Consider the following 115,343-nt stretch of genomic DNA (forward strand, 5'->3'; position numbering starts at 1 on the left):
ACCAACTAGCTAATGCGCCGCGGGCCCATCTGTAAGTGACAGCTTACGCCGCCTTTTAAACTTCTTATTATGCAATAAAAAGTATTATCCGGTATTAGCTCACGTTTCCGCGAGTTATCCCAGTCTTACAGGTAGGTTGCCCACGTGTTACTCACCCGTCCGCCGCTCTTTCCACTACTTTCATCCCCAAAGGGATGGAAGTAGCTTCCAGCGCTCGACTTGCATGTATTAGGCACGCCGCCAGCGTTCGTCCTGAGCCAAGATCAAACTCTCCAAAAAAGTTTGTCAGAATGAACATCAATTCATTCTAATGTCTTAGCTTTTAGAAGTATTACCTTCTACTAATAATGAAAGAAAAACGAGTTTCTTTCTTGACATACTGGTTGTTTTGTTCAGTTTTCAAACAGCAAATTTTTATTACTTCCAAAGAAGCAACTTTTATACTTTAGCATAATTAAAAATAAATGTCAACAACATTATTTACTCTGTGGGTTAATTTAAGTTAATTATGCCAGGAAATTAATACTATCACTTTGTCGAATAAAAGTCAATAGAGTAAAACTTTTATATATTAACTCTTTTTATGAAGCAATTAATCGCTTAAAGTGACCGTGAAAATATAATACTATTTCCCATAAATAAAGTCAATAAAATTTATTATGGAAAAAACTTGCAATTAAAATTATATAAACGAACAAGTGTATATGAATGTATATCAAAGCACAATCTAAATAGTAGGAGAATAAATAGTAGGAGAATAAAAATGACATTCTTAAAGTTAATATTAATTACTTTGTTAACAATCCAACCAACCTTAACTGCTAATGGCTTAGCAAAAGAAAAAGATGCCGTAATTATAAACACCTATCAAGCGGATGTTACTGGTGATGGTTTATTAGAAGATATCGATTTAATGGGAGTTCCTTTCTCTAATAGTGGCGACTATTATCATAACGTATGGGCTGAGGTAAAAAGTAAAAACCGAGATAACGAAAGATGGCAAATTAATTATGGTGATGGTTACGAACCGCAAATTCAGTTTATTGATGCAAACCATGATAATGTGCAAGATATTTTATACCAGAGTTCTTCTGACAAAAAACATATGAGCAAACAAAAATTGCATACCTTTGCTTCCAATAAATTATTTGAAATTTCTCTTCCTAAACTTGATTATGTTTCCGGTAAATTTGCAGATGATTACAGAGCAGACCTTAAAATAACGCCTAATGCAAAGCCCATACAAATAAATCTACAAAACCATTCCGATACTTACATCCAATCTGGTGTATACAGTATAGACGGTAAATTAAAAAAATCTAAATCTTTATTATTAAATGCTCCACACTACTATGAGGTTGTAAAATTAACTGATGATAAAGGCTATGGTTTACGGAGTTATAAACGGGTAAGTGGTATTTCAAATGAAGACCATTTAGGCACGATAGAATCCTTATGGTATTACACCGATGGAAAATGGATTGTGCTGCAATCTGAATGGAAAGATTCAAATCGTTTAGATTGAATGAGAAAAAGGATTTCTTCCCAATTTGGAAGAAATCCTTTTTCTTATATTAGTTAGCCACAATGTTGACTAACTTTCCAGGAACCACGATTACTTTTCGAATCGTTTTTCCTTCTAACCATTTTTGGATTATTTCATCCTCAAGTGCTAATTTTTCAAGTTCATCTTTAGAAATATCTTTAGATACACTGATCTTAGAACGAACTTTCCCCAATACCTGAATAGCTACCTCGACCTCTTCTTCAATCATTTTTGACTCGTCATAAGTAGGCCATGCTACATAAGCAATTGTGTTATTATTACCTAATTTTTCCCACAGTTCCTCAGATATATGCGGTGCAATTGGGGAAAGAAGCTTAATAAAACCTTCTACATATTCTTTTGGTAGCTTATCTGCTTTATAACCTTCGTTAACGAAAACCATCATTTGGGAAATGGCGGTATTAAAATGTAGATTTTCAAAGTCCACAGTTACCTTTTTAACAGTTTCATTATAGACTTTATCTAGGTTAGGATTATTTTCATCAACAATTTTCTCTGACAATGTGCCATTATCATCATTTACAAATAAGCGCCATACACGATCCAAGAAACGTCTTGCTCCATCTAAACCATTTGTAGACCATGCTACAGATGCATCTAACGGACCCATAAACATTTCATATAATCTTAATGTGTCTGCCCCATGAGAGCTTACAATATCATCAGGGTTAACTACATTCCCTTTTGATTTACTCATTTTTTCGTTTCCTTCACCAAGAATCATTCCTTGGTTAAATAACTTCTGAAATGGTTCCTTAGTAGGGACTACACCAATGTCGTAAAGGAATTTATGCCAGAACCGAGCGTACAGTAAATGGAGTACAGCATGCTCTGCCCCACCTATATAAATATCCACTGGCATCCATTCTTTTAAAGCCTCATAGTCGGCTAATTTTTCTGAGTTGTTAGGGTCAACATAACGTAAGAAATACCACGAACTTCCTGCCCACTGCGGCATTGTATTCGTTTCACGGCGCCCTTTCTTACCTGTTTCTGGATCTACCACATTAACCCAGTCTTCATTATTAGCAAGTGGAGACTCACCAGTTCCTGACGGTTTAATTTCAGACATTTTCGGTAATTCCAGTGGTAATTCCTCTTCCGGAACAGCTGACATTGTCCCATCTTCCCAATGAATGATAGGAATTGGTTCACCCCAGTAACGTTGTCTAGCAAACAACCAGTCACGGAGACGGTACGTTATTTTCTTTTCACCTTTTCCATTTTCCTCTAGCCATTCAATTGCTTTTGTAATAGCTTCTTCTTTACTCAATCCATTTAAGAAATCAGAGTTCACATGTTCACCGTCACCAGTATATGCTTCTTTCGTGACGTCGCCTCCTGCAACAACCTCTAGTATTGGCAGGTCAAATTTTTTGGCAAATTCATAGTCTCGTTCATCATGGGCTGGAACCGCCATAATCGCACCTGTTCCATAAGACATTAAAACATAATCCGCTACCCATATTGGGACTTTCTTATTATTTACTGGATTAATCGCATATGCACCTGTGAAAACACCAGTTTTGTCTTTAGCTAAATCGGTACGTTCTAAATCTGATTTTTTTTGAACTTCGTCTAAATACGCTTCAACCTGCCCTTTTTGATCAACGGTAGCAATTTCCTTAACATATGGATGCTCTGGTGCTAGTACTGCATATGTTGCTCCAAACAGAGTATCCGGTCGAGTCGTAAAGACAACAAAATCTTTTTCAGCATGACCATCAATCTTAAATGTTACTTCAGCACCTTCTGACTTCCCGATCCAGTTACGTTGCATTTCTTTTAGACTTTCCGGCCAATCTAGGTCATCTAAGTCTTCCAATAAACGGTCAGCATAAGCAGTAATTCGAAGCATCCACTGCTTCATCGGCTTACGAATTACTGGGTGGCCTCCTCGTTCACTCTTACCATCGATTACTTCCTCATTTGCAAGTACTGTTCCTAGGGCTGGACACCAGTTTACTGGTACTTCATCTATATAAGCAAGCCCTTTTTCATATAATTTAAGGAAAATCCATTGCGTCCATTTATAATAGTTAGGATCAGTCGTATTGATTTCACGATCCCAATCATAAGAGAAGCCAAGTTCTTGGATTTGTCGTTTAAACGTTTGAATGTTCTTTTCTGTGAATTCTGCTGGACTATTTCCTGTATCAATCGCATATTGCTCAGCCGGCAGCCCAAAAGCATCCCACCCCATCGGATGAAGCACTTCATACCCTTGCATACGCTTCATACGTGATAATATATCTGTTGCTGTATACCCTTCAGGGTGTCCTACGTGAAGCCCTGCTCCCGATGGATATGGAAACATATCTAATGCGTAAAATTTCTCTTTTTTAGAATATGTATCTGTTTTAAATGTTTTATTTTCTTCCCAATAGGTTTGCCATTTCTTCTCAATACTCCGATGATCAAAACTCAAAATAATTTCCTCCTTATTTATGCAATAAAAAAAGCCACTCATCCCTTAAATCAGGGACGAGAAGCTTGGCTTTTCCCGCGGTACCACCCAAATTAACGTACAAATGGTTTAACGTTCACTTTAGTCTTTAACGCAGAGTTACGGCAGGGACTACTAATAAATTCGCACCCGCAACAAAGAAGGTGAGTTCATAAAGTTTTAAGCGATAGTTTCCACCAACCACTACCTCTCTATGCCTTAAAAACAGTTACTACTAATCCCTCTTTTAGTTATTGTCATATTATATCGAAATTATAAAGAATAGTACCATCTTTGTCAATACATTCAAAATATATACTTATATGCTAAAATATATGGTGGAGCGAGTAATTGGAGCCCAGGAATAGAATATTTATACTTTCTATTCTGCCAGGTAATGGTACGAAATTAATGAGTTACAGTGAGGCGATAATATGTTAGAAGGAATTCTTAAGTTTTCTCATCATTTATTAGAATCATCCGTTTGTGAAGGCGAACTAGTGATTGACGCAACATGCGGAAATGGAAATGATACGCTTTTTTTGAGTAAATTAGTTGGAAAAAATGGCCATGTCCTAGCTTTTGATATTCAAGAAAAGGCTATTGTAAATACAAGAGAAACATTAATAAATAATGGAATTTCTAATGTTTCTCTTATTCATGACAGTCATGCCAATCTCAAGGATTATTTGTTGAAAGAGGAAAATCAAACAATAGGTGGTGCTATTTTCAACCTTGGCTATTTACCTAGAAGTGACAAAAAAGTTATAACAAAGCCTGAATCAACAATTACTGCCATCGATACTATGATTAATTCCTTAAAACAAAATGGGTTAATTGTTTTAGTCGTTTACCATGGACATGAAGGTGGTAAAGAGGAAAAAGAAGCAATATTGAAACATGCAATTAAGTTAGATCAAAAAGAATATAATGTTTTACAATATGGGTTTATTAATCAAAAAAATAATCCACCATTTATTATCGCAATACAAAAAAAGTGAGATGTAACTTTATTTTTCATCTCACTTTTTTTAAAACTTTATCCCACTCGATGACTTTTATTAAATTTATAGTACATTTTTGTATTCCAGTGAAAGAACCTTGCTGTCATTCCACTATATTCTAATAATGCCTTTTTAATTTTTTCTCCACTATGCAACGTCTTTACTTTTTCGTCTCCTAAATAGAGCCCAACTAATCCACGGTATACCATTCTATGGAATGATAAATGAGGTAAGGTTTGAATTCTTTCTTCCGTTTGTTTTATAAAATAAACAAAACGCTCTTTCATCTCTTCATCATCTTTATAGAAACTACAAAAGTTTAAGTCCCCCTCCACTAAATCCTCCTTTTGATCGATGAAATAATCTAATAAGATATGTAAACCTTGCATATACGGAAAGTAACTTTGAAATATTTTGTTAGCAAGTTCCTTACTCATCCCCCCTGCCATTGCATAAGAAACGATACAAAACAATCCCAACGTAGAGCCTGTAGCGGCTGCAAATTCATACCAATTCAATGTTGGTGTTTTGTTCTTATTAGTATTAAACCATTTTGTTAGCCTTGGCACACGTTCATTCAATTGCACATGTTTATGAATTTGTAGTGATGCATACATGGATTCGAGTCTATTTAATTGTTCGTGAATGATTTCCATATTATCTATAGAGAGAAGTGCTTGTTGACATGTTTGAACTAGCTCATTTAAATAATCCCCATCGTTTTGGTCTTCTCGCAATTTGTAATAATTTTTACCTTTATTTCCTGGGGTTATAGCATCTTCCATAGATAAATGTAAAAGTTCAAAATCATTTGGATCAAGCGATGTACTTCGATCACATAAATTATCCAAATAATCACTTATCGTTTGATAGGCTACGATAAATCGTAATGCTACCTTCCATTTATCTCCAGCAAGAAGAGAGAACACTGCTCCCCCTAAACAATGAAACCTTTTCGAATGAATACTATTTAATGCTTGTGTTCTCAACTCTTTATTCGGTATTTGTTTAGCCAATGTTTCCCATTTGAATAGCTCTGCATTTACAGCAGGAAATATTTTCAGGTAGACGATTGTCATTAAGCTTAAAGAACTAGTTGGTATATAAGACAATCCTTTTCCTCCGTTCTTTTTTCCAGAGAAAAAAGTGTAAACTTCCTTCTCCTACATAAGTTCAATCGAAGCATTCGCTCAACCTAATGGCGAACATCACGATTTTTAACCACACTTATTTTGTTATTTGCTATACTCATTATATCAACATTGACGAACAGATTAAAATTTATAACATATTAGGGGGAGCATAGGATGATAGGAGAATACATGGGAAATAAACCGAAAATTCATGATTCCGCATTTATCGCAAAAAATGCGGTCATCATTGGTGATGTTACAATTGAGGAAGAAACTAGTATATGGTTCCATACCGTTATCCGCGGGGATGTTGCACCAACGTATATTGGTAAACGTGTAAGTATTCAAGATCTATCTATGTTACATCAAAGTCCGAACATGCCATTAATAGTAGAGAATGATGTTACAGTTGGACATCAAGTTACACTACATTCTGCAATTATTAGAAAAAATGCTTTAATTGGAATGGGATCTATTATTTTGGATGGAGCAGAAATTGGAGAAAATGCTTTTGTAGGTGCTGGTAGTCTAGTTCCTCCAGGAAAGAAAATACCGCCGAATACACTCGTAATGGGGCGCCCAGCAAAAATCGTCCGCGAACTAACAGAAGAAGATTACCAAGAAATGGAACGTGTTAGAAAGTCTTATGTTGAAAAAGGGAAATATTATAAGGAAAATACCGACTTAGGATAACAAAACAAAAAAGTCACCTAGTTGAAATGCACCTAACTTATTGGTCATCTCTTCTACGTGACTTTTACTCTATTTTATGATAGCTATTAATTCTTCTACTTTATCTGTTCTTTCCCACGGAAATTGAATATCTGTTCTACCAAAATGTCCATATGCTGCTGTATTTTTGAAAATTGGTTTTCTCAAATCAAGCATATTAATAATACCCGCTGGACGTAAATCAAAGATTTGTCGAACAGCGTTTACTAAATCCATTTCCGAAACTTTCCCTGTATCAAACGTATCAATGGAAATAGAGACAGGTTCCGCAACACCGATAGCATAAGCTAATTGAACTTCACAAGATTTCGCAAGTCCCGCTGCCACGATATTTTTCGCTACATAACGAGCAGCATATGCAGCCGAACGGTCCACTTTTGTCGAATCTTTTCCACTAAATGCTCCCCCACCATGTCTTGCATATCCACCATACGTATCGACTATAATTTTTCTACCAGTTAAACCAACGTCGCCCTGTGGTCCCCCAACAACGAATCTACCGGTTGGATTAATAAAGTATTTAGTGTGATCATCTAGTAATTCTTCAGGCACTATAGGGAGTATTACTTGTTCTTTCAAGTCTTTTTCAATTTGTACTTGAGTTACTTCAGGATGATGCTGTGTAGAAATAACAATCGTGTCAATGCGGACCGGATTATTGTTTTCATCGTATTCAATGGTAACTTGTGTCTTACCGTCCGGACGCAAATAATCTACTATATTATCTTTACGAACATCCGCTAAACGTTTGGATAATTTATGTGCTAAGGAGATTGGTAAAGGCATAAGTTCCTCTGTCTCATCACAAGCAAAACCAAACATTAATCCTTGATCTCCCGCTCCAATTGCAGAAATTTCCTCATCGCTCATTGTACCTTCACGGGCTTCTAACGCTTTGTCTACTCCCATTGCAATATCAGGAGATTGTTCATCTATCGCTGTTAAAACAGCACAAGTATCTGCATCAAATCCATATTTAGCTCTTGTGTATCCAATCTCTTTTACTGTTTTTCTTACAATTGCTGGGATGTCTACATAGGTACTAGTAGTAATTTCACCGGCCACTAATACGAGACCGGTAGTTACAGTAGTCTCACAAGCAACTCTTGCATTGGGATCATTTTTAATAATTTCATCTAATATAGCATCTGAAATTTGATCTGACATTTTATCTGGATGCCCTTCTGTTACAGATTCAGATGTAAATAAACGATTTTCGGCCATTAGGCTCATTCTCTCCTTTAAATATGTTACGGAACTCTTTTCATTCTAATAGATTAAAGAACTTCTTTAAAATTAATTTTATATTCTATTTAGAAGCATTGGAGAAGCCATTACTATTTATACAATAAAAGGAACTATTTCTTCTTTAAAAGCAAAAAATCCCTAACCTACATTGAGGAAAGGGTGCGGTCCTTTCACTCTTATTGTTCAAGGAATGATCCTTGCTTCAGGTGAGCACCTTTTCACAAGCGTGTGAGGTTGCTGGGCTTCATAGGGTCTGTCCCTCCACCAACTCGAAATAAGAGAGTTTCCGTTCAGTGTTTATGGTAACGAAATGTGTGATTAATGTCAATAACTTTTATCACACATACGATGAAAGAAATAAAATTTTCTAAACAAAAATTAATTATTTTTTTTATCCTAACCTTTAGCAAATTCAACTAAAATTAACTTCAAATAGTATGGACTATTTTTATATATGTGTTATACTAATAATCGAATTAAACGAAAAATATGATTTTTTATTATTTTCATTAGGATGTAATTAATTATAAAGCGGGGGAATTTTTTATGAAAATGGCGGAAAGAACATTATGGAAAGATTTACTTCATCAACACGAAAACATCAAAGAGAATTTATCTGAACCACAATTAGTGGAGCGTATTTTAGGTAGGGGCGAGGCAGTTTTAAGTGAAACAGGGGCAGTTCGCGCAACAACTGGAAAATATACCGGTAGATCCCCTGGTGATAAATTTATTGTTCGTGATGGAGTATGTGAAGCTACTATTAATTGGGGGGCAGTTAATCAACCTATTGAAGAAAAATATTTTGATACTTTATATGAGAAAGTGATTGATTATTTAAAAGGAAAAGATGAAATATATTCTTTCAAAGGATTTGCTGGAGCGGATAAAAAATATCGCTTACCAATTCAAGTAATTAATGAGTTTGCTTGGCACAACCTATTTTCCCGTCAGTTATTTATAAAACCACAACAAGATGAATTAGATAAGCATCAAAGTGAATTTACCGTTATTTCGGCACCAAATTTTAAAGCAGATCCAAGTGTAGATGGAACAAATTCTGAAACTTTTATTATTATTTCATTTAAGAAGAGAATTGTTCTTATTGGCGGAACGGAGTATGCTGGAGAAATTAAGAAATCTATTTTCTCGGTTATGAACTATCTACTTCCAAAACAAGACGTATTATCTATGCATTGCTCCGCAAACGTAGGTAAAGAAGGAGACGTCGCTCTATTCTTTGGACTTTCTGGCACAGGAAAAACAACACTATCTGCAGATCCATACCGTCGATTAATCGGGGATGATGAACATGGTTGGAGTCCTAATGGAGTATTTAATATCGAAGGTGGTTGCTACGCAAAATGTATTAACCTTTCAGAAGAAAAAGAACCACAAATATACAATGCGATTCGCTTTGGTTCCGTACTTGAAAATGTAATATTAGATGAAAACACAAGAATGCCAAACTATGACGATACCTCTCTTACAGAGAATACTAGGGCAGCGTATTCCTTAGAGAATATCGATAATATTATCTCACCAAGTGTTGCGGGCCATCCAAATACGATTATATTTTTAACGGCTGACGCATCTGGTACGTTGCCACCTATTAGTAAACTAACAAAAGAGCAGGCTATGTATCATTTCTTAAGCGGATATACTAGCAAACTTGCTGGAACAGAACGAGGTGTAACAGAGCCGCAAGCAACTTTCTCTACGTGCTTTGGTTCCCCTTTCTTACCATTAGCTCCTTCTAAATATGCTGAAATGCTAGGAGATAAAATTGATCAATTCAATGCAAAAGTGTTTTTAGTTAATACCGGCTGGACAGGTGGGTCATATGGAATAGGAAACCGCATGAAGCTTTCTTACACACGTGCGATGATTCATTCCGCTTTAGAAGGTGAACTTAATAATGTAGAAACGATTCAAGATGAAGTATTTGGCTTAAATATCCCACTTCATATTCCTGGGGTTCCTGATGAAGTGTTGGTACCAAAACAAACTTGGGAAGATAAAGCGGCATATGACAGAGCGGCAAAAGAATTAGCTTTAAAATTCCACGAAAACTTCAAGCAATTCACTCATGCATCTGATGATATTAAGGATGCGGGGCCACTATTTAAATAATATATTTACTAATAAATCGATCTCTATTTTGGGATCGATTTTTTTGCCGTTAGGAAAGAAAAACTTTAGTTTAAATAGGCAATCACACAATTTTCCCCTAGGCATAAACTATGGAAGAAAGATAATTTCAAATGAAAGGGTCGAGTAATATGAGAAAGATTAAAGGCTTTGCTTTGTTGTCCATCGGTTTACTTATCTTTCTTTCGGCTTGTAGTACAGGTGGAACATCCAAAATCAGTATCGGAGAAGTAACAAGATCTGTTTTCTATACACCAATGTACGTAGCGCTGGAAGAAGGTTTTTTTGAAGAAGAAGGCCTAGAAGTTGACCTGCAAACAACATGGGGCGGAGACACTACCATGACTACGTTATTATCTGATGGAATTGATATAGCACTAGTAGGGGCAGAAACTTCCATTTATGTCTATGCACAAGATTCAAAGGACTATGCGATTAACTTTGCTCAACTCACACAAACAGACGGTACATTCTTAGTTGCAAAAGAAGAAAAACCTGATTTTACTTGGGAAGATTTAAGAGGAGAAAACTTTCTCGGACAACGAGTTGGCGGAATGCCTCAGATGGTTGGAGAATACGTACTGAAAAAACATGGCGTGGACCCTCATGCAGACGTTAATTTAGACCAAAGTGTTGATTTTGCAAACATACCAAGTGCATTTGCTTCAGGTGATTATGAATATGTACAGTTATTCGAACCAACAGCAAGTGTTTTTGAACGTGAAGGGACTGGACATATAGTAGCTTCCTTTGGTGAAGAATCCGGCACCGTTCCTTATACAGGATTTATGGCTAAGCAGAGTTATATGGATGAGAATGAAGAAACCGTACTGAAATTTACCAAAGCATTATACAAAGCTCAACAATGGGTTGAAGAAACAGATGCAATGACCCTCGCTGAAATAGTTTCTCCATACTTTGAAGATACCGATATCGAATTATTAGCTTCTTCCATTGAGCGCTATAAAGACCAAGACTCTTTTGCAACGGATCCCATTTTAGATAAAGAAGAATGGGAACAACTGAAAACCATCATGAATGAAGCTGGTGAGCTTCCTGAGGATGTCCCTTATGAAGAGTTAGTGAATACGGAATTTGCTGAAAAAGTAATGAACGATTAAGGAGGAAATCGCGTGTCATTTCTAACATTGGATCATGTATCACACCACTACTTTTCTAAAGACGGCTATACTAAAGCACTTCATGACATATCATTTTCCTTAAAAGAAGGTGAGTTTGTTTCATTACTTGGACCAAGTGGTTGCGGGAAGTCAACCATACTATCTATTATAGCTGGTATTATGAAACAAACAGAAGGTAAAGTGTTGCTTGAAAATAAAGAAGTTCAAGAATCAGAACTTGCTATCGGATATATGTTACAACAAGATTATCTCTTTCCATGGAAAAAAATTATTGATAACGTGTTACTTGGGCCTAAAATCCATAAAAAAACAACAGTTGAATTAAAGGAAACTGCTATTGAACTTTTACAAGAAGTTGGCTTAAAAGGGGTTCAAGATCAATATCCAACTTCATTGTCAGGTGGTATGAGACAACGTGTAGCACTAGTTAGAACTCTTATCTATGACCCTAAAATTCTTCTTCTAGATGAACCATTTTCAGCATTAGATTATCAAACAAAACTTAAATTAGAAGATTTAGTTGGTAAACTATTAAAAAGTTATCATAAAACAGCTATTCTCGTTACTCATGATATCGGTGAAGCAATAGCGATGAGTGACCGAATTCTAGTAATGAATGCGAATCCAGGAAGTATTGCTAAAGTATTTGAAGTCCCAATTGAAATTCGCCAAACTACCCCACTTGATGCAAGAAAACATCCAAAATTCCAACCACTATTTGATAAAATATGGGATGAACTTGACAGTAGAGAAGGTGAAAAGAAATGAAAAATGATCAGCAATTATTCGAAAGCTTTCTAAAGGAAAGACAAAAAGAAAGGAAAATTGTTTTTATATGGCAAGTTTTCATTCTTATCGCCTTCTTTGCATTATGGGAAATAGCGAGTCGTTTGTATTGGATTGATCCGTTACTATTTAGCTCGCCAAGCCGGATTTTCTCCTCTTTAATAAGTAGAATTGCGAATGGATCGATGTTTACCCATTTATCTGTAACGTTATTTGAAACAATCTTAGGTTTCATCATAGGTACCCTTGGCGGAATTTTACTGGCAACATTACTCTGGTCCTTTACACGCTTTTCTAAAATTATGGATCCTTATATAGTCGTCTTAAACGCAATGCCTAAAGTGGCGTTGGGGCCAATCATTATCGTTGCTCTCGGACCAGGGTATTTATCTATTATAGCAATGGGATTCCTTGTATCCGTAATTATTACCACACTAAATATTTTCTCGGCGTATAATGAGGTAGACCCTAATTATTCCAAAGTTTTGCAAAGCTTTGGAGCAACGAGATGGCAATGTTTTAAAGAGGCTGTATTTCCAGCCACTATGCCAACTATGATCTCAACATTAAAAGTAAATGTCGGATTGTCATGGGTTGGAGTAATTGTTGGGGAATATTTAGTTTCGAAACAAGGTCTCGGTTATTTAATTATTTACGGATTCCAAGTATTTGACTTTACTCTTGTTATGTCCAGCCTCGTACTTATCGCTATACTTGCAGCAATCATGTACAAAGTAGTGGAAAGAATCGAACGATGGTTAATCAAACATTCCCATTAATTTATAAATAGAAGCTCGGATTACTCCAAGCTTCTATTTGTCATAACATGATTCTGAATCCATTCTAAGCTAGAATCTAATACGGAATCCTTCATGATAAAACTATACTTTTCATTTATCCTGACATTTGAAGGAATTTCGTTTAAAAGTACTGGACCTTCTGTCTCAAAATAATGATCTTGTTCAACAAGCTTTTCAACAGTAGCAAAATACACATTCTTTATCACGTAATCACTTTTACCATCCACATAATATTGCCCGACATAAGATATATCTTTCACAATTCCGCCAGTTTCTTCCTTAATTTCGCGGATTGCGGCTTCTTCTGCATTTTCTCCTTTTTCAACCTTGCCACCCGGGAACTCCAGCCCTCTTTCTTTATGCCTCGTTAAAAGCCATTGGTTATTATAACGACATATAATCCAAACGTGCTTAGGATTTTTAGAAAATGGATGGTCTTCATAGGAAAAGGTAACCTCGTTATTATAAAAATCTCTAAATGTTTTCAAAAATTTCAACTGCCTTTTTTCATAACCTACTAACAATGTGTAATACTACTAATTTTCCAATCGCCATCATAAGTTAATTCTATTTCAATCATGTAATCCCCATACAAATCTACCTGGTTTTTCTGAGTTAGAATTACTTTCTTCTCATTTAATTGCTCCATTCTATATTCATTTTCAGCAATAAACCAAGGCGGAGTCTCCGTAGGCACAATATAAAGCCCATCATCTTCTTCCTCGTAGTAAAAATCAACATACGGCATTGCAACTTCTCTCGTAGTTATTCTTTCAAATTCTTTTAACAATTCCTCTTTAGTATTAACACCGATTACTTTTTCCTTTACATTAGTTGGCTGCACTAATATATTCATAAACTCATTCGTTATAAAAACTATATCCTCATGCGTTAACTGTTTATTCACTCTTTCGTCTTCTATTTCAGTAGATAAAGTTGCAAGTTGCTGCTCTTTAGCCGCTACAGGTAAAATACTTTCATTTGTAATACTCAGGAGAAGTATAATTATTCCTGCGATTAAAACGCCTAGAAATATAGTTATTTTCTTCATGTTGTATCCCCCTTAGCATTATTATTTAAACTATTCCTTTTTATCTAGGGGGTTAAACATCATGAAGATGAAGGAATTGCAATTGACAGATAAGTCTGTTTTCTACAGGATAACATATTTTCCCTATTTTTTACATATTATTTTCATTTAAAATTCCCATACTTTCAATATGTTCACGTGTTTTTTTATTTCCTAGTTCATGAAGCATTTGAAATACCTCTAACATATTATTGTCATATCTGTCGTTTGAATCATCATGATGATATTCTAAAAACGGAACATGTGCACGAAAAAACGTACCTACCCCTGCATCATGCATATTATCAAATTTTCTACGTAGATTACTTATCTCCATTTCTGTAGCACTTATCTCAAAATAGCCACTTCGATCATGTGGGCGATGTGAGATTTCACCCTCCCCCACACTTACATAATATTTGTTTTTTTCCATCCGGAACACCTCCTAATACTAATTTGGCTTCCTATTAGGAAAGTATTCTAAATGATAAGCTTTTTTATTAGTATAAAGTATCAATTATTGTACTATCTTCTCCATTCAAGTAGCTTACTTCTTACTAGTTTATTGGAAGCATTCCTAGGTAATTCCTCTACAAAGTGAATTTCTTTTGGAATTTTATATTTTGCTAATCTTTGACGCAAAAATGAAAAAATCTCTGAAGCCGTTACATCTTGCTTCTGCTTTACAATAAAAGCGATTGGAACTTGACCCCATATTTCGTCTGCTAATCCGGTAACTCCAACTTCCTTAATTTGTTCCATTCCGGACAATACACTTTCAATCTCAGAAGGATAGATATTCTCTCCGCCAGAAATGATAAGATCCTTCCTACGATCTACTACATATAAAAATCCGTCATTATCTAAATATCCCAAATCACCAGTTCTGAGCCAACCGTTATAAAGAGATTTTTTATTTGCCTCTTCATTTTTATAATAACCTTTCGTTACCATCGGACCTTTGACGATAATCTCCCCAATAGAATCTTCATTTCCTCCATCAATCTGAAGTTGTGCTGGAAAAAGGGCCTTTCCTGCCGATCCTATTTTTTCTAAAGCATCTTGTGGACTTAACGTAACGATTTGTGATGATGTTTCCGTCATTCCATACGATTGAAAAACCGGAATCCCTTTTTCTTTCGCCTTTTCCAATAATGGTTTTGGTGCCGGACCACCACCAAGTAACATACACCGTAATGTACTAGGATAATAATCCTCCCCTAATTTGTTTAATAACTTTTGAACCATCATCGTAACGACAGAAACAATTGTAACACCCTTAGACAGGATAGCATCATGAACCTTTTCCACTTCAAATTTCTCTAACACATAAATTGGCATGCCATAAATTAAACTTTTTATAGAGGTAGATAGACCACTCACGTGAAAAATTGGTAAAGGAATAAGCCATTTATCCTCGTTATTCAAACCTAAATTAAGAGCAGATCCAATTGCACTCCACCAATGATTTCCATATGTATGGAGTACTCCCTTAGGAAAACCTGTCGTACCCGATGTATAAATAATGGTAAAAACTTCTTCCAAATCGAGTTCCGTTTTTAAAGGTATTTTTTCTTCATGTAATACATTTATTTCGGTAAAACTTTTCACCATCGAAACTTCAATTTGGCTCGCACTCATTTTGTACTCATCCGAAGTTAACAAGATAGAAACATTTGCATCTTTTAATTGAAATTCTAATTCCGGTCGTGTAAGCCTCACATTTAACAGAACACCAATCGCCCCTAAATAACTTAAAGCATGAATAGCAACAATCATTTCTATGCTATTGCCAGATAAAATTCCGACGTGCGTCCCTTCCCCTACATTTAATTTAGTCAGTTTTCTAGCAAAACGCTGACTTGCTTCTTTCAATTGTTTAAACGTATAAGTCTCGCCGTACTCCATTTCAATTGCGATTTGATTTGGAGCAAGATCAGCCTGTTTTGTCAACCAATGTGGAATTATTTCCGACATATTCATGTTCCTTTCTATTTAAATTAAATATATTAGAAAACTTGGCATTCGCCGTTAGTCTAGTGAATGCCTTAGTTGCACTTTTGCAAGGACTTTCCCGCCAAAGGAAAAACCCTCGCTATGAAAAAGCAAAGGGTTCTCCAGAGTATCATTTTCAATTAAACAATCAAGGAAAACGTGGGAACTTTTTGAAGTCCGGTTTTCTCTTTTCTTTGAAGGCATCTCTACCTTCTTTAGCCTCATCTGTTGTGTAATAAAGCAATGTTGCATCTCCACCAAGCTGTTGTAAACCAGCTAGTCCATCTGTATCTGCATTGAATGATGCTTTTAGGAAACGGATTGCAGTAGGTGATTTTTCAAGAATTTCTTCACACCATTGTAGTGTTTCTTCCTCCAATTGATCTAGAGGTACTACTTTGTTTACCATACCCATCTCGTATGCTTCATCCGCATTATATTGACGACATAAGTACCAAATCTCTCTTGCACGTTTATGACCGATATGACGAGCTAAATATCCTGCACCATAACCAGCGTCAAAGCTACCTACTTTTGGTCCTGTTTGGCCAAATATCGCGTTATCTGCTGCAATTGTTAAATCGCAAACAACATGAAGAACATGTCCACCACCAACAGCATAACCAGATACCATGGCAATAACCGGTTTAGGAATTGTACGAATCAGTCTTTGTAAATCAAGCACGTTTAATCGTGGAACTTGGTCGCTTCCAACATATCCACCATGTCCGCGTACAGACTGATCTCCGCCAGAACAAAATGCTTTATCTCCTTCACCAGCTAGAATAATTACACCAATTTCGGAATCATCTCTAGCATCCGTAAACGCATCAATCATTTCATTTACTGTAAGAGGTGTGAACGCGTTACGCTTTTCAGGGCGGTTAATCGTAACTTTTGCAACTCCATTATATTTTTCATAAATGATTTCTGAATACTCTTTTGACTTCTTCCATTCAGCAGCCATTTTGACTCCTCCTTTAACAACGGTTATGTACTTCTTTCACAAACTCCGTTACTAGTTTACCAAAAATTTCAGGATTTTCCACGTGAATTGCATGTCCTACATTTTCACATACTTTAAGCTTACATGAAAAAAATAATTTTTGCATCTTTTTATTAATACGAACAAATTTCTCATCTTTTTCACCAGTTAATAAGAAAACTGGTATTGGAATAGTAGATAGATCTTTCCACCATGATGGTTGTTTTCCAGTACCCATGTATCGAAGTGAGGTTGCTAAACCAACTGCATCCTGATTGAGACGTTCTTTCCGTATGGCCTCCTTAACCGATGCGGGAAGATTTTTTTGGGTAGAAAAAAGAGGGATATTCTCCCAAAAGTCAATAAAAGACTGAATCCCCTCTTTTTCTAACTTTTCAGCTAACCTTTCATCATTTTCTATTCGATTCGTTCGTTCCACGTTACTTAATAAACCCGGAGACGCGCTTTCTAATATTAATGATTGTAACCGCTCGGGATATAGGCATGCATAAGATAATGCAGTTCTACCACCCATGGAATAACCCAAAAGATGAAAAGAATCTAGTCCTATTGTTTCAAATATCATATCTAAATCTTTACAGCAATCTTCCATAAATCGTGGGTTTTCAAGTTCCGTTTTTCCATGACCTGGTAGGTCTATTGTAATTACTTTTATACCCTCCACAGAGCGAAGAAAATCATTCCATGTTTCTGTACTTCCAGTAAAACCATGTAGCAGCACGACAGGGATTCCTTCACCATAGGTCTCATACCAATATTGACCATCTTCTAATGAAATGTACACCTCATCATCCCCAACGTTCTAAAATATCTTTCTCAATATCTGTCCAAATCCGACGATGCCATGCAGCATTTTCTGCTCGATCCGTCTTGATTTCTATAACATGTAAACCTTTTTGGTTGTAGCTCGTTTGCAATAGTTCTTTTAATTCATCGTTTGTATTTGCTAATGCATATTTGCCACCATACATAAAAGCAGCGTACCTGAAATCAATATCGAGCGGAGTGCCGAATACAGCTTCAAAATGTTTATTATTATTGGACTGTGGCAAAAACGAAAAAATTCCCCCACCGTTATTATTTATTAAAAGAATCGTAACATTTAATTGAAAGAACTTAGCGGCTAAAAGACCGTTCATATCATGGTAAAAAGATAGGTCACCTGAAATTATAGTAACGGGCTTATTCGAAGTTGCTGCTCCCATTCCACTTGAAATAAGGCCATCGATACCATTAGCTCCCCTGTTTGCCAAGACAGTTACTTTTTTTTCTGTATTTAACATAAAACTGTCGACATCACGGATAGGCATACTATTCGCAACATAAACGTAACTATCATTTGGAGTTACTTCAAATAAACTACGTACTGCCTCTCCCTCTGTCATTTTTTCTTCATGACTAGAAAGTATATATTTTTTAGCAATATGGTTCATATTTTTCCATTTTTTTAGCCAGGAAGGCTCCATTTTAAAATCACTTACTTGAAATAATTCCTCACATAGTTGAGTAGAATCAGCAAAAATAAATTTCGTTCTATTTCCAGTATATTCTCTATAACCAGCATGATTTTCAACGACAAACTGTAGAACATCTTTATTTTCCTTCATAAAAAACATAAAGGGTTTTGATACAGGCATAGCACCAAAACGAATAATAAAGTCTGGTTTTAACAATTCACGGATATTTTTATTTTTTAAGATGGCATCGTATCCTTCAATAATATTATCTAGTGGATGATGACCTGAACGTACTTGTGATAACGGATCTGCTAAAACCGGTACTCCCCACTTCAGAGCCAAATCAGCTGCGGATTCAGCTAAATACGGTTCCATTTGTGGACCACATACAATTAATCCTCGTTTTAAGCCCTTTAACTGGGTTACAAGCGATTTTAAGTCATCAAGGCTAAGTTGTTTCGATCCATCATAAACTAATCGGTCGATATGTTCCCAATGTGGTAATCCTATAGGCTCCCAAAGTTTATCAATCGAAAAATCCGGTGTTAATGGTTCGCGAAATGGAAAATTCAAATGAATAACACCGGGATTCCCTTCATTCGCCATATAAACAGCACGACTTGCTTTATTACGAACGTATTCTAACATTTCTGGTGTTGCCTCGGGTAGCGCCATTTCATGGAACCATTTCACGTAATCACCGTACATTTTAATTTGCTCAATTGCTTGTGGTGCTCCCGTATCACGAAGCTCATGCGGGCGATCAGCTGTTAATACAATTAGTGGCACCCTACTGTAATGCGCTTCTATAATTGCAGGATAATAATTTGCTGTGGCTGTTCCAGATGTGCAAACTAGTACAACAGGATTGCCTTGTTCCTTCGCCATTCCCAATGCAAAAAATGCTGCGGAACGTTCATCAACCAAAACCCATTCTTTAATGTCTGGATGTTCTGTAAATGTTAATGCTAAAGGCGTTGACCTTGACCCAGGTGAAATAACTACATCTGTCACTCCACTTTGTATGATTTCATCTACAAAATTCGCAGTATATCTCGTTAGAATTTCTATATGCTCCATTATTTCCTTATCCCCCTAAAACAGATAACATCGGCAAAAATTTGATGTTGGTTTCTTCATATTCTTCATCAGGATTGGAGTCTTTTACAACACCACATCCTGCAAATAATGAAGCTTCTGTACCTTTAATTAAAGCTGAACGAATAGCAACTGCGAATTCTCCATTCTGATTGCTATCTATCCAACCAATTGGCGCTCCATACCATCCACGATCCAATCGTTCATGATTTCTAATAAACCGAAGTGACGACTCCTTTGGTGTACCACCTAGAGCAGGTGTCGGATGAAGTTTCTCCATAATATCGAATATACTATACCCTTTTTTCAGCGTTGCTGTTACAGGAGTATATAAATGTTGTAAATTCGTTAGAGGATAAACGATAGGTTCATTAGGAACATCAAGATGCGTACAATAATCTTCCATTGCATTTTTTATCATTTTCACAACAAAATCATGTTCTTCGCGATTTTTCTGATCATGTAATAAACCCTCACTGATTGCCTGATCTTCTTCTTTTGTTTTCCCTCTTGGCGCAGTCCCTGCCAAACACGTAGAAAGTAAATGATCTTTCTCTATTTTAACGAGTCTTTCTGGAGTAGCACCGAGAAAACAATGATTATCTTTCTCAATAGCAAAAACATAACTATTTGGATGAGCATCTAATAATTTTTGTAAGATAGATCCGATATTTGCATTCTCATTAAAACGCAAAAACATTTCACGGGCTAAAACAATTTTTTCTATATCTGAATCGTTAATTTCTTCTGTGGCTTTTCGAACGGTATCTTTCCATTCCGTTGGTTCTATTTCTATTTTTTCTTTAATCGTTAACGTTTGCTTTTCTATTGTTGTCTTCTCGAAAAGTCTCTCTTCCAAATCCTTCCATTCATTAGCCAATTGATGTGGATGATCATTTTTCCTTACTAAAACATTCATCGTAACATAGCATTGTTTATTTTGTTTTGTTATTAAAAACTCAGGGATCGTAAAATGACTAGGTTTAAATTTTTCCCATAAAGGTGTAGTTGGTTTTTGGGGATCAAAAGACAGCCCGCCTAATGCAACAATTCCTGTACCCGGTTGTTCATAAGGATTATGGATTGTAGCTTTCTCCAACAACCGATACCATCTTTCTTTTGTTTCTTTAAAGCGGGATTCTTCTGCCATAATCTCATACGCCTGGCCAATCCCGACTAAGTAAAAATCTTCTTCCGAGCTCATCCAAAACATACGGTTCTTCCCTATATATTTCGCCGCTTCAAAAAATGAAAGAGCATCATAATTTTTGATTTTTTTTGTAATACTAACAAGTTGAAAATCATCATCATCTTTTAGACTTTCAATCGTTTTTTCTAGCAAAGCTTCAACTTGTTCTTCTTTTAATTCAATCATTATATGTAAACCTCCGATAGATACCTAAAAACATCCATATATATTTTATGCTCTTTTGCTATCTTTCTCAAGAAAAGGCCTTTTCTTGAGAAATAATTTTTAAGAACGTTCCTTCTAGTCTTCCATAAGTAAGAGAAAACATTGACACCCCATACGGATTCACCTAAAATTAGAATGATGTTCTCTAATAAGTTATCATAATGATTGGTGTCAGGAGGAAGACTTGAATGCAGTCTACTAATAATAATATAAAGCATGCCTTAAATGAAAAAGATGGCTTCCATGTATGGTGGCGAATGACTCGTCCGCATACATTAACTGCCTCTTTTGTTCCTGTATTTATTGGAACCATGCTTGCTTACATTGACGGTACGATAGACTGGCTATTATTTTTTGCCATGCTCGTCGCTTCCATACTAATTCAAACAGCTACAAATCTTTTTAATGAGTACTACGACTTTAAAAGAGGCTTAGATACAGAAGAATCTGTAGGAATTAGTGGTTCTATTGTACGTGATGGAATTAAACCAAAAACGATTAAAAATCTTGCCATTATCCTTTATATTTTAGCCATGTTTATTGGGGCTTATATTTGTTACGTATCTAGTTGGTGGATCATGGTAATCGGGCTTGCTTGTATGGCTATTGGATATTTATATACTGGTGGTCCTCTACCAATTTCGTCCACACCTTTTGGGGAGCTTGCATCCGGACTAATGATGGGATCCGTTATTATCGGTATAAGCTATTTTATCCAAACGGATGTATTAACCGGACAAGTCGTATTCATATCACTTCCTGTTATGATTCTTATCGGAAGTATCAATATGGCAAATAATATTCGCGACAGAGATGGAGATAAAAAAGGCGGTAGAAAAACAATACCGGTTCTTTTAGGTAGAGAAAAATCCATAACTGTTATGGCATTTTTATTTTTTATTGTCTACCTTCTAACTGCGTCTTATATTATTTTTAATCTATTACCAATATGGTCTGTCATAACATTCGCAAGTATCCCAATAGCGGTTAAAGTGATTAAAAATTTTCGTGGCAAAACAGAACCTCTTGAAATGATGCCAGCAATGAAGGAAACCGGAAAAAACAATACCATATACGGGTTACTTTTAGGTATATCGTTGTTAATAAGTCATTTTATTTAGGGGGATATAAATGAAAGATTTATTTAATCATACATTAATGGAAAACTTAGGGATAGAAGTCGTTTCCTGTGATAAAAAGGAAACGATTATGACTATGCCGGTAGACGAAAGAACTCGCCAACCATATGGCTTTTTACACGGTGGGGCATCCGTTGCTCTCGCCGAAACTGTCGCAAGCATGGGAGCAGCAATGAATGTCGACCTTAATGAATTCAATGTCTTCGGTATTGAAATTAATGCCAACCACATTAAAAGTAAAAGAGATGGAATAGTTACGGCAAAAGGAAGACCTATCCACAACGGCAAGACAACCGCTGTATGGGAAGTACTCATAACCGACGAGGAAGATGCTTTAATATGCGTTTCAAGATGTACGATAGGTATCGTTCCTAAGAAAAAATAATAGACGATTGAAAGATGGAGAAGCAGTGAATGAAACTGCTTCTTTTTTCACAAAAGAAAAAGCTAATCCCACGGGACTAGCTTTGAATATTGTTTATACAAATTTAGCTTGTTGTTGTTCTACCCAGTTCTTCATCTTGATGAATAGTGGAACAAATAATAATCCTACTATGATTCCTTTAATCGCATTAAAAGGAAGAACCCCTACTAAAACAGAAGACCAAATAACTTGCGGGGTCATTTCCCAACCCATAAACCAGCCATAAGCCGGTAAGATAATAAAGTAGTTTAAAACACTCATTCCAATCGTCATAATGATCGTTCCAGTTACTAGACCTGAAACAACACTTTTTACACCTTTTTTAAATCTATGATAAAAAATAGATACCGGCATAACAAACATAAGACCTGCTATAAAGTTTGCCACAACTCCAATTGGATCACCAGCACCCGAAACCGCAAGATATAATAAGTTTTTCACTGTTACTACAATAACACCCGCGATTGGAGAAAAAATAAGGCCTGCCATTAAAGCTGGAACTTCGCTAAAATCTATTTTCAAATAAGGTGGTAGAAATGGCAGTGGAAAGTTTAAGAAAAATAATACTAATGAAATAGTCCCTAATAATGCCAAAATAATTAATTTAACTAAGCTTATTGTTTGCTTCGTTGATTTTTCCATTGAATATCCTCCTTCAATTTTATCACGTCTTAACCGGCTGGCCGACTAATAACGCAATGTCCTATTGCAATGTCGGCACTCGCACGTCCTATGCTTCGTAAGACCCCCTCTTTCCAATTAGGGGACAACAGCCAGTAGCGCTCTGATAAGTTCAACTAACATTCAGTCGGGGGTGAAAAAACGTCCCCCCAACTGAATGAGTTTCACTTTATCGATTTCTATCTTGTCGCGAAGGAGAAGCCTAGATCTGAAAAATATGCTACAAAAGCACAAAAACCCTAAAGGCCTAATGGGGCTTTAGGGTTTAATATACATGAGTATAGCAAATTAATGGTACAAAAAAGTACCAAAATCAGGCTCGACATCTTCTCTCATCCAGACTTTAACTGTCGGTCCTGGATTTCCACCAGGTCAACCACAATCTAAATAAATTGTGGGTCGCGGACTTGTAGCAAATAGCTATTTACCGCCGGTCGGGAATTACACCCTGCCCCGAAGATTGAAATCGATTATGAAATTATTACTTATACTATACATCATATTTTTCAATTTGAAAAGACTTATTTACTTTTCTTTATTTTACATTTATTTTCGCTAATCAATCTTCCAATGGATTAAGGCTTTCTTTTCCTGTCATGTCAGCAATCATCGTTACTAGTAACTCTATTTCTTGTTCTATGTCGATAAAACTAGCTGTTTCAACAGGCGAATGCATATAACGTAATGGTAGTGATACTAATGCAATCGGAACTCCCTTACCAGTCAATCTCATTTTATCAGCATCCGTTCCTGTCAATCTTGGGGTTAATTCATATTGAACATTCATATCCAATTTCTTAGCAGCGTTTTCCAATAATTTGTTCATTTTAATGTTAATCGGGGCACCTTTAGCTAAAACAGGACCGTTCTCCAATCTTACATCCCCATATTTGTTTTTATTTACTCCCGGATAATCTGTTGCGAATGTTACATCGCACGCAATAGCCATCGTAGGTTTAATTCCTGATGCAGCAAAATAAGCTCCCCCCATATTCGTTTCCTCATTTACCGTACTTGCTGCATAAACACCTACATTTATATCCTTGTTTGATAATCGTTTTAATACTTCTGCAACAATGAATGACCCAGTCCGATTATCTAATCCCCTACCTGAAACATAACGTTCCTTTAATATTTCAGGTTCCGTTTTATATACACATAAATCACCAATTTGAACTTCTTTTTCAGCTTCCTCTTTGGATTGATATCCACAATCTATAAATAAATCACTTAAATCAAAATCATTCTTCAAACCACCATGGTGTTGGGCGTTAACACCTATTACTCCAGTAGTTGTTTTTCCATAGCCTAAAACCGTTACTTTCATGCCTACCGCAGCTTTCGGATTAATCCCACCCATTTTATCAAAGTGTAAAAATCCATTTTCATCAATTCGATTAATAACAAGTGCTATTTCATCACAATGGCCTGCTAGCAAAATTTTAAATTCAGCATTTGGGTTTAACGCGCCAATTGCATTACCCGCATTATCTGTTATAACTTCATCCGCAAATTCTTTCACATAGTTAATCCATTTCTTTTGAATTACCATCTCCATACTGGAAGGGGATGGTGTTTTTAATAGTTCTAATAGAAATTCTTTGTTAAATTTCATCAAGACTTTCCTCCTTTTGGCAACAATTAATTAGATTAATAATAGCAAAAATAACAGCGTAGAGCACTTAAGTTTATCCAAACTAATTTAATTGGTAATATAGAGAAAAGATAAAAATGGAGGGTATGACATGGAATTAAATCAATGGTTTGAAAAAGCGATGTCACCAGACGAATATATACAAAATATGGAAAAAAATAAAGAAGGTCTTCTTCATATTTATGAAAACTTTCAAACACCTGAGGATACAGATTTCTTCAAAAAGATAAAAGAAAAAAATCTTCGTGCCATCGTTCTTACGGAGGATTGGTGTGGCGATGCGATGCTTAATGTCCCAATACTACTAAGATTATCTGAAAAAGCTGGAATTGATGTTCGTATGCTTCTTCGCGACTCCAATTTAGAGTTAATGGATCAATATTTAACAAATGGTAAAGCCAGATCGATTCCTATTTTTATTTTTATTGATAAAGAGGGAAATGAATTCACTAAATGGGGACCTCGTGCGGATGTAGTTCAACAGTTTGTAGATGAAAAGAGAAGGATTTTACCACCAAAGGATGCAGAAGACTTTGATGAAAAATCAAAAGAATTATATAAGTCCATGTATCAAGCATTCCAAGAAAATACAGAATTCCGCCCAGAAGTTTACCAAAGCATCAAAAATGCATTAAATAAATAACGAAAAAAATGGTATCGAACATTCGGTACCATTTTTTCTTTTATTTTACATGTATTACAATTATGAATTTCCGTCCATACTATTAAGAAAAACCTTAATAGGTGAATCGTATGACTATCAAGTTTATTAAATATCTTTATTTACGCCTTCCCATACTTATTAAATTACTTCTACTTGTTATCATCGTTATGGTATTTTATGGTATCCTTATTCATTTTATTGAACCAAAACAGTTCCCTACTATTTTTGATGGGATCTGGTGGGCGTTTGTTACAGCGGCAACAGTTGGATACGGAGATTATACACCGTTAACTACGGAAGGTAGAATTATAGGTATATTTTTAATGTTGACTGGTGGAAGTTTTATCGCTCTTTATGTTTCAACCGTATCTTCACGTGCGGTAAGAAGAGAACAAGACCTTATAAGCGGGAAAATTAAATTCAAAGGACAAAATCATCTCATTTTTATCGGCTGGAATGAGAGAACAAGACAACTTATTGAAATCGTTACAAATATTTTTCCTGATATTGAAATTGTTCTAATCGATCATTCGGAGAAAAGGATTTCCTATCAAAATTATCCCATTCATTTTATTAAAGGTGATGCAACAGAAGATTATGTGTTACACATGGCTAATATCGAGCGCGCTTCGAGGGTATTAATCTCGGCAAATGATTTAAAGAGCGAGAGACATTCGGATAACTGGACCATCCTAGCAACACTCGCTATTAGAGGTAATAACAAAGATGTCCCTATTGTCGCGGAAATTTTATCAAAAGTTCAAATTGAGAATGCATTAAGAGCTGGAGCCACAACCATTATACGTTCAAATGACTTTATGAGTGTTCTGTTTTTCCATGAATTATCACATGTGAAAACAGCTACTCCCTTTGAGGACATAACTAACCTCTTAAAACAAAAACAATTTTCCCATTCCAAATGTCCAGAGGAGTTAGTGGAACTATCTTTCTTAGACGCATCTCAAAAATTATTAAAAAGAGGTCATTTACTTCTTGGAATCATACGAAACAAACAATATCAAATTCATCCCTCTCCTGATTTTAAAATAAAAAAAGAGGATATTTTATTATCTATAATAGATTGGTGAACTTCTTTTGCTTGATATACTAATGTATGATAAAATTATTTATTGTCTAATAGAGGATATTCAAATAAGAATCGAAAAAATAGGAGATGTTCGGCATGACAAATAAATTTGAGGCTGGTCAAGTATTAGAAGGTAAGGTAACAGGAATCCAACCATATGGTGCATTTGTTGCTTTAGATGATGAAACTCAAGGTTTGGTTCATATTTCTGAAATCACTCACGGTTTTGTTAAAGATATTAATGACCATTTATCAGTTGGCGATGAAGTAAAAGTTAAAGTATTGAACGTGAATGAAGAAAATAACAAAGTATCACTTTCCATTAGAGCAACTGAGGAAGCACCAAAAAGAGAAGCTACTAAGACTCAAAAAGTTCAAAAACCAAAACAGCAAGAAGAAGCAACATCAGGTTTTAATACTCTTAAAGATAAACTACAAGAGTGGATTGAACAATCAGAGGAACGTGAAGGTACATTTAAAAACTAAGAAACACTATGTAGGGCATGAACAGTCAAACTGGACATGTCCTTTATTTTGTTGTATATAACCTCGACCATCTATGCAACTAAAGTATTCATAAACCCATAGCAATACTTTTTTTCTAAACGATTTTTATTTAAATTGTTTATTATTTTTAAAATTTCTTTCTTGATTTAAAATATCTAATTAGTTAAAGTATAAAGTGAAACTCATTCATTGGGGGGCCTTCACCCCACACTGAATGTTAGTTGAACTTATCAGGGCGCTACCGGCTGTTGTCCCCCACTTAGATCTCTTGGTTTAACTCGACTTTTGAAGCGGGGGGCTTACGAAGCACAGGACGTGCAAGTGCCGACATTGCAATAGGACATAGAACATTGCGTTTTTAGTCGGCCAGCCAGTTAAGACGTGATAAACATATATCTTTTAATATTAGGAGGATTTTAAAAGCATGACACATATATCTTTTAATTATGATAAAGCTTTGTCATTTTTTAATCAAAGCGAAGTGGACAACCTTAGCGACTTTGTCAAAGCCGCTCATAACATGTTACATAATAAAACTGGAGCTGGAAGTGACTTTTTAGGGTGGGTTGACCTTCCAGAAAATTACGATAAAGATGAATATGCGCGTATTCAACAAGCTGCAGATAAAATCAGAAATAATTCCGACGTTCTATTAGTTATTGGGATAGGTGGTTCTTATCTAGGTGCTCGTGCAGCTCTAGAAATGTTAAACCACTCGTTCCAAAACATTCTTTCCAAAGAAGAAAGAAAAGTACCACAAATTATTTTTGTTGGTCATCATTTAAGCTCTACTTATATGAGTGAATTATTTGATGTATTAAAAGATAAAGATTTCTCTATAAACGTTATTTCAAAATCAGGTACAACAACTGAACCTGCTGTTGCTTTCCGTATCTTCAAAAAATATTTAGAAGAAAAATATGGTGTAGAAGAAGCAAAAAGTCGTATTTTTGCAACAACTGACAAGGCAAGAGGCGCATTAAAGACTTCAGCTGATGAAGCTGGGTATGAAACTTTTGTGATTCCTGATGATGTTGGCGGTCGTTTTTCTGTATTAACTGCAGTAGGACTTCTACCAATCGCTGTAAGTGGTATTAATACAGATGAAATGATGCAAGGCGCTAGAGACGCAATGAATGATTATTCTGATCCTTCATTAGAAAACAATGCCGCATATCAATATGCTGCTGTCCGTAACATCCTTTACAGTAAAGGGAAAGTAACAGAATTACTTATTAACTATGAACCAAGCTTACAATACTTCTCAGAATGGTGGAAACAACTATTCGGAGAAAGTGAAGGAAAAGACCAAAAAGGAATTTATCCTTCTTCAGCGAACTTTACTACAGACTTACATTCCTTAGGTCAATATATTCAAGAAGGTCGTCGCAACATTTTCGAAACAGTTCTACATGTTAATAAATCAAAAATCGATTTAACTTTAGAGGCAGAAGAAAATGATTTAGACGGATTAAATTACCTAGCCGGTAAAACTATTCAAGAAATCAATGACAAAGCATTCCAAGGTACCATGCTTGCACATACAGATGGAGGAGTACCTAATTTAATTTTAGAAATTCCTGAGATTAACGCTTATACTTTCGGTTATCTTGTGTACTTCTTTGAAAAAGCTTGTGGTATGAGTGGATATCTATTAGGTGTTAACCCATTTGATCAGCCAGGTGTAGAAGCTTATAAGAAAAATATGTTTGCTCTTTTAGGTAAACCTGGGTATGAAAGTCAAAAAGAAGAATTAGAAAAACGCTTATAAGTTTAAAGCACCTCAAATACGAGGTGCTTTTTTATATTTTGTCATTATATAATAATCCATCATCAGTATTTGTTTCTATTACTTTTAACCGGTCTTTCTTTTTTATGTAAATACTTTTATAAGAAACTTGCCCATTTTCATCTTCAAAAAGTATAATACGTTTTTGATTATTATCTTCAACTACCCTTGGTGAATAATCGTTAACAGGTATTAATGTTTCCCAAATTACCATTTCTTCATAATTCACTTCATCATTTCCCATTCCAGTTTCACGTTTTCCTTTGTTCGCTTCCGTATTTTTCTGAGTGGTAGTAGTTTCTTGTTGTACATCTTTATTCGGCTGTTCTAGATTTTGAGAACTCGTACTACCACAAGCACTCAAAAATACCGAAATCATTAGAAATACTATTATTTTTTTCATACATTTTATTCTCCTTTATTTTTATTTTCATTTTTTATTATAAATGTCTAAATGAAAATTGTTCTAAGAAAATGATTAGAATTCAATGAGAAAAAAATCTTTTTATTTTTTTTCAAAAAAAGGTTTATATTTCCTATACCGGGGTAAACTTATACCGTAAGACTTTCTCGTATTCCCCCTGTATGCAAGGCGTTAAAACGCTTTGCTTTTTTTTTGCCATTTTTTCCTTTTATTACTGCTGATTTGTTATAATAACCATAATGAACAATAGGAGGTTTAATGTAGTGAGTATTTTTGATGAAGTACATAATCGCTTAAACACACGTTCTATCAAATGGGATCTTAGAAAATTTATCTTTCAAAATGAAGATGTTTTGCCTATGTGGGTGGCAGATATGGATTTCCAAGCCCCACGTGAAGTAAACGAAGCACTTATTAAACGTGCCGAACACGGTATCTATGGATATACAATTGTAGATAATGATGTGAAAGATTCTATCGTAAATTGGGTGAAAACTCGACATAATTGGGAGATTAATCGGGATTGGCTTTCTTTCAGTAAAGGCGTTGTTACAAGTTTACATATGGCAATTAGGGCATTTACTGAGCCTAAAGACAAGATTTTAATACAAACACCAGTTTATACTCCGTTCTACAATGTTATTCAAGCCCATAATCGGAAAATTGTTAAAAGCCCATTAGTTAAAGAAAATAACTACTATACGATTGATTTTGATGACTTTGAAGAAAAATTAAAAACAGGGGTAAAAGCTTTTATACTTTGTTCCCCTCATAACCCGGTAGGAAGAGTTTGGAAAAAGGCTGAACTAGAAGAAATGGCTAGACTATGTTTGAAACATAATGTACTTATTATTTCTGATGAAATTCATGCTGATCTTGTATTTTCTGGAAAGAAACATATTCCAATTGCTTCTCTATCTGAAGAGATTGCAAATCATACTATAACTTGTATGGCTCCTTCTAAAACATTTAACTTAGCAGGATTAGAGGCATCTTATGTTATTACTACAAATAAAGATAAACAGGAAAAACTAATTGAAGAATTCCAAAATCAAGGACATGGTAACGGATTAAATACGATGGCAAATACTGCTTTAGAAGCAGCATATAATCATGGTTCTCCTTGGCTTAACGAACTTCTCACTGTCTTAGAAAGCCATAAAGACTATGTTACAAGAGAGCTTGAAAGTAACACAGATTTACGCGTTACACCTTCTGAAGGGACTTACCTACTTTGGATTGATTGTAGTTCACTAGGCCTCGATGCGAATGAATTGAAAGAGTTTATGGTTCATAAAGCTAAAGTTGGCCTTAACGCAGGTGTCGATTATGGTGAAGAAGGTAAATATTATATGCGAATGAATCTAGCATGTCCGCGAGCAACCATTGAAGAAGGAACTAAACGAATTATCGAAGCAGTAAAAAATAGATAACAACAAATTAACCACGCCCATATGGACGTGGTTAATTTTTGTAATTCATTCTTCTTGTTTTTCATTTGTCTCGGTTGGGTCTGTAGGGGTGTCTTCTGTATTAGCATCAGAACTTGAGTTAGGTTCTGCTTTAATTTCCCCACACATAATTCGAGCTCCAGAGTTCCCGGCGGGCTGGCTTACTCCATCATCTTGTGATTCATGTACAACTAGTGAAGTACCGTCTCCCTTCAATATAGAATTCTTTCCTTCACTCAGTGTTGCACCACTCAGCATTAATTCCGCATCTACTAATCCATCACTATCTGCTTCTATATTTGGTAAATCACCTAAGTGGGCCCCCTCTGGATGCATTAATCCGTGTTCATTACCTTCTGGATTGAGATGGCTTCCAGCACTCTTAAAATCAGGACCCTCACATAACGGGTACTCATGAACATGTATACCATGAAGTCCCGGAGTCAGACCTTCCAGCTTTAATTTCACTTGAACACCATCCGGCATCTCATTTAATGTCGCTGCTCCAACCATATCCCCTGCACCATTATACATTTCAACCGTTCTTGTTGACTCACTTTCCCCATTACTACATGAAGCCAAGACTAAAGTAAATAAGATTATGAATATTAAACGCATGTAGCTTTTCCCCTTTTTAGTGCATTTTACGTTATTATTCACTTGTTGCACGGAAATATACAAACGTTAAATAGCTATGGGTCTTGTTTTTACTAAAACAAAAAAAGAAGCATATCATAAGTGATGCTCCTTTTGATATTACTTTTCATCAATAGTCTTATTCGCCCGTTGCAACTGTTCGTTATATTTTTTATTGAACTCCTCCTCATCCTTCTTGGACTTCTTATAAAAAACATACATCGCTACACATGCTAATGACATAAAAATGACTAATGAAATGACAGCCGGGATATATTCTGTCTTATCTTCTGGAAAATATAAAAACGGCATCAATATATACATATTCATTTTATCGCCTTCCTTCCACTGTTCATTATAGCAAAATAAGATTATTTCCAAAACCTATTTCCATATTATTCGCTTAATTGTACTTTTTTTGGCACAATATACTTTGAGGTGATATGTTATGGCTGAGGTAAACATAGGAGATATTGTAAAAGCACATTACCATTCAGGAACTTACATAGGAAAAGTAAAGGAAGATAGAGATAGAAACTATCTAATAGAAGTATTAGCTGTGCTAAAGCACCCTATGCAAGGGGATCTTCATAATCTCGGACAAGTGGAGGGAGTATTCTTCCATGAAAGAAAAGCACTATTCTATCAAGAAAAAATGAATGTAAAAAAACCTGCTGTCCATCCATATGAAGCAGAAATACCTTCTTATGGGGATTCATTACAGGCTGCGGTTCATACATATAAGGAGAAACTTTTACAAGAGGAAACAGCTTATAATCAACATGCAATGCTCACTTTGGAACGACTGGAAGAAAACAATTATAAAAAACGTTATTATAACATAAAAAACTAGAGGGTAATCTATTCTCCCTCTAGCTTTTTATTAAACAATTATTCCCCTAAATGCTCTTTAACAACTTCTGCTAACGCATTTAATGCTTCTTCTTCGTCATTTCCTTCAGTAGTAATTTCAATCTCTGCTCCACTAGGAATTCCCAATGACATAACACCCATAATGGATTTTAAATTAACGGATTTACCTTTGTAATTAACATTTACCTCGGATTCAAATTGTCCTGCTTTGTTAACTAATAACGTAGCTGGTCTTGCATGAACACCAGATTCCGCTGTGATTTTAAATGTTTGTGATTTCATTTTTTCACCCTTCTTCCTATAATTCAATCGTACATTACTTAATTTGTACGATGTTGACTATGTTTATTATATACAATTTTATATATTTATCAAACGAAACGGCATCATTCACAAAGAAGGTTAGTTGTCCCGACAGAATATTGATAACCAGCCCATTAAAATATGATACCCGTCCTACTATAAAAGTCTATTATATTTTTAAAACAATCACATTTGTCTTCCTTTTCACAATATGATACCGTTATTTTACAACCTTATGTTAAAGGAGGACAATAATGAGCGTCCATATTGGTGCAAAAAAAGGAGAAATTGCGGATAAAATATTATTACCTGGAGACCCATTACGCGCAAAATTTATTGCCGAGAATTTCCTAGAAAATGTAGTTCAATATAATGAAGTTAGAGGAATGTTAGGATTTACTGGAACTTATAAAGGTGAACGAGTATCTGTTCAAGGTACGGGTATGGGGGTTCCTTCTATATCCATTTACGTGAATGAATTACTCCAAGAATACGATGTACAAAAGCTAATTCGTGTTGGAACCTGTGGCGCCCTCCAAAAAGATGTAAAAGTTAGAGATGTAATTTTGGCACAAGGGGCTACTACCGATTCACAAACGAACCGAATGATTTTTAATCAAATAGATTACGCACCATTAGCAGATTTCGATTTATTAAAGGCTGCTTACGATCACGGGGTACAAAATGGTTTAAGCTTAAGGGTAGGCAATGTCTTTACAAGCGATTCTTTTTATCGTGTAAATGCGCAGCAGATTAATGAATTGCTCGCAAGCTACCAAGTATTAGCAGTAGAAATGGAAACGACAGCGCTGTATACACTTGCCGCAAAATATAACCGAAAAGCTTTATCGGTCTTAACCGTTTCAGATCACATCTTAACAGGTGAAGAAACAACTGCAGAGGAAAGACAAACCACTTTCAATGACATGATGGATATCGCTTTAGATACAATTATTAAGTAAATTCAAGAAAAGAACCTGTCATTAGGTTCTTTTTTATCTTAAAAATAGTATATGTTTTCTTTTACCTAGTTCACACCTATGTTAAAATTACTACAATTACATAATCTATATTTAAAGAAATTTAGGTCCACTCACGCAGGAAGAAAGGTTTTACTTTTCAATCTGCTAAAAATTACTCAGGTAGGTGTTGAAACATAGATGGAGATATTTTCTAATTTTCCCATTTGGGCAGCATTATCAGCAATCGTTTTTGCCCAATTTATTAAAATTCCGATAAAATTTTTAGTAACTAAGCAATTTACACCAAGTATTGCATTTAGTACTGGTGGCATGCCAAGTAGCCATTCAGCGGCTGTAACTGCCCTTACCACAGCGATTGGAATAGTTGAAGGCTTATCTTCATCTATGTTTGCAATATCCGCCATATTTAGTGTAATTACGATGTACGACGCTTCAGGTGTTCGTAGACATGCAGGAAGACACGCCGTTGTGTTAAATAAGTTAATTGATGATTTGCAATTATTCTTTGAACATGCAAAAGACTGGAATAGAAAACAAGATTATGAAAAACGCCAAGAATTAAAGGAATTACTAGGCCATGAACCTAGTGAAGTGTTTTTCGGTGGACTTACTGGAATCCTTGTTGCTTTGGTATTATATCCATTGTTCTAGAACATAGCAAATTGTAAATAATGTTATTGGAAGTTTTCCCTCTACGCTTAGGGCGGCATCATCTTGATATAAGCATTATATGATTAAACGAAAAAAAGTATTTAAAAAATACGCTTGGATATTGAACTGCCCCCTAATTGTTAGACGTAACTAACAATTAGGGGGCAGTTCAATTTATCTAAGCTCTGAGCGCTTTTATTTAATCATCCACTCTTCTTTCAATCCGATATAAATTGCTGTCTGAACACCTGTAATGCTTCATTTTCTTCATTTAATGCAACTAGATCTTCTTCTGTTAAACTTCCATTTCCTTCTTGAATAATAAACACTTCTACTTCTTTTTTGCCCCACTCATTAAAAACATCTTCAACTGTATTAAAATACAAATCAATCTTATTCCCGACTATCGCACTTCCAGTATCCGCTACGACACCATAACCATACTCCGGAATAAACAAAATAGTACCGATAGGAAATACACTTGTATCTGCAGCAATAGTAGAATATAGATCTCTTTTCACTTTTACTCCAGAGAACGTAATTCCAAAAGAAGGATGAGCTTCTGTCTTACCTGTTGATTCATATCCCGCTGTATACCCCGTTGCCACTACTGTTTTAGAAGGAAATCCTTCCACATTAACCGCATCTTCTAATGTCTCAGGCCCATCGATTTCATTATTAGAAATTAATCGTTCCATTGGTTTTACAACATTTAGAGTCTTTTCCCTTTTTCCTTGATTCCTATAATCTAAAGAGTTTTCATCAACTGAGCGTTGTATATTTTCATTTTGAAAATTCTCTGCCCATATTTTCATATCAGTAATTGTAATGTTAGAAATAGAAGAAATGGTTACATATAATGCTATTAAAAATAAGAAAGACAATGTTGTTCTTCGAATAATATTTTTGATCTTCATGAATAACACCTCTCTGGGTGTCAGCATTTCCAATCATATTAAATTTTATTCATTTTTTATATAAAACTATTAAAACATTTGATAACCGTTCTTTCTTAATAGCTTCATAACATATCCAGCCATAATGGTTCCTAAGAAACCGAATACAAATAAAATGATGTCATAACTCGTTAAATTTACTAATTTAAAGCCTAGAGTTGAAAAGGCTTGTCCAGGCCTAACAAAATATTCCCAGGTTGCTAAATTATCAAACATTATAATTAGTATGAATGGATATAAATACGTCATTAGCCATGTTTTACGTATAAGCATATTTACTATAAACCCAATTCCAAAAAACATAACAAAATATAATATAATTGAAACAAATAATTGAACCAATAGAGATACTCCTCTCAACATATGTAAAGATATCATTTTCATTTTATATGAATTCATACAAAAAGCAAAGGAACAGTTTACTCCTTTGCTTTTCTTTAACTATTTAAAAATTTAAATTTACCTTTTTTCAAAACTAATCCAAATCCACCTATTTTTAGAAGGTATTGTATATCGATTAATCGTTTAGCGAGCGGAGCTTTCCAGCCGAATAATTTACGTTTATTAAATATTTGGCCGATTCCATCATTGCTCCCTAGGCAAACAACCATACCTTTAATTTTAGGTTCAAACGTCTTTAATTTATTTCCTTTTATCATTGCTACAACATTATGTGCAACTAATGCTGCTTGTTGAATAGTAATTTGCGCAGTAGGGTTATAGGCTTTTCCACTTTTTTGATCGATAACATTTGCACAATCACCAACAACAAAGATATCTTGGAAATTAGGAGCCTTCATTTCTTCTGTTACTGCTACTTTTCCATCGTTGGTTTGTAATCCCGACTTTTTAACTAAAGAATTGGCTCTTACCCCAGCTGTCCATACTTTCGTAACGGTAGGTATTTCCTGTAGTTTACCATCTTGTTCATAAGTAATTGTATCGGCACTACATTCCTTTATAGTAGCCCTGGTTATAATCTCCACTCCACGAGATGTTAAAGAATTAGTTGCATATTGTTGTAACGATTCATCAACAGTAGGTAAAATAGTTGCTCCTGACTCTAACATAATTAAACGAACCAATGCTTTTTCAATATCATACTCTTTACAGATTTCTGGAATTCGATCAATTAATTCACCAGCAAACTCTACTCCTGTTGGACCGCCACCACCAATAACGATATTTAATCTTCCGTTATTTTTTACATTTTCATTATGATAACAAGCAAAATTATACTCTAAATGTTCTCGTATAAGTCTTGCACTATTGATATCCCCAATAAAAAAGGCGTTTTCCTCCAGTCCATGATTCTCTGGCATTTCGGATTCAAACCCCAATGCAATGATAAGCATATCATACGTTATTGTTTGGTTTTCTAGTTTTATCTTTTTTTCTTCAGGTTTAATGGAAACCACTTTATCTAAAATAAAATTTATTTTCTTTTCATTTATAATGTCCCTAATAGGAATGCGAAGCTGATCATGATGTAAAGATCCAGCCGCATTTTCATGTAGCCAAGCAGCTTGATAATGGTAATCTTCTTTATTTACAAGTGTTATTTCTGCTTCGTTTGCATCTAATTTCTTTTGTAAATTTAATGTAGTTACTATTCCCCCATATCCCGCCCCTAGTATGACGATATGTGGCCTATGCATAATTTCACTTCCATCTCTTAATCTCGTAATCACTCTAACAACAATTATCAGTAATTAAAATTTAATCATTTTGTTACACAATTGTAATATAATTCACATGTAATCATAGCGTGTATTGTTCTCTTTTTCAACCCCTAACTCCAATTTTCTATTCGCTATCTTCTAAAAATCGAATGATACCATGTATACGCTACTACATTTATCAATATTCAAAGTTTTTTCATACCACAAACCCCTTGTTTATGATACTATAATTATTATGTTGTCATTTTAATAGTAGAAATGAGGGTATTATCCATGTCAGAAAAAATCTATGATGTTACGATTATTGGAGCAGGCCCTGCCGGATTGTTCACAGCATTTTATGGCGGAATGAGACAAGCAAGTGTCAAAATCATTGAGAGTTTACCACATACTGGTGGGCAATTAGCAGCCCTGTATCCAGAGAAATATATATATGATGTTGCTGGTTTTCCAAAAATAAGAGCGCAAGAATTAGTTGATAACTTAGAAAAGCAAGCACGTTTATTTAATCCAGAGATTGTTTTAAGTCAGTCTATTGAGAATATTGAGCGAATAGATGAAAACATCCTGAAGCTTACCTCCAATACCGGTGAGATTCATTTAACAAAAACAATGATTATCACTGCAGGTAATGGTGCATTTCAACCGCGCCGCTTAAATATTGGCGATAGCGAACAATTTGAGGGAATAAACCTTCATTATTATGTAAGGGATATGAGTATATTCAAAGACCAACACGTTGTTTTATTAGGCGGTGGAGATTCCGCGGTGGACTGGGCACTGATGCTCGAGCCAATTGCAAAAAAGGTTACCTTAGTTCATCGTCGCGATGAATTTAGGGCTCATGAGCATAGTGTAGAAAAACTTCATTCCTCTAACGTTGATATTTTAACTCCTTATGCTGCGGCTGACATTGTTTCTTCAAACAAAATTGATCAATTGATTTTGCAAGAAGTGAAAGGAGAGAACCAAATTACATTAGAACCTGATTCTATCATTTGTAATTATGGATTCATCTCTAAATTAGGTCCTATTAAAGATTGGGGCTTAACGATTGAAAAGAACAGTATTGTTGTTAATTCAAAAATGGAAACGAATATTCCAGGAATTTATGCAGCTGGAGATGTTTGTACGTATGATGGTAAGGTGAAACTGATTGCAACTGGATTCGGTGAAGGACCAACAGCAATCAATAATGCTAAACGTTATATCGATCCCAAAGCACGCGTACAGCCTAAACACTCCTCTGATTTGGATTTGTTCTAAAAATAAAGAAGCTATCTACAGACTTATTCTGCACGATAGCTTCTTTATTTACCTATACTTATTTCTTCTAACGCCTCTCTATCGATAATACGTATTTTTCGTTGGCCTTTTTGTTCAATCCATCCATTTGTTTGAAAATTGGACAAACGTCTACTTATTGTTTCCGAAGTAGTTCCCAAATAAGATGCGAGGTCTTTTTTGCTCATTGGCAATTCTATATTCGTTGTATTGTGTTTTTCAGCTAACTCTAATAAATAACTTGCTGTCCGTGTTTCTACATCCTTTGAACTGAGATTTCCAACTAGTTTTTCAGTTTCATCTAATCTGTTACTAAATTGCTCTAATATTTTTATAGCTATAGTCGGATATTGCTGCATTAGTTGTTGCATATCATTACGATGAATGGCACATATTTCTGTTTTTTCCATCGCCTCCGCGTAACTATCTAATGTTTTCTCGGTGAATAAAGCCAATTCCCCCATGAATTCACCAGATTCCAATATACGAAGTAACTGTTCTTTTCCAGATTCGAACAATTGATAGTTTTTAACCCGTCCTTGATGAACGATGTATAAATATTCTAATGGATCTCCTTCACTAAAAATAATTTCTCCTTTTTTAAAATGTAAATGACGACTCATATCTGCAATTTTTTCCATTTCATCGAATGTTAAATGATTAAAAAAAGGAACCTTTGATACACAAAGTTGATCTTTACTTATTCCATGATAACACCTTTGACTCATTTCGTTCTCTCCATTCAAAATACTAAAAAAACTAGAATACTTCCATAAGTATTCTAGTTAGAAAAATTAACAATCTCCTGGTGTTCCTACAACATCTTTCGTTCTAAAGGATGAGCCACATCCACAAGAATATACGGCCTTCGGATTATCAATACTAAACCCGCCACCCATCATATTCTCTTTATAATCAATCGTTGTACCTTCTATAATTGGAATATCCTGTGAATGAATGACAACTGGGATACCATTAACTTCTTCTTGTACATCCAATTCCTCATTTATTTCATAATCAAATCCGATTGAATAAGATAATCCGCTACAACCGCCGCCTTTTACACCAAAACGTAGACGAACATTCTCATTTTCTTCTTGCATCATTTCTTTTATTCTTGTACTTGCTTGATTGGTTAAATTAATTACCATCTTCACGGACCTCCTATTTAGATAGTATTTTATTATAAGTATAACAAAGTAAAACTAACAACTTCAACTAATTAATTTGGTTTTATTCAGGGTATACCTTCTGCAATTATTTCATCATTAATTACAATAATAAAACAAGACTTGATTTGCCGCATACACCGTAATATTTAATTTTTCAGTATCCATATCTTAGGTTCACCATCTCCAGTGATTTTCATTTTACAAAATGTTATATTCAAGATAAAATAGAAATAAACATATATTAATTAAACCAAAAAAATTCAAATAGATTTTTTTAGTCGAAAATTTTATAATGAAAATAGGGAAAGGAGAAGAAAACTATGTATGAACAAGTTCAAGAAGTGTTAAATAAATTACGTCCATTCCTATTACGTGATGGTGGAGATGTAGAATTAGTTGATGTGGACGATGATGGAGTCGTTCTATTACGACTAATGGGGGCTTGTGGAAATTGCCCAAGTTCTACCATTACTCTAAAGGCCGGTATTGAACGCGCCCTTACATCAGAAGTACCTGGTGTAAAAGAAATCGAGCAGGTTTTCTAATAAGGATATTTATTAAAGGCAGGAACAGAATTTGTTACCTGCCTTTTTTTCGTTTAAACCGGTGTTTTTGCACCTCTACCCTGTATTACACCATCTACATTTTCGAAACAAAGTTGTATCATTTTGGTTCTTGTTTCCGTACTAGAGGAACCAATGTGTGGTAAGCATACAACATTATTTAACCCCAATAACGGGTGTTTACTATTAATTGGTTCATTAGCAAATACATCAAGTCCCGCAGCTGCAATCACTTTATTCTTTAATGCATCTACTAACGCTTCTTCGTTCACTACTCCCCCGCGTGAAATATTAATGAAAATGGATGATTGTTTCATTTTTCGGAATGAATCCTTATTAAAAAGTTCAGTCGTTTCGTCAGTTAACGGTATAACAGACACAACATAATCCGATGAACGTAATAGCTCATCAAAAGAGACATAAGATGCTCCTAGCTCTTTCTCTGCCTCTTCCTTTCTACTTCGATTATGGTATAAAATTTCCATGCCAAAACCTTTAGCTCGTTTAGCAATTGCTTCTCCTATTCTTCCCATCCCAACGATTCCTATCGTCTTATGATGAATATCTGTTCCCGCTAATAAAAACGGTGCCCAATTTTTCCATTGACCCGTTTTTATGTAATCGTTTGCTTCAACTACTCTTCTAGCTGTTGTCATAAGCAATGCAAAGCCAAGGTCAGCTGTCGTTTCTGATAATACATCGGGTGTATTTGTAATTATTATTCCACGTTTTTTTGCTGCATCCAAATCGATGTTATCAAATCCAACTGCAAGATTTGCCACCACTTTCAGATGTGGTGCACTAGACAATAGTTCTTTATCTATTTTCTCACTAAGCATACATAGGATTCCATCAGCATGTTGGGTTTCTTTTAACAATATTTCTCTTGGTACCGGTTCTTCTTCTTTTTCCCACATACGAATGTCGTATTGATCTTCATAAGATTTTACAAGTTCTCTAGGAATTTTTCTTGTAATATAAATTTTTGGCTTATTCATTTTATCCCTCATCCTTTGTTAAACTATTTCTATAACCAGTTTATCATAGGAATATTTAAAACTTTAGGATTAATATTTATACTTTCATAAAAGTTTCTTAACACGTCTTCATAATAAGTTTGATTATCTACAAGACTCCTTAATTCTTTATATAGAATCTCGTCATTCTCTGCAGTAAAACCATGTATTAATAGATCTAAAATATGATTAGGAAAAAGTAAGCGCCCAAACAATAAACGTAAGCTAAAAATGGATAATGGACGAACGGTCTGATATTCATTTAGAAATTGGTGTATTACTTCTTTACTTTCTTTTTTCACTAAACAATTTCTAATATTTTCTGCTACATCTCTAACTGGATGATCGTAGACAAGATTTTCGACCCATAAGATGGAATTATTTAATTGATTATGATAACGGTGAAACGTAATGGTTCCTTGGTCTACTTCATGAAATCTAGTCTCAGCTTCACTTTCGCGAATATATTGTATAGCATTTTCGCTTATTCCAATAATATAAGGTAAAACATCCATAACAAGTTGATAATAGGCATTCGGATTTTTATTTGCCTCTTCCTCCACCCTACTCTCAATGTAATCAAGTTTTTCAATCCACAATGATTTCCACCTACCGTAACTCGAAATTTCCTTTGGTTGATACTGATACCTTGATCCAATCTGATGAAATTCTGCCAATCTTCTTCCTTCCAATTTTTTATCCTCTTGTTGCATATTTGTTACCTGCATCACCATATAATTTTTATTATGGTAAGAAGTAACCCATTCTCCTTGAAGATTTGGAATTGGTAAGGTGATAAAATCTATTTGATTGTCTCTTAAAAAATATGCAAGACTCGCCTGTTCCAAATAAACCATTTCCTTGTTTTCAATAGAAGTGATAAAATTGAAATAATTACCAGTCCTATATCCTTCTTTTCTCGCAAAGCCTATTTTTTCATCAACTTGGATACCATAATAAGTAGAAAGAAAATCATTAAAAGACACTGATATCTCTCCTTTCCATTACTTAGAGTGCCTGTGAACTTCCTCTTAGAGTATATGTAAGGATTAGTGATAATTTAACTAAAAGAAAAGGTGATTATTTTGGCAAAAACAAGTGAATTAGAAAAAAAAGCAAGAGACTTAATATCTGAACGCGGTGTCAGCATTGATCATATCGCGGAGCTAGTATATTATTTACAATCTGCATATCACGATGATTTGAATTTAGAACTTTGCAGGGAAAATGTGGAGAAAGTCCTTGGCAAAAGAGAGGTGCAAAATGCTATTATTACAGGTATTCAATTAGATATTTTAGCGGAGAAAAAACAATTAGAAGAACCTTTACAAGAAATTATCGAGAAGGATGAAGGACTTTATGGAATTGATGAGGTAATTGCCTTATCCATCATCAATGTTTATGGTTCTATTGGTTTCACAAACTACGGATACATCGATAAACAAAAACCAGGCATTCTAAAAAAATTAAACGATAAATCATCCGGTGAAGTTCACACATTTTTAGATGATATCGTTGGTGCGATTGCTGCAGCTGCCTCTAGCCGTCTAGCACATACATATGCAGAAGAAATGGAAAATGATTAAGATAAGTACAAGTGCCTTGTTCACCCTCCCGACAAGCTTAAGACCCCAAGGGGTAGGCCCTTGTGCTAGATACAAAAAACAGGAATGCCAAGTACTTTTGGCTTCCTGTTTTTTTAGATGTTATCAAACCACTCATTTAAACTGTGAACATAATAAGTCGGTTTTTCTGTTAAATGTTCGTACTTGGAAAAAGGAGTAACCCCTGTAAAGACCATTAATGTGTCCATGCCTGCACTAATCCCCGCTTTAATGTCAGTATCATAATTATCACCGACCATTAATGTGTCCTCTTTTGTTAATCCAATTAGTTTTAATGCTTCTTCCATAATAATGGATTCAGGTTTACCAATAAATATAGGGGCAACCCCTGTACTCACCGTGATGACAGATGTAATGGATCCATTCCCAGGCAATAAGCCTCTTTCTGTCGGTAAAGCTACATCCCCATTTGTTGAAATAAATGTAGCTCCATTTCTAACAGCTAAGCATGCTTTTGCTAATTTTTCATAGTTTATTTCTCGGTCAAGCCCAACAATAACATAATCAGCTTTTTCACCATCGACCATTTTAAGTCCACTTTCTTCTAATGCATGATGAAGACCTTTTTCACCAATTACATAACAGGTCGCGTTAGGCTTTTGTTGTTTAATATAATTAGCAGTTGCTAAACTTGTTGTCACAACCTGATCTACCTTTGCCTGTATTCCCATATTATTTAGTTTACCCGCAACATCTTCACCCGTTTTTGTTGAGTTATTCGTTACAAACAAGAAAGGAATATTCTTCTCAACTAATTTTTCAATAAACGGAGCTGCTTCTTTAATTGGTTCTTCACCTAGATACATGGTGCCATCTAAATCAATTAAATATCCTTTATATTGCTTCATTTTATTCCTCATTTCATTTCATAGTACGTATTCGTTACAATTTTTTAATAGTCCATTTACAAACATGTGAGCCTTTTGTAATTAGTGAATGAACAGAGACGGTTCCATTAGAAAATAATTGTTCAAGCATGTTAATTTCATTTTCACATATTTGATCGTATTTTGATGCAATACTTAATATTGGACAATTATAATTCCTGATTTCAAATTCACCTTGTTCAGTCTTTTCCACTTCTATTAGGTAACCATTTTCATTTTGAATATGAATGACTTGATTGATTCTCTCGGCTAACGATTCAGATGTAATGAGTGATTCATAATAATCGATTTCTCGTTGCATGCGTTTTTTAAGCAAATCATTGACAACTTCTGACCCTTGAATTTCTTCCAAGTCTTTTAATAAATCTAAAGGCAATGTTTTTAACTGATTGGGGAATGTTCCATGACCAGCTTTAGTCAATATATATTGATAATATGGCCTTCCAATACTTTGCTTTTTAGCTTGCTTTGTAAGAAGTCCTTGTTTTTCTAATTCATGAATATGCTTTCGAACCGCTACTTCCGAAATGGTAAAATGTTCCATGATTCCTTCTATAGTCATAGAATGATTCTTTTTTAAAAGATGTAAAATCCTTTGTTTTGGAGACATCTTTTTACTCATTTACATCACCCTTAATTATGATTAGAAAAAGCGTTGGCAACCCCTAATTCACTTTCTAGGTATGTTCTAATATGAGTACTGAACTGCTCTAATAGTGCCTTATTATTTGAAAGGACAAAGTCTAATTGTTTATGGTCTACATTTTTATAATCATTAACAATCATCCTACGTAGGCTGATTATCTCTTTATAACCTTTTTCTTCTACTTGTGGTATTACTTTTTCATCAACTAATATGTCAATAATGTCATCATAACTTCCAGGATCTCTCATAATAAATCCGTCAATCATCATGTTTCCAACATCGAGGATAGATTCAATTAAAATATGTGCAATTCTTTCCTGGGCTAATTGACTTACATAATTTTCAAATTTATTATTAGATAGTGCACTAAGTAATTGTTCCATATTTTTTAAAGTAATCTCTATATTATTTCTGTCGACAAAATACATTGTTTTTCGTCTCCCCCTAATTGACTTTCTTCCATTTTATCATATCATAATACTTATATAATAAGTGGGAAACCTGAAAACGTTTAGAAAAATATCACAAAAATAAAGAGGGAATAAGTATGGATATATCTGCAATAATTGAAATGGATGCAATATCCACTGCTTCTGCGATTAGAATAGGTAAACTAACTAGTACAGAAGCTGTTACAGCATACATAAACCATATAAATAATGCAAATCCAAGTATAAATGCAATGATTGAAAAACGTTTCGAAGAGGCTTTAAAAGAAGCGATGGAATTAGATGAACAGTCGAAACAAAATATCCATAATAAAGGAGCCTTATATGGAGTCCCTATTAGTGTAAAAGAATCATTAAATATTTCTAACATGAAGACTACAGGTGGATTACAACATCGACAAGATTTAATAGCTAGGCAGGACTCGGAAGTTATTACCAAGTTAAAAGCGGCAGGAGCAATCATCTTAGGGAAAACAAATACACCTGCTCTTTGTTTTAGTCAAGAGACAGAAAATAAATTATACGGTAGAACTAACAATCCTTGGGATCTCACAAAGACGGCTGGAGGTTCAAGTGGAGGGGAAGGAGCTTTACTTGCCGTAGGAGGTGCCGCAGCAGGAATTGGTTCGGATATTGGTGGGTCAATCCGTATTCCAGCCCATTTTAATGGTGTTGTTGGATTTAAGCCCGGAATGAATCAAGTCTCCCAGGATGGGCATTTTCCATCCGTTATGAATACATTGGCTGAAAGAATGTTTTCGATTGGTCCAATGGGTAAATCTGTACAGGATATGCGGTTTTTATATGAAATCATTTCTAATAAAAGTATAAAAACAAATCATTTACAAAATTATCTGGTGGAAATCCTGCCCGGAACAATAGAATACCCAATCTCAGAAAAGACAAAAGAAATGCTTGATACAATAGAGAATTACTTAGAGAAGTTTTTCGCTATAAAACGTACCGTTCCCCCTTTTTTTGAAGATAGTGCAAAACTTTGGCAAGATATTCTTGCCAGTGATCATAACCACATTTTAGAACAAGAAGCGTATAATAATGATCGTTCAGGGGTTTTCAGAGCCTTTTTCAGAGAAAAATTAACAGAAAGAACATCCATTCGTCCTTCGTTGTCATGGGGGATTTTTGGTTCAAAATTATTCAAGCCAAATGGTAAACGAACACTTGAAGTAAAAGAAACGCTTGAAAAAGGAGATAAAAGATTAACAGAGTATTTAAAAAACCGTCTGCTTATTTTCCCCGTGTATTATAAAGTTGCTCAAAAACACGGAAAAGTATATCATGACATTTTCTCAATACGTAAAACTTTTCTAGAATATATGCCATATGTAACTTATGCAAATGTTTGGGGACTTCCCTCATTAACTATTCCAATAGAAGCGGATGATAAAGACATGCCGATTAGTATTCAAATTATGAGTAGTATTGGAAATGAAGATGCCATATTCCGCCTTGGAAGATTAATTGAAAAACGATTTAGAGGGTACGTCCGCTGCCCTTATTACGATTAGAAAACTACTGGCATCGCCTTCAAGGCTCTAGAAAATACCTTTATTGTACACTTAAAGGATAAAAGGTTTTATTGGAAAAAGTAAAGTAGCAACCTTTACCTTAAAAGGTTGCTGCTTTTTAATTTAACTCTTCAAAACCTGTATTCTGTGATGATTTATAGGCATCAATAAGTAGAAATACTGCTGTAATAATATGCATAATCATTCCGACTATCGGAATCCACCCGATACATGATGTTATAATTCCTAGAATGCTACCATGGATTTTTTTCTTATCATGAACCGAAAATATAAGAGTAACAATATGCAAGATAAACATTACTGCTAGAGGTAACCATGCATAACTAATAATAATAACTCCACCAATAAACGGTATTCCCCAAAATGCTTCAAGACCACCGCTTACCCACTTTAATATAGTAGATATATTCAACCACCTAACACTCCCTTCCCTAAATCTTAATAGGATCACTTTTAACTCCTTTAAACATATTATGCTTTACTTCTGAGAAAGCTAACTTCTAAAAGGAGGAAAAAACATGCCAAAGGATCATAATAAAAAGTATTCCAACTTTTCCAATGTCGAAAAAATGAAAAATGAGTTAGTACCAGAGGAATTTCCTGAGGGTGCATTTGGTTCCGCTATAAATAAAGAAGAAATGGTATCAAGCAAATCCACAGAATGGAATGAAGGGCAAAAACGTGTGAGTGCTTATGTTTACCCTGATGAAGATCAACATGACGAATTACCAAGACAATTCCCAGGAGCACATCCTTTACATGATGAATAACTAATTGGAGCAGTACGTTAGGACTACTGCTCCTATTTTTTCACTTTTTTAAGTACAAAATATGCACAACCAAAATTACAGTACTCATAAAGGTAATCATCTAATGCACTTATTTTAGTATCTACTTGTGCTTTTGAGCTTCTATCGTTATAAAAACCTTTTAGACGAAGTTGGTTATATCCCCAATCTCCAACAATATAATCATATTTAGCTAAGATATCAGAATAGCGATCTTTTATCGCATTTTCTTCAAAACCATTCTTATTATTTTCTATTATCTCATAATGCTTTCCATGCAACTCGATCAATGGATTTGTCACCTCACCTAGTTGAATATATTTTACCATATCTTGCTGAATAGAAACCACATTTTTAAGTGCATTATTTCCTAGTTTATTACCACACTATAAAGTGAAACTTCATTCATGAGGATTTTCTACTGAATGTTAGTTGAACGAATCGGGCGTTTACTGGCTGTTAATCCTCTTTTTTTATTCATTGATTTTATTAAAACCTTTATGTGGGGGTCTTACAGTCAGTTAACCTGCGATAATTGAGATAAAAGGAGGGTTACTATGAAAAAATTCTTTGTTTCCATCACAGCAATATGTTTGTTCCTTATAACGAGTGGATGCAATACAAACAATGAAGCAGAAAATTCGATACAAGATATGCAAAATAGAAATCAAATTCAAGACCAATTAAATCCTAACCATGAATTTCAAACCCCATCCAATCAAGATATTAACCATCAACTAGGATTTGTCCGATATTCAAAAGATGAAATCGATACACAAAATATGAATAATCATGAAGCTAAAATTGACAGAAGAGAAATGGCTGATATGATTACTCGTTTAATTTTAAATAATGATGGTTTTAATGAAGTGGCAACACTTGTTACAGATCAAGAAGTGCTTATTGCTTATGACAGGGATAATAACAGTGATTCGAAGTTAACGAATGAAATAGCACAAAAAACTGCTGAATCTGTAATGCCTCGATTTTATAAGGTATATGTAAGTGATAACAAATCTTTAATGTATGATATCCAAAGTCTGCATAATTCAAACACGAATCGTGACTACGATAAATTAATTCAAAAGTTAATCAAAGACATGGAGAAACCATACAAACATGAATAATTCACTTCATTTTGCTATCACCATAATAATCGGTGATAGCTATGTCGATTTTAGGAGGTGAAAATAATTGAAAAAGCGAATCATTCCTATCGTCTATTTGTTAATGTTCGTCATCTCTATTTCAACCGTTACCGCAGAAGAAGATAAAAATACCATTTATGAGGAAAGAATGAGTTTATTTAAAAAAACAGAAGCTTTAACTCAAATACCTTGGTATTACTTTGCTGCCATTGACAACTTTGAACGAAATACACTCGATAGTAACGAACCAGAAAAAGTAGTTTCCATCGATATAGATAATGAACTTTGGTACGGCATAGGAAATCCGGGGGAAAACCAAAGTATTGGAATAATTGAAATGCACGATGGAAAAGGTAAAGATGGAAATGGAGATGGAATAGCCGACCCTAATAATCCAGAAGATATTTTATATACGATGGGAAATATACTTCTTGAGTCTGGACCAACTGAAGATGACATTAAAATTGGATTGTGGAATTTCTATCAACGAGACTTAACCGTACAAACCATTAAGAATACAGCTAAAGTATTTCAAAAATTTCAAGACATTAATCTAACTAATCGAGATTTCCCTGTAGCAACCAATTACAATTATAGTTATCGTAGCACTTGGGGAGATAGGAGAGGTTTTGGGGGCTTACGTATCCATGAAGGTACGGATATTTTTGCTGATTATGGAACACCTGTAAAATCGACAACTTATGGTGTTGTTGAAATGATGGGTTGGAATTTATATGGTGGTTGGCGAATAGGTATTCGTGATATCTATAATATTTATCACTACTATGCACATATGAGTGGATTTAATGATAATGTCAAAATTGGACAAGTTGTACAACCGGGTGATGTCCTTGGTAGTGTAGGATCAACAGGGTATGGTCCCCCCGGCACTTCAGGAAAATTCCCACCTCATTTACATTATGGAATGTACAAAGATAACGGAGTAAATGAATTTTCTTTTGACCCTTATCCTTTTTTAAGAAAGTGGGAACGAATGGCCAAAGATTAAAGAAAAGAGCCCTCGGGCTCTTTTCTTTAACCAACTTTCTTTGAATTTTTCATAGCATGAGCAATACTTAACCCAAGACCTCCCCATATTATGACAATACCAATAATCATTACAACAATAGCTCCACCAGTCATTTATTTAGCCTCCTCTGATTGTTCTAGATCTTCAGAAGGTTCTTCATTCCTCCATTTAGAAAGTGTAAACAGAATACCGATTATTAATGCCCCTGCGGCAACACCCCAACCTACTATGGATATAAACATATCGGGGTATCCTTCATAGTTTCCTGTATCTGTTGGGAATAACTTCAGTAGGTTAAGTCTAAACAAATCAAACATCATATAACCTAGAACGATTGGAGTTATAACACCTAAACTAAACGTCCACCAAGAGCCTAGTTGAATATCGGAAATACCGTTTGCATGTTCTTTTAAATCTTTCAATTGTTTCATAATCCAACTTACTGCAATTACTTCAACTAAACCAATAAACGCAACTCCAAATTGGTTAATAAAGTAATCTACTGTATCTAAGAAGAACAATCCGCCTTGTGTTGCATACAGAAGAGAAACAATAGCTGATAACCCTCCAGCAAATAAAACAGCTTTTGTTCTTGATAAGTTAAATTTATCGATAATAGCGGAAATATAAGCTTCACAAATGGATATCAAGGATGTTAATCCCGCTAGAACTAATGACACAAAGAACAAGACACCGAAGAATTGGTTGAACGCTGGTAGTTCATTAATAATCTGTGGGAATACGACAAACGCCAGACCAACTCCACCTGCAACAACCTCATCAATTCCCACCCCGGCTTGACCAGCCATAAATCCTAGAACAGAAAAAACCCCTATACCTGCTAACAACTCAAAACTCGAATTACCAAAACCTACAATAAATGCATTATTCGTTATATCGGATTTTCTAGGTAAATAACTTGAATAAGCAATCATAATGGCAAATGCAATAGATAAACTAAAGAATATTTGACCATAAGCTGCGACCCAAACATCAGACGACATGATTGCACTAAAATCAGGCTGAAAAAACGCATTAAGTCCTGTAATAGCCCCAGGTAAAGTTATAGCACGAATAACGATTATCAAGAATAATACCGTTAATAAAGGAATAAAAATCCGGTTAGCAATTTCAATCCCTTTCTTAACCCCTCTAAATAAAATAACTAATACAATTGCCCATACAATGATAAGCGGAATTAGTACACCTGGTACAAAGCTCCCTGTTTGACCAGGATCAACTGTCAAACCTAAATAATTTTCAAATAAGAATGCTTCTGTATCTGCCCCCCAACTTAGATTGAAAGAGAAAACAGAATAAGACATAGCCCAAGCAAGAATAACAGAATAATAAGTTCCTATTACAAATGCAACTAATGCACCCCACCAGCCAATCCATTCAGCCTTTTTACTCATCCGTTTGAAAGATAGCGGGGCTGATCCGCGATACTTTTGACCAATTGTAAATTCCATAATTAATAATGGAATTCCAGCAGTAAGAAGCGCAAATAAATAAGGTATAAAAAACGCTCCTCCTCCATTCTCATATGCAACAGCTGGAAATCTCCAAATGTTCCCTAGACCTATCGCTGATCCAACTGCCGCTAAAATGAAACCTGCTCTTGTCCCCCATTGTGAACGAGTTTCCATAAATCATCCTCCCTTTCTCCTTTATCAATCCGTAACGGCAAAAACTTAGATTAGTGTTTATTTTCAGATATTTAATAATATTATAACAGGTTGTGTTGCTATGTCAAAATTTATTTTATATTTTATAACACATTTATATGATAGTTCTAACAAAAAAATAGTGACTCATTTTCAATAAATGAGTCACTATTTCAAATTATGCATTTTTCTTATGAAAATAATTTATTCCAAAACTTATTACAAGCAACAATATAATGGATAGAACGAAAGATAACAGGACCTGATTTGTAAAGCCTACTATCAAATAACCTACCATAGCTACTCCAGCAGCAATCAACGCATATGGTAACTGTGTTAATACATGATCAATATGGTTCGCACCAGCACCTGTTGATGAAAGAATTGTCGTATCTGAAATTGGCGTACAATGATCTCCAAATACAGCACCCGCTAAAACAGCAGCTAATGATGGTAGTAGTACACTCATATCTGTTACTATTGCAACTTCTGCTGCAATTGGTAACATAATACCAAAGGTTCCCCATGATGACCCGGTTGCTAACGCCATAAAACCTGCAATAATAAAGAATAAAAATGGTAATAATGCGTGGTTTACTTGTAAATTATCAAATATATGCGCTAGATATTCACCTGTTTTAAGAGTACCAATGATGGAACCAATCATCCAAGCAAATATTAAAATATATATCGCTGGAAGCATCGTTTTAATTCCCTCTGTTAACAATTTACCTAAACTTGCTTTAGGTGCATTTTGATTTAGATGGAATAAAAGTGATGTTAAAACAGCGGCTAAACCACCAACAAATAAGGATAAATTTACGTCAGTGTTAGCAAAAATAGAAAAGATATTAACATTACCTTCACTATTATTGATTCCTGTTAAAAACATAGATATGACTGTAACAAATATAAGTACTAAAATAGGAAAGATTAGATGACGAACCTTCCCTTCAGGATGTGGTTCAAATACACCACTTAAATCTCCAGCAACGTTGCCCTTTTTTGGACCAATCAATTCACCTGTTCGAATGGCACGTTCCTCATGTATTCGCATTGGACCAATATCCATTTTAAGGAAAGCTACTAGGAAAACTAATAAAGTCGCTACAATTGCATAATAGTTAAGAGGAATCATTTGGATAAAAGCTTGTAATGGTTGAATATCCGTTAAGCCATTTGTAGCAAATATCCCCCCTAATATTCCAATTATATATGCTCCCCAGCTAGATATTGGTGATATTACTGTAACTGGAGCAGAAGTAGAGTCGACAATGTAAGCTAACTTTACCCGGGAAATCTTATATTGATCTGTAATCGGTCTCGCTATTTGTCCAACTGCTAATGCATTGAAATAATCATCAATAAATATAATAATACCTAATAGAGCAGAAACTAGAGTAGCTCCTTTACGAGTTTTCACACGTGATAGCATCCACTCCCCAAATGCTCGACTACCGCCAGAAGCTTGTAAAAAGGCAATCATCATTCCTAGTAGTAATAAAAACCCTAATAACAATAAATTACCGACATTTAAAGCACCATCTGATATAAAAATCTCATAGAACGATTTCCATATTTCTTGAATCGATCCCAAAATGTTAAAATCATGTATAAATAATGCTCCTATAATAATACCAATACCTAATGATAGAATGACTTTTCTAGTTAACAGCACTAGAATTAACATTACTATTGCAGGAATAAGCGAATAAAATGTCCCTTCCATTTTGTTACCTCCAAGTTATAATCTTTTGTTGCTGTGTGTAATGATCGGTGTACTTCTGATAGTTTTCTTTAGGGATACGTAGATTTGTTTATATTAATAAATAGTTAAAAAATTGAAACAAATCCATATAAAAAGAACAAAGATAGAAAATAACCATCTTTGTTCTTTACAAAATACGTTATCCTCCATTTCGATCAGTAGTTCTCCACGCAACATAAATGCATGACAGTATACCTCTTATTCAAAGATATACCAGCTATAATAAGTTTGACTCTTATTACACTTCGGCAAACAATCCTTTCATCAACAATCATCGTTGTCATTCTCCTGTTGATTACTTATCTTGTCCGCACCTCTACCTCACCGATCTGAGGTCTATTTAATTTTCTAATGTCTAATATACTAGATTATTCGCTTTCTTGCAAGTTACTATTATTTCTTTGCTCTCCAATATCGTCCTTTGGAATCGCTATAGATGGCCCATTACCTACTCCACCATAGAAATCTGGAACTTCCCCCATTATTGCTCCACCATCAATATATATTTCAGTTTGAACAGTTTTGCGTTCTGTAATATACGGAATAATGATTTGTACATCTGCTTCTACATTTATATATAACGAAACCCAAGAACCATTAATTCCAAGTGGTTCCGTCTCCCTAACGATATTGGTACGAACTGCACCTACTAATTCAAGATTAATAGGTATCTTTGGTCCTAAATTTGCGAGTAGCGCATTTCCAGTAATTTCTCCAAGTGGAATTTCAATTAAGGTCGGATCTTGTACAGCACGATCTTCCGCTCCATCACTATATTCATAAGGTTCATGTAAAGAATAGTCATAAGAAATAGGGTCCCCCCGATTCATATGAAGGAAAAACTCTTCCACACGATCTGTTGCTACTCTATTAATCTCACTTATTACCGATTGGTTCCAATTATATACGGTAAGATTACCATTTTCATCAGAACTAATGGTTGCTATATCTGTAAAATCATAGTTTTCCGCAAACCGCACTGCCATATTAATCGCCCTTGTGGCAAATTCTTGCGTTTTAGCTTCGGATATCTCTTTTATTGCCGGTGTTATTCCTTGACTCACAATTCCAATACTTAAAATAATACATAAAACAAAAACAACCATAGTTAGTAAAAAGATGTTTTTCCTTGGAGGTGGAGCGAATTTTCTTCTCCCGAATCTTCTACGTGGCTTCATTAAAAATCCCCCCTAAAACAATCTATGCTTGTTTTAGGGGGGATAGAATTTAATTCTATTCCATTAGGATAGAAATATATTCGCATCCTCTTATCATCATTAATTATGAAATTCTTAGTAGTGCTTCTTTACCTGTCATCCCAATTTCCCAACCAAAGTTTTCACGTGAAGCTTCCGTTATTTTAGCTAGTGGAGCATGTAATAATTGGTCAATGGTTCGTACACCCTCCGCACGACCTGCAATTACATTTCTTTGTTTTAATTTTGGATTTTCATCAAAAAAATCCACATCTAAAGCCGCACACATGATATAGCCAATATCATTGGAAATTACTAATAAAGTTGTTTTAGGGAGTTCTACTGTTGTTGCAGTAAAATGCTTTCCTTCCACTTCTAAAGGTTTTACTGTAACCATAAGAATTATAAGCCTCCTTCGTAATATACATTATATCTTTATGCACAATGTAGGTGGAATGTCACTAAAAAAGTATAAACACAACCAAATCAGAAGCAATTATGAGTATTGTTTTTCTAATGTTGTTACTAATAGATCTCGTAAGAATTCTGGAAGAAAATAATGCTTCGTATCTGATCTGGCTATTTCAGGTAATAAACGACCAAATGTAAATGCATCGGCTGTTCCCAATTTATATGTTTGGTTTGTATCTAATTCACTACCGTCAGGGAACAATACTGTTTTTACATATTCTTCCCCATTCGCATGAAAGTTTGAAACAACTTCGATACCCGAAAACACCATTTTCCCTAGTACTTTTCCTCGAAAGCCAAATCCTTTTAACTGAAATTCAGTAAACTCCTTCGTTAAAGAAACACGTATCACTTCCAGTATTTCACTACCTGTCAATTCAACAGTAACAGGATTAATCGGATGAGGACAAATACGGTGAATATCTTTATAAGCTATTTTTCCAGCAGGAAGAGATTCTAATAATAAACCGGAATTTAACATACCAATATCTGCCTTCGTAAATTCTCGTAATGTGTTTGTTAATTCCCGCATAACTTTAGTATTTTGAAACCACTCCACCTTTATTGGATAATTTGTATGTATAATGGGGTAATTCAAACGTTGTTCCGCATCTTCTTGTAATGATATAATTTTATGCAATGATTGCATGTCTTTTTCATACTCGGTAATATCCGTTGCGTAAGCTTCCTTATTTATGAGCTTTTTAAGATCATGATCCCAAGTTAATATAACTTCCCCGACAAAAGAACAATGCTTCCCAGCTGCAGTGATTATTGTGTTATTTATTTTTTCACCGGTTCGTAATAAATGATGTGTATGACCACCAATTATGACATCAATATCTTTATACCTTCTCGCTATTTCTTGATCTTCACTTAGACCAAGATGTGACAACAAAACAATAATATCTGTATCTTGTCTTAATTCATGAACATATCTATCCAGTTCATCATATACGGACGAAATATGCCAACCTAACAAATGATAATAATCATTAAATGGTGCCGTTAAGCCAAGTATTCCAATTCTTACTCCACTTGCCGATGTATATTTAATATGACGATTTAGCCAAAATGGTGCTTGATTATCCAAACTATGAAGGTTTGTACATACAACATCGAATTCGGCATCATCATATAAACGATAAAGATCATCATGGGCTAACGTAATTCCTTCATTATTACCAAATGTTACAATATCATATCCTAAATCATTCATAAGCTGAACATTTGCTTTTCCCACTGTGGCCTCTGATATGGGATGAACCCTGTCCATATGATCACCAATATCAACTAGCCAATAATCCTGATCTCGAGCTTTTCGCGCCGCTATAGAATCTTTCATAAAAGCCGTCACTCTTGGCCATTGTTCGAAATTACTATGTAAATCATTTGTATAATAAAAGTATAACTTTTCTTCCATCATTAAACTCCTTACGAAAGTCCTTCAATAATCATTCGTAATCCAACGATAATAAGTAAAATACGTAAAATCCATTCTAGTGTCTTTCCCGGAAGCATTTGATTTACTTTTGCTCCAAACCTGCCACCAATCCATGCCCCAGGTATAAACAATAGTGCATATTCCCATAAAATATGACCTTGTATAATATGTGTTATGGATCCCGAGATACTTACAAAAAGAATCATAAACATCGAAGTTGCCGTAGCGATATGTGTTGGAATTCCAAACAATAACATCATGGCAGGAACCATAATAGATCCACCACCAATACCAAACAAGCCCGATAACACTCCTACTACTAATGAAAGAATAATAGCAGGAACAACAGATACTTTATAATAATAACTACTTCCGGCTAACTCAACAGTTTTAACACCTTTTTGATTTGGATCAATTTGTCTTTTGAATACACGTTTATTAATAAACAATAGAGACGAAATAACTATCATCAATATACCAAAATACAATGTAAATACGTCTACATTAAAATAGGCATTTAATCTAGATCCAATAATACCGCCTGGAATACTACCAATTAAGAAAAGAATTGCTGTTTGATAATCTACTCTTTTTCCTTTTATGTATGTTAAAGAAGAGGATAAAGCGGTAAAAATCATCGTCACTAATGATATCCCAACAATGGTTTGGGGTGTTGCCCAATCAAATGATGGGGAAATACTATTCATTAAAAATAAACTTGGAACAAGAATTATCCCTCCGCCCAACCCCGCAATGGAGCCAACAAACGCAGTAAGGATTCCGATTAACACGCAAATAATAAAAACCAACGTTTTCCCCTCAATCTAATTATTAAACTTCACTATTTATATTAGCACTAATTGCATTTAATTCCCAACTATCGAGAAGGTTTGGGGATAAAAACATTAAGAACTTACTATCAGGGCTATACTAACCCATAAACGAATTCTTGAAGTTGGGGGTCTTGCAGCTAGTTAATACGTGATAAAATAAATTATGACCCTTATCTAAAATAGTACGAATACAATATGAAAAGAGGTAGACATAATGAAACTTGTTGGAGTATCGGGAGCTCTTGCTGGCGAAAAGACATCTCTAACTGTAAATGATGTTTTGGTTAATGCAAAACTCCTTGACTCAACTATCCAGACAGAATTAATTGACTTAAGAGACTATGAAATTGATTTTTTTGACGGAGCCCCGTTGGCAGTATATAACGAAGATACTTGGAATGTAGTAAAAAAAATACTATCTGCTGATTTTCTCATATTTGGTACACCTATTTATCAAGCGTCCATTTCAGGAGCATTAAAAAACTTGTTAGACCACTTACCTGAATATGCATTTAAAAATAAAGTAACAGGTATGGTAGCTACAGGGTGGTCGAACAAACATTTTCTCGTACTAGAATATCACTTAAGATCCATTCTATCTTATTTTAAAGGATTAGTTCCAACAGGAAATGTCTTTGTTCACAATGACTCCTTTAATGAAGATAGTGATAAAATTATAGATGATCGAGTTTCAGAAAGGCTTCAAAAACTTGCTGAGGAAATAATTTATTTGCAACGCGGGATCACGAATAGATAAACACATCTTATTATAAAAAACTTAGTATTAATAGGTGTGACATTTAATTTAAAGAGCCTCTAAACTTAAACGGAAAACAAAACCCTTGCCACAAACACTGTTGTGACAAGGGTTTTAATTGTTTTATCCAATAGAGCCTTCCATCTCGAATTTTATCAATCTATTCATCTCTACTGCATATTCCATTGGAAGCTCTTTTGTAAATGGTTCAATGAAGCCCATGACAATCATTTCTGTCGCTTCTTCTTCTGTTAAACCTCTACTCATTAGGTAGAATAATTGTTCCTCAGAAACTTTGGAAACTTTTGCTTCGTGTTCTAATGAAATATTGTCGTTGTAAATTTCATTATATGGAATCGTATCAGATTTAGATTCGTTATCCAAGATTAAAGTATCACACTCAATATTGGCACGTGCTCCTTCTGCTTTACGTCCAAAATGAACTAAACCACGGTAAGTTACGTTTCCACCTTGCTTAGAGAATGATTTAGAAACAATTGTGGATGAAGTATTCGGTGCTAAATGATGCATTTTTGCACCCGAATCTTGTACTTGACCTTTACCTGCAATAGCAATAGAAATCGTATTGCCTCGTGCTCCTTCACCTTTTAAGTGAATAGCTGGATATTTCATGGTAAGTTTAGATCCAATGTTTCCATCAATCCATTCCATTGTACCATTCGCATCAACCGTCGCACGTTTTGTAACTAGGTTGTATACGTTGTTAGCCCAGTTTTGGATTGTTGTATAACGGCAATACCCATCCTTCTTAACGATGATTTCTACAACAGCACTGTGAAGGGAATTCGTTGTATAAACTGGTGCTGTACAACCTTCTACATAATGAACGGATGCACCTTCATCCACGATAATTAACGTTCTTTCAAATTGCCCCATATTTTCTGAATTAATACGGAAATATGCTTGTAGAGGTGTCGTTGCCTTAACCCCTTTAGGAACATAAATAAATGATCCTCCAGACCATACAGCTGAATTTAATGCGGAAAACTTGTTATCAGAGTAAGGTATTACTGTACCAAAATATTCTTTAAAAATTTCCTCATGTTCTTTTAAAGCTGTATCCGTGTCTAAAAAGATAATACCTAACTCTTGTAAGTCCTCTTTCAAGCTATGGTAAACAACTTCAGATTCATACTGTGCAGATACACCAGCTAAATACTTTTGTTCTGCTTCAGGAATACCTAGCTTGTCAAAAGTTTGCTTAATTTCATCAGGTACTTCATCCCAAGTTCTACCTTGTTTTTCAGATGGTTTTACATAATATACAATCTCATCAAAATCTAACCCAGTAAGGTCTCCGCCCCATTGTGGCATTGGACGTTTATAGAAATGTTCCAAAGCTTTTAGACGATAGTCTAGCATCCACTGAGGTTCTTCTTTCATTTTTGAGATTTCTTCTACTACTTTACGTGTTAAACCTTTTTCTGTACGGAACACAGAAACGTCTTTGTCCCTGAATCCATACTGATACTCTTCTATTTCAGGTGCTTTCTTAGACAATTAAAAAACCTCCTTTAGGTATTAGCTGTAGATTAATCTTAGTAGCTTATCTAGCATGTTCCTACAGTCCTAATTTTCCTCTTTAACGCCCTTTTCCATTGCTTTCCAAGCTAATGTAGCGCATTTTATACGAGCAGGAAATTTAGAAACCCCTTGAAGAGCTTCTATATCTCCTAAATCTAAATTTGTATCTAATTCTTTTCCAAGCATCATATCAGAAAAAAGTTCAGACATTTTCATTGCATCTTCAATTTTTTTTCCTTTTACTGCTTGGGTCATCATGGAAGCAGATGACATACTAATGGAACAACCTTCCCCTTCGAATTTCGCATCCTTTACAATTCCATCTTCCACTTTTAACTGTAATCGGATACGGTCACCACAAGTAGGATTATTCATATCAACGGAGACAGAATCTCCTTCTACAACTCCACGATTTCTCGGGTTTTTATAATGATCCATAATAACTTGTCGGTAAAGTGTATCGAGATTATTTAAAGACATTCCCAAAATACTCCTTCGTTTTTAAAAGTCCGTCGACTAGGGCGTCTATTTCTTCCGATGTATTATAAAGATAAAAACTTGCACGAGCTGTTGCCGTTACATTTAGCCATTTCATCAACGGTTGTGCACAATGATGACCCGCACGAACAGCTATACCTTCAGCATCTAATACTGTTGCAGTATCATGTGGATGGACATCATCTAGATTAAACGTAACTAGAGCTCCACGTTCTCTAGGTCCATAAATGGTAATACCATCAATCGTACTTAATCTTTCTAGTGCGTAATCCGCTAATCTTTTATCATGTTCATAAATATTATCCATTCCAATATCATTTAGAAAATCGATTGCGGCACCTAATCCAATTGCACCAGCGATGATTGGAGTCCCACCTTCGAATTTCCAAGGTAGCTCTTTCCAAGTGGAGTCATACAGATCAACAAAATCTATCATTTCTCCACCGAATTCTACAGGTTCTGTTTTCTCCAATAACTCCCGTTTCCCGTACAGTACCCCGATTCCAGTAGGAGCACACATTTTATGACCAGAGAAAGTATAGAAATCACAATCTAAATCTACAACATCCACTTTCATATGTGGAGCACCTTGTGCCCCATCCACAACAATTATCGCACCATGATCATGTGCTATTTTGGCAATTTCTTTTACTGGATTAATAGTCCCTAGCACATTCGATACATGGGTAATGGCTACAATTTTTGTTTGACTGGTTACTGTGTTTCGAACGTCTTCAAGAGAAATCGTACCATCTTCTTGAAGAGGTATATATTTTAATGTAGCACCAGTTGCTTTTGCAGCTTGTTGCCAAGGTATGATATTACTATGATGTTCCATCGGTGTAATAACTATTTCATCACCTGGTTTTAAGTTAGGTCGTGCATATCCATAGGCAACGAAGTTTATGGAAGTTGTCGTTCCACGAGTAAAGATTACTTGCGCAGAACTTTCAGCATTAATAAACGCTCGAACCTTTTCCCTAGCTCCTTCATATTGATCAGTAGCTCTGGTACCTAATGTATGCACACCACGGTGGACATTAGAATTATTATTTCGATAATAATCATCCACTGCCTTGATTACTGGTAATGGTTTTTGCGATGTAGCAGATGTATCTAAATAGACTAATGGACTTCCATTTACTTCTTGGTCTAAAATAGGGAACATTTCTCTAATGGCTTTAATGTCCATTAGTATACTTTCCTTTCAATCACTTGTTTCAATTGTTTCTTAACCGATTCAATTGGTAATTGATCTACAACTGGTGCCAAGAACCCATGAACAACTAGTCTTTCAGCTTCTTCTTTTGATATACCACGACTCATTAAATAATACATTTGCAATGGATCGACACGCCCTACTGATGCTGCATGACCTGCGGTAACATCATCTTCCTCAATTAATAAAATTGGGTTTGCATCCCCACGAGCATCTGGACTAAGCATTAATACGCGCGATTCTTGTTCGGAATTAGCTTTCGTACCACCATGTTCAATTTTACCAATTGCATTAAAGATAGTAGTCGCACTTTCTTTCATTACCCCACGTTGTAAGATGAAACCATCTGAAGCTTTTCCGTATTGCACAATGCTTGCAGTAAAGTTTTGAATTTGTTTTCCACGGCCAACGGATACAGCATTCGCATTTGATGTTGCACCATTTCCCATTAGATAAGTAATGTTCTCAGAAATAGTATTTCCATCATTCATTTGTCCAAGAGCCCAATCAATGGTTGCATTATTATAGGCAACACCACGACGGTTTACATATGATGTTACTCCAGATGAAAGATTATCAACCGCACCAAATGAAATTTTCGCATTATCCATTGCAATTACTTCTTCTACGATGTTTGCAATTGTTTCTTGTTCGCTATTACTGGAAATATAGTTTTCAACAAATGTAAGTTTACTGTTTTCTTCCGCAACGACAAGAACATGATTAAATAGTGCTAACTCAGCATCTTCTTGCCAGAATACTACCTGCAGTGGTTCTTCAATTTGAACGTTTTTTGGTACATAAATAAATGCTCCGCCGTTCATTAAAGCAGCATGCAGTGCTGTTAGTCGGTTTTGGTCTACTTTTACAGCATCTTTCATAAAATATTTTTCTACTAAGTCACTATATTCTTCAAGTGCTGTGAAAATATCTGTAAAAATAACACCTTGTTTCTTTAAATCATCGTTAATTGTTGCATAAGCAATAGAGTTATTTCGTTGTATAATTAAGTTTTCGGGAATATTATCTTGATCAAAGTATTCTTGTAATACTTCAGGTAAATCTTTAATAGATGAAATAGCTTCCCCTTCTGTGAATTCATGTTTGAATTGGGTAAAATTCCATCTAGTAATTTTTGTTTTATCTGGTTTAGGCATTTCTAAGCTTTCCACTTGTTCCAATGCCTCTAATCGCAATGTCCTCAACCAAGATGGTTCGTTTCTGTTGGTTGAGATTTGCTCAATATATTCATTATTATATGGAAGCTTTGTTTCAACAGTCATTTTAGTCCTCCTAACGTTTACGCATTTTGTTCTACAGTTTCGTCTTCGATTCCTAATTCATCTTTGACCCAGTCATAGCCTTCCGCTTCTAAACGTTTAGCAAGTTCCGGACCACCTGATTTAACAACTCGTCCTTGCATCATAACATGTACATAGTCAGGGGTAATGTAGTTAAGTAAACGTTGGTAGTGAGTGATGATTAAGCAACCGAGGTTTTCTCCACGCATTTTGTTAATTCCTTTAGAAACAACCTTCAATGCATCAATATCTAGTCCAGAGTCAATTTCATCAAGAATTGCGATTTCAGGTTTTAATTGCATCAATTGAAGGATTTCATTACGTTTTTTCTCTCCACCAGAGAATCCTTCGTTTAAGTATCTAGTAGCCATGTTTTGATCAATTTCTAAGAAGTTTAAATCTTTATCCAACTCTTTAATGAACTTCATTAAAGGGACTTCATTTCCTTCTTCACGACGAGCATTAATTGCAGAACGTAAGAAATCAGAAGTAGTAACCCCAGTTATTTCACTTGGATACTGCATAGCTAAGAAAAGACCTGCACGTGCACGTTCATCTACTTCCATTTCTAATACATCTTCTCCATCAAGAGTGATACTACCTTCCGTAACTTCATACTTTGGATGCCCCATGATTGCAGATGCAAGTGTTGATTTACCTGTACCATTCGGCCCCATGATTGCGTGAAATTCTCCACCTTTTATAGTAAGGTCTACACCTTTTAAAATCTCTTTTCCTTCAATTTCAACGTGTAGATTTTTGATTTCTAAAACTGATCCTGCCATAATTTATACCTCCAAAGATTGATATTTTAACTATGTTGAAATGAATGTTAATCCATTCTCAATCTATTCTCATTACAATCTTAAAGCATTTCCAATTAATAATCAACTTATTAACTAGTAGACTCTAGAATATAGGTTTTATAAGGAAAAAGCAAAAATTACAACTCCAAATGTAGGATTGCTTCCATATTTTTCATAGCTATTTTTTTGGAAGTTTTGCTTTGTTTTTTTATACTAAAAAAATGCCGGCACATTAAAAGTACCAGCATTTTTCAATTTATTTATGAATGTGAGATGTAGCCTCTGCAACAATTTTTTTACTCAATGCGTAATCTTGTTCACGTCGTCTCTCCACTTTCATACGATTGGAGAGTTTTCTTTCATATTCAGAATAATTCATCCTATGGGATTGTTCCATGGCTTTTTCCATTTCATGCGTATACTTCATAGTATAACTTAATCATCCTTTCAAAAGGTATAGAATAATTTTAGCACTTGGTGTTTTATCTTACAATATGGAATTTAAAGGATAAATCTAGATTATTGAACATAAAACACTTTTCATTCATATATTGATTAAGTTATACAAAATTTCTTCATAATCCTTTTAAATACTCCAGTTTATTTGTTATCTTGTCCGACTGGAACCACTGCACCTTCATATTTTTCTAAAATAAAGTTTTGAATCTCTTCTGAATGAAGAACTTCCACTAATTTCTTAATTGCTTCATTATCTTTATCTTCAGAACGAACAGCAACTACGTTCACATATGGTGAATTTTCATCTTCAATAAATAATGCATCCTCTAATGGGTTTAATCCTGCTTCAATTGCATAGTTTGTGTTAATTGCTACTAAAGTATCTGCTTCTGATTCATACATTTCTGGTAATAATCCTGCATCCACATCAGCCGAAAATGTAAAATTATGAGGATTATCCACTATATCATCTACCGTTGCTTCAGCTTTTTTTACATTTTCATCTAATGTAATTAAACCTTGTGCCTCGAACAACGCAAGGATACGACCATGGTCAGCAATAGATCGACTGATAATTACTTCTGCGCCATCAGGAATTTCTTCTTCGCTCTTAATATTTTTAGAATAAATCCCCATTGGTTCTACATGAATTCCATCAATATAATCTAAATCATAGCCGGTTTTTTCAACAGTTTCCTCTAGATAGGGAATATGTTGGAAATAGTTTGCATCTAACTCTCCACTTTCTAGATCATCATTTGGTAAAATATAATCTTGATATTGTTCTATATTTAATGTAATTCCTTCTTCTTCTAACAACGGTTTTGCCTCTTGCAAAATTTCAGCGTGTGGAGTACTAGAAGCCCCAATTGTGATTTCATTTTTTGACTCATCATTTGATGATCCACCACAAGCAGTTAATACTACGGTGAATAGCAGGACTACTAATGATCCAATAATTTTTTTCATGTTCATTCTCTCCTTCTATTATTTATGCTAATGCTTGTCTATCTTTTATCCATTTTATTAGAGATAAAGTCTCCGATAAATTGGAAAATAAAAACGATAATTAAAATAAGGACGGTACATAGTAAAACAACATCAAATTGCCTTCTTTGGAATCCATAAAAATAAGCATAGTCCCCAAGTCCCCCGGCACCAATCACACCTGCCATTGCTGTGTATCCTATTAAGGCAATAGCAGTTACGGTTAATCCTGAAACTAACGCCGGTTTTGATTCAGGTATTAGCACTTTAAATATAATCGTACTTGTTTTTGCCCCCATAGATTTCGCTGCTTCAATTACCCCTTTATCTACTTCACGAAAAGCAATTTCAGCTAATCTGGCATAAAAAGGTGCCGATCCAATGATTAAAGCCGGTAGAGCAGCTGAAGGCCCCCGAATCGTTCCTATAAGAAAATTAGTAAATGGGAAGAGTAAAAGAATTAAAATGATAAATGGTATAGCCCTAAAAATGTTTACAATACTCGCAACAATAACGTTTAAAATTGTATTTTCCCAAATCCCATCTTTTGATGTTAAGTATAAAAGTAAACCAAGGATAATACCTATAATTGCTGTACCAATAAGTGCAATAATGGTCATATAAAATGTCTCATAAGTTGCAAACCATATATCTTCCATTTTTATATTAGTTAGCATTACGTATAACCTCCACTTCTACTGAGGTTTCATTGCGAATAAATTCAACTGCATTACTGATTTCTTTATCGTTACCTATAAATTGCGTAATTAATGTTCCAAATCCACCAGTTTGTGTTTGCGTAATTTTCCCTTGCAAAATATTAATATCTATTGGAAATTTTTTAGCCAATTGACTAATCAAGGTATGATTAGTAGATTCTCCGATAAATCGCAACCGTAAAAGAATACCATCATGATTAACGTTATTTAACAGATTCTCAATGTCTTCTGTTCCATCTTCAGAACCTGGCTCCATTAACTGTGCTACGAATTTTTTCGTAACGTTTTTTTTAGGATGGGAGAAAAGATCAAGGACGTTACCTTGTTCCACGATTTTCCCTTTTTCCATTACGGCAACCCTATTACAGATTTTACGAATAACATTCATTTCATGGGTAATCAAAATGACTGTCAAACCTAGTTTCTTGTTAATATCAACTAATAAATCCAAAATAGCGTTCGTTGTTTCCGGGTCGAGTGCTGATGTTGCTTCATCACAAAGTAAAACTTTGGGGTTGTTTGCTAATGCACGCGCTATCCCAACACGTTGTTTCTGACCTCCACTTAATTGTGAAGGATATGCTTTTTCTCTACCAGATAACCCTACTAAGTCAATTAACTCTTGAACCTTTTTTACTCTTTTCTCTTTTGTAACGCCTGCAATTTCAAGTGGAAAAGAGATATTATCTTCAACAGTACGCGACCATAACAAATTGAAGTGCTGGAAAATCATCCCAATTTCCTTTCGCGCAGCGCGTAGCTCATTCTTTGTTAATGAGGTGATTTCTTGTTTGTCAATAATAATATTTCCTGCAGTTGGTTCCTCTAGACGATTTAATAGGCGTATGAATGTACTTTTTCCAGCACCACTGTAGCCTATGACTCCAAAAATCTCACCATTCTCTATATCAAGGGTCAAATCATCTACCGCTGTTAATTTCTTATTGTCTGATGTATAAACCTTACGTAACCCTTTAATCGAAATCAAAATGATTCCTCCTTAACTAAGCCTTAAAATCCCTTTTAGTATATAACATTTAATAAAATAAAAACGTCTTTCTGAACATGAGAACAGAAAGACGCTTACTATGTCATTCCATTCTCTCATCTTTCAAAGCGATAAAGCTTTGCAGGAATTAGCACCTTTTTCAAACAACATTGTTTGAAGGTTGCCGCGGTTTCTTCAGGCCTTGTCCCTCCACCGCTCTTGATAAGAGATTGATAGCTTACTAGTATAATCTTAAATTCATAATAGCACTATATTCCTAGGCTTGTCAATAACGAACGCAAAAGTTGCATAATATCGAACAAAAAAATAAAACCGGCTTTTGCCGATTCCACTTTAGTTGTTTACAAATAACTCCGGCTTATATTGTACTAAATAACTATAAATATTTCCTATAGACTTAAAAGCATAGATTTTCTCTTTTATTTCATTGTCTTCTTTAATAAGTAAACACGGAACACTTTCAATCTTGTTATCATGCATAAATTCTGAAAAATACGATGCATTCATTTCATAAAAAATGGTCTCTTTATGAACAGATTCAATTTTTTCTAACATCGTTCTTGCTACACTACATGTTCCACAAAAAGGGGTATAAATATATAATAGATACCTTTCTTCTTTTAATGCTTGTTCTGTTATTTCTTGCAATGAAACCACCCTACATTGATTAAATTGAACGAATAATCATTCAGAATCTTTAAATTAAGAATAGTGGATTTACTGAGAAATGTTTACCTACCAGCGCAGTTGCAAGGATGTGTTCTGGTGTAGTTGCAACTTCCCTATATTCACTACTGACGTAAATATGATCAGCATGCGGTAGTTCACGCGCAAGCTGCTTCCTGAGCTTGATTCCTGAACGGTCTTCATCCACTAAAATAAAAACATCTCTATCATCTAGTTGATACATTTCTAACATCTCGTCAAATCGCTCCACTCCTAGTGTACCGTTTGTACAGACAATGGTTACATCGTCATTGATAACTTTTTCGATTTGACGTTTATCTGTCAACCCTTCTACAATGATTACTTTTTCTGAATCAGACGTTATCATCACACAGCACTCCCCATGTAAGCAAGTAAGATGCTCGTTATAAGTATTCTGTTTACATAAGTATATGATAAAATGATGGCTAACTATACGCTTTTTAGAATAAATGTACGTTAGCCATGGTTTTTAACTTTAAGAGCATGGTTAAAAAGCCCGATAAAAATGACATTTCAGTACTAGGACCTTCTACTAGATACGAATTAAAGGAAGCCGACTCTGTCCTTTTTATCTTCCTTTTTGTACACGCGCTTTAATCTTCTATTAATTCCCCATATTCACTTGGATTCAACAATGATTCAAGTTCAGACTCATTATATGGTTCTACTACAACCATCCATGCTTTATCGAATGGAGATTCATTCACAAATTCCGGATGGTCTTCTAATTCTTCATTTATTTCAACTACTTTTCCGCTTATTGGAGCGTATAATTCAGACACCGTTTTAACCGATTCAACACTACCAAATGGCTCATCTAACTTAAGTTCATCCCCCACTTCAGGTAGTTCCACAAATACAATATCTCCTAGTTCATCTTGTGAAAAGTCCGTAATCCCAATGCGTACATTAGCACCTTCTTTTTTCACCCATTCATGCTCTTTTGAATATAATAAATCTTTCGGTAAACTCAAAATCTATCCCTCCAAATGTTCGTATAAATCATATTTCTTATAAAGAAACTTATGTTATCACGTCTTTACTGGCTGTAAGACCCCCACTACAAGAATTCGGGTTAAAACAAGAATCTAAGTGGGGACAACAGCCAGTAGATCCCTGATAAGTTCAACTAACATTCAGCCCGCTGAATGTTAGTTGAACTTTACAACCATTTTTCTGTAAATATGTCTTCTTTAAATCCTACTGTTACTTTATTTCCATCTGTAACAATAGGACGTTTAATAAGCATACCATCTGAGGATAAAATTTCTGCCATTTCCTCTTTTGACGCATCCTTAATCTTTTCTTTTATGTTTAATTCTCTATATTTTTTTCCACTCGTATTAAAGAATTTTTTTGCTGGTAATTCGCTCTTTTCTATTAGATTTAATAATTCCTCTTTTGTAGGTGTTTCTTCTACAATATGAATTGCTCTATATTCTATTTGGTTATCTTCTAACCACTTTTTTGCTTTTTTGCATGTTCCACAGTTTGGATACCAATAAAAGGTTAACGCCATTATGTACACTCCTAACTCAATGATCATTTCCTTCTATTTTATCATGTTTTCTAGGCAAATACACTTTAGTTTGACTATGCCGAAAAACATAAAAAGATATGATTCCCATTAGTATTCGAGAATCACATCTTTTTTTAATAATTAAACTATATATTTTTCTTCATCAATAATTTCAGCTGCAATTTCGCGTTTTTTCTTTACGACGTTAACTGGTGTATGTCGAGTTAATTTACGTAAGGAGGATAACAACATACGTAATGTATCTCCTTCTTCAACAGTGATAATCGTTTCTTTCGCATCGGCTTCCATACGATTAAATGCTTCCTGTACGTACACTTGCGTATATAGGAGTTTTTGTTTATTCGCTGCTTCCCCAGATTTATTTATGGCTTTTTCTGTCCGTAGAATAGCCGCCTCCATATTATAGACCTCAGAAACCATATCAGCTAAGTTCACAAGAATTTCCTGTTCAAACTCAATTTTTTGCTCATATTTCTGAACCGCTAAACCTGCAGCAAACAGTACCATTTTTTTCGCATTTTTAAGTAAGTATTTTTCTTGTTCTAGTGTACCAGCACCAACTTGTTCAGGCATCTTCATCACTAATTCTTCTTGCAGATCTTGAGCTTGTTGCATTAAAGGCAATTCGCCTTTCATTGCCTTCTTTAATAAAGTCCCGGGAACAATCAATCGGTTAATTTCATTTGTTCCTTCAAAAATTCGATTAATTCTTGAATCACGGTACATTCTTTCCACAGCATATTCTTGTATAAATCCATTTCCACCATGTAATTGAACTGCTTCATCTACTACATAATCCAAGGCTTCTGTTGCCGTAAATTTATTTAATGAACATTCTATTTGATATTCTGCAATTGCTGCAGCTACCTCTCTTCCATCTTTTAATTGCTCATCTGTTAAAGCTCCCATTCTTTGTTCGAATAACCCAACTGTACGATAGACAGCACTTTCGTTTGCATAGGTTTTCGCAGCCATTGTAGCCAGTTTTTCTTTTGTTAGAGTGAAACTAGAAATCTTCGTATTAAATTGCTTACGTTCATTTACATATTTCACACTAGCTTCAAGCGCGTCCTTAGCCCCACCAATTCCACCGATAGCTAATTTATATCTTCCAACATTTAGAATGTTAAAAGCTATTTTATGACCTTTTCCTTTTTCACCTAAAAGGTTTTCGACCGGGACGGGTGCGTCATCTAAAATTAACGTTCGTGTAGAGGAAGATTTAATTCCCATCTTCTTCTCTTCTACTCCAGTAGAAACTCCTGGATAGTCTCGTTCAACGATAAATGCACTAAAGTGTTCCCCATCAATTTTGGCATAGACTACAAATATATCAGCAAAAGCAGAGTTCGTAATAAATTGTTTCTCTCCGTTTAATATATAATGAGTTCCAGCTTCATTTAAAACTGCTGTCGTTTTCGCCCCTAAGGCATCCGATCCAGATGTAGATTCGGTTAACGCATATGCAGCTATTAATTCACCCGTTGCCAGTTTTGGTAAGTATTTTGTTTTTTGTTCCTCATTTCCAAAAAATACTATTGGTAGAGAACCGATCCCTACATGTGCCCCATAAGAAAGGGAGAATCCTCCAGCTCTTGAGAATTCTTCTGTTATTAAAGCGGAACTTGTTTTATCTAAACCAAGTCCACCATATTCTTCAGGGACATCAGCTCCTAATAGTCCTAATTCTCCGGCTTTTTTAAGAAGTTCCTTATTTAAATCGAAGTTCTGATTTTCTAACTCCTCTATATTTGGTAATACCTCTTTATCAATGAAATCATGTGTTGTTTTAGCAATCATATTTTGTTCGTCTGAAAAGTCCTCTGGTGTTAGAATATCCTCATATGTTATATCTTCCGTTAAAAATGCTCCACCTTTAAATAATTTTGCTTTTGTTTCACTCATTTATTCCTCTTCCTTTCTTCAATAGATTACTAGTTTTATATAAGTTCAAAGACACCAGCTGCTCCCATACCTCCACCAATACACATCGTAACAACACCAAATTGAACGTTTCTACGTTTCATTTCATTCATTAAGGTTAGGGTTAATTTTGTACCAGTACAGCCGAGTGGGTGTCCAAGTGCAATTGCCCCGCCATTGACATTAACTTTATTACTATCTAAATCCAAAGCATGGATAACGCGTACTGCTTGCGCTGCAAATGCTTCATTTAATTCAAATAGACCAATATCAGATAATTCCAATCCTGCAATTTTTAATGCTTTTGGAATAGCTGCTACAGGCCCAACCCCCATAATTTCAGGTTCAACCCCTGCAACAGCAAAAGAACGGAATTTAACAATTGGAGTTAACCCAATTGAGTTCGCCTTTTCCCGTTCCATTACTAAAACAGAAGCAGCTCCATCACTCATTTGTGAAGAATTACCAGCTGTTACTGTCCCTTTATTTTTAAAAGCTGGACGTAACTTGGATAACACTTCAACACTTGTTCCCAATCGCACTCCTTCATCCATTTTTAACGTGAAGGATTTTTCATCTATTTGGTTGTTTTTTCCTATAACACGTTCTTTTACGTCAACAGGAACAATTTCATCTGTAAAACGTCCCTCTTGAATAGCTTTAGCAGCACGTTCATGACTTTTTGCTGCAAACTCATCTTGTTCAGTTCTAGAGATACCAAAACGACTTGCAACTTCTTCAGCAGTATGCCCCATACTCATGTAATACCCTGGGGCATCCTCAACTAATTTTACATTCGGCTTAATCACATGTCCGCCCATTGGAATTAAGCTCATTGATTCTGCTCCACCAGCTATAATCGTATCACTCGAACCGACCATTATTCTTTCCGCAGCATAAGCAATAGACTGTAAACCAGAGGAACAATAACGATTAATTGTTACTCCGGGAACATCATGCCTTAAGCCTGCCAACCCAGCCACATTACGAGCCATATTCATACCTTGTTCCGCTTCGGGCATGGCACAACCAATAATGACATCATCAATATTTCCGTCATAATCTTCAGCACGTTTTAATGTCTCTTTAATTGTCAATGCCGCTAAATCATCAGGCCTTGTATTAGATAAGGAACCTTTAAATGCTTTACCTACTGGGGTTCTTGCCCCTGAAACGATAACAGCCTCTTTCATTTTACCGCCCTCCCTTAATTACGTAGTGGCTTCCCTTTCATTAACATGTGTTGCATTCTCGCTTGAGTTAAAGGCTCTCCAATTAAACTTAAGAATGCTTCCCTTTCGAGATCAAGCATTACTTGTTCATCAATGATACTTCCTTCTCTTATACGTCCACCTGATAAAACATAGGCTAATTTTTCTGCAATCCTCATATCATGTTCAGATGCATATCCACCGTAATGAAGTGATTTAGCCCCCATTAACATAGCAGCATATCCCGCTTCTCCAACAACAGGAATCTTTTCACGACTAGGTGCTTTGTATCCCATTTTAGATAAAGCCAATACTTTTTCTTTCGCATCATATAATAGATGGTCTGGATTAACGCTTATACTGTCGCCACCACTTAGGAATCCACTTTCAAACGCTTCCGCTGCAGATGTTGAAACTTTAGCAGTAGCCACTTTTTCAAAAACATCATTTGCTACCTTAGTTAAATCAAATGAAATACCCTGAGGGATTTGCCGTAATTGTTTTAAATATAGTTCTTTCGTTCCTCCACCACCAGGAATTAAACCAACTCCAACTTCGACAAGTCCCATATAAGTTTCAGTAGATGCTTGAATGGAGGCAGCAGGTAAGGCTACTTCTGCACCACCACCTAACGTCATATTAAAAACTGCACTAACAATTGGTTTCTCAGCGTATTTAATCTTCGTTGCTATGTTTTGAAATTGACGAATGACTAAATCAATTTCATCAAAATTATCATCCTGTGCCTCCATAAGCATTAGTGCTAAATTCGCACCAACACTGAAGTTTCTTCCTTGATTCCCAATAACAAGTCCTTCATAATTGTTTTCTACTTCTTCAATTGCAAAATGAATCATTTGAATGGAATCTATTCCTAAAGCATTACTTTTCGAATGAAATTCTAGTAATGCGACACCATCTCCCATATCTATTAAACTTGCACCCGAATTATGTTTAATTACACCTTTGCTTTCCTTTAAACGTTGAATATTAATTTCTTTTTTATTATAAGAAAGTAGTTTGTATTCTCCTTGATCATAGAAGTAATCTTTATGACCATCATATTTGTAGAAGGATTCATATCCATCTTCAAGTAGGTTAAGCACCCACTTAGGAACTGTCTCCCCTTCCTTCTGCATGCGACCAACCGATTTCCTTAGCCCTATTGCATCCCAAATCTCAAATGGACCTATTTCCCAACCAAATCCCCATTTCATCGCCCGGTCAATCGCTACAATATCATCAGAAATCTCTCCAACTAATTCAGCCGAGTAAATTAATGTAGGTTTTAAAATAGCCCATACCAAATCACTAGCCTTGTCTCCTTGGGCATTCACCAGTGTCTGTAACTTTTTACCTACACCTTTTTCTTGTCTTACTGTCTCCGTTACCTTCGTTTTTAGTTCTCTTCTTTGTTCGTATTCAAGTGTTGTAGGGTTGATTTCCAAAATATCCTTACCTTTTTTCCAGAAAAACCCTTGTCCAGCCTTAGTACCAATCCAACCGTTTTTATTCATTTGATGCATAAAATTAGGAACATCAAATACCTTCTTCTCATCCCCATCTACTTGGTTATATACATTCCGAGCGACATGGATGAAAGTATCTAAACCAACAACATCTAACGTTCGAAATGTTGCACTTTTTGGCCGCCCAATCATTGGTCCTGTAACTGAATCCACTTCACCAACACTATAAGCCCCCTTCAACATCTCTTTAACCGTGACTAGTAATCCATGAGTTCCAATGCGATTGGCAATAAAGTTCGGTGTATCTTTCGCTTCGACCACACCTTTGCCTAAAACATCTTCTCCAAAAGATTTCATAAATGATAATACTTCCGGTTTTGTATCATTCGTAGGAATAACTTCCAATAATTTTAAGTATCTTGGTGGATTAAAAAAATGTGTCCCTATAAAATGTTTTTTCATATCATCTGAACAATCCGCAATCATTGCATTTACTGAGATGCCAGATGTATTAGTGGACACGATGGATCCTGGCTTACGATAATGATCTACTTTTTGGAGAATATTTTTCTTAACTTCAAGATTCTCTAGAACAACTTCAATAATCCAATCCACTTCAGATAATTTTTCTATGTCATCAGTTAAATTACCTAATTCAATCAAATCAAGACTTTTTTTCGATGTAATAGGTGAAGGCTTTTGCTTTAGCAATGCCTTTTTGCTATTACTAGCAAAGCGATTTCGTACAGCAGGGTGATTAAATGTAAGGCCTTTCTTTTCTTCCTCAATAGTTAGCTTCTCGGGAACTATATCAAGCATTAAAACAGGAATTCCGTTGTTAGCAAGATGCGCTGCAATACCAGAACCCATTACACCAGACCCTAATACCGCAGCCTTCTTTATTTTGTAATTCATACTACATCCCCCTTCACACATTGAGTGAACACTCATTCATTTTGACATTAAAAAAACCATTTACCTTTATTCCTCTATTTACACTATATACTATATTCTGATATTTCGCAATTGATTTATGTTTTAAAAATGTATGGAACCGTTCAAACTACATTTAAAGAGACAGTTTTTCTTAAAGAAGACTTGGTTTAGGCGGTGTTTTAGCGACGCCACGCAGCAAAAAATTATTCCATAATCGGAATCATTCTTATTTACAAATCGGAATCATTACGTTATTATATTTAAGTATTTTATTTCGCAAATACAAAGGAGTATATTTAAATGAGAATCATAAAAATTACCATTCTAATTCTTATTACCGCCACAATCATGTTTGGATGTAATGCTAATAATGAATCAGAAACAAATAATAATGAATCAATTAAAATCTATACAACACTATACCCTATTCAATATGCAATTGAAAGAATTGCTGGGGACAGCATTACTGTAGAGTCCATTTATCCTCCGGGAGTAGATGCACACTCCTATGAGCCTACTTCAAAAGATATAACGGATATTGCTAAAAGTGATGCATTTATTTATTTAGGTGCAGGAATGGAGGCATTTGCTGAAACAGCTGCTGACGCCCTAAGTAATCAGGATGTTAAATTAATAGAACTAGGTAAACATGAAGAACTCTTTCAAGTAGAGGAAACTGAAGAAGCAGGCCATCATGCAGAACAAGATGAAGTTCATGATGGACATCATCATGGTGACCATGACCCACACATATGGATTGATCCGATTCGTATGCTAGAGATGTCCAATTTGATCAAGCAAGAACTGATAAGTCTAAATCCTGAACAAGCATCTCTTTACAATGATAACTTTACAACATTAGAAGAAGATTTACTGGAGCTTGATAATCAATATACAAACACACTAAAGGACAAAAAAAATAAAAAGATTTTAGTTACACATGCCGCGTATGGATATTGGGAGAAACGATACGGTTTACAACAAATTGCGATTAACGGACTATCTTCTAATAGTGAGCCATCTCAAAAGGAATTAACTAATATTGTTAATCAAGCAAATAAAAGTAAATTAAAATACATTATCTTTGAACAAAATACTTCTAATCGTGTATCTGAAGTAATTCAACAGGAAATTGGCGCAGAAACAGTGGTCATCCATAATTTGTCCGTATTAACGGATGATGACATTCAAAATCATGAAGATTATTTAACTTTAATGGAGAAAAATCTAACAACCTTAAATCAAGTTACGAACTAAAAGGGCTATTGTTTGGAGGTGTTCATTTGGAAAAACCAGTAGTATCGATGAATAATGTTTCTTATGCTTATGAAAAAAAAATAGTTCTTGATCAAATTGATTTCGAAATACCCAAAGGTTCCTTTATGGGGTTAATTGGACCAAATGGTGGTGGAAAAACAACTTTAATTAAACTATTGCTTGGACTTTTAAAACCTGATGAAGGTACAATCAAAATTTACGGGGAACCTATTAGCAGATTTAAAGGAAGAAGTAAGATTGGTTTCGTATCTCAAAAAGCAAACTCCTTTAATCGTGGTTTTCCCGCAACTGTTTTTGAAGTTGTTTCAACAGGATTAACGGCTAAAATTGGCTACTTTAAATTTATGAATAAAAAACATAAAGAAAAAATATTGCAAGCCATAGACCAAGTTGGAATGTCAGAATATACGTACCAGAATATTGGGAATCTATCAGGAGGACAGCAACAACGTGTCTTTATTGCAAGGGCACTTGTTAGTGATCCAGAGTTATTAATATTAGATGAACCAACAGTCGGGATTGACTATGAAAATGTGAAACGTTTCTATGATTTATTACATCAATTGCATGAAAAAAGAAACATCACGCTTCTTTTAGTTACACATGATACTGGTACAATGACCGAACATGCTACCGATATCGTTTGTCTTAATAAAACATTACATTTTCACGGTAAACCAGAAGAATATCGTTCCTTATCAGAAATGGAGTTATCCAACTTCTATGGTCACCCGGTTAATATCGTTAAGCATAATCATTAGAAGTAGAAAGGAGGCGTCGACTTGTTAGCAGATTTTTTTCAATATGATTTTTTACGTTATACTTTTTTAACTGGGTTATTAATTGGGATCATCGCCCCCCTACTCGGGACTTTTATTGTAGTAAGAAGACTGTCCCTCATTGCCGATGCCCTTTCACATGTTACTCTTGCAGGGATTTCTTTCGCATTAATGTTACAAAAATTACTCGTCATTTCTTTTAGTCCATTACTTGGAGGAATGATTTTTTCAGTCATTGGTTCCATTCTAATTGAAAGACTGAGGAGTGTATATAAGGCGTATCAGGAAATTGCAATCCCAATTATCTTATCAGGCGGTGTCGGTTTAAGTGTTATTTTTATTGCATTAGCAAACGGATTTAATAATGACTTATTTAACTATTTATTTGGTTCGGTATCTGCCGTTAGTAAAAATGATTTTTTAATGATTGTAACGATTTCAATATTTGTAGTATTTATTGTTACTATACTATACAAGGAATTATTCACTCTATCATTTGATGAAGAGCATGCAACCATATCTGGATTACATTCGAAATCTATTCATTTAATATTTATTGTTTTAACAGCTTTAGTTATCGCGGCATCTATTCGTATAGTCGGTGTATTACTCGTATCAGCACTTATGACATTACCAGTAGCCGCGGCAATGCGTATGGCAAAAGGGTTTAAACAAATGATAGGATTATCTATTCTATTTGGTGAATTAGCTGTTGTTATAGGTTTAATATCAGGCTATTACTTAAACATTCCTCCTGGTGGAACAATCGTATTGGTATCTATCCTTATTTTATTAATTTCAATCGGATTGAAACGTTTTAAAATTTCTTAAAGAATGAAAGAGTGAGGGAAGGCAAATGAATGTAAATGAAGCACTGGATCTCTTGAAAAGTAATGGTTATAAAGCAACAGGAAAAAGAAAGGATATTTTAGATTATTTTGCTGAGCAAGATGGTTATCGTACTGCAAAGGATTTAATTATACATTTAGAAAACGGTAATGACACGGTAAGCTTTGACACGATTTATCGGAACCTTCACTTGTATAATGAAATGGGCATCTTAGAAACGACAGAATTAAGCGGGGAAAAACATTTTCGTATGAACTGTGGTAATCATCACCATCACCATTTTATTTGCAATGAATGCGGGCGTACTAAAGCAATTGACGTATGTCCTATGGATGATGTCAAGAAATCATTAGTAAACTATGCGATTGAAGGCCATAAATTTGAAATATATGGATTGTGCCCAACATGTCAAAACAATTAAATAAGAAACTATATGTAGCGGTTGGGATTGGAGGAATGATTGGCGCAGTCAGTCGATACGGAATCTCTTCCGCTTTTTCTTACTTCGAAAACTTTCCGATTGGCACACTAGTTGCTAATCTTTTAGGTTGCTTTATTTTATCTTATTTACTACAACACCAATCGATTAAAGAAAAACTTTCCCCAGAGTTTTTAACTGGTCTTACAACAGGTTTAATTGGGGCATTTACTACATATTCTACCTTTGCATTAGAAACGGTTCAATTGGTCCAACAAAATATTGGATTTAGCATTTTATATGTAGGTATAAGTATCTTCGGTGGTTTACTAAGCTGCTATGTCGGCTTTACATTAGCAAATAAAGGTAGGAAGTTAAACTAATGAATATTATTTTAGTTGCTTTAGGTGGTTTTTTTGGTAGTATTCTTAGACTATATCTTTCACAAATAACCGAGAAGCGTTTAATAGGGACATGGATTGCTAATATTTCGGGTTCTCTTTTACTAGCATTTATTTTCTACTTGCAAGTGAATGGCCAAATAACCACTACAACTTGGGCTTTATTAGGAGTAGGATTTTCTGGAGCCTACACTACATTCTCCACTTTTGGCAATGAAACATTACAATTATTTTTCGATAAAAAATATAAAACAGCTTCTCTATACATTGTTAGTACGTTAAGTGTCTCTATAATTCTTGTTTCAATTGTCCTTTATATATGATAAATAGGGACTTACCTATAATAGAATTAGAGTTTTACTTCAACTCTCCTAATTTTTGATGTATACTATTCTTGTAGAAAAATGTAATAGGAGAAGAATTAATATGAATAAAAAAAGAGGTTTTTTGACATTTTTATTATTTGTACTAACCATTGCTTTCATCGCTTTTGTTATTATTATGCAGCATAACTTTGTGAATCCTGATTTTGCAACAGCGGAAACAAATGAAAATATAGATTTAGATGACAAGAAGGATAGTGACGGTGACAAGGTCAAGTCAAAGGATACAGAGAAACTGGATAAAGAAGAGGAAGTTTCTGCAGAAAAATCACAAAACAAAACTGAACCTGCTAAAAAATATGTTAACGTGGATTTATTGAATGTAAGAAGTGATCCAAACACCGACAGTGAGATTGTAGGTGTTGTTACGTTGAAACAAGAAGTAGTAGCGGAAAATGTCGACAATGATGAGGGCTGGGTTAAGATTACAACCGATGATTTTACCGGATATGTAAATGGTAAATATTTAGATGAAGAAGTATAAACAAGAGTTCTAGAGATACGCATTCTCTAGAACTCTTGTTTTGTCTATGTATCGCCGATAGCCATGTTTTAATATTTTTTAATTCATATACGCAGACAAAAAAAGAAGACCTACCTCTTGAAAGATTGGTCTTCTTTTCTATTCTATACTATCATTTATAGATAATTCTCAGGATCTACAAGGGAACCATTTTTATACACTTCAAAATGTAAGTGAATACCTGTCGATCTTCCAGTTGCCCCCATAACCCCAATTTTTTGTCCTTTACTTACATTTTGTCCTGCACTAACACTAATAGATGTCATATGTGAGTACGTTGTTTTCAATCCATTACTATGTCTAATCACTACTCTATTACCATAGCCACCACTGTTAAATCCAGCAGACTCTACCACTCCATCCATTGCTGAATAAATAGGTGGTACTGTACTTCTGTTCGTACGCGCAATGTCAATACCTTTATGTTTTTTACCCCATCTAGGTCCCATTCCGCTTGAAATATAGCCTCCATTTGTTGGCCAAGCGAACACTCCACTACCCGATGAAGCAGGTGCTGAATTACTACTATTGCCACTACTGTCGCCACTGTTGCTAGATTCACTACTTGCAGATACTGTAGACACTTTTGGTGCATTTAAACTTGCTTGTAATGCCGCAAGATCACTATCTTTCACTTGTAGTTTTTCTTTTTTATCTTTTAATTCTTGTTCTTTAGCATTTAATTCTGCTTTTTTCTTTTCATTCTGAGATTTTTGATCCTCAATTAAAGCTTTCATTTCTTCAAGCTCTGCTTTTAATTGTTTTGCTTCTTCCAACTTTGTTTTAACTGTTTCTTGCTTTTCTTCCACTAGTTTTTTATCCGCTTCTTGTGCTTCAATCAATGCTTTATCTGATTCTGTAATTTTACTAACAGTTGTGACTCTACTAATGAAGTCAGCAAAGTCTTCAGATCCAAAGATAACTTCCATGTAACTAATGGATCCACCGGATTTTTGGTAGGAAATAGCACGATCTTTTAATATTTCATACCGTTTTTCTATCGCTTCTTCTAACTTCAAAATTTCTTCTTGTAATTTTTCAACTTCTTTTTCCGTATCAGAAATTTCTACATCTGTTTCTTGCAACATTTTTTGATTTTGTTTTAAAGATGTTTCAACACGTTCGATTTCCTTATTTAAATCCTTTAATTCAAATAATACATCAGCAATTTGTTTTTCTGTATCTGATAAATCTTTTTTTATCTCTGTACGTTCGTCTTTAATATCGTTTATATTACTAGCAGCATCAACATTAGCTGTACCTATAATACTAGTCACTCCGACAATAGCAACTGTTGATAGTGTCATTATTACTTTTTTCATTTGAATAATCCCCGCTTTTTTTTAAAACCTATGTATATGTATAAAAGTTTCTTTATTTTTGTATCTATTAATCTACTTATTATTTTTATCAACGATTTGTAGTATATCATTTAATAATTTCACACATATTATATTAATGTTACAATTATGTTTCAAAAACGACAGAATTCGATAATAGTATAAAAAAAACAACGGTATCCCTCTTATTTCTTTAGCGAATACCGTTGTTATCTATTTAATTAACTTGAAAATTGTTCCACTTCAGTAGATCCTTTTAACGCAGTAGTGGAGGAGGTCCCGCCTGAAATTACTTGTGCTACTTCATCAAAATACCCTGTACCAACCTCACGTTGATGCCTTGTGGCGGAGTATCCATATTGCTCACTTGCAAATTCAGCTTGCTGTAATTCAGAATAGGCAGCCATTCCCTCGTCTCTATATTTTCTTGCTAATTCAAACATACTATGATTTAATGCGTGGAATCCAGCAAGTGTTACAAATTGGAACTTATAACCCATTTCTCCTAATTCATTTTGGAAACTAGCAATTTCCGTATCCGATAATTTTTGCTTCCAATTAAATGATGGGGAGCAATTATATGCTAAAAGTTTATTTGGATATTTTTCATGGATTGCATCAGCAAACCTTTGTGCTTCTTCCTTGTTTGGCTCTGAAGTTTCACACCAAATTAGATCGGCATACGGAGCATATGCAAGACCACGTGAAATCGCCTGATTAATTCCTGAACGTGTACGGAAAAACCCTTCCGTTGTGCGACTTCCTGTTATAAATGGCTCATCATAAGGATCAACATCACTCGTTATAAGATCCGCAGCATTTGCATCCGTTCTCGCAATAATAATAGTTGGTGTTCCCATCACATCAGCTGCTAATCTTGCAGCTATTAAATTTCGAACAGCAGTTTGAGTTGGAAGCAATACTTTCCCACCAAGATGACCACATTTCTTCTCTGACGATAATTGATCTTCAAAATGAACACCCGATGCACCAGATTCAATCATAGACTTCATCAATTCAAATACATTCAATTGCCCACCAAAACCAGCTTCCGCATCGGCTACAATTGGCACAAACCAATCAATTTCCTCATTTCCCTCTGAAAAATGAATTTGATCCGCACGTTGTAAAGCTTGGTTAATTCGCTTTACTACATTAGGTACACTATTCACTGGATATAAGCTTTGATCTGGATACATTTGTCCAGCCATATTTGCATCCGCTGCTACTTGCCACCCACTTAAATAAATAGCCTTCAACCCAGCTTTAACTTGTTGAACAGCTTGATTTCCAGTGAGTGCTCCTAAAGCATGGACATACCCTTCTCCATTAATAGATTCCCAGAGTTTATTTGCTCCACGTGTTGCTAAAGTATATTCCATATCCATAGAACCTCGTAAACGGATAACATCCTCTGCAGAATATGGTCTTTCAATCCCTTTCCATCTAGGGTTAATTTCCCAATTATTTTTTAATTTTTCTATACGATTCATTTCCAATTCCCCCTTAATTATTATCTAACTGCTTATATGCCGGTAATGTTAGGAACTCTTCAAACTCGTCTTGCATCACTAATTGATTAAAAATAGTTGCAGCTTTTTCATAACTTCCTGTCGTAAATGTTTCCTCTCCAACTTGCTCCCTTATTTTCATCAGTTCCTCATCGATTAACACGGTAACCATTTGTTCCGTAATATCTTTTTTGTTATCTATTCTCCCTTTCGGATGTCTTATCCACTGCCAAATTTGTGCTCTAGAGATTTCTGCTGTTGCCGCATCCTCCATCAGATTATTAATTGGTACAGCGCCCATCCCGCTTAACCACGCAGCTGTATAGCGAATCCCTACATTAATATTTGTTCGAACTCCCTCTTCGGTTATTTCCCCAGTGGGAACTTCCAATAGATTCTTAGCTGTTACCTCAACATCTGCTCTTTTATTAAAAATTTGATTTGGAGTTGGCATTCCTTCGTTAAATACTTCCTTTACAAGTTCAACCATTCCTGGGTGGGCAACCCACGTACCATCATGACCATCCCTTACTTCTCTTTCTTTATCAGCTCGAACTTTTTGAAACGCTATTTTGTTCGCTTGATCGTCATTTTTTACCGGGATTTGTGCTGCCATTCCACCGATTGCCGGAGCATTTCGCTTATGACAAGTTTTAATAGCTAGCAATGAGTAAGCTCTCATAAACGGAACTTCCATTGTTACAATAGAGCGATCTGGAAAAATAACATTCTCTTGATGTCGAAACTTTTTAATGAAGCTAAAAATATAATCCCATCTACCACAGTTTAACCCTGCTGAATGTTCTTTTAATTCATATAAAATTTCATCCATTTCAAATGCTGCAGTAATAGTTTCAATTAAAACGGTCGCTTTGATAGTACCCTGTGGCATTCCAAGGTGATTTTGTGCATAGACAAATACTTCATTCCATAACCTTGCTTCAAGATGACTTTCTATCTTGGGCAAGTAAAAATATGGTCCACTTCCCCGACTTAATAGTTCTTTCGCATTATGATAAAAATAAAGTCCAAAATCTACTAAACTACCAGACATCGGTCTACCCTCGTAGTACAGATTATTCTCTTCTAAGTGCCACCCTCTTGGACGAACAATTAATACCGCCGTTTTCTCATTCAACTTATATTCTTTTCCGTTACCAGCTGTAAAATCTATTTCATGTCTTATAGCATCTCTTAAATTTATTTGGCCTTGCATCATATTTTCCCACGTTGGCGAGGTTGCATCTTCAAAGTCCGCCATAAATGTTTTGGCACCTGAATTCAAAGCGTTGATAATCATTTTTCTGTCAACCGGTCCTGTTATCTCTACCCTTCGATCTTGTAAATCTCTTGGAATAGGATTAATCTCCCAATTTCCATTCCTTATACTTTTTGTTTGTTTAAGAAAATCAAGTGTCTTACCTTTATTTAGTTCCTGTTGTAGCTCTTCACGTTTTTTTAACAACTCCCTTCGTCGCTCATCAAAATGAAAATGAAGTTTTTCGATAAACTCCACTGCCCCCGGGGTAAGAATTTCCCCAAATCGTTTTCTCTGATCCGCTTTTATTTCCGAAGTGTTTAGCATAACTCCCTCTCCCTTTGTTATATGATAAAATTCAAAGTACTTTGTTGCACAACAATTTATACAACAAAATTTAGTCCTCTCTTTTTGATAGGCAATAATCACAAACCATCGAGTAACTTTTTGCATCTACTTCTTTTCCACATTCAGGACAATTTATTTTCTCCATTTTTACACCCCTTTTTTAAAAAAATTATTTATAAAACTATAATGTTATAAAACAGGTTTTGTATATCACCTTTGTTATATAACAATAAATACAAAAAAATTAGTCCTCTCTTTTTGATAGACAATAATCACAAACCATCAAATAACTTTTTGCGTCTACTTCTTTTCCACATTCAGGACAGTTGATTTTCTCGATTACCCTCACCCCTTTTGTATAACAGTCATTAACTGTTTAGCTTTTGTTATAATACAGTCTATTCGATATTTTCTAAAAATGCAACCCTTTTTTAAGTTATTTGAAAATATTTCTGAGTTGTAGCAAAAAAATAAAAAGGAGTAGAAAGTGAACTCATATAAAGGTCACTCTTCTACTCCACTAAATTATGTTTAAATGCATAAATAACAGCCTGTGTTCGATCCTGAACTTCTAATTTCCCTAAAATATTACTAACATGCACTTTTACCGTTTTTAAAGAAATATACAATTCATCGGCAATATCTTGATTTGATTTCCCTTCCGCCATTAATAACAAAACTTCCATCTCTCTATCTGTTAATTGGTGAAATAATTCGGTTTTAGGTTTGTTCCTCATCTTTGTCATAATTTTCCCAGTTACTTCTGGTTCCAATATGGATTGTCCCTCATAGGTTGCACGTATTGCTTTTGCAATTTCATCTGCTTTTGATGTCTTTAGCATGTAACTTGTTGCACCAGCTTCTAATGCAGGGTAAACTTTTTCATCATCTAGAAAACTCGTAACAATAATAATTTTTGCATCCGGCCACGCTTGAATAATCTGTTTCGTCGCTTCTATACCGTCCATCTCTTTCATGACGAGATCCATCAAAATAATGTCTGGTTTAAGTTCAAGTGCTAATTTCACTGCAGGAGCACCGTCATCAGCCTCTGCTACCACTTCGATATCAGGTTGAGCAGAAAGATAAGATGAAACACCAATACGAACCATCTCATGATCATCCGCAAATAGTACTCTAATCATTTCACTCCCCCTCCTTTCCTAATATAGGAACTTTTACTTCTAATTGTGTCCCTTGATTTGGTAAACTAACTAATTTAAAGGTACCACCAACTTCATAAGCACGTTCACGCATATTTTGTAATCCATAAGAGCCTGTTTTCATATTTTCCATTTCAAACCCCACTCCATCATCGATAACACGTAAAATAATTGTTTCATCCCTTACAATTAACATAACGCTTAAATTCGTCGCCTTCGCATGTCTTAACGTGTTGGATAAGGATTCTTGAAGAATACGGAATAATTGATCTTCTACTCCCTTATCCATCGGGAATTCTTCAATTTTTTGTGTAATTTCCATTGGCACTTTTTGTGTCAGTTCACGTAAAAGTTCATCAATACCTTCTTGTAATGTTTTGCCTTTTAGCGCAACCGGTCGAAGGTGTAATAATAATGCACGCATTTCCAGTTGTGATTGATGGATCATTTTTTCTACCATTTGTAATTGATTTTTCATCTTTTGATCATTTGGTGGATTGGATTCATTAATAGCGGACATCATCATAGAAGATGCAAATAATTGTTGGCTGACAGAATCGTGAAGTTCTCTTGCTAAACGATTCCTCTCCTGTTCCACAATTTCTTGCAAACTTTTTTCTCTTTCTTCTGTTCTTTCGGTAGCCAAACGCTGGGATAACTCTACTTGTTTCTTCATTTTTTCCTGTAATTCATCCATTTTGTGCTGCACCTGTTCCAACTCTCTATATGAGTCATCAGATATCGTAAGTTTTTTCCCTTTTATTAATTCATCCAAATTACGTTCAACATCATAAACTCTCTGTTTCCAATATAATCCAATCGTTACACCAAAAATAATTCCCGTTACAATCGTAATTCCAATAATCCAAAGTAAAAAAGACACACTACCAAGTTTTTCATTCCAAATCAGGTTCCATTCCTCTAATGGAAAAAATAAAAATGTTATACCTATAATTGCCATGGAAAGTAAAATAGAAAACAATACCGAAGTAAATATATGCCTAATAATAATGTTCATATTCGCTTCACCTCAATATCCCCAGAAAAGATTGAGGTGATTATTTTTACTCTAGGGTATGACTGATCATAATTCTCCGTTTGGTAGAATAATGATTTATTCATAAGTTTCCAATGATGTTCACCAAGAATATGAGCTCGGCCGAAAACAGAACTATGATGAATACTAACTTCTACTTCATATGGTACGTAAATTTCGATATTCCCCATAAAATGCCTCATCGAAATAACAGCTGTGTCATTTGGTAAAACAGTATTACTTAAATCAATTATCTTATCCCCAAAAACACTTTGGATATTAATATCTCTCCAGCCATATGCTGTTTCCTCTGTTTTTTGATCTTCAAATAACGTGTGATCAAATAACGGTTCCATTTGAATAATCGTACCTTGCTTCACTTCTCCCCCAGGAAGTGTCGGTGCAATAAACTCTTCCTCTTTTTTCTTTTTTGCATAATCAAGAATCCATAAAACGAGCACCGTTACAATTAAGAATCGAACAGCTAAAATATTAAATAACGAGAATATAAAACTAATTAGGAAAATCCAAAATAGAACTTTCCCCCATAATTTGTGAAAGTTTTTCCAACCAATGTACAGAAAAAGGCCTGAAAAAAACACTTGAAATAAGGCTCCACCATGGAAAAAAATAATTTCAAAAATGAGGAGGATAACACCAATAATCAAAATCCAGTTAAATGTATCTGTACGAAAACGTTTTAACAATTTATCCCCTCCTCCTTCATTATGTACGAATACAGGCGCAAGTTACGCCTGTATTATACCATGATTTACCAATACCTGTATGAATATTATATTTCCATTTCTTTTTCTTTTAATTCCTTTTCAAGCTTATCTATTTTACCATCAAAAGTGCTTCGGAAATAAGATTGATTCACTTTATACTCTAAGCCTTCAATATAACGTTCCATTTCTGAAAATCTTGAATATGGTTGTTCAGCTGAATGTTGCATTACTTTATTAATTTGATGATTAGCATGGGCAATATTTTCACGCCCCATTAAATCCATTCTTCTTAGGTGCATATCTTTTAAGCGATGTTTCATTTCTTCATATTTTTGTTCAAGCTTATCTAATTGCTCTGTTGCTTCATTTCTAGAAACTTCCATTCGGTCTGCACGATTTTTGTATTCTTCGTGTTCCTTCATCGCAAATTCAAACATCTCCACTTCATTTGCTTTTTCGGCAATTTTCGCTTGGTTTAGGCGTTTTTCAGCAAAGTGACTTGCTTTTTCAAATTCCTTTGTAAACTCTTCTTTTAATTTGTATTGACGATCAATTAATCTTCGTACTTTTTCTGTTTCCTGTTCTGCCTGTCGTAAATACTGGTTCAACGCTTTAATCGGGTTTTTCTGTTCCTTTTTATCCAAAACATCATGTAAATCTGCTTCCACTGCATTTTTTATTCGTGTAAAAATATTTGCCATTAAAATCCGCTCCTTATTATTTATTTAATTCTGCCCATTCACGTTCAAAGTTCGTAAAAGGATCATCATCTTCTATAACTCGAACAACTGGGTCATCGTCATCCTTGTTCCAATGTTTATATATTACGTACAAGGCGTAAACTGCAACCAAACCAATTACCGCATATATATTGGAAAAGGCAATACTAGCAATAAATAAACCTAAAATAGCCCAACCTATTTTTCCAAATACAGACTCACTTCTAACAAACTTCTTAAAGACAATGTATAGCAACCATACGGATAGTCCTAATAATACCATTGGCCCAAGGTTTGCTAAGAGAAATAAAAATGCAACCAATCCTCCGACAAACAACATAAATTTTTTCATGTTTTGCCTCCTTTCTTTATCTTGATTCCATCATATCGAGATTTGCGTTTTCTTATAATGATCCTAAGGAATATTTTCGAATAGGACTTGAGGCGTATTTGAGGTAATACTTGTATTTGGACGCATGTAGGAATTGACGCTAGGACTTTAAATCCTTAAGTAAATAATAATGGTTTTTTCCCTCCCATTCCGGTACTCATCGGCTGTATGAGTTGTGGAGCGTTGGATTTTTCCTTCTGTACCGGCACTCATCGAACGTATGAGTTGCGGAGCATTAGTTTTTCCCTTCCGTTCCGGCACTCATCGGCTGTATGAGTTGTGGAGCGTTGGATTTTTCCTTCCGTTCCGGTGCTCATCGAACGTATGAGTTGTGGAGCGTTGGATTTTTCCTTCTGTACCGGCACTCATCGGCTGTATGAGTTGCGGAGCGTTATTTTTTTCCTTCCGTTCCGGCACTCATCAAGCTTCGATTTAGGTTACTCCCAAGAATTTCCGTTGAAACGTACGCTTATAACTATCGAACGACTGATAGCAAGGAATAAAAGCCATTATTCCATTATAAAAAAGCTTGGATACACAAGTTATCCAAGCTTCATTAAAATATGTTGAAGTTATATTGTTTATAAAATGCCCTTCCCACCAAAATTATAAAGAAGACTTGGTTTAGGTGGAGTTTTAACTCCACCTGAAACTTAGTCGCCCTTATTCCGAAGCTTGGCGTCATTTATCTCCCGCCTGGGAGTTTTTAGTAACGCCGCGTAGATAAACCAAATTCCTCCGCTAAGAGTTGATAAGATTTTTTCCGTGCTTCGTAGTCGTGGGTGATGGTTACAATCATCAATTCATCCACTTCGTATTCGGATTGGATGTTCTTTAGTTGTTCCCGAACTTGAGAGGGATTCCCTACGATTTGGCTTTGTTTCATTTTTTCTATTCTTTCTTTTTCTTCCGGAGAATATGAATAAGCTTTTGCCTCTCGTATCGAGGGCACGCCCTCTTTCCCCTCACCTTTGTCCTGTAATATTTTCCACAAATAATTGCTCATTGCTATTTCTTCCGCTTCTTCTGGCGTCTCTGCACAAATCGCAGAAACTGTAACAAACACGTTAGATTTCCCATTAGGAACATTTTTCATATACTCACTTACAATAGATGGTCCATTTTCATTACTCATAAAATGACCAAACACAAATGGTAATCCTTTTTCAATCGCTAATTTTGCGCTTCTTTTACTCGTTCCTAATAACCATGGTACTGGAGGTGTTTCTGGTACTGGTGCTACAGTAATTTTCGAATACATATGATCACTTGGAAAATCTTGTTGTAAAAAATGAATGACTTCGTCCACTAATTTGGGATATACCCGTACCTTTTCCAGAAAATTCCCAGCTAATGCTATCGAAACTTCCGCAGATCCACCAGGTGCTCTCCCTAGTCCTAAATCCACCCTCCCCGGATACAGTGTTGCTAGTTCATTATATCTTTCAGCAATATGAAAGGGACTATAATTTGGTAATAATACTGCACCTGAACCGATGCGAATTTGTTCTGTTTGTGAACCAATAATACCTAATAAAATATCTGGAGCGGGTGATGCTAATCCACCTAAATCATGGTGCTCTGCTACCCAATAACGGTGGTAGCCTAGTTTATCTGTTAATTTTGCAAGTTCAATGGTTGCCTCTAAAGCATCTTTTGGAGTTTTTCCTTTAGAAATTGGGGACTGGTCTAATATACTTAATTTCATCGGTAATCACCTCTCTATTAAAAAGCGAACCTACCACATTGATAAGTTCGCCATCCATTTATATAGAAATCATTTTAGATTGTACATAATAATAAAGCAAATTCTCTGTTTCTTTTAGTGAATCTTCATGGGTTCTTTCGAAAGCATGAGAGGAATCAATTCCAGGGCCAATTAACCCATGGACAATATCATGACCGGAACGAATTGCAGCGGAAGCATCTGAACCATAATACGGATAAATATCTAGCTTATAACCGATATTACTTTCTTCCGCTAACCTGACAAGATGTTTCCTTAATTCATAATGATAAGGGCCACTCGCATCTTTCACACAAATGGATACGGTATATTCATCTGTAGATTGCCCGTCCCCCATCGCACCCATATCGACTGCTAAATACTCTACTGTTTCTGGTGTAATATTAGAATTACCACCATAACCTATTTCTTCATTGTTCGAAATAAGAAAATGGGTTGTGTATGGTAGTGCGATGCTTTCCTCTTTTATTCGTTTTATTAATTGAAGAAGTATAGCCACGCTTGCCTTGTCATCTAAATGACGTGACTTAATAAAACCATTTTCCGTAAGTTGTACACGAGGATCAAAAGAAACAAAATCTCCAACTTCGATACCTAGTGCCCGTATATCTTTGTCATTTTTCACTTTCGCATCAATTCTAACTTCCATGTTTTTTTGATTACGCTCCGCTTCCCCTGCATTTTTATATACATGCACAGAAGTTTGATGCATCAAAATAGTTCCGGTATATTTCTTTCCACTTGTGGTGTGAATTTCACAATACTCCCCTTCAATTGAATTGTAGCGGAACCCACCAATTAAATCCAAACGAAGCCTTCCGTTCTTTTTCACCTCTTTTACCATTGCACCTAATGTATCAACATGAGCGGTCAACATACGATGTTCATTTGTTACTTTTCCAGGGATGGTGGCAATTAATCCACCTTTCCTATTTCGTTTTGTATCTACATGTAATTTTTTTAAATAATCCTCAACAAATTGAATGACTTTACCCGTATTTCCAGATGGACTAGGGATAGAAACAAGTTCCTTTATTAAGTCTTTCGTTTCTTTAACGTTTGGATATGTGTTCATTTTTCCACACCTTTTCTATTAATGATATTATTTTCCTTTATTTTTTCAAAACTCATAACGGTTCTTCATAGAACAGGTATTGACCATTAAGAATAACTAACTACCACTCCTATTTTGTGATTAATCGAAGTGATTTACAATTAATCTGCTGAAAATGCCTGATAATTAGGTGAAAATTGGAGCATGGTTTGGAATTGGATTCTACAGTTGAAAAAAGGACATCAATACGAACCATTTTTTCTTAAAACCTTACTTCGATGTAAGGTTCATGAAAGCATAATCGATAGTTTACTCCACAACCTTCGAGATATACTCATATCAGAAACAGCTTGAAAGGGGAACGATGATGCTAAAACTAAATGATGTTAGCAAAGTATATGAAGGGAAAGTGGCTTATAGAGCCTTAACGGATATTAATTTGGAAGTCGAGCAGGGGGAATTTGTAGCGATTATGGGACCTTCTGGTAGTGGAAAAACTACCTTACTAAACATTATTTCCACGATTGACGAACCTACAACAGGTGAGGTAGAAATCAATGGGAAGGGCCCACACACCCTCAAGAAAAATGATTTAGCAAGATTCCGCCGAAGGGAGCTTGGTTTTGTCTTTCAAGATTTCAATTTATTGCATACCCTAACGGTCGAGGAGAATATTGTTTTACCACTAACATTAGATGGTACGCGTGTAAAAGAAATGAAGCAAAAAGCAGGGAGTATTGCGGAGAAACTTGGCATCTCTCACATTATGGGTAAACGAACCTATGAGATTTCTGGCGGTCAAGCACAACGAGCTGCGGTTGCTCGGGCGATGATTCACGAACCGGCATTATTACTTGCAGACGAACCAACGGGAAATCTTGATTCCAAGGCATCTAAAGATGTGATGGAAATGCTTGTATCCATTAATGAAAAGGAAAAAACAAGTCTACTCATGGTAACCCATGATCCACAGGCTGCAAGTTACTCTGACCGGGTAATCTTTATCAGGGATGGTAAGCTACATTCCGAGATTCATCGAGGGGAGAGCAGGCAAGCATTTTTCCAAAAAATCATTGACATGCTTTCCTTGATGGGAGGGGATGGAAATGACCTTTCGTCAGTTCGCATTTAATAACGTTTTACGTAATAAGCGGTTATATATTGCCTATTTCTTAAGCAGCCTATTTACGGTTATGGTATTTTTTACTTTTGCCATTTTTGCCTTCCATCCTGCCCTTTCAGCAGGGGCCAATTCAGATGCACTTTTTGGTATGGGGGTTGCCGGTGGAATTATTTACATTTTTTCATTCTTTTTTGTCTTATATTCCATGAGTTCATTTCTACAGTCGAGAAAGAAAGAATTCGGCTTATTGATGATCCAAGGAGCTTCAACTAGACAAATTCGGCTCATGGTATTTTTAGAAAACATGCTGATTGGATTTTTTGCAACAGTTGGTGGGATACTACTTGGTTTAGTATTTGCAAAAGGTATTCTTCTACTTGCAGAAAACGTACTAATCATTAGTCAGGAACTTAATTTTTATTTTCCGACACTAGCTATTGTTGTCACGTTTATTAGCTTTATCATTTTGTTTTTGATCATATCAATTTTTGTTACTTTTGTCTTGCGTTCGAACAAACTAATTGATTTGATTAAAGGTGATAAACAATCAAAAGGGGAACCAAAATCATCTATATTTTTGGCAATCTTTGCAGCACTTCTCCTTATCATAGGTTATGGGACCGCCCTATATGTCAAAGGAGAAACAGTTGTAACTGCAATGGTTCCTGTCATTATCGTTGTCATGATAGGGACATACCTTCTGTTTACCCAGCTAAGTGTATATATTATCCGTCGCATGAAAAACAACAAAATGATTTTTTGGAGAAAGACGAATATGCTGCTCTTTTCTGATCTTTCCTTTCGACTAAAAGATAACGCAAGAACATTTTTCATGGTAGCAATGATTTCTACGGTTGCTTTTAGTGCCATTGGAACATTGTACGGGTTCCAGTCCCTCCTTACTAAAGGAATGAAAGAAGAAAATCCTTATACACTAACATATTATCCACTTGAGGATAGTAGCGGAAAAGACATCGAGCAAGACATAAACCAGATTAATGCCATTTTCAAGGAAGAAAATATTCAAACAGAAATGGCGAAAGCAGAATTAACCTATTATGACATGAAGCAAGATGACAGGAACATCCTGATAGCGAAAGCTTCTGACTATAATCGTTTTGCCAAGCTAATTGGAGAAAAAGAACTAAATCCTACAAAAAGTGAAGCAATTGTTGTAGACCAAAGTGAAAAGATTGTGTCCAATATGGATGCTGGTAAAATCTTAATGGAATCACCAATTCGATTGGGAAACGGTGATGACATTCATCCTAGCAAAAAAATAGAGACGGAAGTATTGCCTGAATTAAACGGCTACTATGTGGTGAATGATGAAGTATATGGGGCTTTAGGAAAACCAGTAAGAAGCGAGACACATTACGTATGGAAAGCGAAACATGGTCAGGAAGATAGCATCATTAATGCTGGAAGAAAAATATCCGAACAAGTTGGATTTGAAGCACAAGCAATCGATTATATGGTTTATGAAATTAATAAGTTTTATGGACCGGTTCTATTTATTGGATTGTTTATTGGAATTGTCTTCTTTGTCTCTTCCGGGAGCTTTCTCTATTTCCGATTATATACCGACTTGGATGAGGACAAACGAAAATTCCGCTCCATTGCCAAGATCGGTCTAACCCAACATGAACTTGGAATAGTGGTTAATCGTCAAACCGCAATTATGTTTTTTACTCCAATTGTTGTGGCTCTTGTCCATGGGGCTGTCGCATTAACCGCTCTATCCCACTTTTTCAGTCATGACTTAACAAAAGAGGCATCTCTTGTTCTTGGAAGCTTTGCCGTCATCCAAATTGTTTATTTCTTAATTGTACGGTACTTTTATGTGAAGCAGATTAAAGAAGCGATTTACTAAGAAATGTTGAAGAACTAGTAGTTAAAATCCTCACAAACAAAGTTTGTGAGGATTTTAGGTTTATGAAAATGGACTATATTCCTTTATTCATTCTTTTGTTTCTTAATCGCGGGATATGTACTCATTTTTCCACACCTTTTTCTATCACAAATTTATTCTTCTATTTCATCTACTATTTTTTCCGCAGCCCTTCGAAATAAATTACTCATATGTGTAAAAGAAGCAACTAGAAGGAGTTTTCTTAAATACTCCTCACCCTTATCATCCACCATTTTATCTTCTATCGCATTATTGATTTTTAAAGTATCTTTTTTAAATTGCTCCACATTTCTCTCATTTGAAGTAATATAAGTGTTGTATATTTCCTCCAATGAAAACTCTTCTTCTGTTACTTTTTTATTTAATCGTGACAATGTTTTCTTAATATCATTTATAGATAATGAACTCTTCATCTGATAAATCATACTGATAAGCATGATATGTTCTTTTGAATATTTTTTATTCTTTACGGGAAAAAATAATTTACCCTTTGCATAATTATTAATCATTGTTTTTGTAAGTATTTTTTCCTCTGCATTCCGCTTCGTTTGGGAAAATTTATTTTCAAATAACTGAATCACTTGATCCATATATAAATCTATATCAGGTATTTCTTCTATAGATAATTGAGTATCCAAATATAATTTTTCTATCAGTTCATCCATGTTTTGCATGATATAACCCCTATTGTATTTTCTTTTATTATAAAATAAATATTTTATTTAGTAAAACATTGACTACGTGGTAACAATACGTGTATGATGTACATATAGTTATTGAAACTACGTGACGAAGTGGAGGAATAAAGTAAATGAATTCTTATATACGAGAACCAATTAACACATGGACTCATTTAATAGGAGCAATTTTAGCATTGTTTGGTTTAGTGGCAATGGTTGTGAAGGCAGTAATCACTACCAATTCTTGGCTGGTCACTATAGCTGTTATAATTTTTGGAGTGAGTATGATTTTATTATATACGGCATCCGCTACATACCATATGGTAATAGCAAAAGACCGCGTTATAGCTTTCTTAAGAAAAATTGACCATTCCATGATTTTTGTTCTTATTGCAGGAACATACACTCCATTTTGCTTAATTACACTGCAAGGAACGAAACTTGGGTGGATATTATTTTTTATAGTGAATGGACTTGCCGTATTAGGTGTAACGTTTAAATTAACTTGGTTTCATTCCCCACGTTGGTTGTCTACTTCGATTTATATAGGAATGGGATGGCTTGTAATTTTTTTCACCGGAGAGCTAGCACCTGGTTTAGGTGCTGGTGGAATGACTTTTCTAATTCTAGGTGGAGCTTTCTATACAGTTGGCGGACTTATTTACGGATTTAAACCAAAGTTCCTTCAGTTTAAAAATTGGGGTTTCCATGAGATTTTTCACCTTTTCATTTTATTTGGAAGCCTCTTTCACTTTATTTGTGTCTATGCATATGTTTTATAACACGTCAAATAGGGCGTGTTTTTTTGCATAAATGCTCTTCTTTTCCAAATACTAGTAATAAGAAGTTTAGAGGAGGGTGTTTATGAAAAAAGTTTTATTCCCTATTGCTTTTTTGTTTGTATTTTTAACAGGGTTTGAACATGCTGAGAATCTAGAGATTACAAAAATTGAAACAACGGTCATAGAAGCAAATCACGAACTGCGGTATGATTTTGAAATCAAGAATAACGGTAACGAACCTATTAAAAGTGAATTTGATTATCCAGGTAACCAACCCTATGGGATTGAGCTAGTCGTTAAACCAAATGAAAAATTAGCAAAGTTAATGGAAATAGAAGGAAATACAGAGCATCAAAAAATGCGACCTTTAGGTAGTGGCAGTAGAGGGTTTTTCGAGGCGAACAGCGAGTCCTATTTTCATGTGTCTTACCAAATCAAGAATGGAGCAGATTTTGATAAAGTGAAAAAGCATGCTTTAGATTCATCATTACTTATCTTAGATGGAATTGAAATATCTGTAGAATTCCCTCTCAAGAATATTAAATAAAGACGGGTACTAATCCGGTATTTGTGCTTTTGTGTATTGGAATTCAGTACTCAACGGGCAGCTTTAGATTAAAAGAAGCTGAGACATAAATAAAGTATTTAACCCTAAAGACGAACAATTCGCTATTTAAGCGTAGGAAATATACGCAGACTCCTGCGGGAGGGAAGGCCTAGGTGAGACACCGAAGCGCGATAGCGCAAGGAGGCTCACCAGCCGCCCGCGGAAAGCGAAGTATATTTCCGAAGCGATTATTCGCTCAATCATGTTCGGATTTCATGTGGTTAAAAAACTTTTGTCCCAGCCTCTTTCCCCTATTAATAATCCTCTACAAATTGTTTACGGTCATGAAGAACCAGTTCCAGTTCCTTCTCCTTTAAACCAATCTGTTCTTTTATATTTTTAATAATTCGACCTACTTCTAGTCGTTTTTGACTTACTTGTTCCTGCGATTCTTTAATTCTTTCCTGAACTAAGTAATCAGTAAAGAAATTATCTAAGAAAAAGTCCGCAAATTTCAACATACCAGAAATATCTATTGTAATATCTAAATTTGCTTCTACGTCTAATAGTTCTTTTTGAAAAGTACGTAAACTTTTTTGTGCGCGGTTAATGGCTCCCATCGCCTCATCCATATTGCTATGTTTCAGTAGACTAGATACCGCACCACCACCAAACATGTCGAATAGCCCCCATGTCGCAGCACTATCTAACGAATCTCCTGCAATCTTAAGATCAGCTTCCGCTTTATTTCCTGCTAATAAAGCTTCCTCTAATTCTTCTATGTATGCCCTCAAGTCCTCTTCCCTCTCACGAAATTCAAATAACGTAGTGGAAGATGCGCTTTGTTTAATAATTCTTTCTTTTTCGGTAAAAATTTCGTTATATCGACTTTCTACATCTCCCATTTTTTCGATATTGTATTGCAGATTTTTTATCTCTAATTTTATATCTTTTTTATGTTTTTTTGCCTCATTTAATTGGATTTGAACGGCAAGGACTTCTTGTTTTTCTTTTTCCAGTTTTTCTACCTTATTCCCTAACAAGGTTTGGACCAAATTTGTAAAACTTAATCCCTCTAATCTTGCCACATCCTTTTCTTCTTCTGTTAATTGATTGGAGAGTAATGAAATATTTTCTTCAATTATCGTAAGCTCATTTTCATAATCTACAATTTGTAATTGCCACTTTTTCTTTTTTCTAATTTTCGTTTTTAATTCTATGAGTTCTTGATTATGTTTATCTTCAAACATCTAAAATTCCCCCTCCATTACTATACGAATGAACTTATGTGTAAGTTTCATATTCATTTAAAAAATCCTACCCAATGTATACGGGCAGGATTTTACCTATCTAAACTTGTTCATCATGTATAGCTTCCTCTTTTGTTTGATGAACAGTCCCGAATCGATGCTCAGGTGGTGCATAGATAGAATATAATTTTAGTGGCTCATTACCTGTATTCACGATATTATGCCAAAAACCAGCAGGCACCATAATTGCATCATCATCAGAAACTTTAACATTATAATCTAAACGATCTTTTCTTTTCCCCATCTGAACAACGCCTTCCCCATCTTCTAAACGTAAAAATTGATCTGTCGTTTGATGAATTTCCAATCCAATATCTTCACCAACTGGTATACTCATCAAGGTAACTTGTAAATGCTCTCCTGTCCAAATCGCCGTTCGAAATGTATCATTTTCTTTCGTAGCTTCCTCAATATCTAGAGTAAAAGGCTGTTTACCATGGTCTTTAACTAATCTATCTTCTATGTCAATACTCGCGTTCAAGGAGTAATCATCCATGTTTCCATAAGGTATCGGCATATTTACTGGCTGTCTAACATGGTAAATACCATACGGATGAACATGATACGGATTCAGATAATAATATGGATAATAATACATATACATCATTCCCCCCCATTTGAATTCAAGTTATCCTATGCACCAAAATATAAAAGGTACTTTGTCTAGGTTTCTTAGAAATCATACTTCCCTATTTGATGTTATACTTAATTCAAATAGTTATATAGAAATAAGGTGTCCATTTATGTCCTATATCGAAAAAGGAACTGCATTCTACCATAAGGCACTATTTGCCTTATTCTCTGGTAGCTTCGTAACATTTAGCTTACTTTACAGTGCCCAACCTTTAATTCCTATATATTCAAGCCAATTTGGTGTATCACCTACAAATGCTAGTTTATCCCTTTCCTTTTCAACTGGGATGTTAGCTATGGTAATGCTTTTTACTCCAAGCCTGTCTAATTCAATTGGACGTAAACGGATCATGTCGATTGCTCTTTTGGGGGCTTCGATTCTTTCCATTTTAACCGCTATAACACCAAACTTTTCACTATTGCTACTTAGCCGAGCATTATTAGGGGCAGTTTTAGCTGGTTTTCCAAGTATTGCGATGACATACATATCTGAAGAATTCCACCCGAAAGAATTAGGTACCGTTATGGGAATCTATATTAGTGGAAATACAGTGGGTGGCCTATCAGGTAGGATCGTTACTAGTGCTCTCACGGATTGGTTCTCGTGGGAAATCGCCCTTTTCATCATTGGGGGTATCGCACTCTTTATCAGCATTTGGTTTTGGAGACATTTGCCTGAGGAACAACATTTTGTAAAGGAATATGGTACGTTAAAAAACTTAATCCCGGAATTGGTCTACCATTTTAAAAATCCTGCATTACTTTGTCTTTACGGTTTATCTTTCTTACTAATGGGGAGTTTTGTAACTCTATATAACTACATTACTTATTTATTAATCGGCGAACCTTATCATTTAAGTCATGCTGCAGTCGGTTCCATCTTTTTTGTCTATTTAGTTGGAACATTTAGCTCTACCTTTATGGGTAATCAAGCGGATCATCACGGTAAGTCTAAAATTTTACCACTTGGTATTTTAATCATGACGATAGGTGCAATTGGTACATTATATGAAGGTTTATGGATTAAAATAGTAGCAATTGCTGTATTTACCTTTGGCTTTTTTGGCAGTCATTCTATCGCAAGTGCTTGGGTTGGCCAGAAGGCAACAGCTCATAAAGCACAAGCTTCTTCTCTCTATTTATTATTCTACTATGGTGGCTCTAGCTTATTTGGTACATTGGGAGGAATTTTTTGGAGTAATTATGGATGGAATGGTGTAATCGGAATGATTAGTGTATTATTAGGCATTGCTTTTATATTGGTAGGAAAGCTTGTACTTTCAAAAAAGACTTAATATCCTTTTCTATTTTTTTAAATAAATAGAGATTTAAGGGGAATAGTTCCCTTTAAATCTCTATATGAATTCTACTACTCTCCATTTAGGCCATTATAAATTTTATCAATGTTATATTCTAAAAACTTAATATAAGTGTCTCCCGCTTCCCCTTTCTTCCCTATTTCATCTGAAAAGATTTTATCTTTATAGATATCCACACCACTTTCTTTAGAAACTGTTTCCATTGGTCTAGAATCTACATTCGTTTCTAAGAATAACGCAGGAACGTTATGCTCTTTTAAGAAACTGACTAGTGACTTGATTTGCTCTGGAGATCCGTTTTCCTCCGTATCAATTTCCCAAATATAACCTTCTTCTAACCCGTATCTATCTGCCATATATTGAAATGCACGTTCACTCGTTACGAGAATTCGATTTTCTTCCGGTATTTCAGCAATTTTATTTTTATATTCTTCATCAATTTCTTTTAATTCAGCCATATAAGCATCAGCATTTTTTTCATATTCCGCTTTATTCTCGGGATCTACTTTCATTAATGCGTCACGGGTGTTTTCTGCTATAATCATTCCAACATTTGGATCTAGGAAAGCATGGGGATTAATTTCATGCTCCTCTTCTCCTTTACCAATTAAATACTCGGGTTCTACACCTTTCGTTAATTCAAAAATATTTTCATCTTTTTGCCCAACGGTATCCATCATTTTGAAAAACCAGCCGTGCTCTCCACCTTCAAGATTCAGCCCATTATAAAATAATATATCTGCATCGGTAGCCTTTTTAATATCTTCTGGAAGTGGCTCATATTCATGTGGGTCTGTACCAATAGGGACGAGATTATGAATTTCTACATGCTCCCCACCAATTTGATGTACAATATCTTCTAACAATGTAAAACTAGTTACCACTTTTAAAGCATCCTCATTGTTAACATTAGCGTCGTTCTCCTCATCTCCGCCACAGGCAGCTAATAGTAACGATATAACGGTTAAACTTAATACTAATTGAACTAACTTTTTCATCTTTTCTTACCTCTTCTCTTTTTTTTAGATTATTTAAATGGAAGCTTTATTTTTCTTTTCTCGTATCATCCGCCATAATATTCCTTGTTTCGGCGAGAAAATAAAGGCTAAAATAAAAATAGATGTTGTAGCAAGAACAATGACTGCACCCGACGATAAATTATATTCCGAACTAAAGTACAGACCGATCACAGCTGATAAGGCCCCGAAAAAAGCTGACAGGAAAATCATCGTTGATAATCGATTTGTTAATAAGTAAGCGGTAGATGCTGGCGTAATTAGCATGGCAACTACTAATATAACTCCTACCGTTTGTAAGGAAGCTACGGTGACTAAGGTTAATAAAATCATAATTACATAATGAATAAAACGAACTGGTAACCCATACGCTTGAGCCATCGTCGGATCAAAGGTTGTAATAAGAAATTCTTTATAAAATAAAATAACAATAAGTAAAACAATCGCACCAATGATTAATGTTAACCACATATCCGATGTTCGAACGGACAAAACATTACCAAACAATATTTGTGTTAAATCTATTGCTGTAGAAGCTTTTGTAATTAGTAGTACCCCTAATGCGAAAAAAGCTGAAAAAACAATACCAATTGAGGAATCACTTTTAACGCGACTATTTTGACTGATATAACCAATACCGATAGCAGTTAATAACCCCATAACTACTGCACCATAAAAATAGTTAATACCTAGCATAAAAGATATAGCAACGCCCGGTAAAACAGCATGTGAAATAGCATCTCCCATCAAAGCCATACCTCTAAGAATGATAAAGCAACCAATAACACCACACAGTATTCCAACCATAATGGAAGTAAATAAAGCTTTTTGTAAAAATCCGTAATTCATTAGATCTTGTATAAATTCCATTACATACTCACCCCGACCTTTTTCAGGATAGATAGGTTCGCTTGATATGCCTGAGAAATCGTTTCGGCTTTAAATACTTGTTGAACAGGGCCGTACTCCACTAATTCTTTATTTAACAGAATTAGCTCATCGAAGTAATCTTCTACTTTAGTTAAATCATGATGGACAACTAATACTGTTTTTCCTTTGTCACAAAGATTCTTTAAGATCTTAATAATAGTTGTCTCACTAGATACGTCAATCCCAACAAAGGGTTCATCCAAGAAAAACAGTTCAGCCTTTTGAGCAAGTGCTCTAGCAAGAAATACTCGTTGCTGTTGTCCTCCTGATAGTTCACCGATTTGTTGTTTACTAAAGTCTTCCATGCCGACTTCTTTCAAACATTGAAACGCCCACTCTTTTTGCTTTGCATTCGGTCTACGCATAAGACCAAGATGTGGGTATGTTCCTAATAGTACCGTATCTATAACATTTATAGGAAAATCCCAATCCAAATTATTACGTTGAGGAACATAAGCGATTTTTTTTCGTACAGCCTTTAAGGGCTTCTCTAATATCCTCACATTCCCTTTATCTTTTGGTATTAGACCAAGTGTAGCTTTCATAATAGTTGATTTTCCCGCTCCATTTGGACCGATTATTCCAACCAATTTTCCTGTATTAATGGAAAAGGAAACATCTTTTATGACCTCCTTGCCATAATATGAAACATGTAAATGATCTACCGTTAGCGCTTTTCCCATTTTATTCACCTTCCTCTTCTTTTTTCGGTACTATTACTCATGATAATATTTATTCTTTCCACTTACTTTTTACACGATAAACAAATTTTTACCAAGGGCAACTTTTAATTACACTCTATTCAAAAAAACTGTAATGGTTCATATAAAATTTACTTTTTTCATTTAGTTTATACTGGTTCAATAATTAGTGTAAATGACAAAGTGTTTTGTTGTCAACAAATATTTTCCCTAAGGAAACATTATGTTGGAAATATGATATTATACATCTTAAATGGTTGGTGATTTACAGTAAATTTAATGTTAGTATCTACAAATTTAACTAAGTAAATTCTTATGAATATGGCCACCATGTCGGTTGCCTAATAAAAAATGGTTCCCCGTTTTTCATAATGGGAAACCATTTTTTTACACTTCTATTTCTTTTTTCTAACACCTATTACACGTCCGACTTCTTTTGGTTTTTCAATCGGTGTATGCTTCGCCGCCAGTTCCTTTACGTGCGAATAAATTTCTTCCGCGAATGGTGATGCTTTTCCTGTTGACTGATCAATCCCCATTAACATTTGTTCACTTGTTGCAGCTCGCTTGCCATTTTCTCCGTACAATTCAAAAAACAGATGAGCGCGCTTGGCATCATAATCGATCACGTACATATGGACCTCAAATCGTTCGTCAAGTTTCATTTCATCTAAATAACAAACATGCGTTTCCATCGTATAAATCGTATACTGCTTCTTATTTCGATAATCTTCTGTTATACCAATGGAATTCATAAAAGCGTCGACAGCCCAACTAAATGCACGTACATATTCTGCATCATTCATATGTCCATTGTAGTCAATCCAAGCTTCTGGTACTTTATCCTGAATCATCAATTTGGGTTTGCTCACGTTTTATCTTCCCTTCTAGTTACCGGACAGATTTTCCCCTGGCCAGTATTTTTCCAATAACTGTTGTAATTCTATTAAAAACTGATCACGGCGATCTTCTAGTTTTTCCATTTTCACGCCTTCCGTTTGTGCTTCACAAGTCGACAGCCCAACTAAATGCACGTACATATTCTGCATCATTCATATGTCCATTGTAGTCAATCCAAGCTTCTGGTACTTTATCCTGAATCATCAATTTGGGTTTGCTCACGTTTTATCTTCCCTTCTAGTTACCGGACAGATTTTCCCCTGGCCAGTATTTTTCCAATAACTGTTGTAATTCTATTAAAAACTGATCACGGCGATCTTCTAGTTTTTCCATTTTCACGCCTTCCGTTTGTGCTTCACAACCAGTAATTACTTTTTCAGCTAATTCTTCCGTTAATTCTGGTGCTTCTAATTTGGTCCATGGTAATTTCAATGCAGGTCCAAATTGTTCCAATAAGTGACGCATTCCTTCTTTACCTCCGCCCATATGTAGAGTTAGGAATGGACCCATTAATGCCCATCTAAGCCCTGGTCCATAAATAATGGATGCATCCACTTCTTCTGTACTTGCTACACCATCATTAACAATATGAAGTGCTTCACGCCAAATTGCTTCCATTAAGCGGTCCGCAATATGACCTTCAATTTCCTGACGAACAACAAGTGGTTTCATCTTCAAGTTGTCATAAAACATCTTTGCTTTTTCGATATAAACACTATCAGTTTTATTCCCGCCAACAAGTTCCACAAGCGGCATTAAATATACCGGATTAAATGGATGAGCAACCATCACACGTTCCGGATGATTCTCACAATCGGCTTGTAAGCTACTTGGTAATATTCCGGATGTGCTGGAAGCGATGATGGTTTCTTCCTTAGCATATTGATCAATATCAGCGATGACCTTTCGTTTTAATTCCTCTCGCTCTGGAACATTTTCCTGAACAAAGTCCGCTTCCTTTAATGCCTTTTCTAAATCGGCTTCAAAAAAAAGATTATCTTTCGAGGCACCTTCACCTAATCCTATTTTTTCCATCCAAGGCCATGCACGTTCCACAGCTTTACGGGTCTTTTCTTCTGTCTTGGGATCCGGATCAAATGCAGTGACGGTGTAGCCATTTGCTAAAAAGCGAGTGATCCACCCATTCCCGATGACACCTGTTCCAACAACTGTGATGTTTTTGATTGTAATTTCTTTTGTCATCCTAGTCTTCCTTTCCATATGGGTTCAATAAATTTAGATGCTTACGTGCTTCGGCCGGGGTCATAATATCGGAACCTAAAGCTTGTACCATACCGACAGCTTTATCCACAAGCTGCTCGTTCGTTGCGAGTTTTCCTTTCTCTAAATAAAGGTTATCTTCTAGACCTACACGGATATTTCCACCTTGAAGCAGGGATTCCATCGCTATTGGCATTTGCATTCTGCCAATTCCAAAAGCTGCCCATTTTGCGTTTTCCGGAATCCGACTTTTCATGTAAGACAACGTTTCTGCATCCGCTGCAGCTCCCCATGGGATACCAAGACAAAATTGAAATAGTGGATCTCCTTCAATGAAACCTTCCTCCACTAATTGGTTGGCGAAACGAACGTGACCTGTATCAAAACATTCTAATTCTGGTTTCACCCCAATATCTTTCACAAGTTTCGCCTGTTTTCTTAACCAGTCGGTTGGGCTAACGTATAACATATTGCCAAAGTTCAGGCTACCACAGTCAAGGGTACACATTTCTGGTAAGAGTTTTCCGATTGGTTCATGGCGTTCTTCTGGAGTTTGAATATCGGTTCCTTCCCCTCCTTTAGTTGGGGCATCTTCACTCGGTATCCAGTCTCCACCCCCACCAGAAGTAAGGTTTATAATCACGTCGGTCTCTGATTCACGAATACGTTCGACAACCTCTTGGAATAAATTAACATCATGGCTTAGCTTGCCTGTTTTTGGGTCACGAACATGGATATGTGCAATTGTAGCCCCTGCCTTTGCTGCTTTAATCGCTGAATCTGCAATTTCCTTTGGTGTTACAGGTACATGTGGACTTTTCGCTGTCGTGTCACCTGCTCCTGTTAATGCACACGATAAAATTACTTTTTTATTCATTGCTTAATTCCTCCCATTCTTTTTCTTCGGTACATGTTCAAATATTTCGCCACTCTCAAAGAATTCAGTTACTCGACGTATCCAGTCATAATAGTCCATCCAATCCCTCATTTCACGAAGGAGTTCATTAATAGCCTCTTCATCCTTCTGAGTAAATCCAGATACATCTTGTAATTCATCCAATTTTTTCAAAAGCCTTTGTTCAAAGGAACGGCTGCGTTTAATAGCCTTATGCCAAGTAGAGGTAAAAAGCGAAATGAATGTTTGGTAATAATCTTCTTCTACTTGAAATAAATCTTTCCGAATCCCTTTTTTAAATACACGTTCCGCAATATCTAAATCTATCATTTCCCGGACAACCTGGCTCATCCGGGTTTTGCTCATCCCAGTCTCTTCTGATAACTCATCAAGGGTCATCGGCTCCCGGTTCATATAAATAATTCCAAGAACACGTCCAACACTTGTTGAAACACCAAATGCATTCATATTATCCGTTATTTTTTCAATAAATTGGGTTCTGACATCTTCTATCCGTTCATCGTGAATCTTCATTTTACTTCCCCCTCCAGCATGCTACACATAAAGTAAAACTTCATTTAGTGGGGGTTTTCTTCATCCCCTACTGATTGTTAGTTGAACGAATCGGGCTTTTACTGGCTGTTAATGCGAGATAAAATCAATCATAACCTTTAAAAAATACTAAGAGGAATAATTAAATTTAAAAGGTTATTGGTTTCAACTTTCACTCATTGACAAGTGGCAGTATTAGTTTCGATGCCTTTTCTCCACCCTGATAAATGTATTCAACCGCGGCTTTTCCTTCTTTATGTGTTTTCGTTGTCGTTCCATTATTTAAATTAATATCATAAAGTGGTGCATTACTTGCTGCTATATCTAGGCGCAGTCGATGCCCTTTTTTCAAGGTATAAGATGTAGACCCTATTTCGATTTCCAGATAAAATGGCTGATTCACATTCTCGACGCTTTCTCTGTGAAACGTATCGACAATGTTATACGCACGACCTGATTCATCAACGTCTGATAGTCTTAGAGAAATATCAAATAGATTCGTTGGAGCTGATACCCAAATGTTTGCTTTAATAGATCCTAGTAGTGATAGATCCTTATCCAGTTCTGTACTAGTATATACGAGAACATCATCACGATCCTGTATATCACTGACATCAAACGTTCCCGATTCATGTCCCGCAATCAATACCCCTCCTCCACGGGTTGGTACTGGATTGTTCGGGTCTAGTTTCAAGGAACTTCTCGTCTCTGTTGGTAAAGGTTGTAAGCTTAACTTTCCATCTCCATGACGGGTTTGTGACAGACCATTACTTTGCAGGAATACTTCCCTTGGCTTCACTCCCTGTTTCATTGGCCACTCATCAAATGCTTCCCAACACGCTTTCCCCATCAAATATAAATAAACAGGCTTTTTCATAGGCATTGGCTTATCTTTTAGCCAGTGATCAAACCACATAATATGAATTTCTGTTGGATCCTTTATGTTGTCGACTCCGATATTTTCAGCACCATTGTTAAAAAACTTGTCTCCACATCGACCTGTCATTTCTTCATGTGTCCATGGACCAACCCATAACATACGTGGTCCTTTATAAGTCTGATAGGTTTCCAATGTAGAAGTCAATAATGCATCAAACCATCCACCGATAAATAATGCCGGGATATCTATATTTTTTAGCTTTTTGGTTAAGTTTGTACTTTCTGTAAGTTCTGGCGATAATTTACCCTTTATAAAATCAAAGTAATAGGAATCTGGATCAAGGTCTTTGATTGGCCTCCATTCATTACTTGGGGCATAAGATAACCATTCTGCCATATTCTCTAAATAATAGTTGAATTTTTCCTCGTCAAAATTTCCCTTACGTTTAAGTTCATCCTCCAGCATGGATCCCAAAACCCATGTTTCGAGGTTAGCGGTAGCCTGGGGCATCCCTTCCTTTCCTAAAAAGTTTCCCATTAAGTCTGCCCCTGTCATGACCGGTGCAATCGCCTTTAAAGAAGGAGGATTTTCTACCGCTGCAGCTAATTGGGTATATCCGTGATAGGACATCCCAAATAGTCCAACTTTACCGTTCGAATAGGGTAGTTTTGCTGCCCATTCTACTGCCTCATATCCATCCCGTCCTTCATAGATAAAGGGATAAAATTCACCTTCTGATGCAAACCTTCCACGGACATCTTGAAGAATGACGACATATCCAGCCTGAACCATCCGAGGTACTTCCAAATACTCATCATAATAACGTGGCGTTTCTTTGTCATAAGGTAAGCGCAGCATCAGCACCGGATACCGTTCCCCATCATCTGGACGATAGACATCGGAGCGAAGGATGGTACCATCTGATAATGTGCAAGGAACATTTTTTTCTTGTTTCATCCCATTTTTCCCCACAGTAATCACCTCTATCTATACTTTCGCTAGCTATTACTCTATAATCTATCATGCTGCATTGGAACTAGATTCAGAAGACTTAATAGGTTGGAGTTTTCTTTCAATCCATCCCATAATTAAATCAGCAATAATGGCCATCAGCGCTGTAGGTATAGCACCAGCCAGAATAATTGCTGTTCCATCAGTCGCATTCGTTCCCGTTAAGATAACGGCACCTAATCCTCCAGCTCCAACAAAGGCACCAATTGCGGCAATCCCAATTCCTATAACTAATGCTGTACGCAAACCGGCCATAATCACACTAATAGCAAGTGGGAGCTCCACCATTCGTAAGAGTTGGAACTTCGTCATTCCAGAGGCATAGCCCGCTTCAATCACTGTTTTATCAACATCCTTCATTCCAACATAAGTATTTTGTACAATCGGTAGGATGGAATAAAGCATTAATGTTACAATTACTGTATTTGTACCGAGACCTAGCACAATCATAATGACAGCCATAGCACCCAAGGCGGGTATCGTCTGAATGATACTTCCAAGTGCCAAGACCCAACTACTCAATTTCCCATATTTAGCTATTAGGATACCTAAGGGAATAGAAATAATCGCGGCAAATAATACCCCATACGCTGCCATTAGAAAATGTCTGTAAAATTGAACCCAAATATATCCACCGTTTTGGGTAACATAGTGTATTAACTGTTCCAACGTTTCCATATTACTTCTCTCCCTTCCCTGTATCCTCAAAGAAGTTATGGGTTTCTAGAAACTCCATCGCAACTTTCCTTGGACTCATTAATTTTACATCCGCATTGTAATTTAATTCCTGCATCGTTTCCGTTGAAATTTGTTCATGAAGGCGTTCCGTAATATTCAATATTTCTGGATATTTTTCTAAAACCTCCCCAGCAATAACTGGTGAAGCATCATATGGAGGGAAGAAGCGTTTATCATCCTCTAAAACTTTCAAATCAAACTCTTTAATTCTTCCATCCGATGAATAAGCCAATACAACATCCATATGACTATTAGCGGCTGCCTCATATACTAAACCAATATTCATTGGAAAAACTTCACCAAATGAAAAATAGGTTTCTTGAAATCCTTCATATCCATCCCCTTTACGGTTAATCCAGGCATTATCGACCCCGAATCGCAACTCACCTGCATAGGCTTCTAAATCTGAGATTGTTTCGATGTTATTTTCTTCAGCAAAATCTGTTGTAACAGCAACTGAATAACTGTTCTCAAAACCATAAGGATTTGCCCATGTTTGATTAAAACGATCTTTAAATTCACGTGATACGGTATTCAATGCTTTTTCAGGATCTGTAATCGGGTCCATTCCCAATGCTCCTGACAGATCTGTTCCCGTATAACGTGTACTCGTTATATCAAGGTCTCCCCTTAACATACCTTGGTGTTGTACAATAGATGAACCAAGATGTGTAACAAGATCAGTACTAGCATCTGTTTCCCGTTCAATTAAGATAGATAACATTTCAGCTAAAATTTGTGATTCCGAGGTACCAAGAGACCCTATTTTTAACGTATCCTTTGATGTACTTGCAAGACCTGGTAAGGAACAACCAGCAAGCATCACTACTATAATAAATATAAAACTTCCCTTATATAACATCTTTTTCAGCACTATTTTTCACCTCCAACATTATACGGCTTCATAAGAATTCTGTAGCCCTTCCGGTGTCAATCGTTTTTCTAAAAAGGCTAGGAAACGATCGGCAATCAAGGCTAGAACGGTCGCTGGTACTGTCCCAGCAATAATCAATGAAGGCTGATATAAGTTCAATCCATCAAATATAAAATCACCAAGACCGCCTCCTCCGATAAATGCTGCCAATGTCGCCCAACCAATCAAATATACGGTTGACAAGCGAACACCTGCCATAATGACCGGTATTGCCATTGGTAATTCAACTTTTATAATCGATTGTAAATGACTCATTCCCATACCCTTACCCGCTTCTATCACACTTTTATCCACTTCACGAACACCAATGTAAGTGTTACGTAGGATCGGTAATAGGGAATAGAAAAACAGAGCCAAAATAGCAGGAACTTTTCCAACACCTAAAAATGGAATAAAAAATGCAAGGATTGCAAGACTTGGAATAGTTTGCAGAATACCAATAAAAGAGATAAATTTATCGGCGAAGTTTGGCACCCTTGAAAGAAGAATTCCGAGGGGGATAGCAACGACTACACCAAGTAAGATCGCCGCAACAGAAATATACAAATGTTCCCATGTTTTAATTATTAATTCATTACCATGTACTGTGAAAAAATTCATCATGATGATATCTACCTCCTATTCAGCTATAGCGATGATTTCTTCCAATTCCGTTCCGTCGCCCCAAATCGTGTCATAAACAAGTGTTGCAAGCGTCGCACGTGTAACAATTCCTACTAGACGACGATCTTCGTCCACAACAGGAACATATTGTGCTCCACGTCTCAGAATCTTGTGAACGGTATCACGTAACAAACTATCTTGAAAAACAGAATAAATTTCTGTCTCCATTACTTCCTCTACCTTATTAGCTTTTTTATAATTAAGATTAATAGCTTCTATATCAAGATATCCTTTTAAAACATTGTCTGAATCCGTGATAAGAAGGGAATCAACCCGTTTATCTCGCATCGTAGAAATAGCTGATTTTAACGTTGTACCAGTTTGTACTGTAACCGGGGCGCTATTCATAATCTGTCCAACCGTTGTGACATCAGGTCGTCCTTGAATCAACCTTTCCTTACCCAGGAATTCCTCCACGAATTCATTTGCTGGATTTCTGAGAATTTCATCCGGTGTATCAACCTGAACGATTTCCCCATCTCTCATGATTACAATACGGTCAGCAAGCTTGATTGCCTCATCCATATCGTGTGTAACGAAAACAATCGTTTTATTTAATTCCCTTTGTAATTTTTTAAACTCTTCTTGGAGAGAGTCTCTTGTAATCGGGTCAAGTGCACCGAATGGCTCATCCATTAATATCAATGGTGGATTTGCAGCAAGTGCACGTAATACACCAATACGCTGTTGTTGTCCCCCACTCAATTCATGTGGATATTTATCAAGATATTCTTCTGGTAAATCAACAAGTTTTAATAGTTCTCGTGCTCTTTCTTCTTTTTTCTCTTTGGTCCATTTTAACAATGTACCGACTAACACAATATTTTCTTCAATGGTCATATGCGGCATCAATCCGATTTGCTGAATCACATATCCAATAGATCTGCGTAATGCTACTGGATCTTGATCCTTAATATCTTTACCATCCACTAAAATAGCCCCATCCGTTATATCAATTAAGCGGTTGACCATTTTCATCGTTGTTGTTTTACCACATCCACTTGGACCTATAAAACAAATAAATTCACCTTTCTCTATTTTTAAATTCAAATTATTCACAGCAGACTTTCCGTTATCATATCGCTTTGTTACATTATGAAATTCTAACAATTCCCAAGCACCTCCAAATGTACTCCGTTTGATCACTCTTGTAAGTATAGAGGAATAACAGAATAAAGAAAACAAGCATATAAATCCATACAGTATGATAAATCCATATAATTTTTATTGTACAAACTTTATAAAGTGTATATCATAGAAATCCTACATATTTCTAGTTATTTCAACCATATTTGAACATTTTATTTATTCTGTATTTTTAGATTAAACTAGGGTGAAGTAGAAAATATTTTCTGAAAGGTGAATAATAGCGACTTACATCGCGAGAATAATTGATGGTGAAGGAAGTATAACGTTAACTCGAATGCATGCGAACGAACATCGTAGACCGTGTATAACTATAGCCTCAAATTAAAAAAGGGGCGTGTTCAGAGTATTAGAGGAAATTCACATTTTTTCGAGAATATAAAGAAAAAATAAGGGCCAGATAAAAAAATCTTTTTTTGAAGAACAAGACGATCGTTTATAATAACCTATTGAAAGATCTGCTTGCCCAGCCTCTATCACATTTGTATCGTACATTTCTTCACACCCTAAACTATAGGCTTGATTGCATTAAATTAGGTAAGCTATTCAATCCATAACCGAACAGCTCACCCCTAAAATTTACCCCTTCACTTTTAAAAGTCGTAGGGCATTTAAAATGACGATAATAGCAGCACCTGTATCGCTAAGAACAGCCATCCAAAGTGTTAGCCACCCCGGAAATATTAGGACTAATGCTATAAATTTTACAATTAAGGAAAACCATATATTTTGCTTGATAATCGCTAATGCTTTTCTACTTAGTTTAATGGTATGTGGTAATTTTTCCAGATTATCCGCCATTAAAACAATGTCGGCAGTCTCCATTGCCGTATCCGTTCCTACACCACCCATTGCAACCCCTAAATCTGCAGTTGCAAGTGCAGGTGCATCATTTATTCCATCGCCAACCATAGCTACCTTGTGACCTTCACTTTGTAATTGTTTAATCGCATCTACTTTGTCTTCTGGCAATAGTTCTGCAAAATAACGATTGAGATTCGTTTCACTTGATATCATTTTGGCCGTACCTTTATTATCACCAGTTAACATGACAAGATGATTTACACCAACTTGTTTCAGTACATTTAATGCTTTTACTGTAGTAGAGCGAATAGTATCGGAAACAGAGATAATCCCCATGATTTGCTGTTGAGTACCGATAATCACTACTGTTTTCCCCTGACTTTGTATCTCTTCTACCTTAGACCTTACATCAACTAAAGATATTTTCAGATCTTCAAACAGTTTTAGATTACCAGCATAATGAACTTCTCCATTGACTGTTGCTTGAACACCCTTACCGACTATATTTTTAAATAACTCTCCGTTTTTTGCCTGAATTCCCTTATCTTTCGCATATTCAACAATCGTTTTTGCTATTGGGTGTGTGGAGTAATTTTCTAATGTTAATGCTAGTGATATTAATTCCTTTTCTGAAGTAGTTAACGTCTCAACACCAGAAACTTTTGGTTTCCCTTCTGTTAATGTACCTGTTTTATCAAACGCTATTGCATTAATAGCACCTGCTTTCTCAAGAAAGGTTCCGCCCTTTATTAAGACGCCATTTTTTGCAGCGTTTCCGATAGCAGAAACAATTGCAACAGGAGTAGATATAACCAATGCACAAGGACAGGCAACTACTAATAATGCAAGACCTATATAAACCCATTCTCCCCACGTACCAAACCCTAAAAGTGGAGGCAAAACAATTACAAATAATGCTAAAACAAAGACGCTTGGTGTATAGACACTGGCAAACTTATCGATAAATGCTTGAGTTGGTGCCTTTTGCTCTTGTGCTTCCTCAACTAAATGAATTATTTTGGCTATTGTCGTATCTTCGACTAACTTGGTGACTTTAATCTCAATAGAACCACTTTCATTAATTGTTCCTGCATATACAGTATCTCCGACTAATTTATCGACTGGAATGGACTCCCCAGTGATAGGTGCTTGATTAACACTAGTTTCGCCTCGGATAACTTCACCGTCTAATGGAATTCGATCACCAGGTTTAATAACAACAATCTGGCCAACTGATACTTCTTCTACTGGTTTTTTAACTAATTCTGAACCAACTTTAATCCATGCTTCGGATGGTGCTAAATCCATTAGATTACGGATAGATTTTCTAGTTTTTTCAATGGATCTATTTTGCAAGGCATTCCCCAGAGCAAATAACCATACTACGATTGCACCTTCAAACCATTCTCCAATCAATGCAGCTCCAATTGCTGCTGCCGACATTAGAACGTTCATGTCTAACGAACGACTTTTTATAGCATAGTAGGCACTTTTCACAGGTTTATAGCCACTAATAACGATAGCAATAGCATATAGAATAGTGGTAATTAATGAAGATACACCATTATAAGAACCAATAAAACCAACTGTGATTAAAATACCAGTGAAGGTAATTAAACCATATCCTTCTTTGCTTTTCGAAGTATCTGTAGCTTTATTGCTAGTGGTTATTGGTGAAGCACTATAACCAAGTTTAGATACTTCCGAAACAATATCGTCTACACTATTTTCATGTTCTATTTTCATTTTTCCAGTTGAAAAATTAACACTAACACCGTTCACTTTTGGGATTTTATTTAAGTGATTTTCAATGCTTTTAGCACAACTACTGCAGTCCATTCCTACCACATCGTAAATTTTTACATTTCTATTTTGTACTAGTGGTTCAGCAACGTAACCCAGTTTTTGGACTTCACTCTCTATACTATCAAGAGACAATGCGTTGCTTCCGATGATCTGCAATTTCGCAGTATTGTAATTTACCTTTGCCTCTTGAATGTCAACTAAGTTATTTAACCCTTTTTCTAACGTTAAAGCACAAGAAGGGCAATCCATCCCGCGTATTCGATATTCGACCTTTTCACCCTTAACTGGTGTTGTGTTAATGTTAGGTATTTCCTTAAATTCGCTGCTACAACAACTTGATGTTTTTAAGCTGTTATCATCTTTTTTGCTACTGTTACAAGACTTTATCTCTAAATCTTCCTTCGGCTCATGGCTACAACATTCGTCAGTAGTATTACCATTTACATTCTTAGGTTGGTTACTACAACAAGATGAATTTGTTTCAGTAATTGCTATTCCTTGAAATGAATTTTGACTGCTGCAACAACTGTTTCCTTCTTTTGTTATAGCCTTTTCGCCATTACTGTTGCAACAACCTTTATTATCTTCAATAGTTTTCAATTCTTCATTAGGACCGCAGCATTTATCTCCCATTCTTTACACCCCATTAATCTAAATGATTTTCACAACAAGCAATATTATTTTCAATATCCTCAAGCACTACATCAAACATGGTTAATAAATCACGTACCAGTTGATTGCGTACACGGTAATATACATATTTGCCATCTTGTCTTCCTACAATAAGCCCACAACCTTTTAAACACGCCAGATGTTGCGATATGTTTGATTGATTGCCGTTTAGATCGTCAACAATTTGGGATACTGTTTTTTCATCTTCTTTAATACTTTCGAGTATTTGAATCCTCGTTTTATTTGAAAAACCATGCAAGAACTTCATCTTTGTATCAATATCAACTTTTTTCATGTATTAGTCACCTCATATATTAGACATCACTAATATGTTTTGTTATCATCATATTAGCAATCACTAATATGTGTGTCAAATTTATATTTGTTAAAATCATTTGAACAATCCTTATTTATTATATATTTAAAAATAAAAGGCATAAATTTCTCAAGTAGAAATTTATGCCTTACACTTTTCACGTTATTGAAGTATATATTTGCCAAGAGTTTTTTAAAGTATAACATTGCCAGAGTGGCAAGATTATGGTTCAAATCACAAACTGTGACGTAAAGCATATAATTTCCTAACAATAAAGCATATAGTTTCCAACCCTAGAGCCACAAGGTATCTCAGCTCTTTTTATAAGACTTATTAAACCAAAAGACTACTACCATTTAATTACAAGCGAGTAATAACCTCTTTTTTCTACTTTTAGGAAGCTTTATGCTTTACAATTTTATTTTAGGAAATTATATGCTTTACATTTCTATTTTAGGAAACTATATGGTTTATTTTATTTCAGAACCCTTTTACACTCAATTTTAGATTAACAATTGTAAAATTAAATATTCAGTTATATCCTAAACTTTCCAAAGCCTCCTTCCAAGCCTGTTTTACCCATTCTTTTCTAAATAAATGTTTATTTTCAAGATTCTCTTGTACCTTATTTGAACTTGGATAAATTCCTTTTTGATGTAATGTATTTACAATTTCTTTAATTTCTCTTTTTATAATTTGAACTCTCTTCCTTTTCAATTCATGAATATACTCTTCATATCGTTTAACCACCTTTTTACATAAATTAGGGGCAACTGTTTTTGCAGTTTTTAAAGTTATGCCATTATCTTTTGAAAACTGATTCAAACTTATAGGAGTTTCTTTACTTAGACAATCTATTAATTTTTCTTCAATCTCGATTCTTCTTTTTCTTATTTTTTGTGCTTTATAAGAATTATAGTTTTCTGTTATCTCTCCACATAGTATAGGAAAATTCCCTTTAGCGGTGGGTACATAAAAGCCATATTCTTTGGATATTTTATTTAGACTTTTTGGCTCTTTTGAATTGACCTCTTTCCTTAGACAATTTTCAATCTCACTTATTGGGATAGATTTCTGTTGTGAAGGGCTATCTTTTATTTCAAGCACTAGCTTTTTATTATTGTCGTAAATCATCTCATAAATAGTTAACCCAATTTTACGAGCAATTTTTAAAAGACTTTCACTTGAAGGTTGTCTTCTTCCTTTTACCCATGAATTTACCGTTGCCGGATTTAACTCTAAAATATTTGCCAACTTTGCTACACTTTTAATATCTAATTTCTTCATTAATCTATTTAAAAAGTTTGAAATAAAAACTCTTGTTGGGTAAATTGATTGCTTTGATGAATTTGCAAGCAATACCTTATAATTTTGGTAAATAAATGTATCTTCCTCGGTTAAATTTTTTTTATTAAATACCAATTTATCTCCTAACCACGATCCACAATATTGACAATATCCAACCATTAGATCCTTATGCAAAAACGGTAAATTTCTTTTACAATTTGAACACTTGTCGTGTAGTACTACTTCATGTACTTCGCATTTTTTTATTTCAGAAATATACCAAATTAGCGGTTCATATATAATCTTAGAGTTAGATTTCATTTTATTTAAGCATATTGGACACCATTTTCTATATCTACTGAAGAGTTTTTTTGAAAAAATCCCCTGCCAATTTAACATAGTCAAACTACGTAGATCATCCCTACTAGTTAGTAATTCCAATGCATTACAATATTCTAAAGTAACGGGACTATTCTCATTAATAAAATGTGAAGTATCCTTGATTATTCCTTGGCTAAGTTGATCTTTTAAATAATCTATATTTAGCATAGGTGCAATTACTTTACTCAGCAATGCTGATACAGCTAAATTATGATTTTCCGCGATTCTAGAAATATAACTTGATATACTTTCTACATAAGGTGTACCAATTCCAATCGGTTCAATATTATATAACTCTGTTCTGGTGGATAAAAAATTATCTACTATTCTTTGTTCATCTGTTAAACTGCTTAAATATAAATTCATTACTGATTCCTCCTGATGTATGATAATGCGTTAACAAGTAAATTTAAGAAATAAAAAATTGAGCAGGAAATACCCACTCAATTTTTCTTTAATATAGCCCCTAAGCTTAGGCCAACCCTACAGTATCCCTTTCTGGTTTTCTAATACCCGGCTTAGGATTATTTTTTCTTTTTGGTTTTTCATTATCTTTCTCATTTTTAATTCCCAGCAAAGTTTGAAGCTCTTTTTTGTCCTTTGTACTATCACTGAAATAGGATTCTCCTGTAATTGCCTCGTTTGCTAGTGTTAAAAGCTTTTTCGTTTGTAAAACATTTCT

General features: G+C 35.2%; 118 protein-coding genes, 1 rRNA gene, 4 riboswitches and 1 other annotated feature (1 of these 124 running past the window's edge). Of the genes, 37 read left to right on the top strand and 82 right to left on the bottom strand.

The genetic code is table 11. The annotated features are described in order from the left end of the window. Positions 1 to 279, bottom strand: a 16S ribosomal RNA gene (locus A9178_RS04230); the annotation flags it as partial. 484 nt (positions 280 to 763) lie between these two features. Here A9178_RS04230 and A9178_RS04235 point away from each other — a divergent pair. Continuing rightward, positions 764 to 1,525, top strand: coding sequence for a hypothetical protein (locus tag A9178_RS04235; protein WP_068672728.1), 762 nt, complete (start codon positions 764 to 766; stop codon positions 1,523 to 1,525). A gap of 49 nt (positions 1,526 to 1,574) precedes the next feature. Here the strand turns inward: A9178_RS04235 and leuS are convergent, their stop codons facing one another. Then, complete coding sequence (leuS, locus tag A9178_RS04240; RefSeq protein ID WP_068672729.1) at positions 1,575 to 3,995, bottom strand: leucine--tRNA ligase; 2,421 nt, start codon at positions 3,993 to 3,995, stop codon at positions 1,575 to 1,577. 49 nt (positions 3,996 to 4,044) lie between these two features. Then, positions 4,045 to 4,271, bottom strand: a binding site (T-box leader). A gap of 176 nt (positions 4,272 to 4,447) precedes the next feature. Between leuS and mnmM the strand changes: the two genes are divergently transcribed. Then, the gene (gene mnmM / locus A9178_RS04245) at positions 4,448 to 5,014 is read left to right on the top strand and encodes a tRNA 5-(aminomethyl)-2-thiouridylate-methyltransferase MnmM (RefSeq protein WP_068672730.1); all 567 of its coding nucleotides are present in this window, start codon (positions 4,448 to 4,450) and stop codon (positions 5,012 to 5,014) included. A 38-nt stretch (positions 5,015 to 5,052) separates the two neighbouring features. On the opposite strand, the gene A9178_RS04250 is transcribed toward mnmM, so the two are convergent. Further along, positions 5,053 to 6,129 (bottom strand): tetraprenyl-beta-curcumene synthase family protein, encoded by a 1,077-nt coding sequence (locus tag A9178_RS04250; RefSeq protein ID WP_304439143.1) that lies wholly within the window; start codon positions 6,127 to 6,129, stop codon positions 5,053 to 5,055. Positions 6,130 to 6,324: 195 nt separating this feature from the next. On the opposite strand from A9178_RS04250, the gene A9178_RS04255 reads away from it, so the two are divergent. Then, on the top strand, positions 6,325 to 6,843 hold the full coding sequence (locus tag A9178_RS04255) for a gamma carbonic anhydrase (protein ID WP_068672731.1): 519 nt from the start codon (positions 6,325 to 6,327) through the stop codon (positions 6,841 to 6,843). 69 nt (positions 6,844 to 6,912) lie between these two features. Here A9178_RS04255 and metK read toward each other — a convergent pair whose 3' ends face one another. Continuing rightward, positions 6,913 to 8,106 (bottom strand): methionine adenosyltransferase, encoded by a 1,194-nt coding sequence (metK, locus tag A9178_RS04260; protein ID WP_068672732.1) that lies wholly within the window; start codon positions 8,104 to 8,106, stop codon positions 6,913 to 6,915. Positions 8,107 to 8,303: 197 nt separating this feature from the next. Continuing rightward, positions 8,304 to 8,411, bottom strand: a riboswitch (SAM riboswitch). 271 nt (positions 8,412 to 8,682) lie between these two features. On the opposite strand from metK, the gene pckA reads away from it, so the two are divergent. The 4 genes from pckA to A9178_RS04280 all read left to right on the top strand — a co-directional run bounded on the left by pckA (position 8,683) and on the right by A9178_RS04280 (position 12,988). Beyond that, complete coding sequence (gene pckA / locus A9178_RS04265; RefSeq protein WP_068673577.1) at positions 8,683 to 10,263, top strand: phosphoenolpyruvate carboxykinase (ATP); 1,581 nt, start codon at positions 8,683 to 8,685, stop codon at positions 10,261 to 10,263. A 149-nt stretch (positions 10,264 to 10,412) separates the two neighbouring features. Then, on the top strand, positions 10,413 to 11,402 hold the full coding sequence (locus A9178_RS04270; protein WP_068672734.1) for an ABC transporter substrate-binding protein: 990 nt from the start codon (positions 10,413 to 10,415) through the stop codon (positions 11,400 to 11,402). 12 nt (positions 11,403 to 11,414) lie between these two features. Further along, complete coding sequence (locus tag A9178_RS04275; RefSeq protein ID WP_068672736.1) at positions 11,415 to 12,191, top strand: ABC transporter ATP-binding protein; 777 nt, start codon at positions 11,415 to 11,417, stop codon at positions 12,189 to 12,191. Further along, positions 12,188 to 12,988: an ABC transporter permease gene (locus tag A9178_RS04280; RefSeq protein WP_068672738.1), complete on the top strand. Its 801-nt coding sequence runs from the start codon at positions 12,188 to 12,190 to the stop codon at positions 12,986 to 12,988. Before A9178_RS04275 ends, A9178_RS04280 begins: the two co-directional genes overlap by 4 nt. 20 nt (positions 12,989 to 13,008) lie before the next feature. Here the strand turns inward: A9178_RS04280 and ytkD are convergent, their stop codons facing one another. The 8 genes from ytkD to A9178_RS04320 form a co-directional block, all read right to left on the bottom strand. Beyond that, the gene (gene ytkD / locus A9178_RS04285) at positions 13,009 to 13,497 is read right to left on the bottom strand and encodes an RNA deprotection pyrophosphohydrolase (RefSeq protein WP_068673579.1); all 489 of its coding nucleotides are present in this window, start codon (positions 13,495 to 13,497) and stop codon (positions 13,009 to 13,011) included. Between the two features lie 29 nt (positions 13,498 to 13,526). Next, positions 13,527 to 14,060, bottom strand: a complete 534-nt coding sequence (locus tag A9178_RS04290; RefSeq protein ID WP_068672740.1) for a hypothetical protein — start codon at positions 14,058 to 14,060, stop codon at positions 13,527 to 13,529. Between the two features lie 130 nt (positions 14,061 to 14,190). After that, complete coding sequence (locus A9178_RS04295; RefSeq protein WP_068672742.1) at positions 14,191 to 14,511, bottom strand: hydrolase; 321 nt, start codon at positions 14,509 to 14,511, stop codon at positions 14,191 to 14,193. 92 nt (positions 14,512 to 14,603) lie between these two features. Continuing rightward, positions 14,604 to 16,055, bottom strand: coding sequence for an o-succinylbenzoate--CoA ligase (locus A9178_RS04300; protein WP_068672743.1), 1,452 nt, complete (start codon positions 16,053 to 16,055; stop codon positions 14,604 to 14,606). Between the two features lie 166 nt (positions 16,056 to 16,221). Continuing rightward, complete coding sequence (gene menB, locus A9178_RS04305; RefSeq protein WP_068672744.1) at positions 16,222 to 17,040, bottom strand: 1,4-dihydroxy-2-naphthoyl-CoA synthase; 819 nt, start codon at positions 17,038 to 17,040, stop codon at positions 16,222 to 16,224. Between the two features lie 13 nt (positions 17,041 to 17,053). Beyond that, positions 17,054 to 17,863: a 2-succinyl-6-hydroxy-2,4-cyclohexadiene-1-carboxylate synthase gene (gene menH, locus A9178_RS04310; RefSeq protein ID WP_068672745.1), complete on the bottom strand. Its 810-nt coding sequence runs from the start codon at positions 17,861 to 17,863 to the stop codon at positions 17,054 to 17,056. A 4-nt stretch (positions 17,864 to 17,867) separates the two neighbouring features. After that, complete coding sequence (gene menD / locus A9178_RS04315; RefSeq protein WP_068672746.1) at positions 17,868 to 19,616, bottom strand: 2-succinyl-5-enolpyruvyl-6-hydroxy-3-cyclohexene-1-carboxylic-acid synthase; 1,749 nt, start codon at positions 19,614 to 19,616, stop codon at positions 17,868 to 17,870. 7 nt (positions 19,617 to 19,623) lie between these two features. After that, complete coding sequence (locus A9178_RS04320) at positions 19,624 to 21,009, bottom strand: isochorismate synthase (RefSeq protein WP_068672747.1); 1,386 nt, start codon at positions 21,007 to 21,009, stop codon at positions 19,624 to 19,626. A 227-nt stretch (positions 21,010 to 21,236) separates the two neighbouring features. Between A9178_RS04320 and A9178_RS04325 the strand changes: the two genes are divergently transcribed. Together A9178_RS04325 and A9178_RS04330 are read left to right on the top strand one after the other, a co-directional pair. Next, positions 21,237 to 22,169, top strand: a complete 933-nt coding sequence (locus tag A9178_RS04325; protein WP_068672748.1) for a 1,4-dihydroxy-2-naphthoate polyprenyltransferase — start codon at positions 21,237 to 21,239, stop codon at positions 22,167 to 22,169. Positions 22,170 to 22,179: 10 nt separating this feature from the next. After that, positions 22,180 to 22,572, top strand: coding sequence for a PaaI family thioesterase (locus A9178_RS04330; RefSeq protein WP_068672749.1), 393 nt, complete (start codon positions 22,180 to 22,182; stop codon positions 22,570 to 22,572). A 93-nt stretch (positions 22,573 to 22,665) separates the two neighbouring features. Here A9178_RS04330 and A9178_RS04335 read toward each other — a convergent pair whose 3' ends face one another. Together A9178_RS04335 and A9178_RS04340 are read right to left on the bottom strand one after the other, a co-directional pair. After that, a complete protein-coding gene (locus A9178_RS04335; RefSeq protein ID WP_068672751.1) occupies positions 22,666 to 23,253 on the bottom strand; it encodes an ECF transporter S component in 588 nt (195 codons plus the stop codon). A 359-nt stretch (positions 23,254 to 23,612) separates the two neighbouring features. Continuing rightward, positions 23,613 to 23,757, bottom strand: a riboswitch (FMN riboswitch). 94 nt (positions 23,758 to 23,851) lie between these two features. Next, complete coding sequence (locus tag A9178_RS04340) at positions 23,852 to 24,907, bottom strand: M20/M25/M40 family metallo-hydrolase (RefSeq protein WP_068672753.1); 1,056 nt, start codon at positions 24,905 to 24,907, stop codon at positions 23,852 to 23,854. A 130-nt stretch (positions 24,908 to 25,037) separates the two neighbouring features. On the opposite strand from A9178_RS04340, the gene A9178_RS04345 reads away from it, so the two are divergent. The 4 genes from A9178_RS04345 to A9178_RS04360 all read left to right on the top strand — a co-directional run bounded on the left by A9178_RS04345 (position 25,038) and on the right by A9178_RS04360 (position 28,975). After that, positions 25,038 to 25,589: a thioredoxin family protein gene (locus A9178_RS04345; RefSeq protein WP_068672755.1), complete on the top strand. Its 552-nt coding sequence runs from the start codon at positions 25,038 to 25,040 to the stop codon at positions 25,587 to 25,589. A 110-nt stretch (positions 25,590 to 25,699) separates the two neighbouring features. Continuing rightward, positions 25,700 to 26,698 carry a potassium channel family protein gene (locus A9178_RS04350; RefSeq protein ID WP_068672759.1) on the top strand — a complete coding sequence of 333 codons (999 nt, stop codon included), beginning with the start codon at positions 25,700 to 25,702 and terminating at the stop codon, positions 26,696 to 26,698. A gap of 95 nt (positions 26,699 to 26,793) precedes the next feature. Continuing rightward, on the top strand, positions 26,794 to 27,183 hold the full coding sequence (yugI, locus tag A9178_RS04355) for a S1 domain-containing post-transcriptional regulator GSP13 (RefSeq protein WP_068672761.1): 390 nt from the start codon (positions 26,794 to 26,796) through the stop codon (positions 27,181 to 27,183). A gap of 445 nt (positions 27,184 to 27,628) precedes the next feature. Beyond that, positions 27,629 to 28,975, top strand: coding sequence for a glucose-6-phosphate isomerase (locus A9178_RS04360; RefSeq protein WP_068672763.1), 1,347 nt, complete (start codon positions 27,629 to 27,631; stop codon positions 28,973 to 28,975). Between the two features lie 31 nt (positions 28,976 to 29,006). Here the strand turns inward: A9178_RS04360 and A9178_RS04365 are convergent, their stop codons facing one another. Beyond that, positions 29,007 to 29,396 (bottom strand): putative periplasmic lipoprotein, encoded by a 390-nt coding sequence (locus A9178_RS04365; protein ID WP_068672766.1) that lies wholly within the window; start codon positions 29,394 to 29,396, stop codon positions 29,007 to 29,009. Positions 29,397 to 29,680: 284 nt separating this feature from the next. On the opposite strand from A9178_RS04365, the gene A9178_RS04370 reads away from it, so the two are divergent. Continuing rightward, positions 29,681 to 30,850, top strand: coding sequence for a MalY/PatB family protein (locus A9178_RS04370; RefSeq protein ID WP_068672768.1), 1,170 nt, complete (start codon positions 29,681 to 29,683; stop codon positions 30,848 to 30,850). A 45-nt stretch (positions 30,851 to 30,895) separates the two neighbouring features. Here the strand turns inward: A9178_RS04370 and A9178_RS04375 are convergent, their stop codons facing one another. Together A9178_RS04375 and A9178_RS04380 are read right to left on the bottom strand one after the other, a co-directional pair. Continuing rightward, positions 30,896 to 31,486, bottom strand: a complete 591-nt coding sequence (locus A9178_RS04375) for a superoxide dismutase family protein (protein ID WP_068672774.1) — start codon at positions 31,484 to 31,486, stop codon at positions 30,896 to 30,898. 138 nt (positions 31,487 to 31,624) lie between these two features. Then, positions 31,625 to 31,834, bottom strand: a complete 210-nt coding sequence (locus tag A9178_RS04380; RefSeq protein WP_231889792.1) for a hypothetical protein — start codon at positions 31,832 to 31,834, stop codon at positions 31,625 to 31,627. 118 nt (positions 31,835 to 31,952) lie between these two features. Between A9178_RS04380 and kapB the strand changes: the two genes are divergently transcribed. Beyond that, positions 31,953 to 32,357: a kinase-associated lipoprotein KapB gene (gene kapB / locus A9178_RS04385; RefSeq protein ID WP_068672779.1), complete on the top strand. Its 405-nt coding sequence runs from the start codon at positions 31,953 to 31,955 to the stop codon at positions 32,355 to 32,357. Between the two features lie 38 nt (positions 32,358 to 32,395). Here kapB and A9178_RS04390 read toward each other — a convergent pair whose 3' ends face one another. Continuing rightward, positions 32,396 to 32,659 (bottom strand): phosphocarrier protein HPr, encoded by a 264-nt coding sequence (locus A9178_RS04390; protein WP_068672783.1) that lies wholly within the window; start codon positions 32,657 to 32,659, stop codon positions 32,396 to 32,398. Positions 32,660 to 32,934: 275 nt separating this feature from the next. On the opposite strand from A9178_RS04390, the gene deoD reads away from it, so the two are divergent. Continuing rightward, complete coding sequence (deoD, locus tag A9178_RS04395; protein WP_068672784.1) at positions 32,935 to 33,642, top strand: purine-nucleoside phosphorylase; 708 nt, start codon at positions 32,935 to 32,937, stop codon at positions 33,640 to 33,642. 198 nt (positions 33,643 to 33,840) lie between these two features. Continuing rightward, positions 33,841 to 34,314: a divergent PAP2 family protein gene (locus A9178_RS04400; protein ID WP_068672785.1), complete on the top strand. Its 474-nt coding sequence runs from the start codon at positions 33,841 to 33,843 to the stop codon at positions 34,312 to 34,314. A gap of 218 nt (positions 34,315 to 34,532) precedes the next feature. Here A9178_RS04400 and A9178_RS04405 read toward each other — a convergent pair whose 3' ends face one another. The 3 genes from A9178_RS04405 to A9178_RS04415 all read right to left on the bottom strand — a co-directional run bounded on the left by A9178_RS04405 (position 34,533) and on the right by A9178_RS04415 (position 36,928). Further along, a complete protein-coding gene (locus A9178_RS04405; protein ID WP_068672786.1) occupies positions 34,533 to 35,231 on the bottom strand; it encodes a 3D domain-containing protein in 699 nt (232 codons plus the stop codon). Between the two features lie 69 nt (positions 35,232 to 35,300). Further along, the gene (locus A9178_RS04410; RefSeq protein ID WP_197482150.1) at positions 35,301 to 35,612 is read right to left on the bottom strand and encodes a YuiB family protein; all 312 of its coding nucleotides are present in this window, start codon (positions 35,610 to 35,612) and stop codon (positions 35,301 to 35,303) included. 95 nt (positions 35,613 to 35,707) lie between these two features. After that, positions 35,708 to 36,928, bottom strand: coding sequence for an NAD(P)/FAD-dependent oxidoreductase (locus A9178_RS04415; RefSeq protein ID WP_068672787.1), 1,221 nt, complete (start codon positions 36,926 to 36,928; stop codon positions 35,708 to 35,710). Positions 36,929 to 37,225: 297 nt separating this feature from the next. Between A9178_RS04415 and A9178_RS04420 the strand changes: the two genes are divergently transcribed. After that, complete coding sequence (locus tag A9178_RS04420) at positions 37,226 to 38,218, top strand: NAD(P)/FAD-dependent oxidoreductase (protein ID WP_068672789.1); 993 nt, start codon at positions 37,226 to 37,228, stop codon at positions 38,216 to 38,218. A gap of 44 nt (positions 38,219 to 38,262) precedes the next feature. Here the strand turns inward: A9178_RS04420 and A9178_RS04425 are convergent, their stop codons facing one another. Beyond that, positions 38,263 to 38,964 (bottom strand): Crp/Fnr family transcriptional regulator, encoded by a 702-nt coding sequence (locus A9178_RS04425; protein WP_068672791.1) that lies wholly within the window; start codon positions 38,962 to 38,964, stop codon positions 38,263 to 38,265. 66 nt (positions 38,965 to 39,030) lie between these two features. Next, positions 39,031 to 39,387, bottom strand: a complete 357-nt coding sequence (locus tag A9178_RS04430) for a HesB/IscA family protein (RefSeq protein ID WP_082918090.1) — start codon at positions 39,385 to 39,387, stop codon at positions 39,031 to 39,033. 341 nt (positions 39,388 to 39,728) lie between these two features. Here A9178_RS04430 and A9178_RS04435 point away from each other — a divergent pair, with 341 nt between their 5' ends. After that, complete coding sequence (locus tag A9178_RS04435) at positions 39,729 to 39,953, top strand: NifU family protein (protein WP_068672796.1); 225 nt, start codon at positions 39,729 to 39,731, stop codon at positions 39,951 to 39,953. 53 nt (positions 39,954 to 40,006) lie between these two features. Here the strand turns inward: A9178_RS04435 and A9178_RS04440 are convergent, their stop codons facing one another. Together A9178_RS04440 and A9178_RS04445 are read right to left on the bottom strand one after the other, a co-directional pair. Next, entirely contained in the window at positions 40,007 to 40,969 is a 963-nt protein-coding gene (locus tag A9178_RS04440; RefSeq protein ID WP_068672797.1) for a 2-hydroxyacid dehydrogenase, read from the bottom strand. Between the two features lie 29 nt (positions 40,970 to 40,998). Further along, positions 40,999 to 41,973, bottom strand: coding sequence for a protein kinase family protein (locus tag A9178_RS04445; RefSeq protein ID WP_068672799.1), 975 nt, complete (start codon positions 41,971 to 41,973; stop codon positions 40,999 to 41,001). Positions 41,974 to 42,072: 99 nt separating this feature from the next. Here A9178_RS04445 and A9178_RS04450 point away from each other — a divergent pair, with 99 nt between their 5' ends. Further along, positions 42,073 to 42,573: a phosphatidylglycerophosphatase A family protein gene (locus A9178_RS04450; RefSeq protein WP_068672800.1), complete on the top strand. Its 501-nt coding sequence runs from the start codon at positions 42,073 to 42,075 to the stop codon at positions 42,571 to 42,573. A 113-nt stretch (positions 42,574 to 42,686) separates the two neighbouring features. On the opposite strand, the gene A9178_RS04455 is transcribed toward A9178_RS04450, so the two are convergent. The 3 genes from A9178_RS04455 to A9178_RS04465 are packed head-to-tail and all read right to left on the bottom strand — an operon-like array spanning position 42,687 to position 44,573. Then, entirely contained in the window at positions 42,687 to 43,460 is a 774-nt protein-coding gene (locus A9178_RS04455; protein WP_068672802.1) for a TIGR01457 family HAD-type hydrolase, read from the bottom strand. A 34-nt stretch (positions 43,461 to 43,494) separates the two neighbouring features. Then, complete coding sequence (locus A9178_RS04460; RefSeq protein ID WP_068672805.1) at positions 43,495 to 44,121, bottom strand: helix-turn-helix transcriptional regulator; 627 nt, start codon at positions 44,119 to 44,121, stop codon at positions 43,495 to 43,497. An 11-nt stretch (positions 44,122 to 44,132) separates the two neighbouring features. Then, a complete protein-coding gene (locus tag A9178_RS04465) occupies positions 44,133 to 44,573 on the bottom strand; it encodes a DUF86 domain-containing protein (protein WP_068672806.1) in 441 nt (146 codons plus the stop codon). A 119-nt stretch (positions 44,574 to 44,692) separates the two neighbouring features. On the opposite strand from A9178_RS04465, the gene A9178_RS04470 reads away from it, so the two are divergent. Further along, on the top strand, positions 44,693 to 46,123 hold the full coding sequence (locus A9178_RS04470; RefSeq protein WP_068672807.1) for an amidase: 1,431 nt from the start codon (positions 44,693 to 44,695) through the stop codon (positions 46,121 to 46,123). Between the two features lie 118 nt (positions 46,124 to 46,241). Here A9178_RS04470 and A9178_RS04475 read toward each other — a convergent pair whose 3' ends face one another. Continuing rightward, positions 46,242 to 46,556, bottom strand: coding sequence for a hypothetical protein (locus tag A9178_RS04475; protein ID WP_068673585.1), 315 nt, complete (start codon positions 46,554 to 46,556; stop codon positions 46,242 to 46,244). A gap of 106 nt (positions 46,557 to 46,662) precedes the next feature. Here A9178_RS04475 and A9178_RS04480 point away from each other — a divergent pair, with 106 nt between their 5' ends. Continuing rightward, on the top strand, positions 46,663 to 46,914 hold the full coding sequence (locus A9178_RS04480; RefSeq protein WP_068672808.1) for a hypothetical protein: 252 nt from the start codon (positions 46,663 to 46,665) through the stop codon (positions 46,912 to 46,914). Between the two features lie 32 nt (positions 46,915 to 46,946). Here the strand turns inward: A9178_RS04480 and A9178_RS04485 are convergent, their stop codons facing one another. Then, positions 46,947 to 47,222 (bottom strand): YutD family protein, encoded by a 276-nt coding sequence (locus A9178_RS04485; RefSeq protein ID WP_068673587.1) that lies wholly within the window; start codon positions 47,220 to 47,222, stop codon positions 46,947 to 46,949. A gap of 267 nt (positions 47,223 to 47,489) precedes the next feature. Between A9178_RS04485 and A9178_RS04490 the strand changes: the two genes are divergently transcribed. Together A9178_RS04490 and A9178_RS04495 are read left to right on the top strand one after the other, a co-directional pair. Beyond that, positions 47,490 to 48,059, top strand: a complete 570-nt coding sequence (locus tag A9178_RS04490) for a YhcN/YlaJ family sporulation lipoprotein (protein ID WP_068672809.1) — start codon at positions 47,490 to 47,492, stop codon at positions 48,057 to 48,059. A 67-nt stretch (positions 48,060 to 48,126) separates the two neighbouring features. Continuing rightward, positions 48,127 to 49,089, top strand: coding sequence for a M23 family metallopeptidase (locus tag A9178_RS04495; protein ID WP_068672810.1), 963 nt, complete (start codon positions 48,127 to 48,129; stop codon positions 49,087 to 49,089). Positions 49,090 to 49,115: 26 nt separating this feature from the next. Here A9178_RS04495 and A9178_RS18890 read toward each other — a convergent pair whose 3' ends face one another. The 7 genes from A9178_RS18890 to A9178_RS04525 form a co-directional block, all read right to left on the bottom strand. Continuing rightward, on the bottom strand, positions 49,116 to 49,223 hold the full coding sequence (locus A9178_RS18890; protein WP_156520701.1) for a methionine/alanine import family NSS transporter small subunit: 108 nt from the start codon (positions 49,221 to 49,223) through the stop codon (positions 49,116 to 49,118). Next, on the bottom strand, positions 49,224 to 50,759 hold the full coding sequence (locus tag A9178_RS04500) for a sodium-dependent transporter (RefSeq protein ID WP_068672811.1): 1,536 nt from the start codon (positions 50,757 to 50,759) through the stop codon (positions 49,224 to 49,226). Positions 50,760 to 50,955: 196 nt separating this feature from the next. Further along, positions 50,956 to 52,506 carry a Na+/H+ antiporter NhaC family protein gene (locus tag A9178_RS04505; protein ID WP_068672812.1) on the bottom strand — a complete coding sequence of 517 codons (1,551 nt, stop codon included), beginning with the start codon at positions 52,504 to 52,506 and terminating at the stop codon, positions 50,956 to 50,958. Between the two features lie 190 nt (positions 52,507 to 52,696). Next, positions 52,697 to 52,872, bottom strand: a riboswitch (Lysine riboswitch). Between the two features lie 41 nt (positions 52,873 to 52,913). Next, positions 52,914 to 53,723 carry a sporulation protein YunB gene (gene yunB, locus A9178_RS04510; RefSeq protein ID WP_068672813.1) on the bottom strand — a complete coding sequence of 270 codons (810 nt, stop codon included), beginning with the start codon at positions 53,721 to 53,723 and terminating at the stop codon, positions 52,914 to 52,916. 103 nt (positions 53,724 to 53,826) lie between these two features. Then, complete coding sequence (locus tag A9178_RS04515) at positions 53,827 to 54,138, bottom strand: YunC family protein (RefSeq protein WP_068672815.1); 312 nt, start codon at positions 54,136 to 54,138, stop codon at positions 53,827 to 53,829. Between the two features lie 99 nt (positions 54,139 to 54,237). Next, a complete protein-coding gene (locus tag A9178_RS04520; protein WP_068672817.1) occupies positions 54,238 to 55,635 on the bottom strand; it encodes a bifunctional metallophosphatase/5'-nucleotidase in 1,398 nt (465 codons plus the stop codon). Between the two features lie 11 nt (positions 55,636 to 55,646). Next, complete coding sequence (locus A9178_RS04525; protein ID WP_068672818.1) at positions 55,647 to 56,465, bottom strand: sulfite exporter TauE/SafE family protein; 819 nt, start codon at positions 56,463 to 56,465, stop codon at positions 55,647 to 55,649. A gap of 238 nt (positions 56,466 to 56,703) precedes the next feature. Here A9178_RS04525 and A9178_RS04530 point away from each other — a divergent pair, with 238 nt between their 5' ends. Further along, entirely contained in the window at positions 56,704 to 57,246 is a 543-nt protein-coding gene (locus A9178_RS04530; protein ID WP_068672819.1) for an NADPH-dependent FMN reductase, read from the top strand. A gap of 123 nt (positions 57,247 to 57,369) precedes the next feature. Here the strand turns inward: A9178_RS04530 and sufB are convergent, their stop codons facing one another. The 16 genes from sufB to A9178_RS04605 all read right to left on the bottom strand — a co-directional run bounded on the left by sufB (position 57,370) and on the right by A9178_RS04605 (position 73,555). Further along, on the bottom strand, positions 57,370 to 58,767 hold the full coding sequence (sufB, locus tag A9178_RS04535) for a Fe-S cluster assembly protein SufB (RefSeq protein WP_068672820.1): 1,398 nt from the start codon (positions 58,765 to 58,767) through the stop codon (positions 57,370 to 57,372). A gap of 69 nt (positions 58,768 to 58,836) precedes the next feature. Continuing rightward, positions 58,837 to 59,271, bottom strand: a complete 435-nt coding sequence (sufU, locus tag A9178_RS04540) for a Fe-S cluster assembly sulfur transfer protein SufU (protein ID WP_068672821.1) — start codon at positions 59,269 to 59,271, stop codon at positions 58,837 to 58,839. Then, positions 59,258 to 60,481, bottom strand: coding sequence for a cysteine desulfurase (locus A9178_RS04545; RefSeq protein WP_068672822.1), 1,224 nt, complete (start codon positions 60,479 to 60,481; stop codon positions 59,258 to 59,260). The genes sufU and A9178_RS04545 overlap by 14 nt, the downstream gene beginning before the upstream one ends. Further along, positions 60,481 to 61,791 carry a Fe-S cluster assembly protein SufD gene (gene sufD, locus A9178_RS04550; RefSeq protein ID WP_068672823.1) on the bottom strand — a complete coding sequence of 437 codons (1,311 nt, stop codon included), beginning with the start codon at positions 61,789 to 61,791 and terminating at the stop codon, positions 60,481 to 60,483. The genes A9178_RS04545 and sufD overlap by 1 nt, the downstream gene beginning before the upstream one ends. 17 nt (positions 61,792 to 61,808) lie before the next feature. After that, positions 61,809 to 62,594: a Fe-S cluster assembly ATPase SufC gene (gene sufC, locus A9178_RS04555; RefSeq protein WP_068672824.1), complete on the bottom strand. Its 786-nt coding sequence runs from the start codon at positions 62,592 to 62,594 to the stop codon at positions 61,809 to 61,811. 277 nt (positions 62,595 to 62,871) lie between these two features. Then, entirely contained in the window at positions 62,872 to 63,042 is a 171-nt protein-coding gene (locus A9178_RS19115; RefSeq protein WP_197482151.1) for a YuzK family famiily protein, read from the bottom strand. 173 nt (positions 63,043 to 63,215) lie between these two features. Beyond that, a complete protein-coding gene (locus A9178_RS04560; RefSeq protein ID WP_068672828.1) occupies positions 63,216 to 64,043 on the bottom strand; it encodes a MetQ/NlpA family ABC transporter substrate-binding protein in 828 nt (275 codons plus the stop codon). A 38-nt stretch (positions 64,044 to 64,081) separates the two neighbouring features. Then, positions 64,082 to 64,738: a methionine ABC transporter permease gene (locus tag A9178_RS04565; protein ID WP_068672830.1), complete on the bottom strand. Its 657-nt coding sequence runs from the start codon at positions 64,736 to 64,738 to the stop codon at positions 64,082 to 64,084. Continuing rightward, entirely contained in the window at positions 64,728 to 65,768 is a 1,041-nt protein-coding gene (locus A9178_RS04570) for a methionine ABC transporter ATP-binding protein (protein WP_068672831.1), read from the bottom strand. Before A9178_RS04570 ends, A9178_RS04565 begins: the two co-directional genes overlap by 11 nt. Positions 65,769 to 65,881: 113 nt before the next feature. Next, positions 65,882 to 65,997, bottom strand: a riboswitch (SAM riboswitch). 125 nt (positions 65,998 to 66,122) lie between these two features. Beyond that, positions 66,123 to 66,437, bottom strand: coding sequence for a thioredoxin family protein (locus tag A9178_RS04575; protein ID WP_068672832.1), 315 nt, complete (start codon positions 66,435 to 66,437; stop codon positions 66,123 to 66,125). A gap of 49 nt (positions 66,438 to 66,486) precedes the next feature. Further along, complete coding sequence (locus A9178_RS04580; RefSeq protein ID WP_068672836.1) at positions 66,487 to 66,843, bottom strand: toprim domain-containing protein; 357 nt, start codon at positions 66,841 to 66,843, stop codon at positions 66,487 to 66,489. Between the two features lie 247 nt (positions 66,844 to 67,090). Next, positions 67,091 to 67,471 carry a glycine cleavage system protein GcvH gene (gene gcvH, locus A9178_RS04585; protein ID WP_068672838.1) on the bottom strand — a complete coding sequence of 127 codons (381 nt, stop codon included), beginning with the start codon at positions 67,469 to 67,471 and terminating at the stop codon, positions 67,091 to 67,093. 188 nt (positions 67,472 to 67,659) lie between these two features. After that, positions 67,660 to 68,016 (bottom strand): arsenate reductase family protein, encoded by a 357-nt coding sequence (locus A9178_RS04590; RefSeq protein WP_068672840.1) that lies wholly within the window; start codon positions 68,014 to 68,016, stop codon positions 67,660 to 67,662. Positions 68,017 to 68,157: 141 nt separating this feature from the next. Continuing rightward, on the bottom strand, positions 68,158 to 69,942 hold the full coding sequence (locus A9178_RS04595; protein ID WP_068672842.1) for an acyl-CoA dehydrogenase family protein: 1,785 nt from the start codon (positions 69,940 to 69,942) through the stop codon (positions 68,158 to 68,160). A gap of 35 nt (positions 69,943 to 69,977) precedes the next feature. After that, on the bottom strand, positions 69,978 to 71,153 hold the full coding sequence (locus tag A9178_RS04600; protein ID WP_068672846.1) for an acetyl-CoA C-acetyltransferase: 1,176 nt from the start codon (positions 71,151 to 71,153) through the stop codon (positions 69,978 to 69,980). 14 nt (positions 71,154 to 71,167) lie between these two features. Then, positions 71,168 to 73,555 (bottom strand): 3-hydroxyacyl-CoA dehydrogenase/enoyl-CoA hydratase family protein, encoded by a 2,388-nt coding sequence (locus tag A9178_RS04605; RefSeq protein ID WP_068672847.1) that lies wholly within the window; start codon positions 73,553 to 73,555, stop codon positions 71,168 to 71,170. A gap of 321 nt (positions 73,556 to 73,876) precedes the next feature. Here A9178_RS04605 and A9178_RS04610 point away from each other — a divergent pair, with 321 nt between their 5' ends. From A9178_RS04610 to A9178_RS04640, 7 genes are all read left to right on the top strand, one after another. After that, positions 73,877 to 74,833, top strand: coding sequence for a metal ABC transporter solute-binding protein, Zn/Mn family (locus tag A9178_RS04610; RefSeq protein ID WP_068672848.1), 957 nt, complete (start codon positions 73,877 to 73,879; stop codon positions 74,831 to 74,833). A gap of 26 nt (positions 74,834 to 74,859) precedes the next feature. Next, entirely contained in the window at positions 74,860 to 75,615 is a 756-nt protein-coding gene (locus tag A9178_RS04615; protein ID WP_068672849.1) for a metal ABC transporter ATP-binding protein, read from the top strand. Between the two features lie 21 nt (positions 75,616 to 75,636). Further along, complete coding sequence (locus A9178_RS04620; RefSeq protein WP_068672850.1) at positions 75,637 to 76,464, top strand: metal ABC transporter permease; 828 nt, start codon at positions 75,637 to 75,639, stop codon at positions 76,462 to 76,464. A 25-nt stretch (positions 76,465 to 76,489) separates the two neighbouring features. Continuing rightward, positions 76,490 to 76,903, top strand: a complete 414-nt coding sequence (locus A9178_RS04625) for a Fur family transcriptional regulator (protein ID WP_068672854.1) — start codon at positions 76,490 to 76,492, stop codon at positions 76,901 to 76,903. Next, entirely contained in the window at positions 76,888 to 77,283 is a 396-nt protein-coding gene (crcB, locus tag A9178_RS04630) for a fluoride efflux transporter CrcB (protein ID WP_068672856.1), read from the top strand. The genes A9178_RS04625 and crcB overlap by 16 nt, the downstream gene beginning before the upstream one ends. Further along, positions 77,283 to 77,624, top strand: a complete 342-nt coding sequence (locus tag A9178_RS04635; RefSeq protein WP_068672858.1) for a fluoride efflux transporter FluC — start codon at positions 77,283 to 77,285, stop codon at positions 77,622 to 77,624. Before crcB ends, A9178_RS04635 begins: the two co-directional genes overlap by 1 nt. Before the next feature lie 103 nt (positions 77,625 to 77,727). Further along, positions 77,728 to 78,168, top strand: a complete 441-nt coding sequence (locus A9178_RS04640) for an SH3 domain-containing protein (RefSeq protein ID WP_068672860.1) — start codon at positions 77,728 to 77,730, stop codon at positions 78,166 to 78,168. A gap of 155 nt (positions 78,169 to 78,323) precedes the next feature. Here A9178_RS04640 and A9178_RS04645 read toward each other — a convergent pair whose 3' ends face one another. The 10 genes from A9178_RS04645 to A9178_RS04690 all read right to left on the bottom strand — a co-directional run bounded on the left by A9178_RS04645 (position 78,324) and on the right by A9178_RS04690 (position 89,523). After that, positions 78,324 to 79,529: a murein hydrolase activator EnvC family protein gene (locus A9178_RS04645; protein WP_068672861.1), complete on the bottom strand. Its 1,206-nt coding sequence runs from the start codon at positions 79,527 to 79,529 to the stop codon at positions 78,324 to 78,326. 239 nt (positions 79,530 to 79,768) lie between these two features. Continuing rightward, positions 79,769 to 81,040 (bottom strand): isocitrate lyase, encoded by a 1,272-nt coding sequence (gene aceA / locus A9178_RS04650; RefSeq protein ID WP_068672863.1) that lies wholly within the window; start codon positions 81,038 to 81,040, stop codon positions 79,769 to 79,771. A gap of 13 nt (positions 81,041 to 81,053) precedes the next feature. Further along, complete coding sequence (aceB, locus tag A9178_RS04655; RefSeq protein WP_068672865.1) at positions 81,054 to 82,643, bottom strand: malate synthase A; 1,590 nt, start codon at positions 82,641 to 82,643, stop codon at positions 81,054 to 81,056. A gap of 533 nt (positions 82,644 to 83,176) precedes the next feature. After that, a complete protein-coding gene (locus tag A9178_RS04660; protein ID WP_068672868.1) occupies positions 83,177 to 83,809 on the bottom strand; it encodes a response regulator transcription factor in 633 nt (210 codons plus the stop codon). Between the two features lies 1 nt (position 83,810). Further along, a complete protein-coding gene (locus A9178_RS04665; RefSeq protein WP_068672870.1) occupies positions 83,811 to 84,845 on the bottom strand; it encodes a sensor histidine kinase in 1,035 nt (344 codons plus the stop codon). Further along, positions 84,842 to 85,570 carry a cell wall-active antibiotics response protein LiaF gene (gene liaF / locus A9178_RS04670; RefSeq protein ID WP_068672872.1) on the bottom strand — a complete coding sequence of 243 codons (729 nt, stop codon included), beginning with the start codon at positions 85,568 to 85,570 and terminating at the stop codon, positions 84,842 to 84,844. The genes A9178_RS04665 and liaF overlap by 4 nt, the downstream gene beginning before the upstream one ends. A gap of 86 nt (positions 85,571 to 85,656) precedes the next feature. Further along, positions 85,657 to 86,292, bottom strand: coding sequence for a PspA/IM30 family protein (locus tag A9178_RS04675; protein ID WP_068672874.1), 636 nt, complete (start codon positions 86,290 to 86,292; stop codon positions 85,657 to 85,659). Positions 86,293 to 86,308: 16 nt separating this feature from the next. Further along, complete coding sequence (locus A9178_RS04680; protein ID WP_068672876.1) at positions 86,309 to 86,662, bottom strand: lmo0954 family membrane protein; 354 nt, start codon at positions 86,660 to 86,662, stop codon at positions 86,309 to 86,311. A 745-nt stretch (positions 86,663 to 87,407) separates the two neighbouring features. Continuing rightward, the gene (locus A9178_RS04685; RefSeq protein ID WP_068672878.1) at positions 87,408 to 88,409 is read right to left on the bottom strand and encodes an LLM class flavin-dependent oxidoreductase; all 1,002 of its coding nucleotides are present in this window, start codon (positions 88,407 to 88,409) and stop codon (positions 87,408 to 87,410) included. Between the two features lie 58 nt (positions 88,410 to 88,467). Beyond that, positions 88,468 to 89,523: a M42 family metallopeptidase gene (locus tag A9178_RS04690; protein WP_068672880.1), complete on the bottom strand. Its 1,056-nt coding sequence runs from the start codon at positions 89,521 to 89,523 to the stop codon at positions 88,468 to 88,470. 346 nt (positions 89,524 to 89,869) lie between these two features. Between A9178_RS04690 and A9178_RS04695 the strand changes: the two genes are divergently transcribed. After that, on the top strand, positions 89,870 to 90,634 hold the full coding sequence (locus tag A9178_RS04695) for an ABC transporter ATP-binding protein (protein ID WP_068672885.1): 765 nt from the start codon (positions 89,870 to 89,872) through the stop codon (positions 90,632 to 90,634). Next, complete coding sequence (locus tag A9178_RS04700) at positions 90,609 to 92,498, top strand: ABC transporter permease (protein WP_068672886.1); 1,890 nt, start codon at positions 90,609 to 90,611, stop codon at positions 92,496 to 92,498. Before A9178_RS04695 ends, A9178_RS04700 begins: the two co-directional genes overlap by 26 nt. Positions 92,499 to 92,650: 152 nt before the next feature. Here A9178_RS04700 and A9178_RS04705 read toward each other — a convergent pair whose 3' ends face one another. Continuing rightward, a complete protein-coding gene (locus A9178_RS04705; RefSeq protein WP_068672887.1) occupies positions 92,651 to 93,211 on the bottom strand; it encodes a DUF1836 domain-containing protein in 561 nt (186 codons plus the stop codon). A 137-nt stretch (positions 93,212 to 93,348) separates the two neighbouring features. Between A9178_RS04705 and trhA the strand changes: the two genes are divergently transcribed. Continuing rightward, the gene (gene trhA / locus A9178_RS04710) at positions 93,349 to 93,999 is read left to right on the top strand and encodes a PAQR family membrane homeostasis protein TrhA (RefSeq protein ID WP_068672888.1); all 651 of its coding nucleotides are present in this window, start codon (positions 93,349 to 93,351) and stop codon (positions 93,997 to 93,999) included. Positions 94,000 to 94,081: 82 nt separating this feature from the next. After that, on the top strand, positions 94,082 to 94,546 hold the full coding sequence (locus A9178_RS04715; protein WP_068672889.1) for a hypothetical protein: 465 nt from the start codon (positions 94,082 to 94,084) through the stop codon (positions 94,544 to 94,546). Positions 94,547 to 94,860: 314 nt separating this feature from the next. Here A9178_RS04715 and A9178_RS04720 read toward each other — a convergent pair whose 3' ends face one another. Together A9178_RS04720 and A9178_RS04725 are read right to left on the bottom strand one after the other, a co-directional pair. Further along, complete coding sequence (locus A9178_RS04720; protein WP_068672890.1) at positions 94,861 to 95,796, bottom strand: hypothetical protein; 936 nt, start codon at positions 95,794 to 95,796, stop codon at positions 94,861 to 94,863. Positions 95,797 to 95,896: 100 nt separating this feature from the next. Next, entirely contained in the window at positions 95,897 to 96,460 is a 564-nt protein-coding gene (locus tag A9178_RS04725) for a cupin domain-containing protein (RefSeq protein WP_369801947.1), read from the bottom strand. 139 nt (positions 96,461 to 96,599) lie between these two features. Between A9178_RS04725 and A9178_RS04730 the strand changes: the two genes are divergently transcribed. Further along, a complete protein-coding gene (locus A9178_RS04730; protein WP_068672891.1) occupies positions 96,600 to 97,784 on the top strand; it encodes an MFS transporter in 1,185 nt (394 codons plus the stop codon). Positions 97,785 to 97,858: 74 nt separating this feature from the next. On the opposite strand, the gene A9178_RS04735 is transcribed toward A9178_RS04730, so the two are convergent. The 16 genes from A9178_RS04735 to A9178_RS04810 all read right to left on the bottom strand — a co-directional run. After that, positions 97,859 to 98,806, bottom strand: a complete 948-nt coding sequence (locus A9178_RS04735; protein WP_068672892.1) for a metal ABC transporter substrate-binding protein — start codon at positions 98,804 to 98,806, stop codon at positions 97,859 to 97,861. Positions 98,807 to 98,839: 33 nt separating this feature from the next. Then, complete coding sequence (locus tag A9178_RS04740) at positions 98,840 to 99,694, bottom strand: metal ABC transporter permease (protein WP_068672893.1); 855 nt, start codon at positions 99,692 to 99,694, stop codon at positions 98,840 to 98,842. Beyond that, a complete protein-coding gene (locus tag A9178_RS04745; protein ID WP_068672894.1) occupies positions 99,694 to 100,437 on the bottom strand; it encodes a metal ABC transporter ATP-binding protein in 744 nt (247 codons plus the stop codon). The genes A9178_RS04740 and A9178_RS04745 overlap by 1 nt, the downstream gene beginning before the upstream one ends. Positions 100,438 to 100,850: 413 nt before the next feature. Further along, a complete protein-coding gene (locus A9178_RS04750) occupies positions 100,851 to 101,327 on the bottom strand; it encodes a thioesterase family protein (RefSeq protein WP_082918092.1) in 477 nt (158 codons plus the stop codon). Positions 101,328 to 101,592: 265 nt separating this feature from the next. Next, complete coding sequence (locus tag A9178_RS04755) at positions 101,593 to 102,558, bottom strand: 3-hydroxyacyl-CoA dehydrogenase NAD-binding domain-containing protein (RefSeq protein ID WP_068672895.1); 966 nt, start codon at positions 102,556 to 102,558, stop codon at positions 101,593 to 101,595. A 1-nt stretch (position 102,559) separates the two neighbouring features. Beyond that, positions 102,560 to 103,453, bottom strand: a complete 894-nt coding sequence (locus tag A9178_RS04760; RefSeq protein WP_068672896.1) for a beta-keto acid cleavage family enzyme — start codon at positions 103,451 to 103,453, stop codon at positions 102,560 to 102,562. A gap of 3 nt (positions 103,454 to 103,456) precedes the next feature. After that, positions 103,457 to 104,005, bottom strand: a complete 549-nt coding sequence (locus tag A9178_RS04765) for a GbsR/MarR family transcriptional regulator (RefSeq protein ID WP_068672897.1) — start codon at positions 104,003 to 104,005, stop codon at positions 103,457 to 103,459. Between the two features lie 190 nt (positions 104,006 to 104,195). After that, on the bottom strand, positions 104,196 to 105,860 hold the full coding sequence (locus A9178_RS04770) for a CocE/NonD family hydrolase (protein WP_068673592.1): 1,665 nt from the start codon (positions 105,858 to 105,860) through the stop codon (positions 104,196 to 104,198). Positions 105,861 to 105,923: 63 nt separating this feature from the next. Next, the gene (locus A9178_RS04775; protein ID WP_068672898.1) at positions 105,924 to 106,592 is read right to left on the bottom strand and encodes an ABC transporter permease; all 669 of its coding nucleotides are present in this window, start codon (positions 106,590 to 106,592) and stop codon (positions 105,924 to 105,926) included. Position 106,593: 1 nt separating this feature from the next. Next, on the bottom strand, positions 106,594 to 107,529 hold the full coding sequence (locus A9178_RS04780) for an osmoprotectant ABC transporter substrate-binding protein (RefSeq protein ID WP_304439144.1): 936 nt from the start codon (positions 107,527 to 107,529) through the stop codon (positions 106,594 to 106,596). 15 nt (positions 107,530 to 107,544) lie between these two features. Further along, on the bottom strand, positions 107,545 to 108,189 hold the full coding sequence (locus A9178_RS04785) for an ABC transporter permease (protein WP_068672899.1): 645 nt from the start codon (positions 108,187 to 108,189) through the stop codon (positions 107,545 to 107,547). Positions 108,190 to 108,204: 15 nt separating this feature from the next. Beyond that, positions 108,205 to 109,359 (bottom strand): betaine/proline/choline family ABC transporter ATP-binding protein, encoded by a 1,155-nt coding sequence (locus A9178_RS04790; RefSeq protein ID WP_068672900.1) that lies wholly within the window; start codon positions 109,357 to 109,359, stop codon positions 108,205 to 108,207. A gap of 615 nt (positions 109,360 to 109,974) precedes the next feature. After that, on the bottom strand, positions 109,975 to 112,638 hold the full coding sequence (locus A9178_RS04795) for a heavy metal translocating P-type ATPase (RefSeq protein ID WP_082918093.1): 2,664 nt from the start codon (positions 112,636 to 112,638) through the stop codon (positions 109,975 to 109,977). Between the two features lie 13 nt (positions 112,639 to 112,651). Continuing rightward, complete coding sequence (locus A9178_RS04800; protein WP_068672901.1) at positions 112,652 to 112,972, bottom strand: ArsR/SmtB family transcription factor; 321 nt, start codon at positions 112,970 to 112,972, stop codon at positions 112,652 to 112,654. Between the two features lie 552 nt (positions 112,973 to 113,524). Further along, positions 113,525 to 115,027 (bottom strand): TniQ family protein, encoded by a 1,503-nt coding sequence (locus tag A9178_RS04805; protein WP_068672903.1) that lies wholly within the window; start codon positions 115,025 to 115,027, stop codon positions 113,525 to 113,527. A gap of 106 nt (positions 115,028 to 115,133) precedes the next feature. Continuing rightward, positions 115,134 to 115,343, bottom strand: partial view of a TniB family NTP-binding protein gene (locus A9178_RS04810; RefSeq protein ID WP_068672904.1) — the end only. It continues 942 nt past the right edge of the window; the window shows 210 of its 1,152 coding nt (coding positions 943–1,152); the start codon falls outside the window, past its right edge; the stop codon is at positions 115,134 to 115,136.

The sequence above is a fragment of the Oceanobacillus sp. Castelsardo genome (assembly GCF_001659985.1).
Taxonomy (GTDB): Bacteria; Bacillota; Bacilli; order Bacillales; family Amphibacillaceae; genus Oceanobacillus.

Coding starts and splice junctions, on each gene's coding strand:
- A9178_RS04455 (WP_068672802.1), bottom strand. CDS start 43,460: ATGAAGCAATATAAAGGATATTTAATTGATTTAGATGGCACCATGTAT.
- A9178_RS04600 (WP_068672846.1), bottom strand. CDS start 71,153: ATGAAAGAGGCTGTTATCGTTTCAGGGGCAAGAACCCCAGTAGGTAAA.
- A9178_RS04695 (WP_068672885.1), top strand. CDS start 89,870: ATGCTAAAACTAAATGATGTTAGCAAAGTATATGAAGGGAAAGTGGCT.
- A9178_RS04345 (WP_068672755.1), top strand. CDS start 25,038: ATGGAATTAAATCAATGGTTTGAAAAAGCGATGTCACCAGACGAATAT.
- A9178_RS04680 (WP_068672876.1), bottom strand. CDS start 86,662: ATGAAAAAATTTATGTTGTTTGTCGGAGGATTGGTTGCATTTTTATTT.
- A9178_RS04390 (WP_068672783.1), bottom strand. CDS start 32,659: ATGAAATCACAAACATTTAAAATCACAGCGGAATCTGGTGTTCATGCA.
- A9178_RS04500 (WP_068672811.1), bottom strand. CDS start 50,759: ATGGAAACTCGTTCACAATGGGGGACAAGAGCAGGTTTCATTTTAGCG.
- A9178_RS04235 (WP_068672728.1), top strand. CDS start 764: ATGACATTCTTAAAGTTAATATTAATTACTTTGTTAACAATCCAACCA.
- deoD (WP_068672784.1), top strand. CDS start 32,935: ATGAGCGTCCATATTGGTGCAAAAAAAGGAGAAATTGCGGATAAAATA.
- A9178_RS04730 (WP_068672891.1), top strand. CDS start 96,600: ATGTCCTATATCGAAAAAGGAACTGCATTCTACCATAAGGCACTATTT.
- A9178_RS04460 (WP_068672805.1), bottom strand. CDS start 44,121: ATGAGTAAAAAGATGTCTCCAAAACAAAGGATTTTACATCTTTTAAAA.
- A9178_RS04255 (WP_068672731.1), top strand. CDS start 6,325: ATGATAGGAGAATACATGGGAAATAAACCGAAAATTCATGATTCCGCA.
- A9178_RS04435 (WP_068672796.1), top strand. CDS start 39,729: ATGTATGAACAAGTTCAAGAAGTGTTAAATAAATTACGTCCATTCCTA.
- sufC (WP_068672824.1), bottom strand. CDS start 62,594: ATGGCAGGATCAGTTTTAGAAATCAAAAATCTACACGTTGAAATTGAA.
- A9178_RS19115 (WP_197482151.1), bottom strand. CDS start 63,042: ATGAAGTATACGCATGAAATGGAAAAAGCCATGGAACAATCCCATAGG.
- aceB (WP_068672865.1), bottom strand. CDS start 82,643: ATGCTAAACACTTCGGAAATAAAAGCGGATCAGAGAAAACGATTTGGG.
- A9178_RS04440 (WP_068672797.1), bottom strand. CDS start 40,969: ATGAATAAGCCAAAAATTTATATTACAAGAAAAATTCCTAGAGAACTT.
- yunB (WP_068672813.1), bottom strand. CDS start 53,723: ATGAAGCCACGTAGAAGATTCGGGAGAAGAAAATTCGCTCCACCTCCA.
- A9178_RS04280 (WP_068672738.1), top strand. CDS start 12,188: ATGAAAAATGATCAGCAATTATTCGAAAGCTTTCTAAAGGAAAGACAA.
- A9178_RS04515 (WP_068672815.1), bottom strand. CDS start 54,138: ATGGTTACAGTAAAACCTTTAGAAGTGGAAGGAAAGCATTTTACTGCA.
- A9178_RS04335 (WP_068672751.1), bottom strand. CDS start 23,253: ATGGAAAAATCAACGAAGCAAACAATAAGCTTAGTTAAATTAATTATT.
- menB (WP_068672744.1), bottom strand. CDS start 17,040: ATGGCTGCTGAATGGAAGAAGTCAAAAGAGTATTCAGAAATCATTTAT.
- A9178_RS04330 (WP_068672749.1), top strand. CDS start 22,180: ATGAAAGATTTATTTAATCATACATTAATGGAAAACTTAGGGATAGAA.
- A9178_RS04295 (WP_068672742.1), bottom strand. CDS start 14,511: ATGGAAAAAAACAAATATTATGTAAGTGTGGGGGAGGGTGAAATCTCA.
- trhA (WP_068672888.1), top strand. CDS start 93,349: ATGAATTCTTATATACGAGAACCAATTAACACATGGACTCATTTAATA.
- A9178_RS04595 (WP_068672842.1), bottom strand. CDS start 69,942: ATGAGTGAAACAAAAGCAAAATTATTTAAAGGTGGAGCATTTTTAACG.
- A9178_RS04800 (WP_068672901.1), bottom strand. CDS start 112,972: ATGAAAAAAGTTGATATTGATACAAAGATGAAGTTCTTGCATGGTTTT.
- A9178_RS04325 (WP_068672748.1), top strand. CDS start 21,237: ATGCAGTCTACTAATAATAATATAAAGCATGCCTTAAATGAAAAAGAT.
- A9178_RS04610 (WP_068672848.1), top strand. CDS start 73,877: ATGAGAATCATAAAAATTACCATTCTAATTCTTATTACCGCCACAATC.
- A9178_RS04660 (WP_068672868.1), bottom strand. CDS start 83,809: ATGATTAGAGTACTATTTGCGGATGATCATGAGATGGTTCGTATTGGT.
- A9178_RS04360 (WP_068672763.1), top strand. CDS start 27,629: ATGACACATATATCTTTTAATTATGATAAAGCTTTGTCATTTTTTAAT.
- A9178_RS04270 (WP_068672734.1), top strand. CDS start 10,413: ATGAGAAAGATTAAAGGCTTTGCTTTGTTGTCCATCGGTTTACTTATC.
- A9178_RS04635 (WP_068672858.1), top strand. CDS start 77,283: ATGAATATTATTTTAGTTGCTTTAGGTGGTTTTTTTGGTAGTATTCTT.
- A9178_RS04425 (WP_068672791.1), bottom strand. CDS start 38,964: ATGAGTCAAAGGTGTTATCATGGAATAAGTAAAGATCAACTTTGTGTA.
- A9178_RS04560 (WP_068672828.1), bottom strand. CDS start 64,043: ATGAAAAAAATTATTGGATCATTAGTAGTCCTGCTATTCACCGTAGTA.
- A9178_RS04545 (WP_068672822.1), bottom strand. CDS start 60,481: ATGGACATTAAAGCCATTAGAGAAATGTTCCCTATTTTAGACCAAGAA.
- A9178_RS04430 (WP_082918090.1), bottom strand. CDS start 39,387: ATGGTAATTAATTTAACCAATCAAGCAAGTACAAGAATAAAAGAAATG.
- A9178_RS04470 (WP_068672807.1), top strand. CDS start 44,693: ATGGATATATCTGCAATAATTGAAATGGATGCAATATCCACTGCTTCT.
- A9178_RS04755 (WP_068672895.1), bottom strand. CDS start 102,558: ATGACAAAAGAAATTACAATCAAAAACATCACAGTTGTTGGAACAGGT.
- A9178_RS04775 (WP_068672898.1), bottom strand. CDS start 106,592: ATGGAAACGTTGGAACAGTTAATACACTATGTTACCCAAAACGGTGGA.
- sufD (WP_068672823.1), bottom strand. CDS start 61,791: ATGACTGTTGAAACAAAGCTTCCATATAATAATGAATATATTGAGCAA.
- A9178_RS04690 (WP_068672880.1), bottom strand. CDS start 89,523: ATGAACACATATCCAAACGTTAAAGAAACGAAAGACTTAATAAAGGAA.
- A9178_RS04700 (WP_068672886.1), top strand. CDS start 90,609: ATGACCTTTCGTCAGTTCGCATTTAATAACGTTTTACGTAATAAGCGG.
- A9178_RS18890 (WP_156520701.1), bottom strand. CDS start 49,223: ATGACTGGTGGAGCTATTGTTGTAATGATTATTGGTATTGTCATAATA.
- A9178_RS04415 (WP_068672787.1), bottom strand. CDS start 36,928: ATGCATAGGCCACATATCGTCATACTAGGGGCGGGATATGGGGGAATA.
- A9178_RS04405 (WP_068672786.1), bottom strand. CDS start 35,231: ATGAAGATCAAAAATATTATTCGAAGAACAACATTGTCTTTCTTATTT.
- A9178_RS04520 (WP_068672817.1), bottom strand. CDS start 55,635: ATGGAAGAAAAGTTATACTTTTATTATACAAATGATTTACATAGTAAT.
- A9178_RS04685 (WP_068672878.1), bottom strand. CDS start 88,409: ATGAAATTAAGTATATTAGACCAGTCCCCAATTTCTAAAGGAAAAACT.
- A9178_RS04590 (WP_068672840.1), bottom strand. CDS start 68,016: ATGGCGTTAACCTTTTATTGGTATCCAAACTGTGGAACATGCAAAAAA.
- aceA (WP_068672863.1), bottom strand. CDS start 81,040: ATGAATCGTATAGAAAAATTAAAAAATAATTGGGAAATTAACCCTAGA.
- A9178_RS04365 (WP_068672766.1), bottom strand. CDS start 29,396: ATGAAAAAAATAATAGTATTTCTAATGATTTCGGTATTTTTGAGTGCT.
- mnmM (WP_068672730.1), top strand. CDS start 4,448: ATGTTAGAAGGAATTCTTAAGTTTTCTCATCATTTATTAGAATCATCC.
- sufU (WP_068672821.1), bottom strand. CDS start 59,271: ATGTCTTTAAATAATCTCGATACACTTTACCGACAAGTTATTATGGAT.
- A9178_RS04735 (WP_068672892.1), bottom strand. CDS start 98,806: ATGAAAAAGTTAGTTCAATTAGTATTAAGTTTAACCGTTATATCGTTA.
- A9178_RS04720 (WP_068672890.1), bottom strand. CDS start 95,796: ATGTTTGAAGATAAACATAATCAAGAACTCATAGAATTAAAAACGAAA.
- A9178_RS04350 (WP_068672759.1), top strand. CDS start 25,700: ATGACTATCAAGTTTATTAAATATCTTTATTTACGCCTTCCCATACTT.
- A9178_RS04300 (WP_068672743.1), bottom strand. CDS start 16,055: ATGTCGGAAATAATTCCACATTGGTTGACAAAACAGGCTGATCTTGCT.
- A9178_RS04320 (WP_068672747.1), bottom strand. CDS start 21,009: ATGATTGAATTAAAAGAAGAACAAGTTGAAGCTTTGCTAGAAAAAACG.
- A9178_RS04625 (WP_068672854.1), top strand. CDS start 76,490: ATGAATGTAAATGAAGCACTGGATCTCTTGAAAAGTAATGGTTATAAA.
- A9178_RS04805 (WP_068672903.1), bottom strand. CDS start 115,027: ATGAATTTATATTTAAGCAGTTTAACAGATGAACAAAGAATAGTAGAT.
- A9178_RS04640 (WP_068672860.1), top strand. CDS start 77,728: ATGAATAAAAAAAGAGGTTTTTTGACATTTTTATTATTTGTACTAACC.
- A9178_RS04380 (WP_231889792.1), bottom strand. CDS start 31,834: ATGAATATGTATATATTGATGCCGTTTTTATATTTTCCAGAAGATAAG.
- kapB (WP_068672779.1), top strand. CDS start 31,953: ATGGCTGAGGTAAACATAGGAGATATTGTAAAAGCACATTACCATTCA.
- menD (WP_068672746.1), bottom strand. CDS start 19,616: ATGGAGCATATAGAAATTCTAACGAGATATACTGCGAATTTTGTAGAT.
- A9178_RS04340 (WP_068672753.1), bottom strand. CDS start 24,907: ATGAAATTTAACAAAGAATTTCTATTAGAACTATTAAAAACACCATCC.
- A9178_RS04580 (WP_068672836.1), bottom strand. CDS start 66,843: ATGATAACGTCTGATTCAGAAAAAGTAATCATTGTAGAAGGGTTGACA.
- A9178_RS04490 (WP_068672809.1), top strand. CDS start 47,490: ATGAAAAAATTCTTTGTTTCCATCACAGCAATATGTTTGTTCCTTATA.
- A9178_RS04715 (WP_068672889.1), top strand. CDS start 94,082: ATGAAAAAAGTTTTATTCCCTATTGCTTTTTTGTTTGTATTTTTAACA.
- A9178_RS04290 (WP_068672740.1), bottom strand. CDS start 14,060: ATGAAGAAAATAACTATATTTCTAGGCGTTTTAATCGCAGGAATAATT.
- A9178_RS04505 (WP_068672812.1), bottom strand. CDS start 52,506: ATGGAAGGGACATTTTATTCGCTTATTCCTGCAATAGTAATGTTAATT.
- A9178_RS04785 (WP_068672899.1), bottom strand. CDS start 108,189: ATGATGAATTTTTTCACAGTACATGGTAATGAATTAATAATTAAAACA.
- A9178_RS04420 (WP_068672789.1), top strand. CDS start 37,226: ATGTCAGAAAAAATCTATGATGTTACGATTATTGGAGCAGGCCCTGCC.
- A9178_RS04565 (WP_068672830.1), bottom strand. CDS start 64,738: ATGCTAACTAATATAAAAATGGAAGATATATGGTTTGCAACTTATGAG.
- A9178_RS04400 (WP_068672785.1), top strand. CDS start 33,841: ATGGAGATATTTTCTAATTTTCCCATTTGGGCAGCATTATCAGCAATC.
- A9178_RS04645 (WP_068672861.1), bottom strand. CDS start 79,529: ATGAAAAAAGTAATAATGACACTATCAACAGTTGCTATTGTCGGAGTG.
- A9178_RS04530 (WP_068672819.1), top strand. CDS start 56,704: ATGAAACTTGTTGGAGTATCGGGAGCTCTTGCTGGCGAAAAGACATCT.
- A9178_RS04760 (WP_068672896.1), bottom strand. CDS start 103,453: ATGAATAAAAAAGTAATTTTATCGTGTGCATTAACAGGAGCAGGTGAC.
- A9178_RS04605 (WP_068672847.1), bottom strand. CDS start 73,555: ATGAATTACAAAATAAAGAAGGCTGCGGTATTAGGGTCTGGTGTAATG.
- pckA (WP_068673577.1), top strand. CDS start 8,683: ATGGCGGAAAGAACATTATGGAAAGATTTACTTCATCAACACGAAAAC.
- A9178_RS04795 (WP_082918093.1), bottom strand. CDS start 112,638: ATGGGAGATAAATGCTGCGGTCCTAATGAAGAATTGAAAACTATTGAA.
- A9178_RS04675 (WP_068672874.1), bottom strand. CDS start 86,292: ATGGCAAATATTTTTACACGAATAAAAAATGCAGTGGAAGCAGATTTA.
- A9178_RS04765 (WP_068672897.1), bottom strand. CDS start 104,005: ATGAAGATTCACGATGAACGGATAGAAGATGTCAGAACCCAATTTATT.
- metK (WP_068672732.1), bottom strand. CDS start 8,106: ATGGCCGAAAATCGTTTATTTACATCTGAATCTGTAACAGAAGGGCAT.
- A9178_RS04705 (WP_068672887.1), bottom strand. CDS start 93,211: ATGCAAAACATGGATGAACTGATAGAAAAATTATATTTGGATACTCAA.
- A9178_RS04725 (WP_369801947.1), bottom strand. CDS start 96,460: ATGTATATGTATTATTATCCATATTATTATCTGAATCCGTATCATGTT.
- A9178_RS04480 (WP_068672808.1), top strand. CDS start 46,663: ATGCCAAAGGATCATAATAAAAAGTATTCCAACTTTTCCAATGTCGAA.
- A9178_RS04665 (WP_068672870.1), bottom strand. CDS start 84,845: ATGAACATTATTATTAGGCATATATTTACTTCGGTATTGTTTTCTATT.
- crcB (WP_068672856.1), top strand. CDS start 76,888: ATGTCAAAACAATTAAATAAGAAACTATATGTAGCGGTTGGGATTGGA.
- A9178_RS04375 (WP_068672774.1), bottom strand. CDS start 31,486: ATGCGTTTAATATTCATAATCTTATTTACTTTAGTCTTGGCTTCATGT.
- A9178_RS04745 (WP_068672894.1), bottom strand. CDS start 100,437: ATGGGAAAAGCGCTAACGGTAGATCATTTACATGTTTCATATTATGGC.
- A9178_RS04770 (WP_068673592.1), bottom strand. CDS start 105,860: ATGAAACAAGAAAAAAATGTTCCTTGCACATTATCAGATGGTACCATC.
- A9178_RS04465 (WP_068672806.1), bottom strand. CDS start 44,573: ATGTATTTTGTCGACAGAAATAATATAGAGATTACTTTAAAAAATATG.
- yugI (WP_068672761.1), top strand. CDS start 26,794: ATGACAAATAAATTTGAGGCTGGTCAAGTATTAGAAGGTAAGGTAACA.
- A9178_RS04740 (WP_068672893.1), bottom strand. CDS start 99,694: ATGGAATTTATACAAGATCTAATGAATTACGGATTTTTACAAAAAGCT.